This is a genomic window from Croceitalea marina (genome assembly GCF_042684265.1).
Lineage (GTDB): Bacteria > Bacteroidota > Bacteroidia > Flavobacteriales > Flavobacteriaceae > Croceitalea > Croceitalea marina.
In genome coordinates this window covers 1-91,632 of record NZ_JBHULB010000001.1, presented here as the reverse complement: position 1 = coordinate 91,632, position 91,632 = coordinate 1, and the positions used below count along the sequence as shown (strand labels likewise).

The 91,632-nt window shown below is 36.8% G+C and carries 96 protein-coding genes and 2 tRNA genes; 51 read left to right on the top strand and 47 right to left on the bottom strand.

Annotation, left to right across the window (positions count from 1 at the left end; all coding sequences use genetic code 11):
• Nucleotides 1-358 precede the first annotated feature (358 nt).
• The 5 genes from thrS to ACFSQJ_RS00470 all read left to right on the top strand — a co-directional run bounded on the left by thrS (nucleotide 359) and on the right by ACFSQJ_RS00470 (nucleotide 4,364).
• On the top strand, nucleotides 359-2,299 hold the full coding sequence (gene thrS / locus ACFSQJ_RS00490; protein WP_377764785.1) for a threonine--tRNA ligase: 1,941 nt from the start codon (nucleotides 359-361) through the stop codon (nucleotides 2,297-2,299).
• A 34-nt stretch (nucleotides 2,300-2,333) separates the two neighbouring features.
• Complete coding sequence (infC, locus tag ACFSQJ_RS00485) at nucleotides 2,334-2,885, top strand: translation initiation factor IF-3 (protein ID WP_449257563.1); 552 nt, start codon at nucleotides 2,334-2,336, stop codon at nucleotides 2,883-2,885.
• Between the two features lie 63 nt (nucleotides 2,886-2,948).
• Nucleotides 2,949-3,146, top strand: coding sequence for a 50S ribosomal protein L35 (gene rpmI / locus ACFSQJ_RS00480; RefSeq protein WP_163424012.1), 198 nt, complete (start codon nucleotides 2,949-2,951; stop codon nucleotides 3,144-3,146).
• Nucleotides 3,147-3,264: 118 nt separating this feature from the next.
• Nucleotides 3,265-3,609 carry a 50S ribosomal protein L20 gene (gene rplT, locus ACFSQJ_RS00475; protein ID WP_377764784.1) on the top strand — a complete coding sequence of 115 codons (345 nt, stop codon included), beginning with the start codon at nucleotides 3,265-3,267 and terminating at the stop codon, nucleotides 3,607-3,609.
• Between the two features lie 89 nt (nucleotides 3,610-3,698).
• A complete protein-coding gene (locus ACFSQJ_RS00470) occupies nucleotides 3,699-4,364 on the top strand; it encodes an SGNH/GDSL hydrolase family protein (RefSeq protein WP_377764783.1) in 666 nt (221 codons plus the stop codon).
• On the opposite strand, the gene ACFSQJ_RS00465 is transcribed toward ACFSQJ_RS00470, so the two are convergent.
• Entirely contained in the window at nucleotides 4,361-4,783 is a 423-nt protein-coding gene (locus ACFSQJ_RS00465) for a secondary thiamine-phosphate synthase enzyme YjbQ (protein WP_377764782.1), read from the bottom strand. The genes ACFSQJ_RS00470 and ACFSQJ_RS00465 overlap by 4 nt on opposite strands.
• Before the next feature lie 71 nt (nucleotides 4,784-4,854).
• Between ACFSQJ_RS00465 and ACFSQJ_RS00460 the strand changes: the two genes are divergently transcribed.
• Together ACFSQJ_RS00460 and ACFSQJ_RS00455 are read left to right on the top strand one after the other, a co-directional pair.
• Nucleotides 4,855-5,649 (top strand): HAD family hydrolase, encoded by a 795-nt coding sequence (locus ACFSQJ_RS00460; RefSeq protein WP_377764781.1) that lies wholly within the window; start codon nucleotides 4,855-4,857, stop codon nucleotides 5,647-5,649.
• Between the two features lie 17 nt (nucleotides 5,650-5,666).
• Nucleotides 5,667-6,248 (top strand): hypothetical protein, encoded by a 582-nt coding sequence (locus tag ACFSQJ_RS00455; RefSeq protein WP_377764780.1) that lies wholly within the window; start codon nucleotides 5,667-5,669, stop codon nucleotides 6,246-6,248.
• On the opposite strand, the gene ACFSQJ_RS00450 is transcribed toward ACFSQJ_RS00455, so the two are convergent.
• The 5 genes from ACFSQJ_RS00450 to tgt form a co-directional block, all read right to left on the bottom strand.
• Entirely contained in the window at nucleotides 6,245-7,525 is a 1,281-nt protein-coding gene (locus tag ACFSQJ_RS00450; RefSeq protein ID WP_377764787.1) for an asparagine synthetase B, read from the bottom strand. The genes ACFSQJ_RS00455 and ACFSQJ_RS00450 overlap by 4 nt on opposite strands.
• Nucleotides 7,509-9,053, bottom strand: a complete 1,545-nt coding sequence (dnaB, locus tag ACFSQJ_RS00445) for a replicative DNA helicase (RefSeq protein ID WP_377764779.1) — start codon at nucleotides 9,051-9,053, stop codon at nucleotides 7,509-7,511. The genes ACFSQJ_RS00450 and dnaB overlap by 17 nt, the downstream gene beginning before the upstream one ends.
• A 168-nt stretch (nucleotides 9,054-9,221) precedes the next feature.
• Nucleotides 9,222-10,175: an acetyl-CoA carboxylase carboxyltransferase subunit alpha gene (locus tag ACFSQJ_RS00440; RefSeq protein ID WP_377764778.1), complete on the bottom strand. Its 954-nt coding sequence runs from the start codon at nucleotides 10,173-10,175 to the stop codon at nucleotides 9,222-9,224.
• A 78-nt stretch (nucleotides 10,176-10,253) separates the two neighbouring features.
• Nucleotides 10,254-11,336: an LptF/LptG family permease gene (locus tag ACFSQJ_RS00435; protein ID WP_377764777.1), complete on the bottom strand. Its 1,083-nt coding sequence runs from the start codon at nucleotides 11,334-11,336 to the stop codon at nucleotides 10,254-10,256.
• Nucleotides 11,336-12,466 (bottom strand): tRNA guanosine(34) transglycosylase Tgt, encoded by a 1,131-nt coding sequence (gene tgt, locus ACFSQJ_RS00430; protein WP_377764776.1) that lies wholly within the window; start codon nucleotides 12,464-12,466, stop codon nucleotides 11,336-11,338. The genes ACFSQJ_RS00435 and tgt overlap by 1 nt, the downstream gene beginning before the upstream one ends.
• A 165-nt stretch (nucleotides 12,467-12,631) precedes the next feature.
• Between tgt and ACFSQJ_RS00425 the strand changes: the two genes are divergently transcribed.
• The 3 genes from ACFSQJ_RS00425 to ACFSQJ_RS00415 all read left to right on the top strand — a co-directional run bounded on the left by ACFSQJ_RS00425 (nucleotide 12,632) and on the right by ACFSQJ_RS00415 (nucleotide 15,179).
• Nucleotides 12,632-13,477, top strand: coding sequence for a transketolase (locus tag ACFSQJ_RS00425; protein WP_377764775.1), 846 nt, complete (start codon nucleotides 12,632-12,634; stop codon nucleotides 13,475-13,477).
• 16 nt (nucleotides 13,478-13,493) lie between these two features.
• Nucleotides 13,494-14,447 carry a transketolase family protein gene (locus tag ACFSQJ_RS00420; RefSeq protein WP_377764774.1) on the top strand — a complete coding sequence of 318 codons (954 nt, stop codon included), beginning with the start codon at nucleotides 13,494-13,496 and terminating at the stop codon, nucleotides 14,445-14,447.
• Nucleotides 14,448-14,591: 144 nt separating this feature from the next.
• A complete protein-coding gene (locus ACFSQJ_RS00415; protein WP_377764773.1) occupies nucleotides 14,592-15,179 on the top strand; it encodes a porin family protein in 588 nt (195 codons plus the stop codon).
• A gap of 62 nt (nucleotides 15,180-15,241) precedes the next feature.
• On the opposite strand, the gene ACFSQJ_RS00410 is transcribed toward ACFSQJ_RS00415, so the two are convergent.
• Nucleotides 15,242-16,228: an FKBP-type peptidyl-prolyl cis-trans isomerase gene (locus ACFSQJ_RS00410; protein ID WP_377764772.1), complete on the bottom strand. Its 987-nt coding sequence runs from the start codon at nucleotides 16,226-16,228 to the stop codon at nucleotides 15,242-15,244.
• A 79-nt stretch (nucleotides 16,229-16,307) separates the two neighbouring features.
• Between ACFSQJ_RS00410 and ACFSQJ_RS00405 the strand changes: the two genes are divergently transcribed.
• Complete coding sequence (locus ACFSQJ_RS00405) at nucleotides 16,308-16,679, top strand: RNA-binding S4 domain-containing protein (protein ID WP_377764771.1); 372 nt, start codon at nucleotides 16,308-16,310, stop codon at nucleotides 16,677-16,679.
• Between the two features lie 35 nt (nucleotides 16,680-16,714).
• Nucleotides 16,715-17,212, top strand: coding sequence for a phosphoribosyltransferase domain-containing protein (locus ACFSQJ_RS00400; protein ID WP_377764770.1), 498 nt, complete (start codon nucleotides 16,715-16,717; stop codon nucleotides 17,210-17,212).
• Here ACFSQJ_RS00400 and ACFSQJ_RS00395 read toward each other — a convergent pair.
• A complete protein-coding gene (locus ACFSQJ_RS00395) occupies nucleotides 17,204-17,719 on the bottom strand; it encodes a shikimate kinase (protein ID WP_377764769.1) in 516 nt (171 codons plus the stop codon). The genes ACFSQJ_RS00400 and ACFSQJ_RS00395 overlap by 9 nt on opposite strands.
• A 126-nt stretch (nucleotides 17,720-17,845) precedes the next feature.
• Between ACFSQJ_RS00395 and ACFSQJ_RS00390 the strand changes: the two genes are divergently transcribed.
• From ACFSQJ_RS00390 to ACFSQJ_RS00365, 6 genes are all read left to right on the top strand, one after another.
• Nucleotides 17,846-17,918, top strand: a tRNA-Lys gene (locus tag ACFSQJ_RS00390).
• A 123-nt stretch (nucleotides 17,919-18,041) separates the two neighbouring features.
• The gene (locus ACFSQJ_RS00385) at nucleotides 18,042-18,530 is read left to right on the top strand and encodes a BLUF domain-containing protein (RefSeq protein WP_377764786.1); all 489 of its coding nucleotides are present in this window, start codon (nucleotides 18,042-18,044) and stop codon (nucleotides 18,528-18,530) included.
• A gap of 158 nt (nucleotides 18,531-18,688) precedes the next feature.
• Nucleotides 18,689-20,605 carry an ATP-binding protein gene (locus ACFSQJ_RS00380; RefSeq protein ID WP_377764768.1) on the top strand — a complete coding sequence of 639 codons (1,917 nt, stop codon included), beginning with the start codon at nucleotides 18,689-18,691 and terminating at the stop codon, nucleotides 20,603-20,605.
• A gap of 1 nt (nucleotide 20,606) precedes the next feature.
• A complete protein-coding gene (locus tag ACFSQJ_RS00375; RefSeq protein ID WP_377764767.1) occupies nucleotides 20,607-21,257 on the top strand; it encodes a response regulator in 651 nt (216 codons plus the stop codon).
• A gap of 145 nt (nucleotides 21,258-21,402) precedes the next feature.
• Nucleotides 21,403-21,828, top strand: coding sequence for a hypothetical protein (locus tag ACFSQJ_RS00370; protein WP_377764766.1), 426 nt, complete (start codon nucleotides 21,403-21,405; stop codon nucleotides 21,826-21,828).
• Between the two features lie 17 nt (nucleotides 21,829-21,845).
• Complete coding sequence (locus tag ACFSQJ_RS00365) at nucleotides 21,846-22,454, top strand: SIMPL domain-containing protein (RefSeq protein ID WP_377764765.1); 609 nt, start codon at nucleotides 21,846-21,848, stop codon at nucleotides 22,452-22,454.
• A 607-nt stretch (nucleotides 22,455-23,061) separates the two neighbouring features.
• Here ACFSQJ_RS00365 and ACFSQJ_RS00360 read toward each other — a convergent pair.
• Nucleotides 23,062-25,629, bottom strand: coding sequence for a toxin-antitoxin system YwqK family antitoxin (locus tag ACFSQJ_RS00360; protein WP_377764764.1), 2,568 nt, complete (start codon nucleotides 25,627-25,629; stop codon nucleotides 23,062-23,064).
• A gap of 198 nt (nucleotides 25,630-25,827) precedes the next feature.
• On the opposite strand from ACFSQJ_RS00360, the gene ACFSQJ_RS00355 reads away from it, so the two are divergent.
• The 5 genes from ACFSQJ_RS00355 to ACFSQJ_RS00335 all read left to right on the top strand — a co-directional run bounded on the left by ACFSQJ_RS00355 (nucleotide 25,828) and on the right by ACFSQJ_RS00335 (nucleotide 29,737).
• Nucleotides 25,828-25,911: transfer RNA gene (locus ACFSQJ_RS00355), tRNA-Leu, on the top strand.
• 158 nt (nucleotides 25,912-26,069) lie between these two features.
• Entirely contained in the window at nucleotides 26,070-26,969 is a 900-nt protein-coding gene (locus tag ACFSQJ_RS00350) for a MerR family transcriptional regulator (RefSeq protein ID WP_377764763.1), read from the top strand.
• 17 nt (nucleotides 26,970-26,986) lie between these two features.
• Nucleotides 26,987-28,441: a phytoene desaturase family protein gene (locus tag ACFSQJ_RS00345; protein ID WP_377764762.1), complete on the top strand. Its 1,455-nt coding sequence runs from the start codon at nucleotides 26,987-26,989 to the stop codon at nucleotides 28,439-28,441.
• Nucleotides 28,442-28,446: 5 nt separating this feature from the next.
• Nucleotides 28,447-29,286: a phytoene/squalene synthase family protein gene (locus ACFSQJ_RS00340; protein ID WP_377764761.1), complete on the top strand. Its 840-nt coding sequence runs from the start codon at nucleotides 28,447-28,449 to the stop codon at nucleotides 29,284-29,286.
• 1 nt (nucleotide 29,287) lies between these two features.
• Complete coding sequence (locus ACFSQJ_RS00335) at nucleotides 29,288-29,737, top strand: beta-carotene hydroxylase (protein ID WP_377764760.1); 450 nt, start codon at nucleotides 29,288-29,290, stop codon at nucleotides 29,735-29,737.
• Nucleotide 29,738: 1 nt separating this feature from the next.
• Here ACFSQJ_RS00335 and ACFSQJ_RS00330 read toward each other — a convergent pair whose 3' ends face one another.
• The 6 genes from ACFSQJ_RS00330 to ACFSQJ_RS00305 form a co-directional block, all read right to left on the bottom strand.
• Nucleotides 29,739-30,302: a TlpA family protein disulfide reductase gene (locus tag ACFSQJ_RS00330; protein WP_377764759.1), complete on the bottom strand. Its 564-nt coding sequence runs from the start codon at nucleotides 30,300-30,302 to the stop codon at nucleotides 29,739-29,741.
• A 4-nt stretch (nucleotides 30,303-30,306) separates the two neighbouring features.
• Nucleotides 30,307-30,870, bottom strand: a complete 564-nt coding sequence (locus ACFSQJ_RS00325) for a TlpA family protein disulfide reductase (protein WP_377764758.1) — start codon at nucleotides 30,868-30,870, stop codon at nucleotides 30,307-30,309.
• Between the two features lie 62 nt (nucleotides 30,871-30,932).
• Nucleotides 30,933-33,206, bottom strand: a complete 2,274-nt coding sequence (locus tag ACFSQJ_RS00320; protein ID WP_377764757.1) for an aconitate hydratase — start codon at nucleotides 33,204-33,206, stop codon at nucleotides 30,933-30,935.
• 134 nt (nucleotides 33,207-33,340) lie between these two features.
• The gene (locus ACFSQJ_RS00315; RefSeq protein ID WP_377764756.1) at nucleotides 33,341-34,294 is read right to left on the bottom strand and encodes an AAA family ATPase; all 954 of its coding nucleotides are present in this window, start codon (nucleotides 34,292-34,294) and stop codon (nucleotides 33,341-33,343) included.
• 4 nt (nucleotides 34,295-34,298) lie between these two features.
• Nucleotides 34,299-35,711: a peptidylprolyl isomerase gene (locus ACFSQJ_RS00310; protein WP_377764755.1), complete on the bottom strand. Its 1,413-nt coding sequence runs from the start codon at nucleotides 35,709-35,711 to the stop codon at nucleotides 34,299-34,301.
• Nucleotides 35,698-36,519, bottom strand: a complete 822-nt coding sequence (locus ACFSQJ_RS00305) for a peptidyl-prolyl cis-trans isomerase (RefSeq protein ID WP_377764754.1) — start codon at nucleotides 36,517-36,519, stop codon at nucleotides 35,698-35,700. Before ACFSQJ_RS00305 ends, ACFSQJ_RS00310 begins: the two co-directional genes overlap by 14 nt.
• 175 nt (nucleotides 36,520-36,694) lie before the next feature.
• Between ACFSQJ_RS00305 and ACFSQJ_RS00300 the strand changes: the two genes are divergently transcribed.
• Genes ACFSQJ_RS00300 through ACFSQJ_RS00285 form a run of 4 tightly spaced genes read left to right on the top strand, consistent with a single transcriptional unit; the run spans nucleotide 36,695 to nucleotide 39,070 of the window.
• Nucleotides 36,695-37,147, top strand: coding sequence for an SRPBCC family protein (locus tag ACFSQJ_RS00300; RefSeq protein ID WP_377764753.1), 453 nt, complete (start codon nucleotides 36,695-36,697; stop codon nucleotides 37,145-37,147).
• Nucleotides 37,148-37,153: 6 nt separating this feature from the next.
• Nucleotides 37,154-37,405 (top strand): hypothetical protein, encoded by a 252-nt coding sequence (locus ACFSQJ_RS00295; RefSeq protein ID WP_377764752.1) that lies wholly within the window; start codon nucleotides 37,154-37,156, stop codon nucleotides 37,403-37,405.
• Nucleotides 37,406-37,409: 4 nt separating this feature from the next.
• On the top strand, nucleotides 37,410-38,558 hold the full coding sequence (locus tag ACFSQJ_RS00290) for a serine hydrolase (RefSeq protein ID WP_377764751.1): 1,149 nt from the start codon (nucleotides 37,410-37,412) through the stop codon (nucleotides 38,556-38,558).
• Nucleotides 38,555-39,070: an SRPBCC family protein gene (locus tag ACFSQJ_RS00285; RefSeq protein ID WP_377764750.1), complete on the top strand. Its 516-nt coding sequence runs from the start codon at nucleotides 38,555-38,557 to the stop codon at nucleotides 39,068-39,070. The genes ACFSQJ_RS00290 and ACFSQJ_RS00285 overlap by 4 nt, the downstream gene beginning before the upstream one ends.
• A 36-nt stretch (nucleotides 39,071-39,106) precedes the next feature.
• Here ACFSQJ_RS00285 and ACFSQJ_RS00280 read toward each other — a convergent pair whose 3' ends face one another.
• Nucleotides 39,107-39,628, bottom strand: a complete 522-nt coding sequence (locus ACFSQJ_RS00280) for a fasciclin domain-containing protein (RefSeq protein ID WP_377764749.1) — start codon at nucleotides 39,626-39,628, stop codon at nucleotides 39,107-39,109.
• Nucleotides 39,629-39,748: 120 nt separating this feature from the next.
• On the opposite strand from ACFSQJ_RS00280, the gene ACFSQJ_RS00275 reads away from it, so the two are divergent.
• Genes ACFSQJ_RS00275 through aqpZ form a run of 3 tightly spaced genes read left to right on the top strand, consistent with a single transcriptional unit; the run spans nucleotide 39,749 to nucleotide 41,800 of the window.
• Nucleotides 39,749-40,312, top strand: a complete 564-nt coding sequence (locus ACFSQJ_RS00275; RefSeq protein ID WP_377764748.1) for an RNA polymerase sigma factor — start codon at nucleotides 39,749-39,751, stop codon at nucleotides 40,310-40,312.
• The gene (locus ACFSQJ_RS00270) at nucleotides 40,309-41,064 is read left to right on the top strand and encodes an anti-sigma factor (protein WP_377764747.1); all 756 of its coding nucleotides are present in this window, start codon (nucleotides 40,309-40,311) and stop codon (nucleotides 41,062-41,064) included. Before ACFSQJ_RS00275 ends, ACFSQJ_RS00270 begins: the two co-directional genes overlap by 4 nt.
• Nucleotides 41,065-41,110: 46 nt before the next feature.
• On the top strand, nucleotides 41,111-41,800 hold the full coding sequence (gene aqpZ / locus ACFSQJ_RS00265; protein ID WP_377764746.1) for an aquaporin Z: 690 nt from the start codon (nucleotides 41,111-41,113) through the stop codon (nucleotides 41,798-41,800).
• A gap of 48 nt (nucleotides 41,801-41,848) precedes the next feature.
• Here aqpZ and rimO read toward each other — a convergent pair whose 3' ends face one another.
• Nucleotides 41,849-43,150 carry a 30S ribosomal protein S12 methylthiotransferase RimO gene (gene rimO, locus ACFSQJ_RS00260; RefSeq protein WP_377764745.1) on the bottom strand — a complete coding sequence of 434 codons (1,302 nt, stop codon included), beginning with the start codon at nucleotides 43,148-43,150 and terminating at the stop codon, nucleotides 41,849-41,851.
• 123 nt (nucleotides 43,151-43,273) lie between these two features.
• On the opposite strand from rimO, the gene ACFSQJ_RS00255 reads away from it, so the two are divergent.
• Nucleotides 43,274-44,371 (top strand): serine hydrolase domain-containing protein, encoded by a 1,098-nt coding sequence (locus ACFSQJ_RS00255; RefSeq protein ID WP_377764744.1) that lies wholly within the window; start codon nucleotides 43,274-43,276, stop codon nucleotides 44,369-44,371.
• 33 nt (nucleotides 44,372-44,404) lie between these two features.
• Here the strand turns inward: ACFSQJ_RS00255 and ACFSQJ_RS00250 are convergent, their stop codons facing one another.
• The 15 genes from ACFSQJ_RS00250 to recR form a co-directional block, all read right to left on the bottom strand.
• A complete protein-coding gene (locus tag ACFSQJ_RS00250; protein ID WP_377764743.1) occupies nucleotides 44,405-45,028 on the bottom strand; it encodes a hypothetical protein in 624 nt (207 codons plus the stop codon).
• Nucleotides 45,029-45,053: 25 nt separating this feature from the next.
• On the bottom strand, nucleotides 45,054-46,751 hold the full coding sequence (locus ACFSQJ_RS00245) for an amidase family protein (RefSeq protein ID WP_377764742.1): 1,698 nt from the start codon (nucleotides 46,749-46,751) through the stop codon (nucleotides 45,054-45,056).
• Nucleotides 46,752-46,814: 63 nt separating this feature from the next.
• Nucleotides 46,815-47,681 (bottom strand): DUF2911 domain-containing protein, encoded by an 867-nt coding sequence (locus ACFSQJ_RS00240; RefSeq protein WP_377764741.1) that lies wholly within the window; start codon nucleotides 47,679-47,681, stop codon nucleotides 46,815-46,817.
• A gap of 121 nt (nucleotides 47,682-47,802) precedes the next feature.
• Nucleotides 47,803-49,287, bottom strand: coding sequence for a sulfatase family protein (locus tag ACFSQJ_RS00235; protein WP_377764740.1), 1,485 nt, complete (start codon nucleotides 49,285-49,287; stop codon nucleotides 47,803-47,805).
• A 92-nt stretch (nucleotides 49,288-49,379) separates the two neighbouring features.
• Nucleotides 49,380-50,336 (bottom strand): signal recognition particle-docking protein FtsY, encoded by a 957-nt coding sequence (ftsY, locus tag ACFSQJ_RS00230; RefSeq protein ID WP_377764739.1) that lies wholly within the window; start codon nucleotides 50,334-50,336, stop codon nucleotides 49,380-49,382.
• A gap of 102 nt (nucleotides 50,337-50,438) precedes the next feature.
• On the bottom strand, nucleotides 50,439-50,591 hold the full coding sequence (locus ACFSQJ_RS00225) for a DUF4295 domain-containing protein (protein WP_350291264.1): 153 nt from the start codon (nucleotides 50,589-50,591) through the stop codon (nucleotides 50,439-50,441).
• Nucleotides 50,592-50,628: 37 nt separating this feature from the next.
• On the bottom strand, nucleotides 50,629-50,811 hold the full coding sequence (rpmG, locus tag ACFSQJ_RS00220; RefSeq protein WP_377764738.1) for a 50S ribosomal protein L33: 183 nt from the start codon (nucleotides 50,809-50,811) through the stop codon (nucleotides 50,629-50,631).
• A 13-nt stretch (nucleotides 50,812-50,824) separates the two neighbouring features.
• The gene (gene rpmB / locus ACFSQJ_RS00215; RefSeq protein ID WP_377764737.1) at nucleotides 50,825-51,061 is read right to left on the bottom strand and encodes a 50S ribosomal protein L28; all 237 of its coding nucleotides are present in this window, start codon (nucleotides 51,059-51,061) and stop codon (nucleotides 50,825-50,827) included.
• Between the two features lie 72 nt (nucleotides 51,062-51,133).
• Entirely contained in the window at nucleotides 51,134-52,381 is a 1,248-nt protein-coding gene (locus ACFSQJ_RS00210) for a competence/damage-inducible protein A (protein ID WP_377764736.1), read from the bottom strand.
• Nucleotides 52,382-52,465: 84 nt separating this feature from the next.
• The gene (locus ACFSQJ_RS00205; RefSeq protein WP_377764735.1) at nucleotides 52,466-52,804 is read right to left on the bottom strand and encodes an Hpt domain-containing protein; all 339 of its coding nucleotides are present in this window, start codon (nucleotides 52,802-52,804) and stop codon (nucleotides 52,466-52,468) included.
• A complete protein-coding gene (locus tag ACFSQJ_RS00200; RefSeq protein WP_377764734.1) occupies nucleotides 52,804-53,415 on the bottom strand; it encodes a fumarylacetoacetate hydrolase family protein in 612 nt (203 codons plus the stop codon). Before ACFSQJ_RS00200 ends, ACFSQJ_RS00205 begins: the two co-directional genes overlap by 1 nt.
• 22 nt (nucleotides 53,416-53,437) lie before the next feature.
• Nucleotides 53,438-54,346 carry a carboxypeptidase-like regulatory domain-containing protein gene (locus ACFSQJ_RS00195; RefSeq protein ID WP_377764733.1) on the bottom strand — a complete coding sequence of 303 codons (909 nt, stop codon included), beginning with the start codon at nucleotides 54,344-54,346 and terminating at the stop codon, nucleotides 53,438-53,440.
• Complete coding sequence (locus tag ACFSQJ_RS00190; RefSeq protein ID WP_377764732.1) at nucleotides 54,346-55,122, bottom strand: 3'-5' exonuclease; 777 nt, start codon at nucleotides 55,120-55,122, stop codon at nucleotides 54,346-54,348. The genes ACFSQJ_RS00195 and ACFSQJ_RS00190 overlap by 1 nt, the downstream gene beginning before the upstream one ends.
• Nucleotides 55,123-55,216: 94 nt before the next feature.
• Complete coding sequence (locus ACFSQJ_RS00185; protein ID WP_377764731.1) at nucleotides 55,217-56,575, bottom strand: dihydrolipoamide acetyltransferase family protein; 1,359 nt, start codon at nucleotides 56,573-56,575, stop codon at nucleotides 55,217-55,219.
• 119 nt (nucleotides 56,576-56,694) lie between these two features.
• Nucleotides 56,695-57,315, bottom strand: a complete 621-nt coding sequence (recR, locus tag ACFSQJ_RS00180; protein WP_377764730.1) for a recombination mediator RecR — start codon at nucleotides 57,313-57,315, stop codon at nucleotides 56,695-56,697.
• Nucleotides 57,316-57,476: 161 nt separating this feature from the next.
• Here recR and ACFSQJ_RS00175 point away from each other — a divergent pair, with 161 nt between their 5' ends.
• Together ACFSQJ_RS00175 and ACFSQJ_RS00170 are read left to right on the top strand one after the other, a co-directional pair.
• Entirely contained in the window at nucleotides 57,477-58,952 is a 1,476-nt protein-coding gene (locus tag ACFSQJ_RS00175; protein WP_377764729.1) for a sodium:solute symporter, read from the top strand.
• A gap of 13 nt (nucleotides 58,953-58,965) precedes the next feature.
• On the top strand, nucleotides 58,966-59,202 hold the full coding sequence (locus tag ACFSQJ_RS00170; RefSeq protein WP_377764728.1) for a DUF1059 domain-containing protein: 237 nt from the start codon (nucleotides 58,966-58,968) through the stop codon (nucleotides 59,200-59,202).
• 10 nt (nucleotides 59,203-59,212) lie between these two features.
• Here the strand turns inward: ACFSQJ_RS00170 and ACFSQJ_RS00165 are convergent, their stop codons facing one another.
• The 4 genes from ACFSQJ_RS00165 to ACFSQJ_RS00150 all read right to left on the bottom strand — a co-directional run bounded on the left by ACFSQJ_RS00165 (nucleotide 59,213) and on the right by ACFSQJ_RS00150 (nucleotide 63,051).
• Nucleotides 59,213-59,572, bottom strand: a complete 360-nt coding sequence (locus tag ACFSQJ_RS00165) for a CoA-binding protein (RefSeq protein ID WP_377764727.1) — start codon at nucleotides 59,570-59,572, stop codon at nucleotides 59,213-59,215.
• 381 nt (nucleotides 59,573-59,953) lie between these two features.
• Nucleotides 59,954-60,961, bottom strand: coding sequence for a 3-oxoacyl-ACP synthase III family protein (locus ACFSQJ_RS00160; protein WP_377764726.1), 1,008 nt, complete (start codon nucleotides 60,959-60,961; stop codon nucleotides 59,954-59,956).
• Between the two features lie 109 nt (nucleotides 60,962-61,070).
• A complete protein-coding gene (locus tag ACFSQJ_RS00155) occupies nucleotides 61,071-62,381 on the bottom strand; it encodes an ABC1 kinase family protein (protein ID WP_377764725.1) in 1,311 nt (436 codons plus the stop codon).
• Between the two features lie 10 nt (nucleotides 62,382-62,391).
• Nucleotides 62,392-63,051 carry a TetR family transcriptional regulator C-terminal domain-containing protein gene (locus ACFSQJ_RS00150; protein ID WP_377764724.1) on the bottom strand — a complete coding sequence of 220 codons (660 nt, stop codon included), beginning with the start codon at nucleotides 63,049-63,051 and terminating at the stop codon, nucleotides 62,392-62,394.
• Between the two features lie 381 nt (nucleotides 63,052-63,432).
• On the opposite strand from ACFSQJ_RS00150, the gene htpG reads away from it, so the two are divergent.
• From htpG to ACFSQJ_RS00130, 4 genes are all read left to right on the top strand, one after another.
• On the top strand, nucleotides 63,433-65,322 hold the full coding sequence (gene htpG / locus ACFSQJ_RS00145; protein WP_377764723.1) for a molecular chaperone HtpG: 1,890 nt from the start codon (nucleotides 63,433-63,435) through the stop codon (nucleotides 65,320-65,322).
• Nucleotides 65,323-65,424: 102 nt separating this feature from the next.
• A complete protein-coding gene (locus ACFSQJ_RS00140) occupies nucleotides 65,425-66,777 on the top strand; it encodes a hypothetical protein (protein ID WP_377764722.1) in 1,353 nt (450 codons plus the stop codon).
• Nucleotides 66,778-66,813: 36 nt separating this feature from the next.
• Nucleotides 66,814-68,145: a hypothetical protein gene (locus tag ACFSQJ_RS00135; RefSeq protein WP_377764721.1), complete on the top strand. Its 1,332-nt coding sequence runs from the start codon at nucleotides 66,814-66,816 to the stop codon at nucleotides 68,143-68,145.
• A gap of 3 nt (nucleotides 68,146-68,148) precedes the next feature.
• Complete coding sequence (locus ACFSQJ_RS00130) at nucleotides 68,149-68,508, top strand: DoxX family protein (RefSeq protein WP_377764720.1); 360 nt, start codon at nucleotides 68,149-68,151, stop codon at nucleotides 68,506-68,508.
• Here ACFSQJ_RS00130 and ACFSQJ_RS00125 read toward each other — a convergent pair.
• Both ACFSQJ_RS00125 and ACFSQJ_RS00120 read right to left on the bottom strand, forming a co-directional pair.
• A complete protein-coding gene (locus tag ACFSQJ_RS00125; RefSeq protein ID WP_377764719.1) occupies nucleotides 68,505-68,903 on the bottom strand; it encodes a hypothetical protein in 399 nt (132 codons plus the stop codon). The genes ACFSQJ_RS00130 and ACFSQJ_RS00125 overlap by 4 nt on opposite strands.
• Complete coding sequence (locus ACFSQJ_RS00120; RefSeq protein ID WP_377764718.1) at nucleotides 68,896-69,474, bottom strand: RNA polymerase sigma factor; 579 nt, start codon at nucleotides 69,472-69,474, stop codon at nucleotides 68,896-68,898. Before ACFSQJ_RS00120 ends, ACFSQJ_RS00125 begins: the two co-directional genes overlap by 8 nt.
• Before the next feature lie 134 nt (nucleotides 69,475-69,608).
• Here ACFSQJ_RS00120 and ACFSQJ_RS00115 point away from each other — a divergent pair, with 134 nt between their 5' ends.
• On the top strand, nucleotides 69,609-69,959 hold the full coding sequence (locus ACFSQJ_RS00115) for a DUF6249 domain-containing protein (protein WP_377764717.1): 351 nt from the start codon (nucleotides 69,609-69,611) through the stop codon (nucleotides 69,957-69,959).
• A 60-nt stretch (nucleotides 69,960-70,019) separates the two neighbouring features.
• Complete coding sequence (locus tag ACFSQJ_RS00110; RefSeq protein WP_377764716.1) at nucleotides 70,020-70,652, top strand: MOSC domain-containing protein; 633 nt, start codon at nucleotides 70,020-70,022, stop codon at nucleotides 70,650-70,652.
• Nucleotides 70,653-70,705: 53 nt separating this feature from the next.
• Here ACFSQJ_RS00110 and ACFSQJ_RS00105 read toward each other — a convergent pair whose 3' ends face one another.
• A complete protein-coding gene (locus ACFSQJ_RS00105; protein WP_377764715.1) occupies nucleotides 70,706-71,092 on the bottom strand; it encodes a hypothetical protein in 387 nt (128 codons plus the stop codon).
• 222 nt (nucleotides 71,093-71,314) lie between these two features.
• Here ACFSQJ_RS00105 and ACFSQJ_RS00100 point away from each other — a divergent pair, with 222 nt between their 5' ends.
• The 3 genes from ACFSQJ_RS00100 to ACFSQJ_RS00090 are packed head-to-tail and all read left to right on the top strand — an operon-like array spanning nucleotide 71,315 to nucleotide 73,081.
• Nucleotides 71,315-72,184: an AraC family transcriptional regulator gene (locus ACFSQJ_RS00100; protein ID WP_377764714.1), complete on the top strand. Its 870-nt coding sequence runs from the start codon at nucleotides 71,315-71,317 to the stop codon at nucleotides 72,182-72,184.
• Entirely contained in the window at nucleotides 72,184-72,783 is a 600-nt protein-coding gene (locus tag ACFSQJ_RS00095) for an alpha-ketoglutarate-dependent dioxygenase AlkB family protein (RefSeq protein WP_377764713.1), read from the top strand. Before ACFSQJ_RS00100 ends, ACFSQJ_RS00095 begins: the two co-directional genes overlap by 1 nt.
• Before the next feature lie 19 nt (nucleotides 72,784-72,802).
• On the top strand, nucleotides 72,803-73,081 hold the full coding sequence (locus ACFSQJ_RS00090; protein WP_377764712.1) for a TIGR03643 family protein: 279 nt from the start codon (nucleotides 72,803-72,805) through the stop codon (nucleotides 73,079-73,081).
• Nucleotides 73,082-73,091: 10 nt separating this feature from the next.
• On the opposite strand, the gene ACFSQJ_RS00085 is transcribed toward ACFSQJ_RS00090, so the two are convergent.
• Nucleotides 73,092-73,862, bottom strand: coding sequence for a S1/P1 nuclease (locus ACFSQJ_RS00085; RefSeq protein ID WP_377764711.1), 771 nt, complete (start codon nucleotides 73,860-73,862; stop codon nucleotides 73,092-73,094).
• Nucleotides 73,863-74,013: 151 nt separating this feature from the next.
• Between ACFSQJ_RS00085 and ACFSQJ_RS00080 the strand changes: the two genes are divergently transcribed.
• From ACFSQJ_RS00080 to ACFSQJ_RS00040, 9 genes are all read left to right on the top strand, one after another.
• Nucleotides 74,014-74,874, top strand: a complete 861-nt coding sequence (locus ACFSQJ_RS00080) for an SPFH domain-containing protein (RefSeq protein WP_377764710.1) — start codon at nucleotides 74,014-74,016, stop codon at nucleotides 74,872-74,874.
• A gap of 3 nt (nucleotides 74,875-74,877) precedes the next feature.
• Nucleotides 74,878-75,387, top strand: a complete 510-nt coding sequence (locus ACFSQJ_RS00075; RefSeq protein ID WP_377764709.1) for a hypothetical protein — start codon at nucleotides 74,878-74,880, stop codon at nucleotides 75,385-75,387.
• Complete coding sequence (locus ACFSQJ_RS00070; protein WP_377764708.1) at nucleotides 75,374-75,532, top strand: DUF4177 domain-containing protein; 159 nt, start codon at nucleotides 75,374-75,376, stop codon at nucleotides 75,530-75,532. The genes ACFSQJ_RS00075 and ACFSQJ_RS00070 overlap by 14 nt, the downstream gene beginning before the upstream one ends.
• Nucleotides 75,529-76,482, top strand: coding sequence for an alpha/beta hydrolase family protein (locus ACFSQJ_RS00065; protein WP_377764707.1), 954 nt, complete (start codon nucleotides 75,529-75,531; stop codon nucleotides 76,480-76,482). Before ACFSQJ_RS00070 ends, ACFSQJ_RS00065 begins: the two co-directional genes overlap by 4 nt.
• Nucleotides 76,475-76,648: an Arc family DNA-binding protein gene (locus ACFSQJ_RS00060; RefSeq protein ID WP_377764706.1), complete on the top strand. Its 174-nt coding sequence runs from the start codon at nucleotides 76,475-76,477 to the stop codon at nucleotides 76,646-76,648. The genes ACFSQJ_RS00065 and ACFSQJ_RS00060 overlap by 8 nt, the downstream gene beginning before the upstream one ends.
• 63 nt (nucleotides 76,649-76,711) lie before the next feature.
• On the top strand, nucleotides 76,712-78,910 hold the full coding sequence (locus ACFSQJ_RS00055) for a DUF5916 domain-containing protein (RefSeq protein WP_377764705.1): 2,199 nt from the start codon (nucleotides 76,712-76,714) through the stop codon (nucleotides 78,908-78,910).
• Nucleotides 78,911-78,953: 43 nt separating this feature from the next.
• The gene (locus ACFSQJ_RS00050) at nucleotides 78,954-80,216 is read left to right on the top strand and encodes a DUF819 family protein (protein ID WP_377764704.1); all 1,263 of its coding nucleotides are present in this window, start codon (nucleotides 78,954-78,956) and stop codon (nucleotides 80,214-80,216) included.
• Nucleotides 80,217-80,252: 36 nt separating this feature from the next.
• A complete protein-coding gene (locus ACFSQJ_RS00045) occupies nucleotides 80,253-80,843 on the top strand; it encodes a hypothetical protein (RefSeq protein ID WP_377764703.1) in 591 nt (196 codons plus the stop codon).
• A gap of 62 nt (nucleotides 80,844-80,905) precedes the next feature.
• Nucleotides 80,906-81,613, top strand: coding sequence for a DUF4369 domain-containing protein (locus tag ACFSQJ_RS00040; RefSeq protein WP_377764702.1), 708 nt, complete (start codon nucleotides 80,906-80,908; stop codon nucleotides 81,611-81,613).
• A 7-nt stretch (nucleotides 81,614-81,620) separates the two neighbouring features.
• Here ACFSQJ_RS00040 and ACFSQJ_RS00035 read toward each other — a convergent pair whose 3' ends face one another.
• From ACFSQJ_RS00035 to ACFSQJ_RS00005, 7 genes are all read right to left on the bottom strand, one after another.
• The gene (locus tag ACFSQJ_RS00035) at nucleotides 81,621-81,887 is read right to left on the bottom strand and encodes a hypothetical protein (protein WP_377764701.1); all 267 of its coding nucleotides are present in this window, start codon (nucleotides 81,885-81,887) and stop codon (nucleotides 81,621-81,623) included.
• A 25-nt stretch (nucleotides 81,888-81,912) separates the two neighbouring features.
• A complete protein-coding gene (locus ACFSQJ_RS00030) occupies nucleotides 81,913-82,881 on the bottom strand; it encodes a type I phosphomannose isomerase catalytic subunit (protein WP_377764700.1) in 969 nt (322 codons plus the stop codon).
• 52 nt (nucleotides 82,882-82,933) lie between these two features.
• Nucleotides 82,934-83,341, bottom strand: a complete 408-nt coding sequence (locus ACFSQJ_RS00025; RefSeq protein WP_377764699.1) for a 6-pyruvoyl trahydropterin synthase family protein — start codon at nucleotides 83,339-83,341, stop codon at nucleotides 82,934-82,936.
• Nucleotides 83,338-83,868 (bottom strand): isopentenyl-diphosphate Delta-isomerase, encoded by a 531-nt coding sequence (gene idi / locus ACFSQJ_RS00020; RefSeq protein ID WP_377764698.1) that lies wholly within the window; start codon nucleotides 83,866-83,868, stop codon nucleotides 83,338-83,340. The genes ACFSQJ_RS00025 and idi overlap by 4 nt, the downstream gene beginning before the upstream one ends.
• A 73-nt stretch (nucleotides 83,869-83,941) precedes the next feature.
• Nucleotides 83,942-84,904 carry a PorP/SprF family type IX secretion system membrane protein gene (locus ACFSQJ_RS00015; RefSeq protein ID WP_377764697.1) on the bottom strand — a complete coding sequence of 321 codons (963 nt, stop codon included), beginning with the start codon at nucleotides 84,902-84,904 and terminating at the stop codon, nucleotides 83,942-83,944.
• The gene (locus ACFSQJ_RS00010; protein WP_377764696.1) at nucleotides 84,905-86,935 is read right to left on the bottom strand and encodes an Ig-like domain-containing protein; all 2,031 of its coding nucleotides are present in this window, start codon (nucleotides 86,933-86,935) and stop codon (nucleotides 84,905-84,907) included.
• A gap of 26 nt (nucleotides 86,936-86,961) precedes the next feature.
• Nucleotides 86,962-87,591, bottom strand: a complete 630-nt coding sequence (locus ACFSQJ_RS00005) for a hypothetical protein (protein ID WP_377764695.1) — start codon at nucleotides 87,589-87,591, stop codon at nucleotides 86,962-86,964.
• Between the last annotated feature and the right edge of the window lie 4,041 nt (nucleotides 87,592-91,632).

Sequence of the window (91,632 nt, the reverse complement as noted above, 5' to 3'; positions counted from 1 at the left end):
GAACTTCTTTACTCCTTAATCTTTTCCGAAAAAAAAGAACCCATAATAGGCCCTCAACCCTCAAAAATTACCCTGCTTATCTAGCAAAGCGGGTGCAAATATAAAAACCTTTTTTTAACTCAGCAAAGTCTTTTTGAATAAAAATGTAAAAAAGTTTTAATTTACTGATAATCATTATTTTATATCTGAAAAAATTTAAAATTTTAGGACTTTTAAGGTAACACCTTTTTTTCATCCTACCAAATAACCTAATAATGATATTCTTTATCGAAATAAATACAAAAATGAAACCCCTCTTAATATTGTGGCATCCGCACAAGATATTATCTTTGCTGCTATTCTAATTTTAAGGTTAACGATGATAAAAATTACACTACCCGATGGAGCAATAAAAGAAGTAGCGGAAGGCAGTTCCCCTTTTGATGTTGCCAAAAGTATTAGTGAAGGACTAGCGCGAAACGTTATTTCTGCAAAATTTGATGATACTACGGTCGAGGCAACAACCCCATTGACTAAAGATGGTAGTCTAACCTTATATACATGGAATAACGATGAAGGAAAAAAAGCTTTTTGGCATTCTACTTCACATGTTGTTGCGCAAGCTTTAGAAGAACTGTATCCGGGCATTAAGCTCACTATAGGCCCTGCCATAGAAAACGGATTCTATTATGATGTCGATTTAGGAGATCAGGTCATTTCTGAAAAAGACTTCCCCGCAATAGAAAAGAAAGCACTTGAAATTGCCCGAGAAAAACATGATTTTAAAATGCGGGAAGTTTCTAAAAGTGAGGCCTTGGCCTATTATAAGGGTCAAAATAACACCTATAAAGTAGAGCTAATAGAAAATCTCACCGATGGCGAAATCACATTCTGTGACCATAGTACCTTTACAGATTTATGTCGCGGAGGCCACATTCCAAATACCGGCATCATAAAGGCGATTAAAATATTAAGTGTTGCTGGTGCTTACTGGCGTGGTGATGAAAAAAATAAACAACTTACTCGAGTTTATGGCATTTCGTTTCCCAAACAAAAAGAACTAACAGCTTACTTAGAACTTCTTGAAGAAGCCAAGAAAAGAGACCATAGAAAACTAGGTAAAGAATTAGAGTTATTTACCTTTTCGCAAAAGGTAGGTCAAGGATTACCATTATGGCTTCCAAAAGGAGCCGCATTAAGAGAGCGTCTTGAGGACTTTTTGAAAAAAGCACAAAAAAAAGCAGGTTATGAAATGGTGGTAACTCCACATATTGGCCAAAAAGAGCTTTATGTAACTTCTGGTCACTATGCCAAATATGGTGAAGATAGTTTTCAGCCCATAAATACACCTAAAGAAGGCGAAGAGTTTTTATTGAAGCCTATGAACTGCCCACATCACTGCGAAATCTATAATTCTAGCCCATTTAGTTATAAAGACTTACCCAAACGCTTTGCAGAGTTCGGAACCGTCTATCGCTATGAGCAAAGTGGAGAATTACATGGTTTAACAAGGGTTAGAGGTTTTACGCAAGATGATGCCCATATTTTCTGTACTCAAGAACAGTTAAATGATGAATTTAAAAATGTAATAGATTTAACGCTATATGTATTAGGTTCTCTAGGATTTGAAAATTTCACGGCACAGGTTTCAGTAAGAGACCTAGAAAAACCAGAGAAGTATATTGGAGATGCCACAAATTGGGAGAAAGCCGAACAGGCGATAATTGACGCAGCTGAAGAAAAAGGTTTAAATTATGTTATTGAGACAGGCGAAGCTGCATTTTATGGTCCTAAACTTGATTTTATGGTCAAGGATGCCCTCGGGCGTAATTGGCAATTGGGAACCATTCAGGTAGATTACAATCTTCCTGAGCGCTTTGACTTAACCTATAAAGGCAGTGATAATGAACTGCATAGACCCGTAATGATACATCGCGCGCCATTTGGAAGCATGGAGCGTTTTGTGGCATTATTATTGGAACACACGGGGGGCAACTTCCCTTTATGGCTCATACCGAAACAAGCTATTATACTGCCGGTCAGCGAGAAACATGAAAAATATGCTGAAAAAGTTTTGAATTCGCTGGAAAATCACGAAATTCGCGCGCTCATTGATAGTAGGAACGAGACTGTAGGAAAGAAAATTAGAGAGGCAGAGCTTAAAAAAATACCTTTTATGCTCATCGTCGGAGAGAATGAAGAAGAGGCAGAAACTATATCGGTAAGAAAACATGGTGGTGAAGACTTAGGCAGTATATCAATAAGCGAGTTTTCAGACTTGGTTTCAAAAGAAATAAATAGTACCTTAAAGTCGTTCTAAAAATAAGTTTAATTAAAAAAAATAAGTCATAGCAATACGTAGAAGATTTAAACCCCAACCAAGAAGGGAAAACAAAAACCCTCACAATATCAATGAAAAAATCTTAGCTCCAGAGGTAAGATTGGTTGGAGACAATGTTGAAGTAGGAGTTTATCCTATTAGAAAGGCCTTAGACAAGGCCGAAGAATTGGAATTGGATTTAGTAGAGATTTCTCCTAAAGCCAAGCCTCCTGTTTGTAAGATTATAGACTATAAAAAGTTTTTGTACGAACAGAAGAAGCGCGAAAAAGTCATGAAGGCCAAAGCGACCAAAGTTATTGTAAAAGAAATACGATTTGGTCCGCAGACAGATGATCATGATTATGAATTTAAAAAGCGACATGCTGAAAAATTCTTGAAAGAAGGCGCTAAATTAAAAGCATATGTATTCTTTAAGGGACGGTCAATAGTGTATAAGGACCAAGGAGAAATACTTTTATTACGACTTGCCCAAGAGTTGGAAGACTATGGCAAAGTAGAGCAAATGCCTAGATTGGAAGGTAAAAGAATGACCATGTTCTTAGCCCCAAAAGCTAGCAAAAAGTAAGCGGGATGCCGATTATCTCTGATGTATTTCAGAATCGGCAATTAATATATTTAAAAAGGAAAAATGCCTAAAATGAAAACTAAATCCAGTGCCAAAAAGCGATTTAAGCTTACAGGAACTGGTAAAATCAAAAGAAAGCACGCTTTTAAAAGTCATATTTTGACGAAAAAGTCTAAAAAGCGTAAGCTTAAATTGACACACTCAGGTCTAGTACATGAGTCGGATGTCAATAGTATTAAAGAACAATTGCGTTTAAAATAATTGTTCATTCGGTAAAATTATTAACCCTGGAGTTAGGCTACGATAAAAGATTTTTAATCTGAGTGAGTAAAAAAGTACACGCCTTGCGTGCCGCCTACTACAAAAAAATTTAAAAGAAATGCCAAGATCAGTAAATTCAGTTGCTTCAAGAGCTAGAAGAAAAAAAGTAATGAAGCAAGCAAAAGGTTACTTCGGAAGACGTAAAAACGTTTGGACAGTAGCAAAAAATGCGGTAGAAAAAGCAATGTTATATGCTTACCGTGATAGAAAAAACAAAAAAAGAACTTTCCGCGCACTTTGGATTACGCGTATTAATGCCGGTGCAAGATTACACGGATTATCTTATTCACAATTCATGGGTAAAGTAAAGTCAAACGGAATTGAACTAAACCGTAAGGTATTGGCCGATTTGGCGATGAACCACCCAGATGCTTTTAAGGCAATCGTTGATAAGGTCAAGTAAAGAATTTATATAAACTTACCCCGCTTAAGAAATCCCACTCTACATAGAGTGGGATTTTTTTGTACTTTTTATTTTTGTAAATCAAGAAAATGATACGTACTAAAGTTTTTCTTTTTGGATTGCTTCTTAGCTTCATGGCTAGCTTTAGTCAAGAAAGTACAGTTACATTTTTAGCTTTAGGAGATAGTTACACTATAGGTACCGGAGAAGATATAAACAACAATTGGCCAAATCAATTCACTCAAATACTTTTTAAGAAAGGCTATAAGACTGAATCAAAAATACTTGCCGCTGCGGGTTGGACCACGGAAAAACTTTTAATGGAAATTAAAATGGAGGACCTGCAACCAAACTATAGCTTAGTCTCTTTACTTATCGGTGTCAATAATCAATATAGAGGTATGGATTTTGAGTCATTCAAAAAAGATTTTACTACCCTTTTAGATAAGTGTTCAGAACTAGTACAAGAAGACAACCGAAAAGTAATGGTTCTTTCCATACCTGATTGGAGTGTTACACCATTCGCAAGATTTAAAGATAAAGATAGAATTGTGACCGAACTAAAAGCCTATAATACCTATATAAAGGAAGAAACCGAAAAACGGAATATGCTTTATATTGAAATCACAAAACAGTCTCGAAATGCTGAAGTAAACCCTGCATTGCTAGCTTCGGATAGTCTACATCCATCAAAAAAGATGTATAAGCTTTGGGCAAAAAAAATTAGCAAAATGGTATTGAAAGAACTCAACTAATTTCCAAAAGCAGTGATTACTAAATTTCTTGAAGATGCGTTATTACGGTGCTCGCACAAATAGATTCCCTGCCAGATTCCCAGATTTAATTTTCCGTTCGTAATCGGCACCGCTACCGAAACTCCCATTAAGGAAGCTTTAATATGTGCTGGCATATCATCTGGGCCCTCATAATTATGTAGGTAATAGGGCATATTTTCTGGCACCATCTTATTTATATGACTTTCAAAATCTAAACGAACCGTTGGGTCTGCATTTTCGTTTATAGTTAAACTCGCAGAAGTATGCTGTACAAATACTTGTAGTATGCCTATATTAATTTTTCTAATTTCAGGTATAGCACTTAAAACCTCATTTGAAATCAAATGAAATCCTCTAGCATAAGGATTAAGTGTTATTGCAGATTGATAAAACTTCATGAGGCTAAATTAATATAAACTTTACAGCATTACTTAAAGCATAAACTACCTTTATGGCTTAATTTGTACTAATGGATTTATCAAACATAAAAATGGTCGTGACCGATATGGACGGTACACTTTTAAATTCTAATCATGAGGTAAGCGATAGGTTTTTTGAACTCTTCAATGAATTAAAAAAAAGAGGAATCCATTTTGTTGCTGCCAGCGGTAGACAATATCATAGTATGGTTGATAAACTAGATGCCATAAAAAATGACATGTTATTCATAGCAGAAAATGGTGCTGTAATTAAAAACAAAGAAGAAACACTACTTACAACACCTTTAGAAAAAAAGCATATACAAAAAGTGCTTAATACCATTTCTTCTATCTCCGATGCACATCCCGTACTTTGTAGCGAGAACAATGCCTATGTCAATGGATCTTCAGATAGATTTTTAAAACTTTTAAGTGAGTACTATACACAATTTCATGTAGTTGAAAATCAGTTGGAGGTAACCGATGAAGTTTTAAAAGTCGCCATATACCATTTTGATAGCTCTGAAGAGTTCCTCTATCCAAGCGTTAAGCATTTAGAAAATAGCTTAAAAGTAAAAGTATCCGGTGCCAATTGGGTAGATATCTCCCATCCAAATGCGCATAAGGGTTTCGCTTTAGAAAAAGTAATGATTGAATATGGTGTAAGGTCAAATGAACTCTTAGTATTTGGCGATTACAATAATGATATAGAAATGCTTGAACTTTCAGATTTTAGTGTTGCAATGGCAAATGCGCACCCCAACGTAAAAAAGGTCGCTAACTATGAAACCTCAAGCAATGATGCATATGGAGTGGAGAAAATTTTAGAACTATTATTTTTATAAAATTAAAACTATAAAAAATGAAAAGGCTTTTCGTTTTAATATGTCTTGTATTTTTAGGAAACTGTCTTTTTGGCCAATATCAAATGGACATAAAGCTTACAGATGGGACAATTAAATCTGGGATTTATAAATGGGGAAAATATAGGCTAATAGATAAAAACAGAAAAGAGGAAATCAAATTTTCAGAGATTACATCGTTTATTCAACAAGGAGCAAATGGAGTCTCTAACGAGTTTCATATTTTGTTCTACCCTAAAAGAAAAAAATTAAAACGAAGTAAAAAAGCGTTAGGATGGAAAGTACATTCAGGCGAAAAAATAGATTTATTTCACGCGCTATTCGGTAGTCAACCAGTTCATGAAATAATAGACACAAAATTCAACCTCTCACATTTAGAGGTTTTTGCGAGGCGAAAAGGTGAAAAATATGTTTACAGCTTAAGATGCAGAGATGGTATAGGGTGTCAAGGGATAAAAAAACGCCTGATTAAATTTTTTTATGATTGCCCAGAACTACTAAAACTTATTGAAGATGACGAAATGGATATAATGAATACGCCGGAAATAGTAAAAAAGTATGAAGAGTTATGCCCAAATTAAGTTTTTTGTTTCTTTTTCCGCGCAGCAGGAAACAAAACATTGTTTAAAATAAGTCGATATCCGGGAGAAGTTGGGTGCAGCTCTAATTCCGTCTTGGGGTCTCCTACCCTATGTTGATAGTCTTCGGGATCGTGCCCTCCATAGAATGTAAAAAAACCTTTGCCTTTAATACCATGAATATAGCGCGCTTCGTTATTTAACTTTGATTCACCTAGAACCATAACCGTTGGTTTGACCTCGTCTCTGGCAAAAGAGGTTGTCTGTCCCATAAACCCTTTTACCAAAGTGGTATGGTTTTGCGTTAACATCGTGGGTACAGGGTCCCATTTTGCGGAAAATTCCATTAACGAAAAATAATCTGATTCTTTAGGTATCTGGCGTTTAGCCGTCATGTCTATGGAAGAAAATTCATATCGTAAGGGGTTACGCTCCAAAACAAAATTTTGAAATGCAAAGGTTCTATCGAAATTCAATTGTGATTGATAATTAGCATCCGATGGATCACCATCAAACATTGGTTCACAGATATCTACCCCTTCTGCCGCCAAAGCAATATCAAAACTATCTGTAGCCGAACACATAGCAAACATAAAACCACCCCCAATAACATACCTTCTTATTTTCTCCGCTACAGCTCCTTTTTCTTCCGAGACTTTAGCATAACCTAACTTAGACGCACGCTCTTCGGATATCCGCTTATTCTCAATATACCAAGGTGCCGCTCTGTAGGCTCCATAAAACTTTCCATATTGCCCGGTAAAATCTTCATGATGTAAGTGCAACCAATCGTACAAGGGCAACTTATCCTGTAATACCTCTTCATCATATATGGTAACATAGGGTATTTCGGCATAAGTAAGTACCATAGTTACGGCGTCGTCCCAAGGCTGATTGTCCTTGGGCGAATAAACAGCAATTTTTGGCGCTTTTTCTAAAATTACGGCATCTTGATTTTGAGACGGACTACTAATTCCATCTAATATACTTTGCGCCTCACTATCAGCTAAAACTTCGAAAGAAACGCCTCTAATTTGACATTCTTTTCTCACCGCATCACCATCTGGTAATAAAAAAGAGCCTCCCCGATAGTTTAACAACCACTGTACTTTTTGTTGCTTACCAAGCATCCAATACGTAATTCCGTATGCTTTTAAATGGTTTTTCTGACTCTCCGCGTCCATAGGAATCAGTATCACAGAGGCAGAACTGGAAAACGATATGAGAAAAATTAAAACTATTAATCCTTTAAACGAAATACCTTTAAAACGGGACGTCATCATCTGGAGAATTGTCATCGTTAAAAGCGCTTCCGAAAGCTTCATCTGTACTCGGGAGATTTGGTGTTGCAAACGGATTTTCATCATTTTCGTTCATCTTAGATTGAAACTCAAATGGAGAATCAAAGTCATCTAAGTTATCAAACTTACCTAGATTTCCGATAAACTTTAACCTAATATTCTCTAATCCGCCATTACGGTGTTTTGCCACAATCAACTCACCTTGGCCTTGTGTTGGCGTACGCTCTTCATCATCCCATTCATCAATCTTATAGTATTCTGGTCTATAAATAAACGATACAATATCTGCATCTTGCTCGATAGCTCCAGATTCCCTTAAATCTGATAACAAGGGTCTTTTACTACCTCCGCGAGTCTCCACCGCCCTGGATAACTGCGATAATGCAATTACGGGGACATTCAATTCTTTCGCCAAAGCTTTAAGGTTCCGAGAAATTGTAGAAATTTCTTGCTCCCTATTACCACCTTTTTGAGAGCCCCCAGCGGTCATCAACTGTAAATAATCAATAATTATAATTTGAATATCATGTTGAGACTTTAATCGCCTTGCTTTCGCTCTTAAATCAAAAATAGATAGTGACGGGGTATCATCAATAAACAATGGTGCTTTTTCTAAAGCTTTTACCTTGACATTGAGCTGCTCCCATTCGTGCTTTTCCAACTTTCCGGTACGTAGTTTTTCAGATGAAAGTCCTGTTTCCGAAGAAATGAGTCTGGTGATCAATTGTACCGAAGACATTTCACAAGAGAAAAAAGCTACTCCTTGATTAAAATCTACGGCAATATTTCTTGCCATGGATAAGGTAAGTGCAGTTTTACCCATACCTGGTCTTGCGGCTACAATGATTAAATCACTTGGTTGCCAGCCCGAAGTCAGCTTATCCAACTTATCAAAACCAGTGGCAATACCACTCATTCCTTCTTTATTGGCAATTTCTTCGATACGCTTTTTTGCTTGAATTACCAGATTTTGAGCGGTCTCCGCAGAGCGCTTTAAATTTCCTTGGGTGACTTCATACAATTTTGCTTCTGCGTTATCAAGCAAATCAAAAACATCCGTCGATTCACTATAGGCATCTTCGATAACTTCGTTTGAAATTTTAATCAAACTACGCTGAATGTATTTTTGAAGTATAATACGTGCATGGAACTCAATATGTGCCGAAGAAGCTACTTTCTGTGTCAGTTTTATAAGGTAAAAATCTCCTCCAACTGCCTCTAAATGACCATCTTTCTTTAATTGCGAAGAAACGGTTAATAAATCTACCGGTTCAGAGGATTCGAACAATTTAAAAATAGCTTCGTAGATAAATCGATGTGCATCCTTATAAAAAACACTTGGATGCAAAATATCAATTACCTCATCGACACCTTTTTTATCAATCATCATGGCGCCTAACACAACCTCCTCTAAATCAACTGCTTGAGGCGGAATTTTACCGCGTTCTAAACTGATGATCGTGGATTTGTCAATTTTACGACCTACTATTGGGTTTGGTTTGTCCATGAGTGCGAAAGTATGGAATTAACCTTTAGTTAACTTTGAATTTTACACCTCTGATGTTCACAGGTGTTCAACAAAAGTAGTGTTGATAACTAAAAAAAACTGTTAATAACCGTAGGAAATCAGAAAAGTATGACAGCTTACTTTTTTACAAAAACGAAAACATCAGGCTTATCCATTAAATACGCCCATATTGGCATATTTATCCATTCGAGTTTTCACCAATTCCTTTGGTGATAACTTTTTAAGCTCCTCAAAATGGGTAGCTATTTTGTTTTTGACCGTGGTAAATGTTTTATCCCTATTACTGTGGGCACCACCAATCGGTTCTCTGACAATTTCATCTATTAGTTTCAGCTTTTTCATGTCATTAGCCGTTAACTTCAATGCTTCTGCAGCTTGTTCTTTATACTCCCAGCTTCTCCAAAGTATAGAAGAACAAGACTCGGGAGAAATCACAGAGTACCATGTATTCTCTAACATCAATACCTTATCACCTACTCCAATACCTAATGCACCACCCGAAGCGCCCTCACCAATAATGACAACAATAATGGGCACCTTGAGCCTAGTCATTTCCAAAATGTTTCTGGCAATTGCTTCTCCTTGACCGCGTTCTTCTGCCTCAATACCTGGATAAGCACCTGGAGTATCAATAAAACAAACGACAGGAATATTGAACTTCTCGGCAGATTTCATTAAACGAAGCGCTTTTCTATAGCCTTCGGGATTCGCCATACCAAAGTTTCGGTATTGACGTGTCTTGGTATTGTAGCCCTTTTGCTGACCGATAAACATGTAACTCTGATCTCCAATTTTACCCAAACCACCAATCATCGCCTTGTCATCTTTTACATTTCTATCACCGTGTAATTCGAGAAAGGTATCTCCACAAATGGCGTTAATATAGTCTAGGGTATACGGTCTGTTAGGGTGTCTGGATAGTTGAACCCTTTGCCAAGCCGTCAAATTCTTGTAGATATCTTTTCGGGTTTCCGCTAATTTTTTTTCAATTTGCTGACAGGTTTCAGTAACGTCTACCTCGCTTTCTTCCCCAATAACCATGCATTTTTGAAGTTGCTCTTCAAGTTCTTTAATGGGAAGTTCAAATTCCAAATACTCCATAAAAAATTAGTTGTTGTTGGTATAATTAACAAATATAAAGCTTTCAATAAAATTTGTAACAAATAGCATTGTTAAGCATTATCTTTTTGCTTTCTGTAAAAGATAGAGCCCTACAATACCAAAAATCAAATTTGGTAATACTACCGCCAAAAGCGGAGAAAAACCTGATTGTTCTGCTAAGGTTCCAAAGACTTTATCAAAAAATATATAAATAAAAGCTACCCCAATACCAAAAGCCAGGTTCACACCCATGCCGCCCCTGCGTTTTACTGAAGAAACGGCCACAGCTATAATCGTAAGTACAAAGGCCGCGACTGGCAATGCCCATCTTTTGTATTTGACCAGTACATATGAATTTATATTTGATGCACCTTTTTTTCGCTGCTCTTCAATAAAATCATTTAATTCAAAGAGGTTTTTGGTATCGGCTACATAGGATACCGGTGTTAGGTCGTCTATTTGAAAGCTGAAGATGGTATCTAAACGTCTTTTGGTTTCAATCAATTCTTTACCATCTCTGACCTTTCGCTTTCGATAGTTGGTTAATCGATATAAGCTATCTTTTTCTACCCATCTGATATTTGCCGCAGAAATTTTATAATCTAAAACCTCATTTTCATCAAAGTGTTCGTAGGTGAAATTATACCCTATCTGTCTATCTGGGTCAAAACTGCTTACATAAATAAGGTCTTGGTCGTTGAGCTGGTTAAAGATATTCGTAGTTTGTTGTACCTGCCTGCCCTTTTTAAAGTATTTATATTCGAACTCATTATATCCAATACTCGCATTGGGCACTATGAACATTCCCATAAAAAAGATGAGAATTGCCACCAAACTAGCGCCAATCATATAGGGTCTTAAAAAACGCCAATACGAAACCCCAGAGCTCAAAATAGCTACAATTTCGGTGTTACTGGCTAATTTTGATGTAAAAAAGATAATAGATAGAAAAAGAAAAATGGGTAAAAGAAGATTGCCGATAACTAAAGTAAAATTGCCGTAGAACATAATAACTTCGCTTAACGGAGCTTCATTATCTATAATTTTACCTATTTTCTCTGCTAGATTGGCCATAATTCCAATAGGCACAAATAGTAATAGCATTCCTAAAAAGGTAATTAGGTAGCGTTTTAATATGTACTTATCAAGAATGGTAAGCATTATAGTCTTTTATCCATTTGTTTTACCATCATTGTTTTCCATTCATAGAATTGCCCAGCAACTATTTTCTCTCTAGCCGTGCGAACAAGCCAAAGGTAAAAACCTAAATTGTGAATCGTTGCAATCTGTTTTCCTAAATATTCGTTTGCAGCAAAAAGATGTCTTAAATAAGCTTTTGAATACTCCGTATCTACAAAAGTGATTCCCATTTCATCTATAGCCGAAAAATCGTTCTCCCATTTTTTGTTCTTGATATTGATGGTACCATGAGCTGTAAAGAGCATACCATTTCTTGCATTTCGGGTAGGCATAACGCAGTCGAACATATCTACACCTAAAGCTATATTCTCTAAAATATTTAAAGGTGTACCAACCCCCATTAAATATCTTGGTTTATCCTCAGGTAGAATATCACATACGATTTCTGACATTTCATACATTTCATCGGCAGGTTCACCAACCGATAAACCTCCAATAGCATTACCCTCGGCCCCAACAGATGCAATATATTCTGCAGACTGTTTTCTTAAATCTTTATATGTAGAGCCCTGAACAATTGGAAAAAAAGACTGTGAATGCCCGTATTTAAAAGGCACTTTGTCTAAGTGGGCAATACATCTATCTAACCAACGGTGTGTCATATGCATAGAGCGCTTGGCATAATTGTAATCGCAAGGGTATGGTGTACATTCATCAAAGGCCATAATAATGTCGGCACCAATTGTCCTTTGCACTTCCATCACACTTTCTGGAGAAAAAAAATGGCTAGAACCATCTATATGCGACTTGAATTTAACCCCTTCCTCTTTAATTTTTCGATTTCCAGAGAGAGAATAAACTTGATAGCCTCCGCTGTCTGTTAAAATATTTCTATCCCAACCCATGAATTTATGCAATCCGCCAGCTTGTTCTAGAATTTCCATTCCTGGTCGTAAATACAAGTGGTACGTATTTCCTAAAATAACATCAGGGTTTATCTCTTCCCGTAGTTCTCTCTGATGAACCCCTTTTACCGAAGCCACTGTGCCAACGGGCATAAAAATTGGGGTTTCTATCTTACCTCTATCCGTAAGCAACTCCCCCGCTCTAGCCTTACTCCCCGAATCTTTATGTAATAATTTAAACTGCAAAAGCGAAATTTAATTGACAAATATAGGCATCTGACCTAGAGTAAATACTTAACAAAAAAATAAAGTTCACAGCTTGTTAAAAGCTTTGTTAAAAGAATCGGAGTATGCCCTTGTATTACAGCATATATGCCCTTACTTTTGAAAGTATATTTAAACAATTGACCAATGGCAAATTTGGAAGAACTGCAAGACCTTGTGGTTCAAGTTAGAAGAGATATTTTGAGAATGGTGCATAAAGTAAACTCCGGACATCCGGGAGGTTCACTCGGTTGTACCGAATTTTTTGTTGCCCTATACAATGAGGTAATGGAGTTAAAAGATGGTTTTGATATGGATGGAAAAGACGAAGACCTGTTCTTTCTTTCCAACGGACATATCTCACCGGTCTATTACAGTGTGTTGGCTAGAAGAGGATATTTTTCTGTTGATGAATTAAATACGTTTAGGCTCATTAATTCTCGTTTACAGGGGCATCCTACAACGCATGAGGGCTTACCAGGCGTAAGAATAGCTTCTGGTTCATTAGGTCAAGGTATGTCCGTAGCAATAGGTGCGGCACAGGCCAAAAAATTAAATGGTGATAACAAACTTATTTATAGCCTTCATGGCGATGGTGAACTTCAGGAAGGACAGAATTGGGAAGCCATCATGTACGCCGCGGGCAATAAAGTAGATAATTACATTGCTACAATCGACTTAAACGGTCAACAGATAGATGGGTCGACCGATGATGTTTTGCCGCTAGGTAACGTAGCTGAAAAGTTTCGTGTCTTTGGATGGGATGTTGTGGAAGTTGGAAATGGAAACGACCTCGAACAGATAATAGCAGGTCTAAACGAAGCCAAAAGCAGAACTGGAAAAGGAAAGCCGGTCTGTATCGTCATGACCACTATGATGGGCAATGGTGTAGACTTTATGATGCATACCCATGCATGGCATGGAAAAGCCCCTAATGATGAACAGTTAGCAACTGCATTGGCACAAAATCCTGAAACCTTAGGGGACTATTAATTTTTTAAGCAACAAGATGACAAAATATACAGATCAAGGAAAAAAAGATACGAGAAGTGGTTATGGTGATGGAATGACCGAATTAGGCAGAACCAACCCTAATGTTGTTGCATTATGTGCAGATTTAGTAGGCTCTTTAAAGATTCAAACCTTTATTGATGAAAATCCTGAGCGCTTTTTTCAGGTTGGTATCGCCGAGGCTAATATGATGGGCATTGCCGCTGGCTTAACTATTGGTGGCAAAATACCTTTCACCGGTACTTTTGCCAACTTTTCAACCGGTCGTGTTTATGACCAAATTCGACAATCTATAGCCTACTCAGATAAAAACGTAAAAATCTGTGCCTCTCATGCAGGCATAACTTTAGGTGAAGATGGGGCTACGCATCAGATTCTAGAGGATATTGGCTTGATGAAGATGTTACCTGGCATGACTGTTATAAATCCATGTGATTTCAATCAAACCAAGGCTGCTACTTTAGCCATTGCCGAACTTCATGGCCCTGTTTACCTACGCTTTGGGAGACCGAAGGTGGCCAACTTTACGCCCGTGGACCAAAAATTTGAAATTGGGAAGGCATTACATCTTACCGAAGGAACAGATGTTACCATTATCGCCACCGGTCATCTGGTATGGGAATCTTTAATTGCGGCGGAAGCTTTAGAGAATCAAGGTATATCTGCTGAGGTTATAAACATACATACCATAAAGCCATTGGATGAGGAAGCAATCATTAAGTCTGTGAAAAAGACGGGCTGTGTGGTGTCTGCTGAAGAGCATAATTATCTTGGCGGACTGGGAGAAAGTGTTGCAAGAACCCTTGCCTCACACCACCCTACCCCACAAGAGTTTATCGCCACCCAAGATACTTTTGGCGAAAGTGGAACCCCAGAACAATTAATGGAAAAATATGGCCTAAACAATAAAGCCATTGAGGCCGCCGTTTTAAAAGTGATGAAAAGAAAATAGTTTACCCTCTTAGTAATCCTAAAATTTTTTGATTATTGAAAAAATCAAGAACAATAGATGAAACACTGGGCAAATTAAATCTCGATTATCGAGTTTGGTATCGTCTTTGATACCTCTTTTCGCATAATTAAAAAACGGAACAAAATGAAAAAAACACTTATGATTGTGGTAGTTGCTCTTTTTAGTGCAAGTGCCTTCGCACAAAGCGGTTCAGGATTTGGTATTAAAGCTGGACTCAATTACAACGGTAACGGTGATTATTTTAAGTCAGCTGAGCAGGCTTTTGAAAACCCTGATCGAAACGCCGGATACCATGTCGGTTTTTACGGTAAACTTGGTAACCGAATCTACTTAAGACCAGAACTGGTTTACACAAGTACTAAATCTGGCTATGACGAAGGTGATTTAAAAATTCAAAAGTTGGATGTACCGGTATTACTGGGTGCAAAAGTAATTGGCCCACTTCATGTTTTTGCAGGGCCTTCTTTTCAGTATATACTAAACACAAAATTTGACGGTATTACTATTGATGATATTGAGAACGATTTTTCAGTAGGACTTAATATTGGTGCCGGAGTAAACCTAGGCAAGTTTGGAATTGATTTACGCTACGAACGTGGTTTTAGTGAAAACGAAATTAATTTTATCAACAATAATATTACTGAATTAGGAGAAGATAGAGTAGATACCCGACCGGATCAACTTATTTTAAGCTTTTCCCTGAAGATATAAATACAACTTCATATTGTTTAAATAAAAAAGCCTCGATAAGTAATCGAGGCTTTTTTATTTTATTAATTATCGTCAGAAGTTCGTTGCACATCAGGATTCAAATAATCTGGTACTCCACCAGTACTTGGATAAGGAAATATAATATTTCCATCGGCATCAGATATTTCCTCTCTGGTAGAAACCCCATCATCATCATCATCAGGATCTAAAAAATTAACCGTGAAAGAACGAAGTCCTGCATCTATTTCAGCTTGTTCGTCGGTATTATCATCATAAAGATATCCATTTCCGTTCAGGTCTTCATCAATTGATGGTATACCATCTCCATCATGGTCTGTCTTATTAATGGTGAAAAGATCTATTTGAAAAATAAGCGGACTATACTGCGGAATTCCTCCACTAACGGAATTAAAACCACCTAAACCAGAAGGAAAAATCATCATTCCTATCCCATAATCTTCAACGGCGAAAGTTCCGTCTGGGTTAATAATAGCATCTCCGCCAGGTTTGAAATTGACCATTCCCTCAGAGAAACCCCTAAAACCTTGAAGTGGAGCTTGAATTCTAGACAAATCAAACCAAACTGGACTAACGGTGGAGCCATCGAACGACGATCTGTCTAGCAGTTTACCTTCATAACGTACAAAGACAGAATCCGCTACAGACGGATTATCTCTGGTATCAACCCCTGCCCGAGCCTGCAAATAATAATATTGATGAGGGATATTTTCTTCTCCATCACTTAGAGCAAATTCAAGTGCAGATACGTCAATAATAGCAGAATCTACCTGTTGTATCAATGGAGTTTTATCAGCATTATCTCCAGCAATCGTATCCAACTTAATTTTGAAATCAAAATTTGCTGGAGGATTTTGAAACTCTTCATAGTTATAAAAATGAGTTTTAAGAAATGAAATGATTTCCGCTCTATTCTCAGGTTCTACTTCACTTAACAAACGTGGTGGTACGGCTTGAATATTATTTTCATCATCATTCCCGCAGGACATAAACAAAAGTGCGATGCCTAGAACACTTAAAATTCTTTTCATTTTCATTTTTTTATTGAAGGCGCAAGATACGATTTTCAGCTATTTTTGTTCTTTACCTTAACAAAGATTAGCATTATCTATGCGTATTGATAAGTATTTATGGAGCGTACGCTATTTTAAAACTAGAAACATAGCCACCACGGCCTGTAAAAAAGGGCACGTTAGGGTCAACGATCAAGTTATAAAACCCTCAAAAGAGGTTTACCCCACTGATAAAATAATTGTGCGCAAAAATCAAATCGATTACCGTTTAGAGGTATTGGATATACCTGAAAGTAGGGTTGGGGCCAAGTTGGTAGATATGTATAGAAAAGACACCACACCCAAAGAGGCATTTGAGCACAATGAATTATTAAAATTTTCTAAGGATTACTATAGAAAAAAGGGTGCTGGTCGCCCAACAAAAAAAGATAGGAGAAACATCGATGACTATTTAGACGAATCGGAATAAGTCTATTCTTTATCTTTGGAAAGAAACATGGCGCTATGATAGATAAAATTCTTACACACAAACAGATTCAACATAAAATAAAACGAATTGCCTACCAAATATATGAGGCAAATGTAGATGAAACGGAACTGATTATTGCTGGTATCGATGGTGGTGGTCTCAGTTTTGCAAAGAAGATAAAATCAGTACTTGAAAAGATTACGCAAGCAGATATCGTGCTCTGTAAAGTTTCTATGAATAAGAAAAATCCTTTAGAGAGCGGGGTTACTACTTCGCTGAATGAAAGCGAATATCAAAACAAATCTATAGTGCTTATAGATGATGTTTTAAACTCAGGAACAACCCTGATTTATGGAGTACATCATTTTTTAAAGACTCCTTTGAAACAGTTGAAAACAGCAGTTCTAGTGAATAGAAATCATAAAAAATATCCTGTAAAAGCTGATTATAAAGGTATTTCACTATCCACTTCACTAAACGAGCATATTAAAGTAGAGTTTAAGGCCAAAAATGATTTGGTCTATTTAGCCTAGTACTTCTTTAATTTCTTCTACTACTTCATTCACTGTTTTAGCTTCACAGGTAACAATACTATCCGCCTTTTGGTAGTGCATACTTCTTTCAAAAAGGTGCTTGCCTACAAATTCAGGTAAATCATCGTTCGCGATACCTGCGACCAATGGTCTTGTTTCCTTTTCTTTACTAATTCTATCAAGTAATGATGGTATTGATAACTTTAAGTAAACGGAAGTTGAGGCATTTTCAGTAATAATTTTCATGTTATTTCCGTAGCAAGGTGTACCTCCTCCTGTAGCAAGGACAAAACTTTTATTACTATGAAGCAACTTTTCCAAGACAAGTGCTTCGGTTTTTCTAAAAAAAAGCTCTCCTTTCTTCTTAAATAGCTCAGTAATTGAAAGCCCTGCCTCTTCAGCTATTGCTTTATCTAAATCAACGAAGTCAATTCTTAAAGTATTCGCCAGTTCTTTACCTATTGTCGATTTTCCACTGGCCATATAACCCACTAAAACAACCTTCATTTCTACTATTTGAACACTTATTAAAAAAAAAGACAAATTTATTATTAATTCAGGTTGAAAAATGAAATTATTGATATTATATTTGCAGCCGCTTTAGGGCAATAGTCAAAACATAAAAAGCGAAATGACCTGATAGCTCAGTTGGTAGAGCATCTCCCTTTTAAGGAGAGGGTCCTGGGTTCGAGCCCCAGTCAGGTCACATAACCTTCAATTAGTTACACTAGTTGGAGGTTTTTTTGTGGACTTCAATTTAGAATTGCAACAGTTAATCTTTAAAAATAATCCATTCTAAGAATTTTTCAAAATATAATACTTTTCTTACATTTTTACTGTACAAGGAATAATTTATGTTTACCAACTTACCTGCTGCTCAGAGGCTATGAGCGATATATCTTTAGAAGATATCAGAGAATTAGTCGATACTTCAAGGAAAAATAATCAGCAAAAAAATATAACCGGGTGTCTTGTATATCGAAGCGGTTACTTTGTACAACTTATTGAAGGTGATAAAACGGATGTCAAAGAGTTATTCCATAATATCGATGACGACATTAGGCACGAAAATGTAGAGGTATTAAACGAAAGCCCCTGTCAAGAACGATTTTTTTCAGAATGGACCATGGGTTTCACGGACCTTAGTCAAGAGCAAAATGTTGAAAAAAGCAAGTTTAATATCGAAGAACTGAATACTTTAACGAGCCCTAATCCTTCAAAATTTTTCACCACAAAGGTATTTTGGTATAATGTAAAACAGTTACTTGAAAATACTGGGTTTTATATCGAAAAAGTCCAACATAACTCCCTTAACTAACCATTTTGGACTACGTGAATAACGTATTATTTCAACCCGTATTTATTCGATTACAACATTTTTCTTTTTAGAAAGCTATCTTAAGTATGGCTCTCACGGAAAACAGGGAGTACTTCCATATTTAAATATCTTACTTTTATTCCCTTATTTTGTATAATTTGATAATCGTCCAAGGAAATAGAAGTATCGTCTGCGCCATTGCTGCAACCATACTCTTTCATTTTATTACAAACGCTCAAGAAAGTGTTCGCTTTCAGGCCTATGGGCATACCCCTGACGTAATAAATGATTCGCTCTACAAAGCTTTGATGAATACCTCAGAAACTAATGAGAGAGCAAATCTTTTGTACCATATCGGAAATGAACATCAAAAACATGGCAACGGAGATTCAACGATATATTATGGAAATCTTATTAACGGCCTGGTCTCATTAAAAAGCAAAGAATTAAAAAATATTCAACTAAATAAAGCTCGGGGGCAATTGTTATTGGGCAAAGGCAATTATCTAAATGGCCTTCTTGATGAAGCACTAAAAGCATATATCGAAGGTACGTCACAAACAAATTTCTCAGAATACGAAAAAGAGCACATAAATCTAAAAATGGGACTCGCGGAAACCTATGTGCAAAAAGGTTCTTATGAAGAAGCCAAGGTCATCTTTTCCGAATTACTACAAAACAGCACTGATAATACCATTAGAGCCAGGTCTAATTTCTATTTGGGTACGATAACCCTTCAAAGAGAAGATATTGGCTTGGCTAAAAAATATTTTGAGTCAACCAAAACTATTCTGTCGGATATGGATTCCCCTAGATTAAAACTTTGGGTAAATCTAAGTTTTGGTAGATTGGCGGCGATGGAAAATAAGAACGACCATGCCTTTACCTTTTTTGAAAACACCATGGCCGATGCCCTCGATCAAAAATATTTTGATATTTATACCGAAGCTGTGCTTGACTATGGCAAGGTATGTACTAAATTAGAACAGTTTCAAATGGCCGAAATGGCGCTCTCAATGGCCTACGCCAATGCCATGCAATGGAATCGACTTGAGCTTCAAAAAAAGATAATCAATAGTCTACGTATTACCTATCAGAAAAAAGGGGACTTCGAGAATGCCTATAATTTGATGACGCAATACCTAAGGGTATCCAATCAAATTTTAGAACAGCAGAATAGCAAGGCTATAAAAGAAATAGAAATAAAGTATCAAACCCTACAGAAAGAAAATCAGATCTACGAACTCAAAGAAGAACAATTGGCCAAGCAAAGCGAAATTGAACGTCAAAAAACCATTAAAAAGGCTTTTTTATATGGCTTTTTGGTACTATTGGTGCCTATAATAGCGCTTCTTTTTGTTTATTATCAAAAATTGCAGACCCAAAGTCAGCTAAACCAACAACAAGAAGAGTTGAATTCTCAAAAAATCGCTTCACTTTTAAGTTCTCAAGAATTGGAACTTGCCCGTGCCTCTTTAGATGCCCAGCAAGAAGAGCGCTATAGAATAGCGAAACAACTTCATGATAGTATCGGTGGTAATTTAGCCGGTATTAAACTACAATTGGCCAATTTGAAAGAAGACACCAAATTTCAAAAAGAAGTTATGGCTCAGGTCAACGATACTTACGAACTGGTGCGGGATATCTCTCATGATTTGGTGCCTAAAAAATTTAATCAAAATGCATTTATTTCCTTATTGGAAAACTATATAAATCAGCTCGAAAAGAATTCGGAGATTGAAATTAGTTTTTCCGCCCATCCAAAAGAAACGGTAAATGATTTAGAGCCAAAGCTAAAAGTTGAATTATATCAGATCATACAAGAGCTGTTTACCAATACCATTAAACATGCAGAGGCAAACAGTGTTGAAGCTCACCTTAACATTCACGACGGATTGTTTCAATTGATTTTTGAAGATGATGGCAAAGGTTTTGAGTTGGAAAATTTAAGAAAAGGTATAGGGCTAAAAAATATTGAAAATAGATTACATAACTTGAATGCTAGGTTAATGTTAGATAGTACACCAAATCGAGGAACCGTAGTGACTATAGAAATACCTTTAAAAGATTCGTAAAGTGAAAAAGTACAGATTAATTATTGCAGACGATCACAAAATGTTTTTAGATGGTCTTTTAAGTATACTCAGCGCTAAAAAAGAATACGATATTATTTTAACGGCCAATAGCGGAAAAAATGTTGCTAAATATTTAGATATCAATAATGCTGAAGAACCTATAGATCTGGTCATAACCGACGTTAATATGCCAGATTTAAATGGCATAGCGCTTAACCAGCATATCAAAGTAAAGCACCCCAAAACAAAAACTTTAGTAGTAAGCATGTTGCATGATTCGATGACAGTACAAACGCTTACCAAGGATAATGTAGATGGCTATGTACCCAAAAATGCAGAAAAAGACGAATTACTTGAGGCCATTGAAAGTATATTAAAAGGTGATAAATATTTCTCTCAAAGTATTAAGGATGTGTATTTAAAAGGAATGTTCTCTAACGAACAATCACTTATCGAATCACTATCAAAAAGGGAAAAAGAGGTGCTAAAACTAATTGCGGAAGAATATACCACGCAAGAAATAGCCGACAAGCTATTCTTGAGTAAACATACTATTGAAAGTTATCGGAAAAACCTTATTTCTAAGCTTGATGTTAGAAACCTTGCCGGATTGACTAGATATGCCATAAAACTTGGATTGCTAGAAGAATAACTCCAAGCAAATAAGAACACCAATTCTAGTCATTTTGTTCTTACCACCCTGTTTTCAGGGATGTCATTTCTACTACAACTAGGGCTGTTTTAAGGTCGTTATGTGCGCAAATTTGCTTCATAAACAATTTAAAACCTTTAGTATTATGATTTATGGAATCACCCTTGTACTTCTGAGCATTATAGCAGTGCCTTCATTAGTATTGTCTAAAAAACCCAACGCCAAAGAATTATTAGAAAAAATTGAGCCTTATCAAGGATGGATAGGTTTAGTATTCTGTTTTTGGGGTGTTTGGGGTATTGTAACGAGCATCTTGAATATTGGATGGTTAACATCTGCCCCAATTTGGTGGATTACCCTATTAGCTGGCAGTATCGTTGAAGCGACGCTTGGATTTATGCTTGGTTTTGGTTTAATGAACAAACTTTTCTTAGGAAAGAATGAAAAGGCCAAAGAGAAAGCAGCCGAAATTAGAAGCAAAATTGCACCAAAACAAGGAAAGCTTGGCATTTTAGGGATAATAGTAGGTGTTTGGATGATCGTAGCATCCTTCTTATTCACTATTGCCTAATTCTAATAAAGAAAAAGATGAAGAAAATTGGACTGTTTATTGTGCTTTTGTGCTCATTTTGGTGCACTGCACAGCTGCAAAGCGCTGAAAAAAATACAGTTTCCGTTTCGGGTAGAACACCAGTTGAAAGAACTACTGCCCTTTATAGGGCAAGAGTATCGCTAAATATGGAACAGTTGTATTACTCAGACCCAACATGTAAAAGTCTAGATGAATTAAAGGACAAGTATTTTAAAGAGCTTAAAATTCATGGTTTGGATTCCAATGAGTTTACCGAGAAGCAAATGGATTTTCTAGCCTACGGCTATCAAAGAGACGGCACGATACTAGAATTAGAGACCGACTCGGAAGAGAAAATCAAAAGTCTGGCTAAAGTTAAAATGACCGGGGTTTCTGTGCAGTATCAATTTAAAGGAGTAATTACCAAAGAGAAAAAAGAAGCTCTTTTAGAAACCGCCTTAGAAAATGCCAAACAAAATGCCGCTGGTGTATGTAAAGTAGCCGGCAAAAAATTAGGTGATATCGTTTCTATCTCGGACACCAACACCCAGATGGAATTATGGAATAGCTACGGTAATACCTATCAAGAATATATTACGATTTATGTAACCTATAAAATGGAATAAACATTTGGTTAGTTGGTTGGGTAACCGGTCTATAAGCATAGCTTTGGGCCGGTTTTTTGTTCTTTAAAGTTAAGATGGGAGAAATGAACCAACGGGAATTATTTGCCTAAACAAGCCCTGTTATCTATTGCATTTAAAAACATACAGGCTTGTGCCAAAGAGTAAGTCTTTTGAAAAACACTACAATTGCGGCGAAAACAACAATCAATGTCTCTCTTTTAAGAAATAAAGGAATATTGAAGACAGATAGCTTCTATTCAGTAAGACTTCATTTTAAATAACAAAAGCATTACTAATTGGAATTCAGTAACAGGTAAAGAGATTGTCATTCTTACTATAATAAAAATCATCTGTTTTTTTAAATCAAGAGCGTAGAATGGCTATTCAAAAAGGAATGAAAATTACTTTAAATATTTAATGACCTGGTTATTTCTGGTGCGTATTATAATTTTCAATTCTCAATTAAACACTTAATAATTAAAATTAAACCCCTGCTTACTAAACATCGGAGCAAGGCAGAATAAAAATCTATGAAAGTAATTAATAAACATAAAAAAACGCCATCTGCAATAGATGGCGTTTTAGGCTTTTAAACAAGTTGATATTTTTAATATAAATTCTGATAATTGATATAAGTAAGACCTAGATTAAGTTTCTCAATATGTGATTGAATACCGACTTGAGCGATTTCTTTTGCCTTAAAGACTTCATCACCTGATTTTGAAATAAAGCCAACTTCATACAAGGCATCCGTTTTTTTACAGACAATCTTTTCTAGATCTTTTTGATCATACGAATTTGGCAACACCCAAATTTCTCCACTTTTAAATTTTCCATCAACAAAATTTGCGGTATGCATTGCTTTTCCATTAGCGTCAAATCGGGTTACCTCTCCGTTTAACACACTTCTCTTTGTGGTAAAATCATACTTCTTCACTTGGGTTGAAGGGTAATAAACCGTTACGTGCTCTTCATCATCACCGCTATAAACAGTATAAATATCACCCGTCTTATTCTCTTGAAGTTTACTCACTAACTTCCCCTTTGCATAAACCTCGGTAATAGCACCACCATAATCCCTAATAATTTGTTTTCCATCATAAGGCAAATCATTCTCAAAATTCATTGTAGAAGCAACCGTGCCATCTGCATTGAAATATGTTGCTTCACCTTCTCTTTTATCTTTACTGTAATTGATAAAATGGGTAAGGATACCGGAAAAATTATAAAAAGTGAATTTTCCTTCTTTTAAACCTGCTGTGTAATTGCCAGACTCTATTACATGGGTTCCATAATCGAACTTTTCGTACTTTCCATTGCGTTTTCCGTTCTGATAGGTAACCCTTGTTCTTGTTTGATAATCATAAAAAGTACCTTCAAAAGGTTCTCCATTTTTATAGGTCAACTTTGATAACAAACTTCCGTCCCTTGCATAGATAAGAGCCTCTTTTGTAACGTCTATATCCTCTAAAAGTAAATATCTTTTGTCTTGACTTCCTCTTATATATTCATCTTCATAACGAAGTAGACGAACCAATTTGCCATCGTTCCATTCCGCCATTTTTTGCACTTGGTCAGAATGATAGAAAAATTCATACAGTTTTCCATCTTTGCTCTCATAGTCGTAACTACCTAAAAGCGAGCCATCTTTATCATAATACTTGCCAAATTTTTCAGTATATCTATTATAATCGATTTCTGACTGCTTTTGACCATTTGCATAATATTTGATTTTCTTTATATAACTGTATCCATCAGTATCAAAAAAAGTCTCTTCTCGATAACCAAGATCACTTTCTCTTGCATAACTGATGTAGGCTTCTTTTACCTTCTTATCGTTCTTATATGTAATTTCAGAGGTAATTCTATCTAAATAATCTATTGTAAGCTGTGTGCCTTCTTCTAATGCATAATAGTTATCTTTTTTTAGCCTCATTACGGCAATCTGGTTTCCTTCTTTATCATAAAAAGTTTCTAATAGTCCCTTTCTGTATTTGAAGACTTTATCAATATTTCGATATTTTATGGTCTCCTCTACTACCTTACCATCTTCATATTTTCTTATTCCATAGCCCTTTGTATACTCCGTACCATTGAAAGGCACATAGTTTTTATACAAAAGAGAATCTTTAGGCGCTCCTTTTTTGTCGTAATATATAATTTTATCAGTGGCATTTTTATCGTTGTAAAGGGTATATGAGAAAAGCTTATTCTCCTCAAAAACTTTCGTCCATCCCAAGCTACCGTTTGTGTAATTGTAAATACTGGTAATCTCTATGATTTCGTTGTTTTCTTTATTGCTCTTGTAATAATATTTTTTTCCGTTGTAGGGCGATAACCTTCCGTCTTTAACTTCATAAATGATGCTATCAAGTTTTTTACCGTTTTTTGAGAAATAAACCGATTTGTATTCTGGCTCTAAATAAAATTTTTCTCTAACCTGGCCCTTTCGGTCATAAAATGTAGTTCCTAAAAATTTACTGTTTTTGTAATAGCTAATGGTATTGATGCTGTCGGTACCTGAGTAAAAATAAACCTCTCCTCCCTCTACAGGGCTTCCGTTATCATAACTTACCTCGGTAATTAAGTCTCCGTTTTTATCAAAATGTTTTGCATACACTGCGCTGTAATAGGTTGCATCTTTTACCGAAAAACGCTCTGTACGCCTACCTTTTAGTCCATTTGAGTACGTGATTTCAATTAAAGTATCCTTTTTTAGCTCTTTGTAATACTTGCCCGAAGAAAAATCAACATTTTGCTTACCGGACAAAAAACGTCCATTCTTATAAATGGCCTTTAACTTTTTATCGCCTAAAAAAGTGATAAACTCTCCTTCCAATTTATTGTCGATATAATTTCCTTGTTGATATATGGTACCGTCCTCATTATACCAAGTCACCTTACCCTGCCAAACATCAACATTAGGGCGTTTTGAGGTACCGACCATTTGCTTGTTACCACTTATGTAAAAATCTTGCATGAGAAAAAGACCGTTCTTTTCTTCCACGGGAATTCGATAAAATTTGGCATCTTGTTTCTCCGTTACTTTCCAGTTATCTGCATACCATATAGTATCGTTCTGAGCGGTCACTTGCATAGAAACCAAAATCAATAAAATTCTTAATTGACCTATAATTTGCTTTGATATTATTCGTGTTAATCTTGAAGTATTCATCTTAATATTTTAAATAACGAAACAAAAATACCACTTGCAATAAGATTAGATTACCCTGTTTACCGTGTAATTTTAAATCCACGACTTTTTCAAAAACAGTAAACGAATCTTAGATAAAAAAGTTTAAATCCGCTTATGCGGATAAAATGTTCTTTCTAATATTTTGATTTTAACTATTTTTGCAGCCTATTAAATTATACCCACGTGGTGGAATTGGTAGACACGCTACCTTGAGGGGGTAGTGTTCGCAAGAACGTGCTGGTTCGACTCCAGTCGTGGGTACTTGAATCCCTTAGGTCAACTAAGGGATTTTTTAGTAAAATAATACCCATTTAGACCACTGTTTAAAAGACAATTCAAGGAATTCTAAAATTTTAACTACCCTTTTTGAAGTTCGCATTGTATTAATCGTAAATTTGTTTAACGATTATTAAAAAATAATGAACAACGTTAAGAAGCATTTCAGTATTAGAGATTTGGAAAATCTTTCTGGTATTAAGGCACATACCATACGAATTTGGGAGAAACGTTACAATTTATTAAATCCGGAAAGAACAACCACCAACATAAGAACTTACAGTTTAAAAAGCCTTCAAAAGCTATTAAACATCACATTGCTCTACAATAACGGCTATAAAATCTCAAAGATTGCGAGAATCGCAGAGAATGAAATACCAGTTATTGTTCGTGAAATAGTTGCTAAAAACAGTGAAAAAAGCCATGCTATCAATGCGTTTAAACTGGCTATGATAAATTTTGATCAGAACCTGTTTTTTAGTACGTATAATAGTTTATTGAACGAACGCTCTTTTAGGGAAATCTTTAATGAAGTTTTTATACCCTTATTGAATGAGCTCGGCCTTTTATGGCAGACAGATACCATTAGTCCGTCTCATGAACACTTTATCACGCATTTAATCAAACAGAAAATATTTATTCATACCGAGAAGCTTCAAATTATAGAGCCCACCAAAAAAGATAAAGTATTTGCACTGTTTCTACCCGAAAATGAAATACACGAATTAGGCTTGCTATATCTTAATTATGAAATCGTTCTTAGAGGCTATAAATCAATATATCTAGGGCAAAGTATGCCAATTGACAGCCTTGTTGACCTCTTAAAATATTATGAGAATATTCATTTTATTTCATACTTTACAGTCTCGCCAAACAAAGACAATCTAGAAAAGTATATTTCTGAATTTGCCGATAATTTAAGACATACTGGCAATAGCAAACTATGGATACTCGGGCACCAAATTCAACATTTATCTCATGTGGATTTACCAGATTACATTCAAACATTCAGCTCTATAGAGCGATTAACAAATTCTCTTTAAGCACCGTCATACCCTAAATGAATACTATATCGATAATCGGTTCCGGTTTCTCGTCACTATCTGCGGCGTGCCATTTAGCCAAAGAAGGATTTAAAGTATCTGTATTTGAAAAAAATATTACCGTTGGCGGTAGGGCAAGACAGCTAATAAAAGACGGTTTTACTTTTGATATGGGACCAAGTTGGTATTGGATGCCAGATATTTTCGAAAAATTTTTTGCCGCCTTTGATAAAAAGACCTCAGATTATTACCAACTTGATAAATTAGATCCTGCTTACAAGATTTTCTTTGCTGATGATACCATTACCATAGGTGATTGTATGGATAAAATATGTGTGGAATTTGAACGAATCGAACCCGGAAGTGCAGTACATCTTAAAAACTTTATCTCCAAAGCACAAACCAATTACGATATAGCCATAAACAAAATAGTTTTAAAACCAGGTCTCTCACCACTTGAACTGGTTACCAAAGAAACGGTGCTTCGTGTTGACCAATTCTTTAAGACGATTAGTCAAGAAGTTAGAAAGAGATTCAAAAACCCTAAGTTGGTTTCAACGTTAGAGTTCCCAGTATTGTTTTTAGGGGCCAAACCCAGTAAAACACCTTCTTTTTACAGTTTTATGAACTTTGCCGACTTTGGCCTTGGTACTTGGCACCCAAAAGGAGGAATGTATGAAGTAATAAAAGCAATGCGAAGTCTGGCCGAAGAACTTGGCGTTACAATACAAACCAATGCCAATGTTGAAAAAATAGTGGTTACCAACGGAAAAGCAGTAGGTATTGTAGCCAATGGCAAGACATTCAATAGTGATTGGGTCATTAGCGGTGCCGACTACCATCATTCAGAAACCCTTTTGGATAAAAAATTTAGGCAGTATTCTGAAAACTACTGGAACAAAAAAACTTATGCCCCCTCTTCTTTGCTTTTTTATGTCGGTTTCGACAAAGAATTGACCAATGTAAACCATCACAATCTGTTTTTTGATACGGACTTTGAAAAACATGCCGAAGAAATTTACGATAATCCACAATGGCCGAGCATGCCGTTATTTTATGCTAATTTTCCTTCGGTTACAGACAAAAGTATGGCTCCAACTAATTGTGAGACAGGATTTTTCCTTATTCCCATCGCTCCAGACCTAGAGGATACGCCCGAGTTACGCAGTAATTATTTTAATATTATCATTGATAGATTTGAAAAACGTACTGGACAAGAAGTGAAAAATAACATTATATTTAAGGAAAGCTTTTGTGTGAACGACTTTATCGAAGAATACAATTCATATAAAGGAAACGCCTATGGTATGGCCAATACGTTATCGCAAACAGCTTTCTTAAGACCAAACCTAAAAAGTAAAAAAGTAAAGAACCTGTTCTTTACTGGTCAACTTACTGTACCAGGCCCCGGGGTACCGCCGGCATTAATCTCTGGTAAATTGGTTGCCGATTTAATTATCAACAAACACTAGAGAAAATGAAAACCATTTTTGACAATGTATCTTATAGCTGTAGCAAGATTGTAACCGAATCTTACAGCACTTCTTTTACCCTTGCGACTAAAATGCTTGCCACCTCAATACGATGTGACATTTACAATATTTATGGTTTTGTGCGCTTTGCAGATGAAATTGTAGATACCTTTCATAGCTACGATAAAGAAGTTCTATTCAATGATTTTGAAGATCAATTAGAAAAAGCCTTAACCGATAAGATTAGCCTGAACCCTATTCTGAATTCGTTTCAGCATACCTACCATAAATACGGTATACCACATCATTTAGTCGCCTCTTTTATGAAAAGCATGCGAATGGATCTGGCAAAGAAAGAATACAGAACTAATGCAGAGTATAAAGAATATATCTATGGCTCTGCCGATGTGGTCGGTCTGATGTGCCTTTGTGTTTTTGTGAATGGCGACCAAGAAAAATATGAAAGTTTAAAGGAGTCGGCAATGGCTTTAGGTTCCGCCTTTCAAAAAGTAAATTTTCTTCGTGATTTGAAGGATGACTATGAGCTTTTAGAACGTTCTTATTTTCCTAACACCAATTTATTGGAGTTAGATGAGGCCTCTAAAAAACGAATTGTAGATGAGATTAGGGCAGATTTCCAATTAGGTTATTCAGGAATCGTAAAATTACCGGCAGAAGCTAAATTCGGGGTTTACACAGCCTACAAGTATTACAACAAGCTGCTACAGAAACTACAAAAAACACCGCCTCTTGAAATTAAGAATACCAGAATAAGGGTGCCCAATTACCAAAAATTTGGGCTACTCGCAAAATCATATGTTAACTATAAATTACAATTAGTTTAAAATGAATATTATTATCGGAATCGTCATTTTTCTAGGTACTTTTTCCATTATGGAGTTTATGGCTTGGTTTACCCATAAGTATGTCATGCATGGTTTTTTATGGAGTTTGCATAAAGATCACCATAAAAAAGACCATGATTCTTGGTTTGAAAGAAACGATGCTTTTTTTATTTTTTATGCGATTGTTAGTATGATTTGTTTTTACCTAGGTGCAGAAACCACATTTTGGTATGGTTGGCCCTTAGGTTTTGGAATTCTAGCTTATGGTATTGCTTACTTTATGGTTCATGACATTTTTATTCACCAACGCTTTAAAATGTTCAGAAATGCCAATAATTGGTACGCCAAAGGAGTTAGACGTGCCCATAAAATCCATCATAAACACTTGGGTAAAAAAGATGGTGAATGCTTCGGAATGCTCTTTGTTCCTTTTAAATATTTTAAGCGATAGGCTAATGCTCAACTAGCAAAGTATCCAATAAATCCTTGACTGCCTTAGCATTCCAATCGGCCGCGCCAATTTCTTTTAGCACAATATTTCCTTTTTTATCCAAAATATAGGTGGTCGGTAAGCTTGATGCTTTAAGTGCGGTAGGGGTTTGAGTATTTTCAAAAAACACAGGTATTGCGTAGTCTTTTTTATTTAAATAAGATCGAACTTTTTCGCTATCATCATTCGCCAGAAAAATAAATCTCACTTTTTCTCCATAGTCCTCATGCAAGGCCACTAGACTGGGCATTTCCGCAATACAAGGCGGACACCAAGTAGCCCAATGGTTTATAATAATAACCTCACCACGATTGATACTGAAATTACTTTGATTCCCCTCAACATCAACAAGCTGCCAATTATAGTCCGTAAGTTTTTGAGATGTTTCCTGTTTTTCAATACTTGGGGCAAATGAAAACAAACGCATCAACTGCACTTTTGCATAAAAACCTAAAGGTGTAAACAAAAATAACAGTATCAGCAATATCAAAATTGCATCAGAAAGCTGCCCTTTTTTAAGTATCATGAATCTACTTTGCCAGTAAGTCGTCTAAAAGTGTTCTTACCTTACTGGTATTCCAATCGGCAATTCCCTCTTTATCTACTGCAATAAACCCATCTTTATCGATAATATATGTATGAGGTGGTTTTTCTGGAGCTTTAACTGAAGATTTATCGCCAATTATGAGATAGGTTACAGGGAAACTAAATTCGTTTTTCTCCATAAATTCTTTAACGGGAGGTCTATTTTCATTGGTGATGATGTAAAAATCCACTTTGTTTTTATAATCATCATACAATGCCTGAACACTTTTTAATTCTGCCTCGGAGGGGAGTCTCCAGGAAGCCCAAAAATTAATAAAAACCACTTTCCCTTTTGACCTATCAAAATTGAAAAAATTCCAATCGGCGTCTTTTAACCGCCAAGAATAATTGGTTATTTTTTCCCGATTTGCCTCCTCGACAATAGGTGGGGAAAATGCAAAAAGTTGGTTTAAAAATAATTTCCCGTAATGGCCTAAAGGGGTAACAAAAAAAGAAAGTATAAAGAGTATTAGAACAATATTAAGTACTGTCTTTTTTCTTGTTTTCATTAATATGTATTTGCTTGAAAAAAAGAAACTCCTGAAAAATCAGGAGTCTCCATAAATATTAGTTACTGTGCGTTCTCTCTCTTAATTACATTAAGAGCAGAACCTTCTTTGAACCAGTTTATTTGTGCATCATTATAGGTATGGTTTGCCATAATTGTGTCTTTACTGCCATCACTGTGCACGACTTCTAGAGTCAATGGCTTGTCAGGTGCAAATTCCGCAATATCTATAAAATTGAAAGTATCATCTTCTTGTATAAGGTCGTAATCATTTTCATTGGCAAATGTTAAACCAAGCATGCCTTGCTTTTTAAGATTGGTTTCGTGGATTCTTGCGAACGATTTTACCAATACGGCACCCACGCCAAGATGTCTTGGTTGCATTGCCGCATGCTCTCGTGAAGAACCTTCGCCATAATTATGATCCCCGACTACGATAGACTTGATACCCTTTGCTTTGTAAGCCCTTTGCGTATCTGGAACGGCACCATATTCACCGGTCAATTGATTTTTAACAAAATTTGTTTTCTTATTAAAAGCGTTTACCGCCCCAATAAGGGTATTATTTGCGATATTATCTAAGTGCCCTCTAAAACGTAACCATGGTCCGGCCATTGAAATATGATCCGTCGTACATTTACCAAATGCCTTAATAAGCAGTTTAACCCCTTGTAAACTTTCTGGCTGCATTGGAGTAAACGGTTCAAGCAACTGCAATCTTTCCGAACTTGGAGAAACCACTACTTGTACCCCACTACCATCTTCCATTGGCGGAACGAAACCAGCATCTTCTACATCAAAACCTTTTGGTGGCAATTCCCAACCTGTTGGTTCATCAAACTTTACTTCCTCTCCATTCTCATTGATCAACGTATCGACTAGCGGATTGAAGTCCAATCTACCTGCTACTGCAATTGCAGCTGTAAGTTCAGGAGAGGCTACAAAGGCGTGTGTATTCGGATTACCATCGGCACGTTTTGCAAAGTTTCTATTAAACGAGTGTACAATACTATTTTTAGGTGCATTTTTCGGGTCATTATATCTTGCCCATTGGCCAATACAAGGTCCACAGGCATTTGTAAATATCTTGGCATCGAGCTTTTCAAAAATGCCCAAAATTCCATCTCTTTCCGCTGTAAAACGCACTTGTTCAGAACCTGGATTAATACCCAGTTCTGCTTTCATTTTCAACCCTTTGTCCAAAGCCTGCTGTGCTATGGATGAAGCTCTTGACAAATCTTCATAAGAAGAGTTCGTACAAGAACCTATTAATCCCCACTCTACTTGAATCGGCCAATCGTTCTTAGTCGCTTTTTCGGTCATAGAAGTTCCTACCTCGGTAGAAAGGTCTGGCGTAAAAGGTCCGTTTAACAATGGGCCTAACTCAGACAGATTAATTTCTATTACTTGATCAAAATATTGTTCTGGGTTTGCGTATACCTCATCATCTGCGGTCAAGTGCTCTTTTACTTCGTTAGCTGCATCTGCAATATCTGCTCTATCGGTCGCTCTTAGATAACGTTCCATAGATTCATCATACCCAAAAGTAGAAGTTGTAGCCCCTATCTCTGCACCCATATTACAAATTGTTCCTTTTCCGGTACAGGATAAAGCCTTGGCTCCAGGGCCAAAATATTCCACAATAGCTCCGGTACCACCTTTAACAGTAAGGATTTCTGCAACTTTTAGAATAACATCTTTTGGTGCGGTCCATCCTGAGATGGTACCCGTTAACTTTACACCGATAAGTTTGGGAAATTTAAGTTCCCATGCCATGCCTGCCATTACATCAACGGCATCGGCACCACCAACACCGATGGCGACCATTCCTAATCCACCTGCATTTACCGTATGTGAATCCGTTCCTATCATCATTCCTCCAGGGAACGCGTAGTTTTCCAACACCACTTGATGTATAATTCCCGCACCTGGTTTCCAGAAACCTATTCCATATTTGTTTGATACCGACTCTAAGAAGTCAAATACCTCGGCACTCGTACTGTTTGCAGACTTTAAATCAGCTGCAGCGCCACTTTTAGCTTGAATCAAGTGATCACAATGCACAGTCGTCGGCACCGCTACCTTTGGTTTACCAGCTTGCATAAATTGCAAAAGCGCCATTTGGGCCGTTGCATCTTGACAGGCAATACGATCAGGAGCGAAATCAACATAATCTTTTCCTCTAGTAAAAACTTTATCCGGATTTCCGTCCCAAAGGTGGGAATACAGTATTTTTTCTGCTAAGGTTAGCGGTTTTCCAACCAATTTTCTTGCTATGTCTACCCTTTCTCCCATGGTAGCATAAACTTTCTTTATCATGTCGATGTCAAACGCCATTCTGCTATGTAGTTTTGAAGATTATAGTTGTTAAAATTACGAAATAGAAATGGGGGTATAAAACTTTTAATTCCGTATTCAAGAAAAATTAAGGAATAGTAAAAATTTGAAGCTCACTTTTATTTTAACCTCAGCTATAAAAGTGTTTCGATAATAATTTCTTCTGAGACCCCTTCAGCCTCTGCTTTATAGTTTTTGAGAATACGATGCCTTAATATTCCAATGGCTACCGCTTTTACATCTTCGATGTCTGGCGAAAACTTTCCATTGATCGCAGCATGCGCTTTTGCTGCCAACACCAAATTTTGAGAAGCTCTAGGGCCTGCACCCCAATCAATATAATTTTTAACATACTCTGAGGCATTCTCCATATTTGGACGAGTATTGTTTACCAAACGAACGGTATAGTCCACCACATTATCGGGCACAGGAATACGTCTTACCAAACGCTGTACTTCATTAATTGCATCTGCACTAAACAAGGTGTTAAGTATCACTGAACTATCGGAAGTAGTAGATTTTACAATCTGTATTTCTTCTTCAATCGATGGATATTCAAGTTTGATAGCAAACATAAAACGATCTAGCTGGGCCTCTGGTAAAGGATAGGTGCCTTCTTGTTCGATAGGATTCTGCGTTGCCAAAACAAAATAAGGAAGGTCTAGTTTATGCTGCTGCCCAGCAATGGTAACAGCTCTTTCTTGCATAGCCTCTAAAAGAGCTGCTTGTGTTTTTGGAGGTGTACGGTTAATTTCATCAGCTAAAATAATATTGGCGAAAACTGGGCCTTTGATAAATTTAAAATTTCGGTCTTGATCTAAAACCTCGCTCCCTAAAATATCGCTTGGCATCAAATCTGGAGTAAACTGAATGCGTTTAAAATCTAGCCCCAAGGTTTGTGCAATGGTGTTCACCATCAAAGTTTTTGCTAACCCAGGTACGCCAATCAACAAGGCATGGCCTCCCGTGTAAATAGCCAATAAAATCTGGTCAATAACTTCGTCTTGACCAACAATTACTTTTGAAATTTCATTTTTTAAGGCCTGGTGTTTTTCAACCAAGTTTTGGATGGCAGTTACATCTGACATTAATTTATTCTTTTACCCAGTTGTTGGCAAAATCGCAATCCCTATTTTCAGCGTCTACATGAATGTAGGTGTCTTCAATATGCTCATCCATCCATTCTTTAATCGCTTTATATTGCTTTTCTCGAAGTGCGAGTTCTTGAATCTTTAAATAGTCTTGGGCAAAATCTGCCTTATGCTCATCATACCTATTTGTAATTTTCATGATTTTAAACTTAGGTGCTCCTCCTCTTGGGTCGTCTTCTCTAAGTGGCCTTGAAATTTCATTATCCTTTAAATCACGTATTTGATTATAAAGTGTTGGGTCCATTTTTGTGAGTTCAAATCGAGAACCAAAATCAATAGGGTTTCTCAGTACCCCCCCATCATTTCTAGTTTCTTTTTCATCCGAAAAATTTTGCGCTGCTTCCGCGAATGTATACTTTCCGTCTAAAAGCTGATTACGAATACTATCAAGTTCTTTCGCAGCCTCTTTCATTGCGCTATCTGGAATTTCAGGAATCATTAAGATATGCCTTAAATCTACCTCTCTACCCCTAATTTTTTCTACCATTATAATATGGTATCCATACTGGGTTTCAAAAGGTTCTGAAATTTCACCTTCTCTTAAACTAAAAGCAACGTCTTTAAATTCTTTAACAAATGGCGTCTGTCTGGTAACTGTATAAAACCCTCCATTAGCCCTAGACGGCTCATCCCTGGTATTTAATACCGCCTTAATTCTAAAACTAGAACCATTCTCCTCTACATCTTGCTTAATACGTTTTAACCTATCTATTATTTTTTGAACTTCGGCTTCAGGAGCTTTTGGTTGTTTAACTATTTGGGCAATCTCTAACTCCGCTCCAAAAATAGGACGTTCCTCTTCGGGTATTCTATAAAAAAACTGCCTTACTTCTTCTGGAGTCACCTCTACATCCTTAGTGATTTCGGTCTGCATTTTCTCTGAAAGAATACGAAGCTTGTTTATTTCAAAAAGTTCTGTTCTAAAACTCTCTATATCGGGTTTCTTATAGAATTTTAGCACTTTCTCCATAGAACCCACTTGCTGCACCAATTGTTGAATTTGTCTATCGCTGGTTGCATTGACCTGATCATCAGAAACTAGAAGACTATCTTGAACCGCCTGATGCGCGTACAAACGATCTTCCATTAGCTTACCCAATAACTGGCAATGGGTCACATCTTCAGTAGAGGCTCCTTGATTTCTTAAGTCGACCAGTGTTTTTTCGATATCAGAATCTAAGATTACATAGTCACCGATTACGGCAGCAATACCATCTAATTTCATTCTTTTTGCAACCACACTATCCTTTACCGATACTTCGGTTACTAAAGTTTCATTTGTTGCTTCTTGACCAAAAGCTGAAGTAAAAATCACTACAAATAATAGTCCTATATTTTTTCTAATCTTTTCCATAAATCTCAAACTCATTTTTCTTGATGGCCTCATCAATAATTTCTGTCTCTATTTTTTTTATTTGTGAAAGTCTTCTGCGATTGATAATAATCTGTTTTATATCTGGAGTAACGTAAGACAAAGGTGCGGTGTCGTTTATATCCAGTACATTGCTCACCCTTCCCAAATATACCCCGATTGAATCCTGCAATTCAAAAAATTGTGAATTTTTTAAGTACTTCTCCTCGTTCTGCGATGTCAACGGCGGAATTTCTTCGATCAAACGTGATGCGCTTACCCAAATAGAATCATTAAAATGAAGCTTTTTAAATTGTACAGCAATCGAATCTAGATAATTCTTATCCTCTGCTTTAAAACTTTTAAGTTTGGTTTCAACAATATCCTTATCCAAAAATTGAAGTGGTAATGCAACAAATCGCAATTGCACCAATTTTTCACTGAGCCTAAAGTTTTCTTTTTCATTGTTATAAAATCCTTGCAACTCTTCCTTGGTCACAGATGTATCTGAAGACTGTTGTACCAAGGCCTCTAAATATGCCCTGGTGTAGAGGTCTGTTCTATAGTTATCTACCAACCTATTAAACTCTTGAAGCTGCTCTTCAGGAATGTTTATTTTTGATTTATCAAGTAGAAGCTCCTTAGATGCCCAATTGTTGATGTAATTAACGACGAAGGCAGCGCTATCGCGACCTTTTAAACCCTGAGGAATTAAATTTGCAACATCATCCTTATATAAATAAGAATCTCCTACTCTAGCTATAGGTTCTTTCTCTGGCTCTTCTTTAAATAAAGAATTGCATGACGCCATGCTTAGAACTAAGGCAAGACAGTAAACCCAAACAACTTTACGGTTTAAAAAATACATTCAGCAAAAATAACAATAACTTAAAGTCGTGCAAGCGATGGCCAAAACCATTAACAGATTTTTAGTAGCTTCTCAAAATCAATATTTTAGTACATTAGTTCAATTAAATCTGACCGATATGAAATATACAACCGAAATAACCATAGACCTGCAACGAGATGAGTTTATTAAGATATTGGATAACCCAGATAATATGCAGCATTGGATGCGTGGTTTGCTTGGTTACAATATGATTTCAGGTGAACCAGGCCAAGAAGGGTCAACGATGAACATGAAGTTTAAACGTGGTAAAGGAGAAATGGAAATGGTGGAAACTATACTAAAAAGAAATATGCCAGATGAATTTCATGCCACCTACGACACTAAGGGAGTGCATAACATTCAGCGAAATTATTTTAAAGAAGAAAACGGAAAAACGAGATGGATTTCTGAAAGTGAATTTCAATTTTCTGGCTTTGGAATGAAACTAATCGGGTTTTTAATGCCAGGTGCATTTAAAAAGCAGTCTATGAAATATGCACAAGATTTTAAAAATTTTGCAGAAAAAGGAATTTCAGTAACCAACTCATAAAAACCAATGCAACCAGTACTTGACAAAAAAATTAAATTAATTTGGGACTTTAAAGGACATGCCGCGGCCAAAACGGCCGAACATCATGAAAAACATTTAAAAGAATATATTGTAATTGAAGAATTAAAATTTAATATCACAGGGGTATCGCATATCAACGAAATGCACAGCATTGCTTATTTGGTCGTGGCTGAATTCGAAATGATTTCGGTTAGAGATATGCTTAAACCTCACCGTGGAGAAATTTTTAATGATTGAGAGCATGCTTAAAAAAAACCATCTTTTATACCTATGCATTTGTCTTACAGTCTTTTTAGTAGTTTGCTGTTCTGAAAAAGTAGTAGTAAATCCGTTAGAAAAAGCCTTAGCTTCCAAAGACATTCGTATAAAACGAGTAATAGATAGTTTAGACCAGTACGAAGTTCAGATTAGGTATACTCAAATAGATAGAAGAAAGGATAGTGTTTTATTTACAGATTTTGACTTTCAGGTAAACCCAAACCATTATTTCTACCCTGCAAGTACCGTTAAATTTCCTGCAGCAGTTACTGCCCTAGAGAAATTGAACGAGATTGATTCTCTAGATAGAAAAACTAAGTTTTATATTGAAGGTGATTCGATTGAAAGCACTTTTGAAAAAGCAATACAAGAAATTTTTGCGGTAAGTGACAATGAGGCCAACAATAGGCTAATTGAGTTTTTGGGTTTTGATGAATTAAACCTGCGAATAAAGCGAAGGAGAGTCAATCCTATACGTATTTCGCATCGCCTTTCTACCTCTAATGCCGATGATGTTACTACAAAGCCTTTGGTAATTTATGTTAATGATAGCACTACCGTAAGCTCTAAAAGCATTGTTAGTTCATACCCGGTAAATCTGCCCATGCAGAAAGTGTTAAAAGGAACAGGTTTCTATGACGAAGATTCGCTGTACAAAGAGCCATTTGATTTTAGTTTAAAAAACTTTTATGCTATCCCTGCACAGCACAAGCTGCTAAAGAAAATTATCTTTCCAAATCATTTTCCAGAAAAAGAACGATTTAATCTTAGCGAGAATCAGTATGCATTTTTACTAAAAGCAATGAGCGATTTACCTAAAGTAACGGGGTATGATAAAACCGAGTACTATGATAGTTATGTAAAATTCTTTATGTACGGTGATTCTAAAGAACCTATACCCGACTATATTAAAATCTATAATAAAGTAGGATATGCCTATGGCACCTTAACCGATTGCGCCTATATTAAAGACACCAAAAACAAAGTAGATTTTATGTTATCTGCAACCATTTTGGTTAATAAAGACGGTGTTTTTAATGATAATGTCTATGAGTATGATGAAATTGGCATACCATTCTTGGCTCAATTGGGAAGAGAATTATATAATATAGAACTAAAACGTAAAAGATGAGTACGCTAAGTTTTGATCAATTCACGAAAAAAATATACATAAAGACCACTATTGAGAAATTGTTTTGGTGCTGGGGTACTGCGGAAGGAATCGAATCTTGGTTTTTAAGCAAGGCCATTTATACTTCACCAGAAAATCACGTAAGAAATGTATCGGAGTATGTTCAAGTAAATGACAATTATGTTTGGGAATGGCATAATTGGGATGGGCAAGAGAAAGGAAGCATCTTGCAGACAAACAAATTAAATTTCATAGAATTTTCTTTTGCTGAAAGCTGTAAAGTGTCCGTGAGGTTAGCGCAAAAAGATAATGCAGTATTACTCACTTTACGACAGTATGATATTCCTACGGATGAGAAAAGCAAATTGAATATCCACTGTGGTTGCAGTAATGGTTGGACGTTTTGGTTAGCAAACCTTAAAGCATACCTCGAGCATGGCATCTTACTAAATGAGAGAGAATTTGATTTAACCAAAATACCATTGGCAGGTTTTGAGTTTGTAAACATGTAAAAAGCACCGCGATGCGGTGCTTTTCTTTTAATCAAATTATTTTTTAGGCATCACTACATTTTCAATGGCATGTATTACCCCGTTAGAGGCCATGACATCTGCAATAATAACTTTAGATTTGTTTCCTTTAGAATCCGTTAAAATTACATTACCACCAGATAATTCTCCATAAATCGCTTCTCCTTGTAATGTTTTGGCCATAAATCCGCCGCCATTGGCTTTAATAGACTTTACAATATCCGCTGCAGTATATTTTCCTGCTAGTACGTGATAGGTAAGAATTGAGGTTAAAGCACCTTTATTTTCGGGCTTCAATAAGGTAGCCACAGTTCCTTTAGGTAACTTATCAAATGCGGCATTATTTGGTGCAAAAACCGTTAATGGTCCCTCACCTTTTAATGCATCGACCAAATCTGCCGCCTTTACCGCTGCCACCAAAGTTGAAAAATCATCCATTGAAGCGGCGATATCAACAATATCTTTAGATTTTTGTGCTTCGGTTGTTTGTGTAGAAAAAGCGAAAGTTGCAATTGTTAGAATAAATACTAATTTTTTCATGTTTCTGTTTTTAAGATTTAATTATTAATTAAAATTATTTGAGCGCTTCTATTCTATTTACACGGCATTTTAGCATTTGGATGAACGCATTATGATTTTATCATATCTTTAACAAAGTATATGGCGAACTACCCAGAAGATGAGCAACTAATTCGGCAATTATCCAATAAGGATAGGCTTGCACTATACACCATATATGATAAATATGCTGGTGCCCTGTACGGTGTAATTCTGCGGATGTGCAGAAACGAAGCTATTGCTCAAGATTTACTACAAGAGACATTCATCAAGATTTGGCAGAAAATCGATAGTTATGATGCTTCCAAGGGAAGATTTTATACGTGGGCCTATAGAATTGCAAAAAATACAACCCTAAATGCCTTAAGAAAACCAGATTTGCTCATCCAATCAGAAGATTTAAGTGTATATAAAAATAAAACCCAAGAAGAAAAATTACCAGATTACGCGGAATTAAGTGGGGCCATCAAAAGGTTGGAGCCACATCATCAAGAAGCTATAGCGCTAGTTTATTTTAGGGGATATACCCATAGAGAGGCCTATTTAGAAATGGGTGTTCCCTTAGGCACTTTTAAATCTTACATAAGGCAAGCCCTGAATTTACTGCGTGATAGCTATAAGAACGAATTGGTTGTAGTTTGGTTTTGTATAGAAATTTTGGCATGATGGACAGAAAGAAAATATTGGACGAAGGACTTCTAGAAAAATATCTATTGGACGAGCTAAACACTTCCGATAGGGATTATATAGAACATGCATTAAAAACTGATAAGGAGCTGCTTCAAAAGTTTAGCGAATTAGAGGAGGATTTTGAAAAGATGGCTTTTGAAAATGCCATACCCCCTCCACCTCAAGTAAAAACCAAGCTCAAAGAACAGTTAGATACTAAAAAAGCAAGAAAATTATCGAACAGCCCGTTATTGGTAGCGGCAAGCCTCGGAGTCTTATTTCTATTATCATCTATTTGGATGTATACCAAATGGCAAAATACAAGAGCTGAATTTGAATTGCTACAAAATCAAACCACTGCCTTACAAGAGCGTTTAAATACTTTGGAAGAAAACTATGTTTTAACCAATACAAGATTAAAAACCATAAATAGTCCTAAAACCATTCCCCTTGTTTTATACAGTAATGAAGCCGCACCTAATTCTAGAGCCGTCGCCTATATAAATCATGAAAGCAAAATGGTTCATGTGAATGCTCAAGGACTACCGATGTTGCCAAAGGATAAAACCTATCAAATGTGGAGTGATGTGGATGGCGAAATGATTGATATGGGTGTGCTAAAAACTGATGAAGAGCTTATTAGCCTAAAATATATCGATAAAGCCGAATCGCTGAACATTACGATAGAGCCGGCTGGCGGAAATGACCACCCTACGGTAGCGAATTTGATTGCATATGTGACTTTATAATTATAATTGGTTCTTAATTAGCATACTAACTAATAATTAGAACCTTATGAAAAAATTAATCGCAGAATTTATTGGAACTTTTTGGCTTGTGCTTGGCGGATGCGGGAGCGCTGTATTAGCCGCAGGATTCCCTGAACTTGGAATCGGATTTTTAGGCGTAGCCCTTGCCTTCGGACTTACTGTAGTCACAATGGCCTACGCTATTGGCCATATCTCTGGCTGCCATTTAAACCCTGCTGTTTCTATTGGCTTGGCAGTTGGAGGTCGCTTTGACAAAAAAGATTTAGTACCCTACATTATCGCCCAAGTCATGGGTGCAATTGCCGGTGCCGGTGTTTTGTATTTGATCGTTAGTGGTAAATCTGGTTTTGAAATTGGTGGCTTTGCCGCAAATGGTTACGGAGAACATTCACCTGGGGGTTATGATATGCTCTCGGCTTTTGTTACCGAAGCGGTCTTAACCTTCTTTTTCTTGATTATCATTTTAGGTGCCACACATTCAAAAGCGCCAAAATATATGGCGGGCTTAGCGATAGGTCTTGGTTTAACCTTAATCCACCTTATCAGTATTCCTGTAACGAACACGTCTGTAAATCCAGCGCGAAGTACGAGTCAGGCATTATTCGCTGAAGGTACTTGGGCTATTCCACAGTTGTGGTTATTTTGGGCCGCACCTATAGTAGGTGCTATTTTAGCCGGTATGGTCTATAAAATGATTTCCCCCGAAAAAAAATAAAGTTTACTATAAAGGCAAAGCTCAATATTTGGTTTTGCCTTTATTTTTTTAGACGGGAGACCCGTACAAGTCAAAATCAGATGCTTCGGTAATTTTAACAGTGGTAAAGTCACCGATTTTTACATAAAACTTTGTAGCATCGATCAATACTTCATTGTCAACATCAGGTGAATCGAACTCGGTCCGTCCGACAAAGTGATTGCCTTCCTTCCTGTCAATAATACATTTAAAGTTTTTCCCTATTTTCTCTTGATTCAGCTCCCAAGAGATTTGAGACTGAATTTCCATAATTTCATTGGCGCGTTGTTGCTTTACTTCTTCCGGCACATCATCTTCTAGGTTATAAGCATGAGTATTTTCTTCATGGCTATAGGTAAAACAGCCCAAACGCTCAAAACGCATTTCTTTTACCCAATCCCTTAGAATTCTAAAATCTTCTTCTGTTTCACCTGGGTAACCTACAATCAAGGTAGTTCTAATTGTCATGTCCGGCACAGTCGCTCTAAAATCATAAAGTAGTTTTGTGGTCTTTACATGGGTGGTACCACGGCGCATACTTTTTAAAATAGCATCCGATATATGTTGCAGAGGAATATCTATATAGTTACATATTTTGGGCTCCTTTTTCATAAGGTCCAATACATCCATCGGAAAACCTGTTGGGAAGGCATAATGCAAGCGAATCCATTCAATACCTTCAACCTTAACAAGTGCTGCCAACAGCTCAGCCAGATTTCGTTTCTTATATAGGTCTAACCCGTAATAGGTTAAATCTTGGGCTATCAAAATCAATTCTTTAACCCCTTTAGCGGCCAGTTTTTCAGACTCAGCAACCAACTCTTCGATAGGTTTACTCTTGTGCTTACCGCGCATTAAGGGTATCGCACAGAAGGAGCATGGTCGATCACAACCTTCGGCAATTTTTAAATAGGCATAGTTTTTAGGGGTCGTGGTCAAACGTTCACCAATAAGTTCGTGTTTATAATCAGCTCCTAAAGCTTTTAATAGATTCGGCAAGTCGCTTGTGCCAAAATATTCGTCTACATTGGGTATTTCTTTTTGCAGATCTGGTTTGTAACGCTCACTTAAACATCCTGTGACAAACACCTTATCCACATCTCCGGCTTCCTTTTTTTGAACGTACTCCAATATGGTATTTACACTTTCCTCTTTTGCATTGGCAATAAATCCGCAGGTATTGATGACCACCACGTTGCCTTCTTCCTCATGCACAACTTCTTTATTATTTGCCTTAAGCTGCCCCATAAGTACCTCAGAATCGTAAACATTTTTGCTACAACCTAAGGTTACTACATTGATTTTGTTCTTTTTAAGTGATTTTGTGCGCATACCTATATAAATGGAGGGCAAAAATACAACAAGCCCCTGCAATTGGTCGATTTTAACGCATATTTCTTTAGCCTTTGCGTTAAACCCTTATGTAGTAATTAGGTCTTATTGAAAAACAAAGCCATGAAAAACCTAGTATTTGCGCTAAGTATAGTGTTCGTTTTAAGCGCTTGCTCAAGTGATTCTAGCGACAATGAAAATCAGGTAATTACCCTAAATCCAACAAATCTTGAGATTTATTTTCCGCCGGTAAATTCTAATGAATGGGAAACCATCTCTATTGAAGATTTAGGCTGGAATTCAGCTGGGGAACAGCCTTTATATGATTTTTTAGCAGAAAGGGAAACCGATGCTTTTCTGGTTCTTAAAAATGGCAGGATCGTCATTGAAAGATATTTTGGCGATTTTCAGCAGAATGACAATCATGCATGGAATTCAGCCGGAAAAACCTTAACTGCAATGATCGCAGGAATTGCCCAAGAGGAAGGTTTTTTAAGTTTAAATGATTCTTCGGCAGCTTATTTGGGTACAGCATGGTCTAGTTTATCAACGGAACAAGAGGCACAAATTACGGTTTTTAACCATTTGACCATGACTACTGGTCTTGATTATGATGTTGATGATATTTTTTGTACCGACCCTGAATGTTTGTTATACAAAAACGAACCTGGGCAATTCTGGTTTTACCATAACGGCCCCTACACCTTATTGGATAATATTATTACCAATGCCGTTGGGCAAGATTTTGAGGATTATTTTTCGGCCAAAATAGGTTCTCGTATCGGAATGCAGGGAGCCTGGGTTTCTATCGGATTTAACAATGTCTATTTCAGCAATGCGCGCAGTATGGCCCGTTTTGGCATACTTAACCTCAACAACGGGGTTTGGGACGGACAAACCATTTTAGGCGATGCCACTTTCTTGACCGATATGAAAAATACGTCTCAAAACATGAACCAAGCCTACGGTTACCTCTATTGGTTAAACGGAAAAGATAGTTATCGGGTGCCTGGCAGTGAAATAGAATTCTCTGGAAAATTAATACCAAACGCTCCTAACGACCTATATGCCGGATTGGGCAAAAACGACCAAAAATTATATATAGTACCTAGTGAGGAATTGGTTATCGTGCGCATGGGCGGTGATGCCGGTGAAACCCTTTTAGGGCCTTCAAGTTTTGACAATGAACTCTGGGGATTGCTTAATGATTTGATGGATTAATGGTGAAAATGTACTAGTATTTCTAAAAAAATATTAGTTAAGCTCTAATTCGGGGGTCAAAAATTTGTAAACCTGCTCACCAACCTTAACAGTTAGTACATCATCATTTATCTTATTAAGAACGTCGTATTGATTTTCTAAACTCAATTCTTTGAAAAATAGAACTCTTTGTTGAGAACGGCTAATATAATCTAGTTTATGACCCTCATTAATTTTTTCTCGAATGAAAACTCCATTCTTACTAGACTCAACTGAAATATAAATGTCTTTTATAGGAATTGATGAAGTTTCACTTAAAGCAATTAATACAATTATTGAATTTTTGTAGTCTCCATAATCTCTCCAGAAACCGGGCATTATATTTATATTCGAACTGGTATTAAACTTCACATTATAAAAATCTCCTTGAATTTCATTAAATGTTCCATTTGCATTAAAGAACAAATACGGTAACAATCTAAAATAGGAATCTTTGTAATTAGGAGATATTGTCGCAATTGCATTTTCATTTAATCTGGAAATTGGAATTTCTGGCTTTATTATGGGTCTAGGTAACTTTGATGAACTTTGGCAAGAAATAAATAATAATAAAGCCGATGTCGACAATAAGATTCGTGTCAAATTTTCTAACTTTTTTTGATAATTCTTTAGTTTCAAACTACTAAATTTTATTTAATGAATACTACTCTTTATATCCTTCTGGCTGCCTACGCACTTTAGTCAAATCTTCAAAAGATTTGCCCATTCGTAATAAACTACCCTCTGAGAATTGCTTGCCTATAAAAGTTAAGCTAATAGGCTCTCCGGTCTTCTTATACCCCATAGGTATGGTTAATGCCGGGTATTTTGCCACCGCGGCGTAACCTGCATGGTAATTGTTGATGGACAAAATAGCGTCCAAATCGTGTTTTTTCATGGTATCATTAAAATACAGGCGGCCATTCTGTTCTAAGGTATTTTTTATCTCCGCTAAGCCTTCAGCAGTTGTTGAGTCTGCCAGAATACCTTCAAATAGGGCCTGCCCATAGGGAATACGAACCAAAGAATCTTGCTTGTTAAATGCCACTGCATCTGCAATAGAAGTAATTTTAACCGCATCTTTATCTTGAATCTGACTATCGATATAATCAGGTAAATCGTTTTTCATATCAATATTCAAAATGGATAAAAAGCCGTTCATCTGAACTTCTGGGGGTGTGAACTCTACGATTTTCGCTCCTGCATTCTTAAGTTTTTCGATGGTCGCCTTATAAATAGAGTCGCCCTCCATAAGATTTTTAAAAACACCTAGTCGCACTTCATTTAACGGTATCGGTCTTTCTCCTGAAGTAAAGATTCCTGAAAAATTTTCTCTGGTCGAAGCCTTATCATCATAGTCGTGCCCCATCATTGCAGATAGTAAAATAGCATTATCAGAAACATTTTTTGTCATTGGCCCTGGGGTATCTAAAGTACTTGAAATGGGTACGATACCGGTTCTACTCAACAGCCCAATTGTTGGTTTTAGGCCTACTACAGAATTTTGACTAGAAGGTGATAAAATAGACCCAGAGGTTTCCGTGCCTACCGCAGCCACGGCATAATTGGCTGCAATAGAAGTACCGCTACCAGAACTGGAGCCCCCAGTCTCAAATATTCTACGACCATAGGGGTTCAGTGTTTGGCCACCAACGGCACTATACCCCACCGGACAGCCGCTACATAAAAAGTAGGCCCATTCACTAAGGTTTACCTTACCTAAAATTAAAGCCCCGTTTTCTTTTAAACGATTTACAATAAAGGCATTATCGGTAGTATTATGCTGCAAAGCGATAGCGCCAGCAGTTGTTTTCATGTTTTGTGTACCAATATTATCCTTTAAAAGAATGGGCATTCCGTAGATAGGGTGCAATCCTTTCTTATCCTTATCAAGTTTTCGTGCTTCATTAAGTACATTGGGGTTGAGCGCAATCACTGTATTTAGGGTGGTACTGTTATCCAATTCGTACTTATAAATCCGTTTTAGATAAAAAAGCGCCAACTCTTCATAGGTCAATTTCTCTGCTTCAATATGTCCTTGAATTGTTGGGATGTCTTGTTCTAAAACCAATGGTTTTATTTGCTCATAGCGCTCTTCAGAAAACTGGGACACCTCATTATACAAGGGCCTAAAAACATCGTTTTTATCCAATACTTTTGATTGAATGAGCTTGTAACGCATTCTATCATTCTCATGTTCGGCATTGGCAGCAACTTCTGTAGAGTCGTTATAGGGCGACCATAATACTACATCTGTATTCTTTTCTTGTGGTTTTTTTTCATTTTTACAAGCTGTACCCAAGCAAAGAACGAATAGAAAAACTACTAAAACATTACCTATTGAAGCGATTGATTTTGTCATTTTTTAAAGTTCTTTTGAGAATTCTAAATATAAGATTTCTCCCTTAAGCTTAAAAATGACCGGCTAGTTATTTTGTGAAAGTGTTTGCCACTTTTTAATGTTCTTTTCATTCATTCTCACAAACTCATCTTTCCCCAGTTCTGAAGCTATTTTTAAGGACTTTTTAGCCGAAGCTATTGCCCCTTTAAAATTTCCTAGTTCAGCCTCTACCAGAGATTTCACCCTATAAAAATAATAGGTTTCACCACCAAGCTCAAGTGCTTTATCAAGATATGCCAAGGCTCTTTCAAAATCTTTTCCCTGTTCTTGAAGATAACGAGCAGCCTCATAATAGGTTTGTGCAGTCGGATTTTCTTTCAGTTGTTTTGCAATTTCCAATTCCATCTGGGTATCGGTATCGACTTTAATAGGAATGGTCACTTTTGTACTCGCCCAAATCAAATTGAGGTTTGTTGTATTATGCGTGATGGAATCAAAAGCCATCAAAAAGTTTTCTTGGTGATAGGGAATGGATTCGGGTTTTACGGTTATCCGAAATAAGTCTTCAGCAGGATTATACCTTTTTCGGCCATCGCCCCAATGCGAAATATTGGTGTGAAAGGCAATTTGCCATTCCTCTTTTTCTGGGAAGGCATAAAGCGCGTAGATTCCCATCGGTAATAGTTTTCCTAAAATCTCCATATCGGTATCTACCGTGATTTTGGTACTCTCATTGGCACCTACTCGCCAAATACGACCATAGGGCACTATACCTCCGAAAATAGCTCTTCCTCTAGCCGCTGGTCGTGAGTATTGAATCGAAATCTTAGCTAAACCAACTTCTTGCATTATGCTTGTTGCGGGGCTGGCCTTTGGGTGGGTTATCTGTCCATAAGATAAACTCAAGAAAAAGCTTAGTAATAGAGTAGTTATTTTAAATAGTATTGACATCTTATCGTAATTTTAAAATGAGGATCAACCTGTCACAGATGCTTTGGTTATGTCAATAATACAGCAATAGCCCAAAACTTAAAAGTTTTAGGCTATTGAATGTCACCTTATTAAAGTTTTCTTACTTGCTATTAGTGGCATTAAACATCTCTGCCTTAGAAGGTCTAGGCCGTATTCTGGCATCGGTCGGTAAACCGGTTTCCCTATCAAAATCATCGGGAGTTCTTGTTTTTGGCAATACATCTTTACTTTTCTTTCTAATGTAGGCCATTCGTTTTCTCAAATCGTTTAAAGCGGACTTATATTCTGGAAGCATTGCTAAATTATTGAGTTCATTAGGATCTTTGGTGACATCATACAGTTCCTCTTCAGGACGTGGTACGATAAAACATCGCATTTGAGCCTCGTTTAAGAGGTTAGCATCTTTTTGTTCTAGCATACTTTGATACGTAAGTCCTCTAAAAGCGTCCGCAGAAGGCGTATTTGGTAAATCTGGATAAAAATTACGAATGTATTTTAGACTATCGGTTCGAATGGCCCTTGTATAATCTTCATAATCATGCCAATGGTCTTCGGCATAGATTTCTTGATGCACGACAGTATCCAGATTCTTTAGCATTGGTGAAAAATCCAAACCTTCAAATTCATCTAAAGCTTCTAGTCCCGCCATTTTCAGAAAGGTTGGGGCAATATCGATTGCGCTTACCAAATTTTTATTTCTAGTGCCAGCGACTACGTTCTTTGGCCATTTTACGATCCACGGGGTTTTTATACCACCTTCATATAAGGTAGTTTTGTCTCGTGGAAAAGGTCTTCCATTATCTGAAATGAATAGAATCATAGTGTTCTCCGATACCCCTTGTCTATCAAGTTCAGCCACCACATCACCAATATATTTATCCATCCTGGAAATTTCATCATAGTATAAAGCCAAGTCTTTTCTGACTTTTGGAGTATCTGGAAAATAAGGTGGTACTATAACCTTTTCAGGACTGTGGGGTTCATCAATTACCCCCTCATAATAGGGTCTATGAGGGTCTACTGCAGCCAACCACAAGAAAAAAGGAGTTTCTTCTTTTCTTGCTTTTACTAATGAAACCCATGATTCGCAACCGCTTCCGTCGCCATTTAGCTTTTGTTGCTTACCATCGGCTCCCAATTGAAATCCGGCAGTTCCGACTTCTATAATGGAATCAAAATGATTTTTAACAGCATCTCCCAAGTGATACTTACCGCCCAGACCGGTCCAGTACCCAGCTTTTTTCAATTCTTCGACGAAGGTGCGATGCCCCTCAGGTAGAGGCCAATGTAACTGTTCTGCATCTGTATTATGTGGATACTTCCCTGAAATAATACTTGTTCTACTTGGGCTACATGAGCTTGTATTTAAAAAGGCATTGGAAAAAAGCATGCCTTCTTTTGCCAGCTTATCAATATTTGGAGTTCTAATGACAGGGTTTCCATAGGCCCCACTGTCATTCCAATTCATATCATCTGCGATGATAAGTACTAAATTTGGTCTTGAGGTTTCTTCTTTGGGCTTCTCTTTGCAAGAAAAAAAGGTAAGTACTAGGCCTAAACTGAAAAGTATTCTTTGCAGATTCATAAATACCGATTAAAAAATTATACCTACAAAATAGTTCTTGAAGACTATTGTAGCCCACTAGGTATCACAACTTTAACCATATGTTCTGCATTTTACAGCTTAAAAAAAGAATCTACGAACTCATATTTATTGAACACTTGCAAGTCTTCAATACCTTCACCTACCCCAATGTATTTTACCGGAATTTGAAACTGGTCCGAGATACCTATAACAACGCCACCTTTGGCAGTACCATCTAATTTGGTAACGGCCAATGAAGAGACCTCCGTAGCCTTTGTAAACTGCTTGGCCTGCTCAAAAGCATTTTGACCAGTAGAACCATCTAAAACCAATAAAACCTCATGTGGAGCATCTGGTACTACCTTTTGCATAACCCGTTTTACCTTAGAGAGTTCATTCATCAGGTTTATTTTATTGTGTAGTCGGCCAGCGGTATCAATAAGTACAACATCGGCGTCATCTGCAACCGCAGAATTTAGTGTGTCAAATGCTACAGAGGCAGGGTCGCTGCCCATTTTCTGTTTTATTATGGGCACATCGACTCGATTTGCCCAGACTTCTAATTGGTCGATTGCGGCTGCCCTAAAGGTATCACCGGCACCTAATACGACTTTTAGACCTTTGTTTTTAAATTGATTGGCCAACTTACCGATAGTAGTTGTTTTGCCTACTCCATTTACACCGACCACCATGATTACGTGTGGCTTATGCGTTTTGGGTAAAGTAAAATCAGTATCCTCACCAACATGGGTTTCAGAAAGCAATCCTGCGATTTCTTCACGAAGAATCTTGTTCAATTCTTCAGTACCCATGTATTTATCCCTAGAGACACGTTCTTCAATGCGCTCAATAATTTTAAGGGTGGTGTTTACACCAACATCAGAGGTTACCAAAACTTCTTCAAGGTTATCAAGCACTTCGTCATCTACCTTTGACTTTCCGGCAACTGCCTTGCTCAGCTTGCCAAAAAAGCTGGTCTTGGTCTTTTCTAAGCCTTTATCCAGCGTTTCTTTTTTGTCTTTGGAGAATATATTTTTAAACAGACTCATGATGTGTTTGGTTGAAATTCAAAGATAGGAAAGTACCGTGAGTTTTATAAACTAAAAAAGCCACTCCGTAGAGTGGCTCCTATGTATTTTAATATTGTTTGACTATTGTTTAGACAACCAATCGTTTACCAATTCTGGTGACATTACAGATTCTACAAAAGTATAGGCCCCAGTCTTCGGAGACTTTACCATTTTGATAGCTTTTGTCAATCTTTTTGAACTTCCCTGTAGTGTTGCTACTGTCTTCTTTGCCATGGGTATTGTACTTTACGTTTCTATAAAAACAGAAACCTTACTTAATTTCTTTATGAACGGTCATACGCTTAAGAATAGGATTGAATTTTTTAATCTCCAATCTATCTGGCGTGTTCTTTTTATTCTTCGTAGTTATGTATCTAGAAGTACCTGCCATGCCTGACTCTTTGTGCTCTGTACATTCTAATATAACTTGAACTCTGTTGCCTTTCTTTGCCATTTTCTAATACTTTTTACTTAACAAAACCTTTGGCTCTTGCATCTTTTAAAGCAGCATGAATACCTTTTTTGTTAATTATTTTGATTCCTTTTGAGGAAACATTAAGCGTTACCCACTTATCTTCTTCAGGGATATAGAATTTCTTCTTAGAGATATTAACGTCAAATCTTCTCTTCGTTTTATTGATGGAGAAGGAAACATTATTACCAAACATCACCTTTTTACCTGTAACTTCACAAATTTTGGACATCTGCCTAACTTTTGAGTGATTTTATTGAGGCTGCAAATTTAGTTATTTCTCTTAGACACACAAAATTAAAGTTCAGAAATTTAGAATTTCTTTCTGTAATAATTCAAAAGCTTTATTTACAGACTTTTGAACGATTATTTCCCGATGATTTCCCATGGTAAATTTTTGGGCAAAACTGCGCTCAGGGGAACTTATGGCAATAAATACCGTACCGACCGGTTCTTCAGAGTCTCCTTTGGTCGGGCCTGCATTTCCCGTAGTGGCTATCGCGAAATCTGTACCTAGCAGTTGTTTTGCATTGCGGGCCATAGCGACCGCAACTTCTTCACTAACTACAGAATATTTATCCACAAGGTTTGCATCTACTCCGAGAAGGTTGATTTTTGTCTCTGTGGCGTAACTTACTACCGTACCCTTATAATATTTTGATGCCCCCGGAAGTGCCGTTATTTGCTCCGCAATTTTGCCTCCGGTAAAACTTTCTGCTGTAGCCAATGTCATTCCCTTTTCCGTTAACATATTGGCAATGCTGGCTTCTATACTTTCATCTTCTTCCTCTCCGTAAATAATGTCACCAATTAATGGATAGAGCTTTTTTGCTTCGGACTGGATGAGCTCTTCCAGCGTTTTTTTATTCTTGCTCTTACCGGATAAACGAAGTCTTACTCTACCCAAACTGGGTAAATAGGCAAGCTTTATCGCTTCGGGAAGGTTATTTTCCCAATTCTCAATTTTTTCAGCGATCGCACTTTCTCCAAGACCGTAAGTCATAATCGTTTTGTGCACAATATGTGGACGTTCGTATTGCGAAATAATTCGTGGTAAAATTGCCGATTTGATGATATTTTTCATCTCAAAGGGAACACCAGGTAACGAAACAAAAGAAGTCCCATCCTTTTCCATCCAAAGTCCGGGGGCGGTACCAAATTCATTTTTTAGTACATCTGCCTTGGTCGGCACCAATGCCTGTTGCCTATTTAAATCAGAAATTGGGGTGGAAATGTATTTGGCAAACAACGTTTCTATATGTTCTAAGACCTTTTTATTTTGTACAAGGTTGTCTTCGAAATACTCGCATAGGGTGTGCTTGGTAATATCATCTTTTGTCGGGCCTAAACCACCTGTGACTATTACGACTTGTGAGCGCGTATTCGCTTCAGCAAAAGCCTGCAAAATATGTTGCCTATCATCTTGTATGGATGTAATTTGATATACAGAGACTCCTATTTTATTGAGCTCTTTAGCAATAAATGCTGAATTTGAGTCAACTATTTGTCCGATAAGAATTTCATCACCAATCGTTATTATTTCTGCTTGCATATAACGCATTTAAGCTTGAAAACGCTTCAAGATACTCAGCAGCAAAAGTAACTAAAAAGGGAGTTTGGTAAATGAATTATCGTGTTATACCTGGAAGTCTTTATGAAGTTCGGCAACGACCTGTTCCACATCTTTCTTCAGTAAAGGGAACTTTTCTTCTATGATTGCCAAATTGTCTTCACTTTTACCTAATGTTTCAATTTCCAAAGCGGTAGCACGCGTCTGTTCCATACCCAAAAGATCCACATTTGGCTTTATTTTATGAGCCATCTTATAGACCTGCTCGAAATTTCTTTCTTCGATAGCCTTTTCTAAATTTTGAAGATCTTCTGGGACCTCTTCTAAAAAAACGGTCACTACGGAAATCACAAAATCTTGATCCCCCTCGGCCATCTCATTTATTTTATCTAGACTATATATCATTAGCGAACATTGATTGCAAAAAAATTCTCTTCTTCAATTCTTCCTTCAAGGTAGTCATTTGCTACAACTTTACCAACACCGGCCGGAGTGCCAGTATAGATAATATCGCCCTTTTTCAGCATAAAATAGGTAGATACATGAGCAATTAAAGCGTCTATCTTCCACAACATCAAGCTAGTATCACCTTTTTGTACGATTTCCTTATTTTTTAACAAGGAAAACCTTAATTTGTCTAAATTTTCGTACTTTTTTTTGTCAATCCACTTACCAACCACTGCGGCGCCATCAAATCCTTTCGCTTTTTCCCAGGGCAAACCTTTAGCTTTTAACTCAGATTGTAGATCGCGAGCAGTAAAATCTATACCCAAACTTATTTCGTCATAGTATTTATGGGCAAATTTTTCATCGATGTGTTTCCCGACTTTTTTAATCTTCACAAGTACCTCAACTTCATAGTGTATTTCATTCGAAAATTCAGGAATATAAAAATCTTGCCCCTTGGGCAAAATGGCCGAATCGGGTTTTATAAAAACAACCGGTTCTGTTGGCCTTTCATTCTTCAATTCATCAATGTGGGCAGCATAGTTTCTGCCGATACAAATTAGTTTCATTTGCTACACGTTATTGTTACGTCTATTCTTTAGCGACTTTGATACTTATTGCCGGAATAAAGTTTTCTGTATTGTTCTTTGATTTTACCTTAAAGTCTTGCCATTCACCCATTCCGTAAATCATCACTTTAAAGTTTTGATTCTTGGTGTACATTCCTCCAAAAGTCGGCGCAAAACGGTCCTCTAAGCGCTGTTTGTTGGTAAGTTGGTCTTTTTCATCTTTATTATACCAATTGTAGGGTATAAAAAGCCATTCTAAACCAATATAGATACCTTCTTTGGGGACTTTTATTTTTAAGGATGATACATCAATAGAAGTATAATCATAAGATTTCAGTGATTCAAGAATGATGCTCTTTTGCACCAAATCCCTTTCCGGTTTTTTAGTATGTGGGTTTACACTGTATAAACGTAACCTAAATTTAGCACGTTCTCTGGTAAATTCATTTTTCTCCCTAAAAAATACCGTAACCGTCTCCAGATATTTTTTACTTGCCCCGATATTAGGAAAGTAAAGTGCCAAAACCCAAGGTGTGGAAGAAGAATCGAATCCACTAGTAATGCTATAACTTGAAATAGGGTTAAGTACCTGTGCTTCTCCCAAGTTTTTGGCAACTACAACTTCTTCCAACTCAAAAGTAGCCTCTACCATTTTAAGAAGTTTTTTATCATATAGCCGTTGTGCTAATAAAATGGTGTCTTTATAACCTAATGAAGAAACGTGTATCTTTTTCTCTAGATATTCTTTGGGGATTTCCAAAGCGTATTTTCCTTCCTCTGTAGTAGATGTTCCTGTTAAGGTGTTTAAAAAACTAATGTTTACATATGGTATAGGTTCATTGGTCTTAGCATCTACAACCCTACCATCAAAATCAATATTCTGTGAGAAGCAGAATACCGAAAAAAACAAGAATAAAAATGTCAATCGCATTAAGTCAACTTATTATTTAGCTTGCTCAACTTCAATTGCGTTAGCACTTTTTTAGTATAAAGCGGAAAATCGGCATTCAGGATCCAACCAAAATAACCCGGCTCTTTCTCCAATACCTCATCTACTGTTTTGCCCTTGTGCTTACCAAAGGCAAAAGTCGGATTGTCGTTTTCATCAACCCCTATAAAACCAGCAAAATCTAATGATTGTTTGCGCGTAGTGAATTCAGAGAGTTTCTTAACATTATTTTCCAGATCTGGGTAGCGGTCTAGTTGCGATAGCAGTACTTCATAAGTCGCCATGGTATCTGCTTCTGCACTATGGGCATCTTCCAAATCTTTATCGCAATAAAACTTGTAAGCCGCACCTAATGTTCGCTTCTCCATTTTATGGAATATGGTCTGCACATCAACTGAAACCATATGCTTCATATCAAAATCTACCTCTGCCCTAAGCATTTCTTCAGCCAATAAAGGAATATCAAAACGATCAGAATTGAAACCCGCTAGGTCACTATCCTTAACCATGGTATAGATTTCTTTTGATAATTCTTTAAAAGTTGGTTCGTTGACCACCTTTTCGTTTGAGATACCATGAACTGCAACAACCGCAGGAGGAATATCCATCTCTGGATTAACCAACCATGTCTTGCTTTCCTTATTTCCGTTAGGAAAAACCTTAAGAATGGAAATTTCTACTATTCTATCTTTGGCTACATTGACCCCTGTAGTTTCTAAATCGAAAAAGCAGATAGGTTTCGTTAAGTTTAATTGCATTTTGGAATATCATTTTCCACAAAGATAGGTCTTCAATAAAAGTCACCTAGTAGATGCAATAAAATTTAGTTCGAATCAGTATGGAGCAACGTTTCTAAATCTCGCGATTCACATCCCATGACTCAAGGTAATCGGCCACTGTTTTAATAAACATACCGCCCAAGGCACCATTTACCACTCGATGGTCATAACTGTGCGACAAAAACATTTTACTGCGCACCCCTATAAAATCACCTTCGGGAGTTTCAATTACAGATGGCATCTTACGAATAGCACCTAAAGCCAATATACCTACTTGAGGTTGATTGATTATTGGAGTACCAAAAACACTACCAAAAGTACCTACGTTTGTTACCGTATACGTACCATCTTTAATCTCATCAGGTTTAAGGGCATTGTTTCTAGCACGATTCGCCAAATCGTTTATTGTTTTGGCCATGCCCACTAAATTCAATTGGTCTGCATTTTTGATTACAGGAACAATTAGATTACCATCGGGCAGAGCTGCTGCCATACCTAGATTGATGTTCTTCTTCTTGATGACATTGTCGCCATCCAATGAAACATTGATTAACGGAAACTTCTTTATGGCCACAGCAACGGCTTCCATAAAAATTGGTGTAAAGGTCAATTTTTCACCCTCACGTTCCTCAAAGGCCTTTTTGACTTTATTTCTCCAATTAACCACATTGGTGACATCTACCTCAATAAAGCTTTGAACATGGGCAGAAGTAGATACACTTTCTACCATATGATGAGCTATCAATTTGCCCATTCGAGATAATGGTATGATTTCATCTCCACCTGAAACTTGTACCGTACTTGTTTTTGGAGGACTAGCCACCGGAGCAGTTTTTGGAGTTTCTTTTACTTCAACTACCCTTGGAGCTTCCTCTTTCTGTTCTACAGCAGGAGTGCTACCATTGGAACCCCTATTTTCAATAAATGCTAGAATATCGTTTTTGGTTACGCGTCCTTCCTTTCCAGTACCAGGAATTGTATCCAATTCCGCCACGGATATACCTTCTTCTTTAGCAATATTCTTTACAAGAGGAGAATAAAAACGTTCTGAACTTGAGAAATCTTGAACAGCTGTCGCAACAGTTTCTCTTGCTGCAAAAACTTGTTGTTGAATTTGTGCTACTGGCTCTTCAGCATCAATCTCTACCTCTTTCTCAGCAGGACTTTCAACTTCGACATTTGGTGCATCTCCTTCAACTTCAATAACGGCAACCACTTCACCTACCTTAATTACATCATCAACCTCGAACCGTTTTTCAACTAAAGTTCCCTCTACTTCACTAGGTACTTCAGAGTCCACCTTATCGGTTGCAATCTCAAAAATAGCTTCATCCATTTCGATGGTGTCACCAACTTCTTTGAGCCAAGTAGTTAGCGTTGCTTCTGCAACACTCTCTCCCATTTGCGGTAATTTCAATTCAAATTTTGACATATTCTTAATTAACGTATCAATTGACCCTTATATTTTGCAAAAATAACAAAATAATGACCTTATCATTAATTTTTATGTATTAAATAACACCTCTTTCATCTATCTATTTTGATTGATAGTCAATTGGCTTTAATAGAGCTTTCAAATGGAACACGGTTTAAAATACTCCTTCCTAAAGTAACCTCATCGGCATATTCCAATTCATCTCCCACAGAAATACCTCTAGCAATCGTAGAAGTAGTTATGTCCGTACCCTCTAATTGCTTATAAATATAAAAATTAGTGGTATCGCCTTCCATAGTTGAGCTTAGCGCAAAGATGAGCTCTTTAACCTTTCCCATTTTTACTTTGGTCACTAACGAAACAATATTCAAATCTTGCGGCCCTACACCTTCCATTGGTGAAATCTTCCCCCCAAGAACATGGTACAGCCCTTGATATTGCGAGGTGTTTTCAATAGCCATTACATCTCTAATATCTTCTACAACACAAACAAGACTTTCATCACGTTTTGGGTTAGCGCATATTTCGCATAGTGCTGTATCAGAAATATTATGACAAGAACTACAAAAATTTATTTCTTCTCTCAGCTTCATTAATGAACCGGCTAAAAATGCTGTTCGTTCTTCCGGTTGTTTTAATAAGTGTAACACCAAACGTAACGCCGTTCGTTTACCAATACCGGGTAATTGCGACATTTCATACACAGCATTTTCCAAAAGTTTAGAAGAGTATTCCATTGCTGTAAAATTACAATTTTACATTTATTGGCGCCGGCAAAATATATAATACTCTGGGGCTTTGCTTAAATTAAAATTCAATTCTGTTTAAAGCTTCGTTTTGCCGTACCAAGGTAGCTTAGCTAGCTAGCTTTTTGTATTTTGCCAAACAAATAGATTTTATGTCTGCAATTCAGATATTACTGCTTATTGGAGGGTACTTTTTAGTACTTCTACTTATCTCTTACATTACAGGCAAAAATGACTCCAACACCGATTTTTTTAAGGCGGGTCAAAAGTCTCCATGGTATTTAGTCGCCTTTGGAATGGTTGGGGCCTCACTTTCTGGGGTAACTTTTATTTCTGTGCCAGGTTGGGTAGAGGCTTCGGAGTTTAGTTATATGCAGGTGGTCTTGGGTTATTTGGTGGGCTATTTTGTTGTGGCCTTTGTCTTATTACCTGTTTATTATAGACTAAACTTAACCTCGATCTATGAGTATCTTTTAGAGCGCTTCGGCCATGTAAGTCACAAAACAGGAGCTTTTTTCTTTTTTGTTTCTCGCGTTTTAGGAGCCGCTTTCAGGCTATATCTAGTAGCCATAGTATTACAGCAATTTGTATTTGATGACTTAGGCGTACCTTTTGAAATAACAGTTGTAATTTCTATAGCCCTAATATGGATATACACCAATCGCGGAGGTATAAAAACTATAGTCTGGACGGACACACTACAAACCACTTTTATGATTGCAGCGGTAATTCTCTCTATCATATTAATCAATAGCGAGCTGGACTGGAGTTTTGGCGAGTTCTTAGAATCTGATGAATTAAAAAATTATAATAAATTTTTCTTTACCGATACTCTTTTGGCTAAAAACCATTTTATAAAATCGTTTCTTGGTGGAATGTTCATTACTATCTGTATGACGGGGCTTGACCAAGATATGATGCAAAAAAACCTAACCTGTAAAAATCTTAAGGATGCCCAAAAGAACATGGTTTCTTTTAGTTTTGTATTGGTCGCCGTCACCTTTCTCTTTATGCTTTTAGGAGCTTTACTATTCATTTATAGCAAACAAAATGGAATAGCAATTCCATTAATGGATGGCGCACCAAAAACAGATTTGCTCTTTCCGGAAGTTGCTCTGAATAGCGGATTAGGTCTTACGCTTTCCATTACATTTATGCTCGGTCTAATCGCTGCGGCCTATAGCAGCGCAGATAGCGCATTAACCTCTTTGACCACTTCTTTTTGTGTAGATTTTTTAAACATTGAACAAAAATCTGAAATTGAGCAAAAAAAGATTCGCAAAAAGACACATATTGCGATGAGCCTTGCTTTAATCTTGGTTATTATCTCTTTTAAGTATATCTTAAGTCGTAATGTTATTGACAGCCTCTTAATTGTAGCAGGATATACCTACGGCCCACTGTTAGGCCTCTTTGCCTTTGGCATTTTTACAAAACACAAAATAAAGGACAAGTACGTATGGATTGTCGCAATTCTATCGGTTGTGATGATAGCAATTATTGGAAATATAGATGCCAAATTTCTAGGCGGTTATGCCGTAGGCTATGAATTACTGCCTTTAAATGGTCTACTCACTTTTATTGGCCTATGGCTCATACGGGATAGAAAGCAAAAGGCACCTCTTTAAAACATAAGAAACTATGAAAACAATGACCTGTAAACAATTAGGTGGAGCCTGTAATATTGAATTTAGGGCTGATACTTTTGAAGAAATAGCCGAATTAAGCAAAAAACATGGGATGGAAATGTTTCAAAAAAATGATGCAGCACACTTAGATGCTATGAACGAGATGAAAACACTCATGAAATCTCCAGAAGCTATGCAGGCATGGTTTCAAAACAAAAGGGAAGAATTTGAAGCCTTACCCAGCGAGTAAGATTCCTCTTTTAATATTGGCCGGTAGCTAATAAAACCAGGGTGCAGGCAACCTCAACTTGTATTCCTTTTTCTCCTAACAATTTATAAAATTCTGGGTTCTCGGTACCAGGGTTAAAAATCACTCTTCTCGGTGCCAATTTCATAATTTGATAGTAATACTCGCTTTGTCGAGAAGGGTTCATGTATAGGGTAATGGTATCTATGTTTTTAATATCCGACAAATTGGTTTTAATTTGCACCGAACCTACATATCCGGCCCTTAACCCAAATGCCTTTGTATCAATATTATTCTCCTGTAAACGGTGAATAGCTATGTTACTGTAACGATTGGTTTTTAAAGAAGCACCAAAGACTAAAGTTGTTTTCATTTGTTATTTATCTGTTAAACTAGGTTAAAAGTCGTAACGATTTACGAAAAATATCGTCTATTGGTAATAGACTTAAAATTTTAATCATTGGTAAGACTGTATTTTTTATAGTTAATGGTTAGTGTTTAGTATAGCTTATCAATGACAAAACCCTGACTTCTTTATTGGAGTCAGGGTTCTTTTTTTAAATGCTTACCTAAAAATAACTGCAACCGCACTCTTAAAAATTGTTAAAGCCAGGTTTTAATGTAACATCATTTAGATATTGGCGTCTTTTTAAAAAGGAATTAAGGTATTGGTTTGTTTGAGATAGAAATTGGTTGGTTAGTTCTACATCAAGAAATCAATAAGAAACCCTAGTGTAAAAGCTAGGGTTTATTTTTACCATCTAATAATGGCACTACCCCAAGTAAATCCACTACCAAAGGCTGCCAGTACTACTAAATCACCGTCATTAATTTTACCTTTTTCCCAAGCTTCGGTCAAAGCTATAGGTATTGAGGCCGCAGTTGTATTGCCATAGTGCATAATGTTATTATACACTTGATCGTTCGAAAGCCCAAACTTCTTTTGTACAAACTGAGAAATTCTAAGGTTTGCCTGGTGCGGAACCAACATATTAATGTCGGAAGGATTTAATCCGTTTGTTTGCAAGCCTTCCATTATCACTTCGCTAAAACGAACTACCGCATTTTTGAATACAAATTGCCCGTTCATGTAAGGAAAATAGGATTCATCATTAGGATCATTGTCATCTATGATATCGGTTACCCATCGTTTGCCCATGCCAGGCGCAATAAGCGAAAGTTCTTCTGCGTGTTGCCCTTCGGAATGCAAATGGGTTGAAAGAATACCTTTTGAGGTATCTTCTTCTCTACTAACAACGGCAGCACCTGCACCATCCCCAAAAATAACGGATACTCCCCTACCCCTTGTTGTCATATCCAACCCTGTAGAATGTACCTCAGAACCAATGACCAAAACATTTTTGTACATACCACTTTTTACATATTGGTCGGCAACCGATATTCCATATACGAACCCAGAACATTGGTTTCTAACATCAAGGGCACCTACAGTTTTGATACCTAAATCTCGTTGCACCAAAACGCCCGGACCAGGGAAATAATAGTCTGGACTCAAGGTTGCAAAAACAATAAAATCAATGTCATCTTTATCTATTCCTGCTCGTTCTATAGCTACTTTGGCTGCTTTGACCCCCATTGTAGTCGTAGTATCTTCACCTTTTACTACATGTCTTCTTTCTTTAATTCCTGTACGTTCTTGAATCCATTCATCATTGGTATCCATTAACTTAGAAAGATCATCATTGGTTACAACATTATCAGGAACGTAATGGCCAAGACCTATAATTTTAGAATTATACATAAAAAATGTGTTTGAAACCCATTAGAGATGAGTAATTGAATCGGTAAAGTAAAAAATAAATTGATGGTACTAAAACATTCGGATTTATTTTAAACCTTGGATATTATATTTAGTCCAGATACTGTCTAAAATTATTTACCGTGACCTTGGCCTTTAAATCGTGTAAAAGATTGTAGAGACCGAAGAAAGTACGGTTCATATATAAAAAATGTTTTGAGCCGCGATTACCGTTCATTTTTCGTATTTGCTCGTCTTTGGAATAGCGTTCGCTAAGGTCCGCTATTTTAGCCCAAAAGACATCAGAACCAAAGTCGAACTCTTCTTCATGAAAAGGCGAGGTAAATAGACTTAGCATCTCTTTAAACAAGGCCGTGAAAAAGTCTAGTTCTTTTTGAGAATCTGTTGGCGTCAATATTTCAAGTTCATAAAGCTTTTCCATAAAGATTTCATCGCTATTGATGTTTTCTTTCTTCGCCAACTCAAAGTAGGGAATATAAAACTCATCTGGAATCTCTTTAATACAGCCAAAATCGATAGCGATTAAAGTATTTTCTTTACTTACTAGAAAATTACCTGGGTGGGGGTCAGCATGTACTTTTCGCAAACCGTGAATTTGAAACATGTAAAAGTCCCAAAGGGCTTGCCCTAGCTTATTTCCGATTTTTTGTGCGAACCCGGCTTTAGCAAACTCACTTAGATGAACTCCTTTCATCCAGTCCATCGTAATGATTCGTTCGCTAGAAAGTTCTTCATAATATTTAGGGAACTCCATATTGGGTATAACCGCACAGGCTTCAGTTATCTCCTTACTTTGTTTTAACTCTAAAATGTAATTGGTCTCTTCTACCAATTTATTCTCAACTTCCTTAAAATATTTATCGGAGTCTTTTCCCTGCAAGTTGAACATGCGAATGGCAATAGGCTTAACTATAGCTAAATCACTGCTTATACTTTCCGCAACCCCAGGATATTGAATTTTGACAGCTAGTTTTCTGCCATCTTTAGTGGCTTTGTGTACTTGACCGATACTCGCAGCGTTAACCGAATCACGCTCAAAGGTGTCAAAAATCTCCTCTGGAAATTTACCAAGATATTTTTTGAAAGTTTTACGGACCAATGGTGCAGAAAGCGGTGGTACAGAAAATTGAGAAAGAGAAAATTTCTCTACGTAGGCACTAGGTAGCAGGTTTTTCTCCATACTTAGCATCTGGGCTACTTTAAGCGCACTGCCTTTTAAACTTTTTAGCCCGTCATAAATGTCACCCGCATTATCCTCATTAAGCTCATCTTTACTTAAATTCGGGTTGACTAGTTTCTTACTATAGTATTTGGCATAGTTACCACCTATTTTCACACCAGTTTTTACCAATTTCCCAGCACGCTCAATCTTTCCCGTAGGTATCTTATCTAGTGTCTTCATATTTATAGTACTAAGCGAAGTTCTCTTTGTATAAAAATTTACCAAAATCGATAATACTTTCTAAGGGGGTATTATCAAAAAGATCAAATATTGTGGTAACCGACTTTTCTATTGCTAAATCAGTTTTTTCAAAACCAGCTGAAGAGTCATCTATCCAAAATTTCAGCAAAAACAAAAATTGCACCCAGGCACCCTCTGAAAATATTCTCGGACTCTGCTTTGTTATCTTTAGGGTCTTATCTGCATTACCTTCTTCAATAAGCTCCGTTGCAAAACCTTTAAGATGTGACCTTAGCTCTTTAAGTTCTCCCATCTTATCCAATAACTGTCTTTTTCCGTCCAAAGAAAAAAGTACATAACTGCGATTTAAGGTTAAAAGTTCAAAAAAGGTGTAAAAATAAGTGAGCATTTTGTCTTTGTTGCTAAAGCTACCGTACTCCTTATTTTTATTCAGAAGATCAATTGTATTGGAATGAAACTTATTCCATATCCCTTTTTGCAAAGCTTCGAAAGAACCAAAAAAGCCGTAAAATTCATCTTCTTTGATTTTATTTTCTTTACAAAATTTATAGACCGATTTCGGATGCATTTCGTGTTCCAAAACGTAATCCATATAAAATGCGATGATTTTATTTTCTGTTATTTTTGTCGTGCTTGCCTTTGTAGCCATATTCAGTTTTTTGTTAAAACAAATTTACAATATTATAAACATAGATTCTGTTAATGATCTGACAAAAAGAGAAAACGTGTTCCCTTAGCAAGAACACGTTTTCAACAACCTAACCAATAAATAAACAAACTTGTTGTAATAAACTTTTTCATAGCAAAATTTATCCTTACAACTGTGTAAAGATATATAATGTTTAATTAATTTTTAAATTAATTAAACAAAATATTTGTTAAACTTTTGAGCTTAAAAATAATTGATCCTATCCTGGTGTCAGTTTGTCACCTTTTTCGGCTGTGGTACTTTTTTTGAAAAGGGGTTTGTGAATTATAAATAAAGAAAAGTCCGCCTTTGCGGATGAAATACAATAAAATCAAAGTAATTATGGCGACAGGTAAAATTAATGTTTCGGTAGAAAATATTTTTCCGCTAATTAAAAAGTTTCTCTACAGCGACCATGAAATATTTTTACGTGAGTTGATTTCGAACGCGACAGACGCTACTTTAAAACTCAAGCATCTTACTTCCATTGGAGAAGCGAAAGTAGAATATGGCAATCCGCTAATTGAAATCAAAGTGGATAAGGATGCCAAAAAAATACATATTATCGACCAAGGCATCGGTATGACCGAAGACGAAGTCAAGAAATACATTAACGAGGTAGCTTTTTCAGGTGCAGAAGAGTTTTTAGATAAGTATAAAGATGCCGGTAAAGACGCTGGTATTATAGGGCATTTTGGCCTAGGTTTCTATTCAGCTTTTATGGTTGCTGAAAAAGTTGAGATTATCACCAAAAGTTTTAAAGACCAACCAGCCGTGCATTGGTCTTGCGATGGATCACCAGAATTTGAATTAAAAAAGGCTAAAAAGGAAGATAGAGGTACTGAAATTGTGCTTCATGTTGCCGAGGATTCAACTGAATTTTTGGAAGATTCTAGAATACGTGAACTTTTGACCAAATACAACAAATTTATGCCTATTCCGATCAAGTTCGGAACAAAAACAGAAACACTGCCCAAGCCAGAAGGTGCAAAAGAAGAAGACCCAGCTCCTACCAAAGAGGTTGACGATATTATAAATAATCCAAACCCTGCATGGACAAAAAAACCTGCAGATTTAAAAGATGAAGATTATAAAGGTTTCTACAGGGAACTGTACCCCATGCAGTTCGAGGAGCCATTGTTCAATATTCATTTGAATGTAGACTACCCATTTAACTTAACAGGCATTTTATACTTCCCTAAGTTGACCAATGACCTCAACATTCAAAAAGATAAGATACAATTATATCAGAACCAGGTATTCGTTACCGATAATGTCGAGGGTATAGTGCCAGAGTTTTTAACCATGCTACGTGGTGTAATAGATTCTCCTGATATTCCCTTAAATGTATCACGTTCTTATTTACAAGCTGACGGTGCCGTTAAAAAGATTTCATCTTACATTACTAAAAAGGTAGCTGATAAGTTAAGCTCACTTTTCAAGAATAGCCGTGAAGACTTCGAGCAAAAATGGAACGACATTAAAGTAGTCATTGAATATGGTATGCTTTCTGAAGATAAGTTCTTTGAAAAGGCCGACAAATTTGCCCTATATCCGACCATTGATGGTAAGTACTTCACTTTTGAAGAGCTAGAGGCTAAAATAAAGGATACCCAGACCGATAAAGATGACAAGCTGGTTATTCTTTACGCATCTGACAAGGAAGCACAACACAGCTACATCGAAGCTGCAAAAGCAAAAGGTTATGAAGTATTATTATTAGACTCGCCTATTGTACCTCATCTAATGCAAAAATTAGAGACTTCGAAAGAAAAGATTTCTTTTGCCCGTGTTGATGCCGACCATATCGATAATCTTATCAAAAAAGAAGACACCACTATTTCTAAACTTTCTGATGAAGAAAAAGAAAAGTTAAAAGGTGAGATTGAAAAAGTAATTGACCCATCTAAAGGTTTTACGGTGCAATTAGAAGCGATGGACAGCTCGGCACAACCATTTATCATCACTGAGCCAGAATTTATGCGTAGAATGAAAGATATGCAGCAAACAGGGGGCGGAGGAATGTTCGGTATGGGTAATATGCCAGATATGTTCAACTTAATCGTTAATACCAACAATGAACTGGTAGGTGAAATTTTAAATACCAAAACAGCTAAGAAAAGGGAGCGACTCATTAATCAGTCTTTAGATTTAGCTCGCTTATCCAAAGGACTTTTAAAAGGTGAAGAACTTACTAATTTCATTAATCGTAGTTACGATATGATAAAGTAATTAACTCAAACCCAGTCTGAATTTTAGCCTATAAAACGCTCATAGCTTCTATGAGCGTTTTTTTATGTAAAAGCTCTATATTAGAACATCAATAAACCAACCATGAGCAACGATTACAATAGTTCTTCTTTTAAAAAATTGCTTGATAAGCTTCAACAAGAAAGTTGGCAGTTAGAATTACTGATATCAGGTTTTGCCATTTTTGGTCTTTTTCAGGTAATGAATCCGCTTAAAGAAGAACTAATGAAGGCCATTGGCAATGATGACTTCATTTATCGTTTTTTTATACAAACGGTATACCCCGCACTTAGTATTTTACTGGTGGTGCTTTTGGTGCATGTGATTTTGAGGGGTGTATGGATCGGGGCTCTTGGACTTAGATATGTTTCAAATGAAATTGACTATGATGAATTGCAATACTCCAAAAAATTCACGGACCACCTTACCAAAAAAGTAGGTTCTTTTGACAGGTATATATCGCGATTAGAGAATATCTGTAGTACCCTATTTGCCATCGCTTTTTTAATGATATTTTACTTTATGGCATATATGCTAATAATCGGTTTCTATATTCTAGTCAGTAATTTAGTAGAGCTTACCGATATTTTCAGCAGTGAACAGCAGGTTATTTTTAATGTGTATTGGGCATTCTTCTACTTTTCTTTTGCTTTGCTCATTTTTATAGATTTCATAGGCATGGGCATCTTAAAGAAAGGTAATTTAAGACCAAAAATTTATTATCCCGTTTATCGTTTTTTCAGCATCATAACCCTTTCTTTTTTATATCGACCTTTGGTCTACAATTTTTTAGATCAAAAAAGAACCAAATGGTTAGCTACTTTTATTTTACCTGCCTATTTACTTATCAGCTTCTTACTAAGTTCTTTCTCAAAGCAGCATTCCAATTACTTAACTACCACTGGAGACTCAAGTGCCATTTATGCCAATAAAGGCAATTACGAAGATGTTATCGACAATAGCGAAGATTTAATTGATTTTGCCACGATACCCTCAAAAATTATCACCACATCGTACCTGCCCCTTAAGATACCTTTTACCACATTTAAAGAGAATGCCGTTTTTGAAAAAGATAGCACTCTAAAGCCTAACAAAGATGAAAGAGGCTACGGCTTTAATGGAAAAAGCATGTCGATTCCAGGATTAACCCTTTCTATAGGCAACAATAAAGACGTAGAACAACAAAAAAAATACTTGAATGTGGTAAATAATATGTACGAAGTACTTATTGATTCAACCATAGTAGAAAAAGAGTTCATTTACACGACAAATTCAAATGGGCGGCTTCAGTTCGAAACCTTTTTGGATATATCGACAATAGGAAAAGGGAAACATCTTTTACATATTGTAGGACCAGCTGGCGATAACGAACTTTTTAAAAAGAAAATTAAAATTGACACCTTGGTAACCATTCCTTTTTGGCATTATAAAGACTAAACTTTAGTATCTTGTTTGTTAAAGTCAACCATGCCAATGAATAACGATTATAAAAGTCCTGCATTTAGAAAGCTGTTGGACTCTCTACAACAACAAAGTTGGGAACTGGAACTTCTAATTTCTGGTTTTGCCATTTTCGGGCTTTTTACAGCTTACGAGCCCTTAAAAATTGAAATGCTAAATGCAGAAAATGAAAGGCAAATCTATAGTTTCGTTGTGCATTTTATCGCACTTATTGCCTGTTCAATTTTGCTTTTTAATCTATTGCTGCACGTTATTTTAAGGGGTTTATGGATAGGTGCTTTAGGCTTACGTTATGTTTCGGGCGACATTGAATTCGATAAATTAAAGTATACCGATAAATTCAAAAACTATCTCTCAAAAAAAATAGTATCGTTCGACCGCTATATTGGTAGTCTCGAAAATTATTGTAGTGTACTCTTCGCCATTTCTTTTCTACTGATATTCTACGTGATAGCCTTGGCCTTAGTCATCATTTGTTTTGTACTGATTGCAAATTTTATTATCGATAATGAAACTCTCCCTAGGTGGATATCGCAAGGAGTTGGCATCTTTTTAATGATTTTTCTTGTTATCGGCATGCTCTTGACCTTTTTTGATTTTATTACACAAGGTTTGCTCAAACGTAACAAATGGGTAGCCAAAGTCTACTTTCCGATATATTGGATATTTAGTTTTGTGACCTTATCTTTCTTATACAGACCCTTGGTTTACAATTTTCTAGACAACAAATTCGGCAAGAGGCTAATTCTTCTATTAACGCCCATATATGTATGCATATTAATTCTTGCATCTTTTACTTATGAAAAATCTAATTATTTGGATGCGGATAGAGATTCATCCTCAATTTTTGCAAATAAAGAAAATTATCAAGATTTACTCACGGAGGAAGGAGATTTACCAGGAGAAATAGTAATTCCATCAAAAATAATCAGAACCCCCTATTTACCTGTTTTTATCCCTTTTGAAGAAAATATTGAAGATCGAATTTTTGCTTACGACTCCACCATCAAGCCTGAAAAAGACCTAAGGGGTTTATCTTCTGATATTCAAATAACCGGTTCAGGTAACAGTTGGAAAAATAGAAGACAGAGGGATAGTCTTAGAAAACGATATGTTACCCTTTTTAATGAAATCTATTCCTTTAAAATCGACACCTTAAAATTTGATTCAGATTTTATCGCCACAACAAACACTAAGGGTCAATTAGGTTTTGAGACCAATATAGACATTAGGGAAATCTCTGAAGGAAAACATCTTCTAATACTGCGCCGATTTCGAAAAGTAAAGGATACAACAGAGACCTATATCGAAGCAGAAATACCGTTTTGGCACTTTAAAGAATAATTTATGATATACCCCTGGCATCTTTACCTAATGGCCTTTATGTACGTATTTGGTGGGTTAATGCACTTTATTAAACCAAAGGCTTATATGCGTATTATGCCAAGGTACTTACCAAATCATAAGGCATTGGTTTTCTGGAGTGGAGTTGCTGAAATTGCTTTAGGCATAGGGCTTTGCTTTTCTTTTACAAAAAACATCGCTATTTGGGGTATTGTAGCTATGCTCGGCATATTCCTAATCGTACATTTTTACATGTTATCAGGCGAGAAAGCATCTGCCGGCATTCCGAAATGGGTTTTAATCCTTAGAATTCCTTTACAATTCGGGCTAATGTATTGGGCCTATTGGTATTTGCCGTTTTAGGCCAACCTATTCTCAAAGTATTTTTTTAATACCAACGTATGCAAGCAAACCATCAAACCAGATATTACAATCGCATACGTCATCGTTTTTGATAAACTGAATTGTGAGAAAAAATTAGAAGACCAAATTCCTACTTTATTCAAGTCTTTAAAATACGGATTAGAAATACCTGAAGTTATATATAGGTTAATTCCATATACAAGAAAGCCTACAACTACGACTACTGCCAAAAGAAGCATCCATTTTGGTAACAAAGGTCTATATACCAATCTTTCACTTTTTACAGAAATTGTTTTTTCCAGCACCTTTTTAGTGAAATTCAATGAAGGCGTCTCCAAAGTATCGGATACCATCAACTTATCGATAAGCTTTTCTAATTCCTCTTGGTTATCCATAATGCTTTATTGTTTCAGGGTTCAACCTTTCTTTTAATATCTTTGCCAATCTAGCTCTAGCTCTAAAGAGTTTAACCTTAACATTGTTTTCTGTTAAGTTAAGAATCTTAGAAAGTTCGTTCAAGTTTTTTTCTTCAAAGTAAAATAATGTAAGTAAAGCACTATCACTTGGTGACAGCAAGCCTATACATTGTTTCAACACCTTTGACTTTTCTTCTCTTTCAATAGCATCTAAAACTGTACTCAAATCAGATATTTCTACACCCGATATTTCATCGAACGACTTTATTTGTTGCACTTTTTTTATTTTTTTAAGCCTATCCAAACAACTGTTGTAGGCTATTCTATAAATCCAAGTAGAAAATTTAGAATCTCCTTTAAAGCTTTTGATAGACTTAAAAACCTTAACAAAAGTGTCTTGGGTCACTTCTTCTGCTTCTTCTGTATTTTTCAACATTCGTAACGCCACCGTAAACACCAAATTCTTATAGTTATCCACTAGTTTTGAAAACTCCTGCGAATTACCATTAATTATTAATTGAACATTTGGTTGGTATTGGTTTTGTTCCATTTAATCCATAAGACGAAAATATTGCTATTAAGGTTACATAAATTCAAAAAAACTTAAATGGGTGTAACCTTTTTTGAAAAGCTATCGTCATAAGGGCAAATGAGTTTATTAATCAATTAAAAATCGAAACAATTATGGGATCAGAATTAATCATTATACCAATTTTCTTTGGTGCAATTTTCGGAATAGCCTATCTCTATTTCTCAACACGAAACAAAGAACGACTGGCCTTAATAGAAAAAGGTGCCGATGCAAGTATTTTTGTAAAGGGCCGAGATAGCAGAACAGCGCCTATTTGGAAAGTATTGTTGTTAAATCTTGCCTTACTATTAATAGGCATAGGTCTCGGAATATTTTTAGGCTCACTTTTGGAGGCTCTCGGTTTTGATGAAGATGTGGCTTACCCGGCAACCATCTTTTTTATGGCAGGTATTGGTTTATTTGTTGGATTCACCATGACAAAACGTTTAGAAAAAGAAGACTAACCCGCTAAACATTAACATGAAAAACCATCACAAATGTGATGGTTTTTTTATTTTCATAAGATGAAAGTTGTCTCTACAAACATTGGTAAACCGACCAAAGTATTATGGAATGGCGAAACCATAGAAACCGGAATTTATAAGTATCCCGTAAATGAACCTATTTTATTACAAAAAGAAGATGTAGCAAAAGATGCTGTTATAGACCGAAAACATCATGGCGGAATTTACAAAGCATGCTATTTGTTTTCGGCCGATAACTATGATTTCTGGAAGAAAAAATACCCCAATCTTGATTGGGACTGGGGGATGTTCGGAGAAAACCTAACAGTTACAGGGTTAGACGAATCCAAAATTAGAATAGGGAATATCTACAAAATTGGCACGGCACTGGTACAAGTAACACAACCTCGTGAACCGTGTTTTAAGCTAGGTATTCGTTTTAAAGACCAAAACATATTAAAACAGTTCATACATAATGAAAAGCCCGGTACTTATGTTAAAATTTTAGAAGAAGGCACCGTTACCAATGATGCCGACCTGAACCTGGTTGAACAATCTGTAAATGCACTGACAGTAAAACAATTTTATCAATTACTATACATGCGAAAAAAGGATAGTGCTTTAGTTGATTTAGCTATTAACAATATAGCCTTACCACCACATAAACGAGAAAACCTAAAAAGATATACATAAAAAAACCTCAACTTGAGATTGAGGCTTTTTAAACTGAATAAAAATTAACTAAACTATTTTCCTTTAACCACCACACTTTCTTGGAAAGTTTCTTTACTATCAGTAATAACTACAGTGTATTTATCTTCAAAGGCATTTTCAAAATTAAAGGCCTTTTCAACGACCACCGCATTTTTTATTACTTCTTTAAATACCACCCTACCCTCACTATCAATAACTGTAATAATTACTTTTTCTTTATCAAGATTTAGCAGGTTCATAAATAATTTGTCGCCTTTTCTTTTAAAAGTTGGGTCAAAATCAAAATTGATGATGTTCTTTTCAACTTCGTTCTTAGAAATTCCTTTTTTACCGAATTCTTTTTCTGGTCCGTTGGCCATACTTAAAGTTGAACTTAATAATATGGCTGCTGCTACTGAATTTTTTAAGATTGTCTTCATAACATGTTGTTTTTAAGATTTGTAATTAATTTACATTGCAAATTTAAGTCCGTTTAAAGCTTCCAAACTACCACAGGATTTTCCAATTTATGTTTAATTTTAACCCAGACTATTACAACTTGTTACATTAAAGGTAATATTGTATATATTTCAGTTAATTTTGCATAGATTCAATCTTAAAGACCTTACTAATTTTACTATAAGATTGAAAAAATGAACGTGATGAATCAGAAACCTACTTTTGAAGCTATCGCCCCAGATTTCGGAAAGTCTTTCACTTACCAAAGATTTGATGAAAACAAATTGAATGCCAATGCCGGATGGCACTTTCACCCTGAACTGGAGCTAGTATACATTAATGGAGGCTCAGGTAAAAGACAAATAGGTAGCCATGTCTCTTATTTTAGAGATGGAGATTTGATTCTAGTGGGGTCAAACCTACCCCATTGTGGTTTTACCGACAAATTAACTGGCAATAAAAGTGAAACGGTGGTGCAAATGAAAATTGATTTTTTAGGGAATAACTTTTTTGATATCCCTGAAATGAAAAAAATTCAGTCCCTTTTAAATATATCTAAAAGCGGGATTGCGTTTCATGGAAAGACCAAAAAAAGGATAGGTGAAAAAATGGAGATTCTAGAGTATCAACCAGACTTTCAGCGATTGTTATCTATATTAAACATATTGAATGAATTGGGATCCTCTGATGAATTTCAAGTTTTGAACGCCGAAGGTTTTTCTATGGAGACAGAGGTTAAAGATAATGATAGGATAAACGTCGTGTTCAACCACGTCAAGACCAATTTTAAAGAGGATATCTCTTTAGAGGAGATAGCGAATTTGGTTAGCATGACCATACCCTCTTTTTGTCGATATTTTAAAAAAATAACCAATAAGACATTTGTGCAATTTGTAAATGAGTATCGTTTGGTACATGCCTCAAAATTGTTGGCCGAACAACCCATTAGTATTACCGAGGTATGTTTTGAAAGCGGTTTCAATAATTTCTCACATTTCAATAAATCGTTTAAGGCTTTTACGGGGCAGAATCCTTCTGAGTATCGAAATCAATTAAAAACCGTTCTGCAATAATGGCTCAATTATTCGATAAAGAAATTAAGTTTGACTTGCCCGATTCAGATATAAGTTACTACCCCAACTTTATTGAAAAAACTATTGCTGATAACTATTTTTATAATTTAAAGAAAACTGTTCCTTGGCAACAAGATGATATCAAAGTTTTTGGAAAAGTCTACCCGCAACCCAGATTAACTGCATTATTTGGCAACAATGGCAAGGCTTACTCCTACTCCAATATTACCATGCACCCAAAGCCTTTCAGCAAGGAGCTACAAGAGTTGAAAAAAAGCATAGAATTAGTGGCCATGACCACTTTCACTACTTGCCTTCTTAATCTTTATAGGGATGGTAAAGACAGCAATGGGTGGCATGCCGATGATGAGACCGAACTAGGTGAAAATCCGGTAATTGCATCTATAAGTTTGGGGCAAGAACGCTTTTTTCATCTTAGACATAAAAATGAGAAACAGCTTAAACAGAAAATACTTTTAGAGCATGGAAGCCTGCTATTGATGAAAGGCGAAACCCAGCACTTCTGGCAGCATCAAATACCCAAAACTGCCAAACCGATTACAGAACGTATTAATCTTACCTTCAGAGTGGTCTATTAATTTGTAGCTTTGTAATGCTATGAAAAAAGAATTTACAGAAAGAGAATTAGACCGCATAATAGAAATGGCATGGGAAGATCGCACCCCTTTTGACGCGATTACCTATCAGTTTGGCATATCTGAACAAGAGACTATCGAAATAATGCGTCGCGAAATGAAACCCAGCAGTTTCAGAATGTGGCGTAAACGTGTGCAGGGCAGAAGCACCAAACATTCAAAGCTACGTACTGATGAAATCAATCGGTTTAAATGTTCGCGACAAAGAAATATCTCTGGCAATAAGGTTTCAAAGCGTTAAAAAACGTTCACTAAGAAAAAACATCGTTGAGCACTTTCGCCAAGCGTAAACCTCCTTTTTGTAGTCTTTCAAATAAAAGTGGGTTGTATTTATAGGTATAAGAATATCCTAATTTTTCACCGACACTTACCGAATTGTAAAGTTCAGTTGCATAATCGTGAGATTCACCCAACCAATCTACTATTGTTCCTTGTTGTATAGTTCTTCTTTCATTTTTTGTTGTTGCCCTATCTAATTCATCTCCCAGCTCATAGTAACTCATACCGTATGCTTCTAACATATTGGTATCCCATACTTTGTGCAGGTTTGACCCTCTACCAAACCATTGTACTTGAATATCATTACCTCCACGATCCGCTTCTATACCAGCATGCATAGGCTGATGAAGATCACCTATTAGATGAATTAAAAATTTTAAATAGAACGCTTTATCCTTTTTTGTACTGTTCTTGTTTTTTAGAACAGTAATACAACTATCAATAGCCACAACAAGATCACCATACTCGCTTTTATCCGATTCAAGATAACTTTGCGCCAGTGGATAGTTCACATAGTGCCATGGAGTATATTCAGAAAAACTACGGTCAGACTTAATCTCATCGGCATAGGTAGATGCAAATGCAAGACTATGCCCATCTAATAATTCTTTTATTGCTTTTCTTGCTTTTCTAGTGAGGTGTTTTTCAGCTATATGACCTGTTACCCGGTGGCCGGTACGACCCCAAATATTTGAAAAAGCAAGTGTGGGAATCAAGAACAAAAGAAGAAAAATACTGCGCATGAAATTAATTTTCGCCAAAAGTAACGCTTATTATAAAGGTATATGTTAACCAAAAATTACTTTTTACTACTTACAACAAACGCATTTTAATTATTCGATTTAATATTATATATTTATGATACTATTTTAATATCATTTCAAATAATTAACTATGACAAACGAAAAAATTGTAACCCCCCTTAATGGGTACTTCATGCTATTTATTTTTTTGCTTTTATTCTTTGGGGGAATAGCCGCAATCATCTCTACTAGTTCACCTTGGTTCGGAATTTTGGTATTTTTAGGCTTCATTTTAGCTTTCGGACTTGTACTTGTCAACCCAAACAGTTCGAGAGTGTTATTGCTCTTTGGTAAATACGTGGGCACAATTAAAAGAAATGGGCTTTATTGGGTAAATCCGCTTTACTCAAAAAAGAAAATATCCCTTAGGGCCAGCAACTTCGATAGTGAAAGACTTAAAGTCAATGACAAATTAGGTAACCCGGTTATGATAAGCACCATTTTGGTATGGCGTGTCACCAATACTTACAAAGCTGCATTTGAGGTAGATGATTATAAGAATTTTGTAAGAGTACAGACAGATGCCGCCGTTCGAAAATTGGCAAGTATGTATCCGTACGATAATTTTGCAGATGAAGGTATTGAAGAAGATATCACCCTACGTTCTAGTGTAAATGAAGTTAGCGAAGCTTTAGAAAAAGAAGTGCAAGAAAGACTTTCTATGGCAGGTATCGAAGTACTTGAAGCTCGAATAGGGTATCTTGCTTATGCTCAAGAAATTGCCAATGCGATGCTTAAAAGGCAACAGGCAACCGCTATTGTTGCTGCAAGACATAAAATTGTTGAAGGCGCTGTGAGTATGGTTGAAATGGCGCTTGAAGAACTCAGCCAAAAGAATATTGTTGATTTGGACGAAGAACGTAAAGCAGCAATGGTAAGTAACCTCATGGTAGTACTATGCTCTGATAAAGATGCCTCCCCTATTGTAAATACTGGAACTTTAAATCATTAGAAGATGCGGATTTATGAAGAAAAACAAAGGTTTAACCAATGGTGGATGCTTGTCATAAACTTCAGCGTAATTGGTATTTTGCTTTATTTTATGTACCAATGGTACATTGCCGGAAATGCAGTAGACAAAGTATCCTCCTCCGATTACGCAGCCCAAATAGCTGTAATTTTAATGTTAGTGCTTGTAGTAGCTTTACTATTTTTATTAGGTTTAAAAACTACCATTGATGAAAATGGAATTCAATATCAGTTCAGGCCTTTTCATAGGGGGAAGAAAACAATCTCATGGAAAGAAATGGATAAGTGTTATACCCGTAAATACAAGCCTATTCTAGAATATGGCGGTTGGGGAATAAAACCTGTTCCAAAAAGTAATGACATCGCATATAATGTTAAGGGTAATATGGGTATTCAAATTCATCTAAAAAATGGAAAAAAGATACTTATTGGAACTCAAGATCCTGATAATGCTCAAATAGTAATAAATAGATATTTCAATAATGAAGGAATATAAAGTTGAAAAATGGAAAATGGGATTGAACAAAAATGGTGAACGTTTAGAAGCCACCTTGAATGAATTTGCCAAACAAGGATGGCAAGTCATCCATATTGCTGAAAATTCTGCGACCGTCGTATTTGAAAGAAATAAGAACAGATGAAAAACGTTTATTTCATATTCATATTACTTCCACTCCTTTTACAAGGCCAGAACATTGTAATCGAAGAAATTGATTTGAAAAATGGGCAAATTTCTATCCCCGGCACCCTCAGTTATCCTAAAACGAAGCAGAAAGTACCGCTACTTATCTTCGTACACGGTTCTGGAAATGTGGATAGAAACGGTAATCAGGGAGGGCTTGCCAAAGCGAACTACATTGCGCAACTATCGGATAGTTTAACCAAAAACGGAATCGCCCTTTATAGGTATGATAAGCGGACCTCAAATACAAATAACTTTAAATTTTTAAAAAATATCAGTCTTACAGATTTTGTAGACGATGTATCAAAAGTAATCGCTCACTTTAAAAATGATAACCGTTTTAAGTCGATACATTTAATCGGTCATAGCCAAGGCTCTCTAGTGGCAATGTTGGCTGCCGATGACAATATAAAATCGTACATCTCTTTAGCTGGCCCTTCAAACACAATAGATAGTGTTATTAGCAAACAACTAACAGAACAGAATGAAGGTTTAGGTAAAATAGCCAAAGAACATTTTGCCGAACTGGCAAAAACCGATACTATCTTATCAGTGAACCCAATGTTACTATCGATTTTCGCCCCACAGAATCAAAAATTCTTTAAAAGCTGGATGAGTATTAGTCCTACTTCAGAAATTAAAAAAATTAATAAACCCATCTTAATTATTCAAGGTGAAAAAGACTTACAGATTAACACCGCCGATGCAAATAACTTATTAAATGCTATAACCGAAAATAGTTCTGTTTTAGAGCATAATGCAGAATTAATTTTAATTGACAATATGAACCATGTTTTAAAAGAAATTGAAAAACAAGAAGAAAACTTGAAATCATATACTTCACCTAATTTTCCGCTTTCTAGCGAATTGGTAAATGCAATCACAACTTTTATCTTAAGGAATGAGTAAGAAAAAGGCCTTCGCACTGCGATTAAATGAAGAAATGCTAAAGGCAATTGAAAAATGGGCAGCAGATGAATTTCGCAGCACCAATGGCCAAATAGAGTGGATGCTCATGAAAAGTCTTAAAGAAGCAAAACGCGAACCTAAGAAAAAAGACAATTCCTCAGCATAGTTCTTTTGGCATTTTTTTAACGTAGCTTACTATTAAATTTGTCAGGCTAATTCAAACTCAAATATGGCAAGATATTACGCTGCTATACTCTTACTGATTTTCTTTTTTAAGCTTAATGCACAAGATCAGAGCAAGTCTTTCACAGTAAAACTTATTTCAGAGAACATTAAAATTGACGGAATTCTAGACGAACCTATTTGGGACAGTGCAGAAAGTGCCAAAGACTTCCATCAGTACTTTCCATCCGATTCTGTGATGGCGGAACAGCAGACCACCATTAAAATGCTTTACGACAATACCACCCTTTACATTGCCATTAAAGGAAATGCGGCCGGTAAAGATTTTTTGACAAACTCATTGCAGAGAGATTTTAGAGGCGGTGGAATTGATCAAATAAGTCTTGTTTTTGACACCTTCAATGACGGCACAAATGCGTTTCTTTTTGGCATGAACCCATACGGCGTAAGGCGTGAGGCACTAATTTCTGGTGGTGGAACTGATCGAGGTGGTTTTACCACTTCTTGGGATGTAAAATGGCGTGGTGAATCTAAAATTTATGACAACTACTTTACTGCTGAAATGGCAATACCCCTTACCTCTTTCAAATTCAAGGAGGGAGAAACCAAATGGCGTTTTAATAGTTATCGTTTAGACATGCAGACCAATGAACGAACCACATGGATTAAAATTCCTCAAAACCAATTTATTTTTGGTCTGGCCTTTATGGGGGATATGATTTTCGAAAAACCCTTGGGAAAATCAAGAACACCACTTGCGCTAATCCCGTACGTAAATACTATCTCTTCAAAAGATTTTGAAAACAATAAATCACTAACAAATTTAAAAGTAGGCGGTGATGCGAAAATTGCAGTGGGCAATAGTCTTAATCTTGATTTAACCATTAATCCCGACTTCTCAACTGTAGAGGTAGATAATTTTATCACAAACCTTACGCGATTTGAAGTGGCCTTACCAGAAAGGAGACAATTTTTTGTTGACAACAACGACCTCTTTGGAAATTTTGGTGGCGGCAGGGATGCTAATCCGTTTTTCTCTAGAAGAATTGGCATTGCGAGAGATACAGCTGATAACACCATTGAAAATAGAATTATAGGTGGGCTACGTTTAAGTGGTAAAATAAACAATAACCTTAGGTTAGGTTTTCTCAACATTCAGACCGAAAAAGATGAAGAAAACGAAATACCCTCCAATAATAATATGATGTTCGCACTACAGCAAAAGCTCTTTGCTAGATCTAATGTTGGGTTCTTTTTCATAAATAGACAAGCCATTAATGCCGCTTCTTTTTTACCTGAAGATGAAGAATACAATCGGGTTATAGGTATAGATTATAATTTGGCCTCTGAAGATAACAGTTGGGTAGGCAAAGCTTATGTTCATAAATCTTTTCAACCAAATGATAACGAAGGAAATTATTCTCTCGGGATAAATCTGGGAAAAAACACCCGTTACTTTTCCGCTTTTGTAGATGCTGTTTCAATTGACGAAGAATTTAATTCAGATTTAGGCTTTATAAGACGAAAGGATATTTTTAAACTCACCAATAATCTAGAGGGTAGGTTTTGGCCGGCAAAAGGAAAAGTAAATAGATATCAGGCCCAACTTTTCAATACACTTACTTGGAGGCCTGGACTAGATTTTAGAAATACCGATTACAATGTATCTTTAGAAACATCAGCTGAATTTAGAACACTTGAAAGGCTACAAGCCCGTTTCTCAAAACGTTTTGTTTATTTGGCCTCTGAATTTGAACCTACCGGAAAGGAAAATGCCGTTTCGTTACCAGCTGATACTGGCTACCACTTTAGCAATGTAGAACTTGAATTTCAATCAGATAATCGTAAGAATTTTTCTTTTAGCGTTCAACCCAGTTATGGTGGCTTTTTCAATGGAAACAGATACTCTATGGAAACCAGATTTACTTGGAGGTTCATCCCCAAAGTAAATATTGGGTTTAATGCACAGTATGATCATATAGAATTGCCATCACCATTTTCAAGGGCCGACATTTGGTTGATCAGCCCGAGAGCCAATATAACCTTTAATAAGTCTTTGTTTTGGTCTACACTTGTTCAGTACAGTAATCAAAGAGATAATCTTGGTATAAACTCTAGGCTACAATGGCGATTTGCACCGCTTTCAGATTTGTTTTTGGTGTATAATGACAATTACTTTGTAAACACTTTCGCCCCAAGAGTGCGATCCATCAATTTAAAGTTAACCTACTGGCTCAATATTTAGCTGGCGGATTTTATTATATTTGGAAACATACCAAATTTCTAAAATGAGCCAACTACCGTTTACTGAAGACACCGTAATATTCGGTCTTCTTGCCCTTTGCTTGGGTTTTGTTTTTTACACTTCTTCTATAAAAACCGGTTTTTGGAAAAAATACTATGCTATTGTACCCACGGTTTTGATGTGTTATCTATTGCCTTCCATTCTAGCCAGTTCGGGTATCATTGACGAAAAAAGTTCGCAGACCTATTATATCGCCAGTCGTTATCTACTTCCTGCAGCGCTAATTTTAATGACCTTAAGCATAGATTTAAAAGCAATTTTGAATCTTGGCTCCAAGGCCCTAATTATGTTCTTAACCGGTACAGTGGGCATTATAATTGGGGGGCCTTTAGCTATTCTTATTGTATCCATCTTCTCTCCTGATACCGTTGGAGGAGCAGGTTTTGATGCCGTTTGGAGAGGTTTAGCTACGATTGCTGGTAGTTGGATTGGGGGTGGCGCTAATCAGGCCGCTATGCTAGAGGTATTTGAATTCAATCAAGAAAAGTACGGAGGTATGGTTTTGGTTGACATTGTCGTTGCTAATCTTTGGATGGCAATCATTTTACTTGGAGTTGGAAAAACAAAAAAAATAGATGCCTGGTTAAAAGCAGATACATCATCAATTGAAGCATTAAAAACAAAAGTATCTGAACATACAGCTAAGATTGCACGAGTAACATCTCTACATGATTTTATGATGCTTCTTTTTTATGCTTTTGCCGGGGTAGGACTTGCTCATTTTTTAGGAAATCATTTTGCTGAATTTCTAGAAAATACTTTTGAAGTCATTAGAGACAAAGAAAAGGTTTTATCATCTTTAGGCTCTAAGTTTTTGTGGATGGTTGTTTTTGCAACGGCCATAGGTATTGGTCTATCATTTACTAAAGCTAAAAATTATGAGGGTGCTGGTGCAAGCAAAATTGGTGGTGTTTTTATTTACATTCTTGTAGCGACCATAGGAATGAAAATGGATTTAAGTGCTGTATTCGAAAACCCCGGACTAATTGCAATTGGCTTGGTATGGATTTCAATACATGCGTGTTTGTTAATTCTTGTTGCCAAAATTATAAAAGCACCTTTTTTCTTTCTAGCAGTAGGTAGTCAAGCAAATGTAGGTGGGGCAGCTTCCGCTCCAGTTGTTGCAGCAGAGTTTCACCCTTCACTTACGTCGGTTGGTATACTATTGGCTGTTTTTGGCTATGTTGTAGGTACAGGTGGGGCATACTTATGCGCGCTTTTAATGGAAGTCGCATCTAAATTTTAACGCAATGCCAAGCACTATTAAATCCAATTCCATCATATGAAAAAGATCTTAAAAAGCATTTTTGCCCTCATTCTTCTTTTACAAGTCTTTTCTTGTATAGATTTTAGCGATAATATTAAAAAAGAAAAACTTAATGATGACAGCTTTAAAGCTATAACCATAAATGAGGAGTATGAAGTTAAACTTCCTAAATACATGAAAGAAGCCCAAAACTTAAATGATGAGGCATCTCTGCAATATCAGAATATATTTAAAGAAACTTATTTTGTGGTCATTGACGAACCTAAAGAAGAGTTTAAGGAAGTTTTCTTAGATATTGGAGAATATGATGAGTCTCTGCCTCTAATTAAGAATTATAAAAATGCTCAACTAGAATTCTTTAAAGAAAGTTTGACCACATATGAATTTATCAACGAAAGCTCAAAAAAGATAAATGGCAAAGACGCAGAAGTTGTAGCCTTCGATGGTAAAGTACAAGGGGTCATTTACGATATAAGCTACCTCTTCACTTTTGTGGAAGGAGACGATAAGGCCTACATGCTAATGGCATGGACGCTAAAAAACAAAAGAGACAAGTACCAAGAAACCTTTGAGTATATTTCAGACTCTTTCACCGTTTTAAATTAATTTTTTAAAATACTTCTAGAAGGAATACTTTTGTCTTCCTTTTAATCAAACATCTTTACTTAATGAGATTAACTAAATATCTTTTATTACTTGGCGTTTTCGGAATCACACTGACATCATGTGAAGAGAAAACCGAAAATACAATGACAGTTTCGGGTGTTATTGATGGTCTGAAAAAAGGAACTTTATATTTTCAAAAAGCCAAAGATTCAACATTGACAACTTTAGACTCTATTGTTATAAAAGGGGACGGAGGGTTTTCATTTTCATATGAAATCGAGAGCCCAGAACTATTTTACCTCTACTTGGATAAAGCTGATAATAACGAAATCAACGATAGAATAACTTTTTTTGGAGAGCCTGGGGATATTGTAATCAATACAGCATGGAACACTTTTGATACCAACTCAGATATCTCTGGTTCTAAGAGCCACATAAAATTTGCGGAATTTCAGGGAATGCTGTCGAAATTTAATACCAGAGAATTAGAATTGGCTCAAGAAATGCTGCCAAAGGAAAATTCTTTAACTACAGAACAGTTTGATTCAATTCAAAATCTAAGACAGACGAATCTGTTAAGAAGGTATCAATATGTACTCAATTTTGGATTAAGCAATCCTAATTCTTATGTCACTCCCTATGTAACTTTGATTGAAGCCTCAGATGCCAATCCTAAGTATTTAGATTCTATTTATAATGCTCTTGATGAAAAAGTAGCGAATTCAAAATACGGCAAAAGACTTGAAACATATTTGAAAGGCTTAAAATAATCTAGGCCTAAAGCTTGTTTAATTTTTCAATTAAATCAGTAGCTTTCTTTTCTAGGTCAGCCCTAATAGCTTTATAATGAGCTTTCGAATTTTCAACATCTTTGGCATGTACTTTATCCATCAATTCGTCGAAAGCACTAATAGCGCCATCAATGAGCTTAGACCCTTTATCGGAGTTTTTGTTTTGCGTAGTAGCCTCCCACTCGTATACAGCTTCAATAATATCTCCTAAAACAAAATTGATATCTTTTTTTAAATCCCTAACACTTGCCATAAAATCGTTTTAATCAAAAATAAGGTTAAATTGTTACTTCTAAAAGCTTAGCTTCTTTTGTGGTAATTTTTAATATATCGCTTGAGGCGGCTATTAAAACCGTTTCTCCTTTTTGTATTGAACTACTCCCAAATTCATTTTCAATGGTTGCACTGCCCGAAACACACATGTATATGGAAAAAGAATCACGTGCAGTAATATCAAGATTTAGATCTGAATCTAAATCAATGATATTGGTTTTAAAATAAGGACAGTCGACCATTTTATTAACCTTATTTTTCTCTCTATCATAAACCACTCTAAAATCGTCTTTTTTAGAGAAATCAATTGCGTCAAGAGCTAAATCGGTATGTAGTTCTCTTAGATTACCATCCTTATCTTTTCTATTAAAATCAAAAACCCGATAGGTAATATCAGAGGTTTGTTGAATTTCAGCTAATAATACCCCAGCACCAATAGCATGAACTTTTCCTGTATTTATAAAAAATGTATCACCCTCTTTAACAGGTTCATAATTCAATAAATCTAATAGTGTATTATTCTCAAGACTACTTTTATACTCCTGTTTTTCAAGGTTCTTATTGAATCCAACGATTAAATTAGCACCAGGGTCAGCATCCATAATGTACCACATCTCAGTTTTTCCGAAAGAATCGTGTCGCTCTTTGGCTAACTCATCATTAGGATGAAGCTGAATAGACAAATCTTCTTTTGCATCAATAAACTTGATAAGTATTGGAAATTCCTTCCCAAAGCGATTGACTACACTTTCTCCCAATAACTTTTCAGAATAATCCTCTATTAACTGATTTAGTGAAGTGCCCGATAATTCTCCATTGGCAACTTTTGAAACATCTCCCTTTACCCCCGAAAGTTCCCAACTTTCTCCTGTGGTTTCTGTTTTACTTGGTTTATTGAACAATTTTTGAAGTTTTTCCCCACCCCAAAGGCGGTCCTTCATAATAGCATCAAACTTTAATGGGTATAATTTCATTATGTAATTATTTTCTTACACATCATTAAACGTAAAAAACACATTTAAATTATCATCCATTATAAGAAACAAAATTCCTAGGAGTTTCATAAAGAACTACTTCTATATCTTTATCTGATTTGATTAGTGGTCTTAACTTATTCCAGATAACAACAGCTATGTTTTCAGCAGTAGGATTCAGGTTTTTAAAGTCTGGGACATCGAGATTCAAGTTTTTATGATCAAAAGCTTCTTCCACATGCTCTTTTATAAGGTCTTTTAGTACTTTCATATCCATGACATAACCCGTTTCTCGGTCTATATCACCCGTTACGCTAACAATTAAATCATAATTATGCCCATGAAATTTTGGGTTGTTGCACTTGCCAAAAACAGCTTGGTTTTTTTCAAAACTCCAGTCTGGCCTGTACAACCTATGAGCAGCATTAAAATGCGCTTTTCTACTAACCTTTACCCTCATTCACTATCTGTTTTAGAGATGTAATTATAGAACTTATCAAAAATAATTTTAAACCACTCCGTATAACTTTCGGGATTATTGGAGATGTCCGATTTTATAGCTTCAGGCTTCATCCATTTCCAATCTTGAACTTCTTCAGGATTTATTTGTGGTTCTTCATTGTAATAACCCATCATAACATGATCTAATTCATGCTCGGTTAATCCATTATCAAAAGGTGCTTTGTAAATGAATGAAAAGAGTTCTTTTAATTCTACTTCAAAGCCCATTTCTTCTTGTAACCTTCTTTTACCTGCTTCTAAATTGGTTTCACCATCTCGCTGATGACTACAACAGGTATTTGTCCATAAAAGTGGGGAATGGTATTTATCGGCAGCTCTTTGCTGAAGCATAGTCTCGCCTTTGGCATTCATTATAAATACCGAAAATGCCCTATGAAGTACAGCTTTTTCATGAGCTTCCATTTTTGGCATTAATCCAATTGGCTCGTCTTTTTCGTTCACCAATATTACTTGCTCTTCCATCATTTCACAAAAATAAAGCCTTTGTCGGACTACTTATGTAACGATGAATATAAAGTTTTGTGAATATCTACAATGCTTAGAAGAATCTAGGAGACTTTAAATTACCGATAGCCTTTATAAAATCGTATCGAAGTATAATTTCAAAAGAACCATCATTAAATGCCGTGGCACCTAAGTCGGTTATTTCTCGGTCATAGGCCAACCCAATTAAAAATTCTTCTGAAATTTTAAAACCGACCATACCACTAAAAGCGGCATCCCAGCGGTATGCTACACCTCCAATAAATTTTTCATCGTACATAAAATTTGCAGATAAATCCAATTGAAGCGGAGCCCCTTGCACAACTTTACTTAAAATTGCCGGCTTGAATTTCAAAAAAGGATTAAGTTCAAAAACATACCCGGTAATAAAATAAAAGTTCATCTGCTCCTTAGCCGTCGAAAGTGAGGATTCTTCAAAATGACTTGTTTCTAAAATTCTAGGTACAGATAATCCTGCATAAAATCTATCTGTATGATAGTAAACCCCTGCCCCAACATTTGGCGTAAACCTGTTATCTATGTTAGTAGGCAACTCTTGATCTCCATTACTATTGTCTCCAGTGTATAATTTTGTGAAATCAATATTTAATAAATTGATACTTGGCTTTAATCCAAAACTCAATTTTTTATCAAAATCTAAATCAATCGTGTAGGAAATATCCAAGTCTAAATAGGTTTCAGAGGTAGGACCAATAACATCATTTACTACAGAAAGCCCTAATCCCAATCCTTTATAACCAATTGGGGTGTGAATATTAAATGTTTGTGTTTCTGGCGCTCCATCCAACCCCACCCATTGTGCCCTGTACAAACCGGCCAAACTCATATGCCCTCTAGAACCTGCATAAGCTGGGTTAATACTAACCGTATTATACATGTATTGGGTATACTGTGCATCTTGCTGAGCAAATGAAAATATAGAGAACAGCAAAGCCATACCTAACACTATTTTTTTAATGACTATATGTTTTAAGTTCAACTTCACGGTATTCTCCATTTATCGATTTATATATATGTAACCTGAGAGTTGTTTGGTTATCCCTGCATCATTTTGATAATCCAAAACATAGAAATAAGTACCTACTGGTAACTTGTTGTCTTTATCAATTGTTACACGACCAGTTGAGGTACCATCAAAATTATTTGATTCATTATTATAGGATTTAGTTACAAAGACCAAAACACCCCATCTGTTATAGATTTTTACAGTATTGTTTGGATAATCGTTTATATTTTCAATAACCAACGTATCAAAATTTCCATTCCCATCTGGAGTTAAAATTTGAATGACCCTTACTTCATCCTCTTCTTCTTCACCTAAGTCTGGGTCAAGATAATTTGGTATACCATCTGCATCTGCATCATCATTTGCAAAGTCTCCATCCAAATTATCGTCCTCATCGGAAGTAACGATACCATCGTCATCGTCATCCGTATCCCTATAATCCGGTATTCCGTCTTGGTCCGTATCTGGTAAGTCTGTACCCGGATCATCTATCTCATCGTTCGGATCGATGTCTATTTGGGTGTCACCTTCATAACCATCATCTAGTCCATCATTGTCTTTATCTGAACCTAGCCAAACCACATCTGGTATTCCGTCTTGGTCAAAGTCATGTGCTTCTGTACTATCAGGAACACCGTCATTATCACTATCATCATCAACATAATCTGGAATTCCATCGCCGTCTGTATCAACAGGAATTAGGCCTAAGTTTCCATTATTCTCATAAGCATCATCAATACCATTATCATTCGCATCAACTCCACTTGGTGGAATATATCCTGCAGTAGTTTGTGCTTCAACATTATCAGGAATTCCATCATCATCGCTATCGATATCCAAATAATCTGGTATTCCATCGCCATCCGTATCGGTAGGGTTTGTGGATGGATCGTTATCTCCATCTAAATTCAGGTCTTCAAAACTATCCGCAATACCATCATTATCACTATCCAATTCTGTTGTGGCAACCGGAGTTACAATAACAGTTACTGTTGCAGTATCACAATTACCAAGTGCATCGCAAATTGTATACTCGAAAGTGTCTGTACCCTCAAAACCGGCATCTGGCGTGTAGGTCACAAAATCGTCAGATGGGTCATTAGGTGTACCATTATCATTAATTACAACCGTTCCATTGAAAGGATTTGTAGTTGTTAAGGTACCTGTAGTCGGCAAATCATTATCATTTGCCAAAATATCTATGTCAATTGGAGTATCAACTTCAGTAGAAACCGAATCATCAAATGTATCGACAATCGGTAAAACATCTATAGTAACAGTGGCCGTGCTACACGCTCCACTACTATCGCAAACCGTATAATCAAAAGAATCCGGACCATTGTAGTCTGCATTTGGCGTATAGGTCACAATATCATCTGAAGGGTCATTAGGTGTGCCATTATCGTTAATTGTAATCGTTCCATTCGCAGGGTCTGTAGTCGTCAAAGTACCCGTAGTTGGTAAATCAGAATCATTATCAAAGATTGGGACAACAACCGATTCGTCTTCATTGACTGTAATTGCATCATCAACTAAAGTAGCAGCTTGACTTAAGCAAGCTACTGTAAATCTTGGTAATGGTATAGTATTACCTGCCTTGGTAATCGTAGCCTGATACCTGACAAAACTTGTGGTCGCAGTTACTGTTGGTGTTGTTCCGCTTAATGATGCATCATTCCAACTAACTGTTGCGGACCCAGAAACATTCTGGGTAATATCTAAGGTAACTTCGTTGTCAGGTGAGTTACAATCTGTCAAGACAAAATAGCCTGTTGCGTTAGAACCACAAAGCGTACCATCATACGTCGCAAAATAAACACCAGGTTGCGTTGCTTCGTAAAAAGAATCCGTACTCAAAATTGTTGCTGTATCCGATGCTTCGTACCAACGGAAGTTCGAACGTGTTCCGTCACTATCCGTGGTAGGTGCCTGCAGTAAGAATTGCGCATTGGATACTGTAATTCCAAGCGTTGTAAAAACAATACTAAGAACTAAAAACCTATATGTTTTGAAAAGTTTCAAATGGATTTGGGGTCGTTTTTAATTATTTATTTTACAACAAATACTACGTTGATTAGTGTATTATAGTTTGTTGGTTGCCCGATTATGTCATATTCCATAACTCCATTTGCATCAATCTCGACATTTGCAAAAACTGCTGGATCAAAATAAGTTACGTAATAATAAAGTTCATTTGCCGCATAAATTGGAACCGCACTTGGTGCTCCAGTACTTGCCACAGTATTAGGAGAAGCAAACTGAGCGGTGTACTCTGTGTATAAATTTTTAGTAGCATTGAGTACGTTTGCTGATGCATCTATCTCAATCGAAGGAGGATAGAATACCCTAGCTGCTTTTGAAGATATTGGAGCAAGATCCTGTATCATTTCTTCTACATTTGGTTCATTAGTACCATCTCCGTCTATGTCTACTGGACTATCAGAGTCTACTTCTGAAGCCAATTGATTATCCGTGTTAGTTACCCAGCCTGTAGTGGTAAACCTATATACTTTTTGATCATCAGTATTAAATACAGAAGATCCTATATTAACTCCTGTAGCTCCGTTCATTTCAGCAGTTGTTAATGAAGGAAGGCTAGGTAAAGACGTACCTTTTATTTGACCTTGCGCAGAAAAGCAAAGCGTAAAAAACCCTAAGACTATTACTATTTTTTTCATTATTATTTTCTTATTGAAATATATTAATTAGGCAATGTGATTACTGTAAACATAAACTCAAGATCTATATCATCTTTTTGAGTTGCTCCGTTATCACTATCTCCAATATTCACTTTAAATCCTGTTGTTTGTTGATCGTAATATGTAATACCTGGATCATCATAATCTGAACCTGTATTTCCTGGACAATCACCTGCACAATCTAAAATTGTTACTTGAATAATATAATTAGCATTAGCAAGCGCAGTTGAAAAAGTGATTTGATAATCACCTTCATTAATTCTAGTAACAGTCGATTGATAAATAGCTGCTGCAGTTCCATTACCCGCTACTTTACCAGTAGCATAGATTGTTGGCATAGCCGCAATATATGCTCCACCATTAGCTCCAACAGAAATCATATTATCCGCTTCAGCTGCTACTACATTTGCAGTTTCTGGTGCGCCACCATCTTCATCTGTATAACTAATTACACCTGTTGTAGTATTTTGAGAAAGGCTGGTAACCGTTTCATTAACATCTACTGAAGTTATTCCAGGTTCAGAAATGGTTGCAATTCTATTACCTGATACCGTATTCGTAATTGAAACATCATCGTCTGAATTAGCAGCTAACTCTGCTAAGGCACCTTCTACCTCTGTTGCAGTGAAGTTGCCACCTGCATCCATAATGGCTACCTGACCGGCGTTCTGGTTGTCAGTGTTGTCAAGGTATCCGCTTAAATCCACTGTCGTAGCATCGCCACTAAGGCTCAACGTGTTCGTGCTTAAACTTAAATCCTGTATCTCATTCGTTGCATCATTATCATTATCCGCTACTGAGATTGTTCCGCCTCCATTGGATAATGTAACGTCCGTGCCTGCTTGACTTAATGTCTGTATCTCGTTCGTAGCATCGGTATCGTTGTCGGCCGCATTACTCGCCGCTAACTCTGCTAATGCACCCTCTACCTCTGTTGCAGTGAAGTTACCGCCTGCATCAGTGATAGCTACCTGACCGGCGTTCTGGTTGTCAGTGTTGTCAAGGTATCCGCTTAAATCCACTGTCGTAGCATCGCCACTTAAACTTAAGGTGTTCGTGCTTAAACTTAAATCCTGTATCTCATTCGTTGCATCATTATCATTATCCGCTACCGATATCGTGCCACCTCCATTGGAAAGTGTAACGTCAGTGCCTGCTTGACTTAATGTCTGTAATTCGTTCGTAGCATCGGTATCGTTGTCGGCCGCATTGCTCGCCGCCAGTTCCGCCAAGGCACCTTCTACCTCCGTTGCCGTAAAGTTGCCGCCTGCATCAGTGATAGCTACCTGACCGGCGTTCTGGTTGTCAGTGTTGTCAAGGTATCCGCTTAAATCCACTGTCGTAGCATCGCCACTTAAACTTAAGGTGTTCGTGCTTAAACTTAAATCCTGTATCTCATTCGTTGGGTCCGCATCCGCATCGTCTGTATTAAGCGCCGCTAATTCAGCATCTGTAGCAAATGTTGCGTCCAAAGCAGCGTCATTGATATCTATGTCGATCTCATCGTTTGCCGCATCATCGGTAATAGTTATTCTATTAGAACCGGCATTAATATTTTTAAACTCTAAATCAGCTCCTGTCTTTCTAGCAAATGTTCCTACACCTGCTGCCCCTACATTGGATGCTGTGTTTGTTTGTCCAGAGGTTGCCGCGAATGCATCAACATCAGCTTTTAATTCATCTATCGCTCCTTGGGTATCCGTCGAGCTCAAACCTGAAGTAGCATTATCATAACTTACCTCCGAAGCATCTTGTATCTCGTTGGTAGCATCATTGTCATTATCCGCCACCGAAATCGTGCCACCTCCATTGGAAAGCGTAACGTCAGTGCCTGCTTGACTTAATGTCTGTAATTCGTTCGTAGCATCCGTATCGTTGTCTGCCGCGTTGCTCGCCGCCAGTTCCGCCAAGGCACCTTCTACCTCCGTTGCAGTGAAGTTACCGCCTGCATCAGTGATAGCTACCTGACCGGCGTTCTGGTTGTCAGTGTTGTCCAAATAACCGCTTAAATCCACTGTCGTAGCATCGCCACTTAAACTTAAGGTGTTCGTGCTTAAACTTAAATCCTGTATCTCATTCGTTGCATCATTATCATTATCCGCTACTGAGATTGTTCCGCCTCCATTGGATAATGTAACGTCCGTGCCTGCTTGACTTAATGTCTGTATCTCGTTCGTAGCATCGGTATCGTTGTCGGCCGCATTACTCGCCGCTAACTCTGCTAATGCACCCTCTACCTCTGTTGCAGTGAAGTTACCGCCTGCATCAGTGATAGCTACCTGACCGGCGTTCTGGTTGTCAGTGTTGTCAAGGTATCCGCTTAAATCCACTGTCGTAGCATCGCCACTTAAACTTAAGGTGTTCGTGCTTAAACTTAAATCCTGTATCTCATTCGTTGCATCATTATCATTATCCGCTACTGAGATTGTTCCGCCTCCATCTGATAAGGTAACGTCCGTGCCTGCTTGACTTAATGTCTGTAGTTCGTTCGTCGCGTCGGTATCGTTGTCGGCCGCGTTGCTTGCCGCTAACTCTGCTAATGCACCTTCTACCTCCGTTGCGGTGAAGTTTCCGCCTGCATCGGTGATGTTTACCTCGTTCGCATCTTGTATCTCATTGGTCGCATCGTTATCATTGTCCGCTACCGATATCGTGCCACCTCCATTGGATAATGTAACGTCCGTGCCCGTTTGGCTTAATGTCTGTATCNTCCACTGTCGTAGCATCGCCACTTAAACTTAAGGTGTTCGTGCTTAAACTTAAATCCTGTATCTCATTCGTTGGGTCCGCATCCGCATCGTCCGTATCCAATGCATCTACATAGGCCTTGGTTGCTGCATCGCTTGCAGCGGTCGGTGTTCCAAGACCGGTAAGTACCAATCCATTGGCATCGTTGCCATCGGTAAGGACTTCCTCTATGTTCTGTAATTCGTTCGTAGCATCGGTATCGTTGTCGGCCGCATTACTTGCTGCCAGTTCCGCCAAGGCACCTTCTACCTCCGTTGCCGTAAAGTTGCCGCCTGCATCAGTGATAGCTACTTCCGTAGCCGTTTGATTATCCGTATTGTCCAAATAACCGCTTAAATCCACTGTCGTAGCATCGCCGCTTAAACTTAAGGTGTTCGTGCTTAAACTTAAATCCTGTATCTCATTCGTTGGGTCTGCATCCGCATCGTCCGTATCCAATGCATCTACATAGGCCTTGGTTGCTGCGTCCTGTGCATTGGTCGGGTCCGCGATGTTCGTGATAGCGGCTCCGCCTCCATCATTACCATCTGCTAATACCTCGCCTAAATTCTGTATCTCGTTCGTCGCGTCGGTATCGTTGTCGGCCGCATTGCTCGCCGCCAGTTCCGCCAAGGCACCTTCTACCTCTGTTGCAGTGAAGTTTCCGCCCGCATCAGTGATATTTACCTCGTTTGCATCCTGTATCTCATTGGTCGCATCGTTATCGTTGTCCGCTACCGATATCGTGCCACCTCCATTGGAAAGTGTTACATCGGTACCTGTCTGGCTCAATGTCTGTATCTCGTTGGTCGGGTCCGCATCCGCATCGTCCGTATTCAAAGCGTCTACATAGGCCTTTGTTGCTGCATCTTGTGCATTGGTCGGGTCCGCGATGTTTGTGATAGCGGCTCCGCCTCCATCGTTGCCATCTGCTAATACCTCGCCTAAATTCTGTAATTCGTTTGTAGCATCCGTATCGTTGTCGGCCGCATTGCTTGCCGCCAGTTCCGCCAAGGCACCTTCTACTTCCGTTGCCGTAAAGTTACCGCCTGCATCCGTGATGTTTACCTCGTTCGCATCTTGTATCTCGTTGGTAGCATCATTGTCATTATCCGCCACCGAAATCGTGCCACCTCCATTGGAAAGCGTAACGTCAGTGCCTGCTTGACTTAATGTCTGTATCTCGTTCGTAGCATCGGTATCGTTGTCGGCCGCATTGCTCGCCGCCAGTTCCGCCAAGGCACCTTCTACCTCCGTTGCCGTAAAGTTGCCGCCTGCATCAGTGATAGCTAC

Bases quoted from the DNA above. Each gene is read 5' to 3' on its own strand.
- ACFSQJ_RS00305 (WP_377764754.1), bottom strand. From the start codon at position 36,519: ATGGCGTCATGCAATTCTTTATTTAAAGAAGAGCCAGAGAAAGAACCT.
- ACFSQJ_RS00130 (WP_377764720.1), top strand. From the start codon at position 68,149: ATGATATACCCCTGGCATCTTTACCTAATGGCCTTTATGTACGTATTT.
- ACFSQJ_RS00320 (WP_377764757.1), bottom strand. From the start codon at position 33,206: ATGGCGTTTGACATCGACATGATAAAGAAAGTTTATGCTACCATGGGA.
- ACFSQJ_RS00350 (WP_377764763.1), top strand. From the start codon at position 26,070: ATGAACAACGTTAAGAAGCATTTCAGTATTAGAGATTTGGAAAATCTT.
- ACFSQJ_RS00440 (WP_377764778.1), bottom strand. From the start codon at position 10,175: ATGGAGTATTTGGAATTTGAACTTCCCATTAAAGAACTTGAAGAGCAA.
- ACFSQJ_RS00110 (WP_377764716.1), top strand. From the start codon at position 70,020: ATGAAAGTTGTCTCTACAAACATTGGTAAACCGACCAAAGTATTATGG.
- ACFSQJ_RS00205 (WP_377764735.1), bottom strand. From the start codon at position 52,804: ATGATATATAGTCTAGATAAAATAAATGAGATGGCCGAGGGGGATCAA.
- ACFSQJ_RS00360 (WP_377764764.1), bottom strand. From the start codon at position 25,629: ATGAATACTTCAAGATTAACACGAATAATATCAAAGCAAATTATAGGT.
- ACFSQJ_RS00065 (WP_377764707.1), top strand. From the start codon at position 75,529: ATGAAAAACGTTTATTTCATATTCATATTACTTCCACTCCTTTTACAA.
- ACFSQJ_RS00035 (WP_377764701.1), bottom strand. From the start codon at position 81,887: ATGGCAAGTGTTAGGGATTTAAAAAAAGATATCAATTTTGTTTTAGGA.
- ACFSQJ_RS00095 (WP_377764713.1), top strand. From the start codon at position 72,184: ATGGCTCAATTATTCGATAAAGAAATTAAGTTTGACTTGCCCGATTCA.
- ACFSQJ_RS00125 (WP_377764719.1), bottom strand. From the start codon at position 68,903: ATGGATAACCAAGAGGAATTAGAAAAGCTTATCGATAAGTTGATGGTA.
- recR (WP_377764730.1), bottom strand. From the start codon at position 57,315: ATGGAATACTCTTCTAAACTTTTGGAAAATGCTGTGTATGAAATGTCG.
- ACFSQJ_RS00060 (WP_377764706.1), top strand. From the start codon at position 76,475: ATGAGTAAGAAAAAGGCCTTCGCACTGCGATTAAATGAAGAAATGCTA.
- ACFSQJ_RS00315 (WP_377764756.1), bottom strand. From the start codon at position 34,294: ATGTCAGATGTAACTGCCATCCAAAACTTGGTTGAAAAACACCAGGCC.
- idi (WP_377764698.1), bottom strand. From the start codon at position 83,868: ATGATGGAAGAGCAAGTAATATTGGTGAACGAAAAAGACGAGCCAATT.
- ACFSQJ_RS00395 (WP_377764769.1), bottom strand. From the start codon at position 17,719: ATGAAGGTTGTTTTAGTGGGTTATATGGCCAGTGGAAAATCGACAATA.
- ACFSQJ_RS00290 (WP_377764751.1), top strand. From the start codon at position 37,410: ATGCTTAAAAAAAACCATCTTTTATACCTATGCATTTGTCTTACAGTC.
- ACFSQJ_RS00140 (WP_377764722.1), top strand. From the start codon at position 65,425: ATGAGCAACGATTACAATAGTTCTTCTTTTAAAAAATTGCTTGATAAG.
- ACFSQJ_RS00090 (WP_377764712.1), top strand. From the start codon at position 72,803: ATGAAAAAAGAATTTACAGAAAGAGAATTAGACCGCATAATAGAAATG.
- ACFSQJ_RS00225 (WP_350291264.1), bottom strand. From the start codon at position 50,591: ATGGCAAAGAAGACAGTAGCAACACTACAGGGAAGTTCAAAAAGATTG.
- ACFSQJ_RS00285 (WP_377764750.1), top strand. From the start codon at position 38,555: ATGAGTACGCTAAGTTTTGATCAATTCACGAAAAAAATATACATAAAG.
- ACFSQJ_RS00100 (WP_377764714.1), top strand. From the start codon at position 71,315: ATGAATCAGAAACCTACTTTTGAAGCTATCGCCCCAGATTTCGGAAAG.
- ACFSQJ_RS00330 (WP_377764759.1), bottom strand. From the start codon at position 30,302: ATGATACTTAAAAAAGGGCAGCTTTCTGATGCAATTTTGATATTGCTG.
- ACFSQJ_RS00340 (WP_377764761.1), top strand. From the start codon at position 28,447: ATGAAAACCATTTTTGACAATGTATCTTATAGCTGTAGCAAGATTGTA.
- ACFSQJ_RS00050 (WP_377764704.1), top strand. From the start codon at position 78,954: ATGAGCCAACTACCGTTTACTGAAGACACCGTAATATTCGGTCTTCTT.
- ACFSQJ_RS00280 (WP_377764749.1), bottom strand. From the start codon at position 39,628: ATGAAAAAATTAGTATTTATTCTAACAATTGCAACTTTCGCTTTTTCT.
- ACFSQJ_RS00025 (WP_377764699.1), bottom strand. From the start codon at position 83,341: ATGAGGGTAAAGGTTAGTAGAAAAGCGCATTTTAATGCTGCTCATAGG.
- ACFSQJ_RS00470 (WP_377764783.1), top strand. From the start codon at position 3,699: ATGATACGTACTAAAGTTTTTCTTTTTGGATTGCTTCTTAGCTTCATG.
- ACFSQJ_RS00005 (WP_377764695.1), bottom strand. From the start codon at position 87,591: ATGAAAAAAATAGTAATAGTCTTAGGGTTTTTTACGCTTTGCTTTTCT.
- ACFSQJ_RS00345 (WP_377764762.1), top strand. From the start codon at position 26,987: ATGAATACTATATCGATAATCGGTTCCGGTTTCTCGTCACTATCTGCG.
- ACFSQJ_RS00435 (WP_377764777.1), bottom strand. From the start codon at position 11,336: ATGCTTACCATTCTTGATAAGTACATATTAAAACGCTACCTAATTACC.
- ACFSQJ_RS00155 (WP_377764725.1), bottom strand. From the start codon at position 62,381: ATGAAGACACTAGATAAGATACCTACGGGAAAGATTGAGCGTGCTGGG.
- ACFSQJ_RS00235 (WP_377764740.1), bottom strand. From the start codon at position 49,287: ATGAATCTGCAAAGAATACTTTTCAGTTTAGGCCTAGTACTTACCTTT.
- ACFSQJ_RS00165 (WP_377764727.1), bottom strand. From the start codon at position 59,572: ATGAAAACAACTTTAGTCTTTGGTGCTTCTTTAAAAACCAATCGTTAC.
- ACFSQJ_RS00370 (WP_377764766.1), top strand. From the start codon at position 21,403: ATGATTTATGGAATCACCCTTGTACTTCTGAGCATTATAGCAGTGCCT.
- rpmB (WP_377764737.1), bottom strand. From the start codon at position 51,061: ATGTCCAAAATTTGTGAAGTTACAGGTAAAAAGGTGATGTTTGGTAAT.
- rplT (WP_377764784.1), top strand. From the start codon at position 3,265: ATGCCAAGATCAGTAAATTCAGTTGCTTCAAGAGCTAGAAGAAAAAAA.
- ACFSQJ_RS00200 (WP_377764734.1), bottom strand. From the start codon at position 53,415: ATGAAACTAATTTGTATCGGCAGAAACTATGCTGCCCACATTGATGAA.
- ACFSQJ_RS00115 (WP_377764717.1), top strand. From the start codon at position 69,609: ATGGGATCAGAATTAATCATTATACCAATTTTCTTTGGTGCAATTTTC.
- ACFSQJ_RS00190 (WP_377764732.1), bottom strand. From the start codon at position 55,122: ATGCAATTAAACTTAACGAAACCTATCTGCTTTTTCGATTTAGAAACT.
- ACFSQJ_RS00310 (WP_377764755.1), bottom strand. From the start codon at position 35,711: ATGGAAAAGATTAGAAAAAATATAGGACTATTATTTGTAGTGATTTTT.
- rpmI (WP_163424012.1), top strand. From the start codon at position 2,949: ATGCCTAAAATGAAAACTAAATCCAGTGCCAAAAAGCGATTTAAGCTT.
- ACFSQJ_RS00295 (WP_377764752.1), top strand. From the start codon at position 37,154: ATGCAACCAGTACTTGACAAAAAAATTAAATTAATTTGGGACTTTAAA.
- aqpZ (WP_377764746.1), top strand. From the start codon at position 41,111: ATGAAAAAATTAATCGCAGAATTTATTGGAACTTTTTGGCTTGTGCTT.
- rimO (WP_377764745.1), bottom strand. From the start codon at position 43,150: ATGCGCACAAAATCACTTAAAAAGAACAAAATCAATGTAGTAACCTTA.
- ACFSQJ_RS00405 (WP_377764771.1), top strand. From the start codon at position 16,308: ATGCGTATTGATAAGTATTTATGGAGCGTACGCTATTTTAAAACTAGA.
- ACFSQJ_RS00245 (WP_377764742.1), bottom strand. From the start codon at position 46,751: ATGACAAAATCAATCGCTTCAATAGGTAATGTTTTAGTAGTTTTTCTA.
- ACFSQJ_RS00240 (WP_377764741.1), bottom strand. From the start codon at position 47,681: ATGTCAATACTATTTAAAATAACTACTCTATTACTAAGCTTTTTCTTG.
- ACFSQJ_RS00185 (WP_377764731.1), bottom strand. From the start codon at position 56,575: ATGTCAAAATTTGAATTGAAATTACCGCAAATGGGAGAGAGTGTTGCA.
- ACFSQJ_RS00135 (WP_377764721.1), top strand. From the start codon at position 66,814: ATGAATAACGATTATAAAAGTCCTGCATTTAGAAAGCTGTTGGACTCT.
- ACFSQJ_RS00015 (WP_377764697.1), bottom strand. From the start codon at position 84,904: ATGGAGAATACCGTGAAGTTGAACTTAAAACATATAGTCATTAAAAAA.
- rpmG (WP_377764738.1), bottom strand. From the start codon at position 50,811: ATGGCAAAGAAAGGCAACAGAGTTCAAGTTATATTAGAATGTACAGAG.
- ACFSQJ_RS00080 (WP_377764710.1), top strand. From the start codon at position 74,014: ATGACAAACGAAAAAATTGTAACCCCCCTTAATGGGTACTTCATGCTA.
- ftsY (WP_377764739.1), bottom strand. From the start codon at position 50,336: ATGAGTCTGTTTAAAAATATATTCTCCAAAGACAAAAAAGAAACGCTG.
- ACFSQJ_RS00210 (WP_377764736.1), bottom strand. From the start codon at position 52,381: ATGCAAGCAGAAATAATAACGATTGGTGATGAAATTCTTATCGGACAA.
- ACFSQJ_RS00075 (WP_377764709.1), top strand. From the start codon at position 74,878: ATGCGGATTTATGAAGAAAAACAAAGGTTTAACCAATGGTGGATGCTT.
- ACFSQJ_RS00105 (WP_377764715.1), bottom strand. From the start codon at position 71,092: ATGAAGACAATCTTAAAAAATTCAGTAGCAGCAGCCATATTATTAAGT.
- ACFSQJ_RS00170 (WP_377764728.1), top strand. From the start codon at position 58,966: ATGAAAACAATGACCTGTAAACAATTAGGTGGAGCCTGTAATATTGAA.
- ACFSQJ_RS00335 (WP_377764760.1), top strand. From the start codon at position 29,288: ATGAATATTATTATCGGAATCGTCATTTTTCTAGGTACTTTTTCCATT.
- ACFSQJ_RS00175 (WP_377764729.1), top strand. From the start codon at position 57,477: ATGTCTGCAATTCAGATATTACTGCTTATTGGAGGGTACTTTTTAGTA.
- ACFSQJ_RS00085 (WP_377764711.1), bottom strand. From the start codon at position 73,862: ATGCGCAGTATTTTTCTTCTTTTGTTCTTGATTCCCACACTTGCTTTT.
- dnaB (WP_377764779.1), bottom strand. From the start codon at position 9,053: ATGGACAAACCAAACCCAATAGTAGGTCGTAAAATTGACAAATCCACG.
- ACFSQJ_RS00045 (WP_377764703.1), top strand. From the start codon at position 80,253: ATGAAAAAGATCTTAAAAAGCATTTTTGCCCTCATTCTTCTTTTACAA.
- ACFSQJ_RS00325 (WP_377764758.1), bottom strand. From the start codon at position 30,870: ATGAAAACAAGAAAAAAGACAGTACTTAATATTGTTCTAATACTCTTT.
- ACFSQJ_RS00465 (WP_377764782.1), bottom strand. From the start codon at position 4,783: ATGAAGTTTTATCAATCTGCAATAACACTTAATCCTTATGCTAGAGGA.
- ACFSQJ_RS00195 (WP_377764733.1), bottom strand. From the start codon at position 54,346: ATGCGATTGACATTTTTATTCTTGTTTTTTTCGGTATTCTGCTTCTCA.
- ACFSQJ_RS00300 (WP_377764753.1), top strand. From the start codon at position 36,695: ATGAAATATACAACCGAAATAACCATAGACCTGCAACGAGATGAGTTT.
- ACFSQJ_RS00415 (WP_377764773.1), top strand. From the start codon at position 14,592: ATGAAAAAAACACTTATGATTGTGGTAGTTGCTCTTTTTAGTGCAAGT.
- ACFSQJ_RS00410 (WP_377764772.1), bottom strand. From the start codon at position 16,228: ATGAAAAGAATTTTAAGTGTTCTAGGCATCGCACTTTTGTTTATGTCC.
- ACFSQJ_RS00400 (WP_377764770.1), top strand. From the start codon at position 16,715: ATGATAGATAAAATTCTTACACACAAACAGATTCAACATAAAATAAAA.
- ACFSQJ_RS00420 (WP_377764774.1), top strand. From the start codon at position 13,494: ATGACAAAATATACAGATCAAGGAAAAAAAGATACGAGAAGTGGTTAT.
- htpG (WP_377764723.1), top strand. From the start codon at position 63,433: ATGGCGACAGGTAAAATTAATGTTTCGGTAGAAAATATTTTTCCGCTA.
- thrS (WP_377764785.1), top strand. From the start codon at position 359: ATGATAAAAATTACACTACCCGATGGAGCAATAAAAGAAGTAGCGGAA.
- ACFSQJ_RS00255 (WP_377764744.1), top strand. From the start codon at position 43,274: ATGAAAAACCTAGTATTTGCGCTAAGTATAGTGTTCGTTTTAAGCGCT.
- ACFSQJ_RS00040 (WP_377764702.1), top strand. From the start codon at position 80,906: ATGAGATTAACTAAATATCTTTTATTACTTGGCGTTTTCGGAATCACA.
- ACFSQJ_RS00425 (WP_377764775.1), top strand. From the start codon at position 12,632: ATGGCAAATTTGGAAGAACTGCAAGACCTTGTGGTTCAAGTTAGAAGA.
- ACFSQJ_RS00460 (WP_377764781.1), top strand. From the start codon at position 4,855: ATGGATTTATCAAACATAAAAATGGTCGTGACCGATATGGACGGTACA.
- ACFSQJ_RS00270 (WP_377764747.1), top strand. From the start codon at position 40,309: ATGATGGACAGAAAGAAAATATTGGACGAAGGACTTCTAGAAAAATAT.
- ACFSQJ_RS00030 (WP_377764700.1), bottom strand. From the start codon at position 82,881: ATGAAATTATACCCATTAAAGTTTGATGCTATTATGAAGGACCGCCTT.
- ACFSQJ_RS00070 (WP_377764708.1), top strand. From the start codon at position 75,374: ATGAAGGAATATAAAGTTGAAAAATGGAAAATGGGATTGAACAAAAAT.
- ACFSQJ_RS00275 (WP_377764748.1), top strand. From the start codon at position 39,749: ATGGCGAACTACCCAGAAGATGAGCAACTAATTCGGCAATTATCCAAT.
- ACFSQJ_RS00160 (WP_377764726.1), bottom strand. From the start codon at position 60,961: ATGTATAATTCTAAAATTATAGGTCTTGGCCATTACGTTCCTGATAAT.
- ACFSQJ_RS00120 (WP_377764718.1), bottom strand. From the start codon at position 69,474: ATGGAACAAAACCAATACCAACCAAATGTTCAATTAATAATTAATGGT.
- ACFSQJ_RS00150 (WP_377764724.1), bottom strand. From the start codon at position 63,051: ATGGCTACAAAGGCAAGCACGACAAAAATAACAGAAAATAAAATCATC.
- ACFSQJ_RS00455 (WP_377764780.1), top strand. From the start codon at position 5,667: ATGAAAAGGCTTTTCGTTTTAATATGTCTTGTATTTTTAGGAAACTGT.
- ACFSQJ_RS00055 (WP_377764705.1), top strand. From the start codon at position 76,712: ATGGCAAGATATTACGCTGCTATACTCTTACTGATTTTCTTTTTTAAG.
- ACFSQJ_RS00365 (WP_377764765.1), top strand. From the start codon at position 21,846: ATGAAGAAAATTGGACTGTTTATTGTGCTTTTGTGCTCATTTTGGTGC.
- ACFSQJ_RS00450 (WP_377764787.1), bottom strand. From the start codon at position 7,525: ATGACGTCCCGTTTTAAAGGTATTTCGTTTAAAGGATTAATAGTTTTA.